The organism is Cedecea davisae DSM 4568, from assembly GCF_000412335.2.
GTDB classification, from domain to species: domain Bacteria; phylum Pseudomonadota; class Gammaproteobacteria; order Enterobacterales; family Enterobacteriaceae; genus Cedecea; species Cedecea davisae.
The window spans coordinates 4,793,894-4,876,800 of sequence record NZ_KE161030.1; the positions used below are offsets into that span (position 1 = coordinate 4,793,894).

Here is an 82,907-nt window from a genome sequence, read left to right on the forward strand (position 1 = left end):
AAATCGATTTTCAGCGAAGTTCAGGATTGAACTGATGGTCACGAAGTGATGGTCAGTAACAGAATTTGCCTGGCGGCCGTAGCGCGGTGGTCCCACCTGACCCCATGCCGAACTCAGAAGTGAAACGCCGTAGCGCCGATGGTAGTGTGGGGTCTCCCCATGCGAGAGTAGGGAACTGCCAGGCATCAAATTAAGCAGTAAACTGATGTAAAAATCAGTGGTTGTAAAGAAATTCGGTGGAGCGGTAGTTCAGTCGGTTAGAATACCTGCCTGTCACGCAGGGGGTCGCGGGTTCGAGTCCCGTCCGTTCCGCCACTTATTAAAATTAAGCCTGCTAACTTAGCAGGCTTAATAGCAAGAAATTTAGGGGCGTAGCTCAGTTGGTAGAGCACCGGTCTCCAAAACCGGGTGTCGCGAGTTCGAGTCTCTCCGCCCCTGCCATATATAATCCTTTGCTTCGGCAAAGGATTTTTTTTGTCCAAAATTTCCCTCACTCTCTTCCTCTGCGATTAAAAGCGCATTACTGCGCCATTAATTGTGTCTTTAATAACTCTTTGATTATGCTTTGTTTATCAGTATTTTGTAGCCAGACGGCATACAAAGGTCTGGATAAAGTCGTACTCTCCGCTACCGGCCAGATCTCTGCTTGCTCTTTTGCCCATTCAACCGGCAGGTAGGTGCAACCGTTGAGTTCCGGCATCAGCTTACAGGCCATTTTTGCCGAACTGGTGGTTAAAACAGGAATATCATCGCTGCCAATCAACTCCCCTTCATACTGATGAAAATCGGCTCCCCACTCAATACGTAGATAGTTGAGAGAAGCTTTATGACTTTCCGCGGAGGAGGAATAAAGCGCCAGGCTGAAATGGCCGAGCAGCTGGCTGGCGAACTCATCCATTTTTGGTGTTTCTGTTGTTAGCAACAGATCCAGCTGGCGCTCATGAAGCTGTTTTACCAGCGACTGTCGTTGTGCAATTCGTGCTTCAAACTGCAGGCCACTATGCTGTTGATAAAGTGAGATTAACCATTCGGAAAGCATACATTCCCAGAGCGAAGCGCTTGCCCCCAGGGTTAACTGATTATGCTGAGAAGTATGTGATACCTCTTTTTTCGCGGCCAACCAGGTATTCATCAGGTTTTCCGCGTAGGGCAGCAGCCGTTCTCCGGCAGTTGTCAGCCGTATGTTATTGCGATGGCGGGTAAAAAGGTTTACACCCAGCTGATTTTCGAGCTGTCGAATACGAAAGCTGACCGCTGACTGCGTCAAATAAAGTGCTTCTGCAGCGCGTCCAAAATGTCGGGTTCTACTCACTTCCAGGAAGGTTTTTAGTAATTCGGTATCCACGCCTTACTCCCAAAAATAATTTGTCGTTATGATTTAAATGTTTTGTTTTACACTCTGTCAAGCGTAACTAATACTCCGCGCCATAAATAGCTCGACCAAGAAAATCAGGAGCGTGTAGGATGGCGGAAAGCTTTACGACGTCTAATCGGTTTTTCGACAATAAACATTATCCGCGTGGGTTTGCTCGCCATGGTGATTTCACCATCAAAGAGGCGCAGCTGTTAGAACGCCATGGTTTTGCGTTTAATGAGCTGGATCTCGGCAAACGTGAACCCGGAACTGAAGAAGAAGTTCAGTTTGTTGCTGTATGCCGCGGTGTACGCGAGCCTTCCACAGAGGCAGAACGTGTCTGGAGCAAGTATATGGCACGTATTAAGCGTCCAAAACGTTTTCATACTCTGTCCGGCGGTAAACCGCAGATGGACACCGTTGAAGACTACACGGACAGCGATGACTAAGAAAAATGGGGCGAAAGCCCCATTTTTTATTCAGCCAGTCTTTGTAGATGCAGCAGCAGGCGATCTATAGCCCGATAGCTGAGTGCTTCCCGAAGATGCTCCCGCTCTATCTCCTCAGCATGCTGCATATCGGCAATCGTACGCGCGACTTTCAGCAGCCGCTGCCAGGCTCTTACCGACAAACCCAACTTCACCAGCGTATCCTCCAGCCAAACGGAATCATCCGGCTGAAGCCTGCAGTATTCGCGTATTTCATGATTGCTTAGCAGCGCATTGAGCTTATTCTGGCGGGCAACCTGGCACTCTCTTACCCCGGCGACTCTCTTCCTTATTACAGCGCTGCCTTCGCCGTTATGCCCAGACTGGCTTAGCATTCCTGCAGGAAGGAGGGGAATATCTACGGATAAATCAAAACGATCCAGGAAAGGGCCCGAGAGACGGTTCATGTAGCGTAATGTCTGCTGTGGGCTAGAGCGATTATGCTTACCTTCAAAATGCCCGGTGGGGCCAGGATTCATGGCGGCAATGAGCTGGAATCTTGCCGGGTAGGTAATTTTTGCCCGGGTGCGTGAAATATGAATTTCACCCGACTCAATAGGTTCCCTGAGCGAGTCCAGCACCCGGCGTTCAAATTCGGGAAGCTCATCCAAAAATAGCACGCCGTTATGCGCAAGGGAGATCTCCCCGGGCTGTGGAAGAGATCCACCTCCGACGACGGAGGTAAGGGAGGCGCTGTGGTGCGGAGCCCTGAACGGACGTTGTCGCCAGTGTCGCTTAAGAAGCGAGGACTGCACCAGGCTGAGAATAGCCGCACTCTGAAGCGCCTCAGCGTCGTTTAACGGGGGAAGAAGGGTGTTTAGCCTGCTTGCCAGCATCGTTTTGCCGGTACCCGGAGGGCCAATAAGCAGGAGGTTGTGCCCGCCGGAGGCTGTAATCTCGAGCGCCCGTTTCCCCAGGCTCTGCCCGATAATTTCATTCATATCCTCGGCGTAGTCTGCCTGCCAGGACGAAGGGCTTGCAGGCTTACGAAGCTCTCCTTTTCCTTCAAGCCAGGCGCAAACCTCGCTCAGATGGCTGGCAACGAAACAGCCGGGCTGGCTTATCAGGCCCACCTCATCCTCATTTTCTGCGGCAACAACAATTCTCCTTCCGGCTTTTAATGCCTCCGTTGCAGAAGATATTGCCCCTGAAACCGCGCGTAATTCACCCGTGAGCGCAAGTTCGCCGATAAACTCAAGCTGTGGCAGTCTTTCGCCGCTGAGCTGCTCAGAAGCGGCCAGCAGCGCTAATGCTATGGGGAGATCGTAGCGCCCACCCTCCTTGGGAAGGTCTGCTGGCGCGAGGTTGATGGTTATCTTACGTGCGGGAAAGGTATAACCGCTGTTAATCAGCGCGCTCCTGACCCGATCCCTTGCCTCTCTGACGGTGGTTTCCGGCAGACCAACAAGCGTTAGCCCGGGAAGCCCGGCACTGATATGCACTTCAACAGTGACCTGTGGCGCATGAATGCCCAGTGCTGCTCTGGTGAAGACAACAGACAGTGACATTATTCCTCCGCGTAAAACTCCATGTTGCGGGAGGATATGGTGATTAAATATTGCCCTTTTCTTTTTCCAGGAAACGCTTCGCGGACTTTTTCATCCGCACTCTTTTTTGCAAACTTCGCTGCGAGGCAGATCCCAGAACGATAACTTTTTTCTGGGTTTCATCGGGGAAATGGCTGAGTGAACCTGTTTTATGAATTATTTTCACTTTGCCCTTATTAACTGAAATTAAATAGTTTTTATGCTAATTATTTTTAGCTTGATTCTTTTCGTCATAAAAAAATATTGTGCTTTGCGTCAACTCTGTGATAACTCTGTAGGCATTACTTCGAACTAGACGTTAGAACATACAGAAAATGACAGCCCTTCTACGAGTGATTAGCCTGGTCGTGATTAGCGTGGTGGTGATTATTATCCCACCGTGCGGGGCTGCACTTGGAGAAAGAAAGGCTTAAAAATCAAGCCTGAATCGAAAAGAACCCCCGCACCGAAAGGTCCGGGGGTTTTTTGTTGACTGAAGAATGTGAAGCGAGGAACAGAGCATGTGTTGCAGAATAAAATGCTGTTTCTCCGGTAATGAGACGGGGAACTAACTATGAATGGTGCGCAGTGGGTAGTACATGCGTTGCGAGCGCAGGGTGTTGAGACAGTTTTCGGTTATCCGGGCGGCGCAATTATGCCGGTGTACGATGCATTGTACGACGGCGGTGTGGAACATCTACTGTGTCGCCATGAGCAAGGTGCTGCGATGGCGGCCATCGGTTATGCGCGTGCAACCGGCAAAACCGGAGTCTGTATTGCGACCTCCGGCCCCGGCGCCACCAACCTGATAACCGGCCTGGCCGATGCTCTGTTAGATTCCGTTCCGGTTGTGGCCATTACCGGGCAGGTAGCCGCTCCGCTGATGGGCACCGATGCTTTTCAGGAAGTTGACGTTCTGGGCCTGTCTCTGGCCTGTACCAAGCACAGCTTCCTGGTTGAATCTCTCGATGAGCTGCCGCGTGTGCTTGCCGAGGCGTTTGAGATAGCAAATTCTGGCCGTCCTGGCCCGGTGCTGGTTGATATCCCTAAGGATATCCAGCTGGCCTCAGGCGAACCTGAACCGTGTTTGTCCACCGTTGATGATGAGCCAGATTTGCCTTTTGCTGCACTGCAACAGGCCCGCGAGATGATTTCGCACGCCAAAAAGCCGATGCTTTACGTCGGTGGTGGCGTTGGAATGGCTCAGGCTGTGCCTGCATTACGTGAGTTTATCGCCGTTACAAATATTCCCTCTACCGCCACTTTAAAAGGGCTGGGCGCGGTGCCTGCAGGGCATCCTTTTTACACCGGCATGCTCGGCATGCACGGGACAAAAGCAGCGAACCTGGCGGTTCAGGAGTGTGATTTACTGATTGCCGTGGGCGCTCGCTTTGATGACCGCGTAACCGGCAAGCTGAATACCTTTGCCCCGCACGCCAAAGTTATTCATATGGATATCGACCCTGCCGAGCTGAGCAAACTGCGCCAGGCACACGTTGCTTTGCAGGGGCCCTTGAACCAGCTGCTTCCCGCTTTACAGCAGCCTGTGCATATTGCTGAATGGCGGCAGCATATCGCCGCGCTGAATGAAGAACATCAGTGGCGCTATGACCATCCGGGTGAAGCAATTTATGCTCCTCTTCTGCTGAAGCAGCTTTCCGAACGCAAGCCGAAAGAATCCATTGTGACCACCGACGTGGGCCAGCATCAGATGTGGACCGCGCAGCATATGACCTTCACTCGTCCGGAAAATTTCATTACCTCAAGCGGTCTGGGCACCATGGGGTTTGGCCTGCCTGCCGCTGTAGGTGCGCAGGTTGCCAGACCGGAAGATACGGTTATCTGCGTCTCTGGCGACGGTTCATTCATGATGAATGTCCAGGAGTTGGGTACGATTAAGCGCAAGCGACTGCCGGTAAAAATCCTGCTGCTGGATAACCAGCGTCTGGGGATGGTAAGACAGTGGCAGCAGCTGTTTTTCGACGAGCGTTACAGCGAAACAACCCTTACCGACAACCCTGATTTCCTCACGCTGGCCAGCGCCTTTGGCATTCCTGGACAGCACATCACCCGTAAAGACCAGGTAGAAGCCGCGTTAGACGCCATGCTGAACAGCGACGGCCCGTACATGCTTCACGTCTCAATTGATGAGTACGAAAATGTCTGGCCGTTGGTGCCGCCCGGTGCCAGTAACTCGCAAATGCTGGAGAAATTATCATGATGCAACATCAGCTCGCAGTACAGGCACGCTTTCGTCCGGAAACCTTAGAGCGCGTTTTGCGCGTAGTGCGCCACCGTGGCTTTCAGATCTGCGCCATGAATATGGCCGCGGCGGGAAATACCGACAATATTAATATTGAATTGACCGTTGCGAGCCTGCGACCTGTCGAATTACTGTTTACTCAATTAAGCAAGCTGGTTGACGTTGCCTGCGTTGAAATCCAGCAACCAACATCACAACAAATTCGCGCCTGAGCGTAAAGGAAGAGAACAATGACGACCAAGAAAGCTGATTACATCTGGTTCAACGGCGAGATGACTCCGTGGGGCGAAGCAAAAGTACACGTCATGTCCCACGCGCTGCACTACGGGACTTCGGTATTTGAAGGCATCCGCTGCTATGACTCGCACAAAGGACCAGTGGTGTTCCGCCATCGTGAACACATGCAGCGCTTGCGTGACTCAGCAAAAATCTATCGCTTCCCGGTATCGCAGAGCATCGATGAACTGATGGAAGCCTGCCGCGCGGTTATCCGTAAAAATAACCTCACCAGCGCTTACATTCGCCCGTTGGTCTTTGTGGGTGACGTGGGCATGGGGGTTAACCCGCCTGACGGCTACACCACCGACGTCATTATCGCGGCCTTCCCGTGGGGCGCTTACCTGGGTGCAGAAGCGCTGGACCAGGGCATTGATGCGATGGTTTCTTCCTGGAACCGTGCGGCGCCTAACACGATTCCAACCGCAGCTAAAGCGGGTGGTAATTATCTGTCTTCCCTGCTGGTTGGGAGTGAAGCTCGCCGCCACGGCTATCAGGAAGGGATCGCGCTCGATGTGAACGGCTTCCTGTCAGAAGGCGCAGGTGAAAACCTGTTTGAAGTGAAAGATGGCGTTATCTATACCCCGCCGTTCACCTCTTCCGCACTGCCGGGCATCACCCGCGATGCCATTATCAAACTGGCAAAAGATTTGGGGATCGAAGTTCGCGAGCAGGTATTGTCCCGTGAATCGTTGTACCTGGCGGATGAAGTATTTATGTCCGGCACCGCGGCGGAAATCACCCCGGTGCGCAGCGTAGACCGTATTCAGGTTGGCGAAGGCCGTTGTGGCCCGGTCACCAAACGTATTCAGCAGGCATTCTTTGGCCTGTTCACCGGCGAAACCGAAGATAAATGGGGCTGGCTGGACCCGGTAAACCAATAAGCTTTACACAAAAAATATAATCAGGCGGGCGGCGAAAGACCGCCTGCGACCCGACAGACTGGAGTAAATAAAGCATGCCTAAGTATCGTTCTGCCACCACAACCCATGGCCGTAATATGGCGGGTGCCCGCGCTCTGTGGCGCGCAACGGGGATGACCGACGCCGATTTCGGCAAACCTATTATCGCGGTAGTGAACTCCTTTACCCAATTCGTTCCGGGCCACGTTCACCTGCGCGACCTGGGTAAGCTGGTTGCTGAACAAATCGAAGCGTCCGGCGGCGTAGCCAAAGAGTTCAACACCATTGCGGTAGATGATGGCATTGCGATGGGACATGGCGGCATGCTTTATTCACTGCCGTCTCGCGAGCTGATTGCCGACTCGGTTGAGTACATGGTCAACGCCCACTGCGCCGATGCCATGGTGTGTATTTCGAACTGCGACAAAATCACCCCGGGGATGTTAATGGCGTCTCTGCGCCTGAATATTCCGGTTATCTTCGTTTCCGGTGGCCCGATGGAAGCCGGGAAAACTAAGCTCTCGGACCAGATAATCAAACTGGATCTGGTTGATGCGATGATTCAGGGCGCGAACCCGAACGTTAGCGACGAGCAAAGTGAGCAAATTGAGCGCTCCGCCTGCCCGACCTGCGGCTCCTGTTCCGGGATGTTCACCGCCAACTCGATGAACTGCCTGACCGAAGCGCTGGGCCTGTCGCAGCCAGGCAACGGCTCGCTGCTGGCGACCCATGCCGACCGCAAAGAACTGTTCCTCAATGCCGGGAAGCGTATTGTCGAACTGACCAAACGCTATTACGAACAGGACGATGCCAGCGCGCTGCCGCGTAACATCGCCAGCAAAGAAGCGTTCGAAAACGCCATGACGCTGGATATCGCAATGGGCGGCTCAACCAATACCGTGCTGCACCTGCTGGCCGCTGCTCAGGAAGCCGAAATTGACTTCACCATGACCGATATTGACCAGCTGTCCCGCAAAGTCCCTCAGCTGTGTAAAGTGGCGCCAAGTACCCAGAAATACCATATGGAAGACGTGCACCGTGCGGGTGGCGTTCTCGGCATCCTCGGCGAGCTGGATCGCGCCGGGTTGCTGAACCGTGAAGTGAAAAACGTGCTGGGTCTTTCCCTGCCGCAGACCCTCGATCAATACGATGTGATGTTGACCAAAGACGAGGTGGTGAAAACCATGTTCCGTGCGGGCCCTGCGGGTATTCGCACCACCCAGGCCTTCTCCCAGAGCTGCCGCTGGGACACGCTGGATGACGATCGCGCCGAAGGCTGTATCCGCTCGCTGGAAAATGCCTACAGCAAAGATGGTGGTCTGGCCGTTCTGTACGGCAACTTCGCTGAAAACGGCTGTATTGTTAAAACGGCCGGCGTTGATGAAGGCAGCCTGGTATTCCGTGGCCCGGCGAAAGTCTACGAGAGCCAGGATGATGCGGTAGAAGCTATCCTAGGCGGAAAAGTGATCGCAGGCGATGTGGTCGTTATTCGCTACGAAGGGCCGAAAGGCGGGCCGGGCATGCAGGAAATGCTCTACCCAACTACCTTCCTGAAATCTATGGGCCTCGGTAAAGCCTGTGCCCTGGTCACCGACGGCCGTTTCTCCGGCGGCACCTCCGGCCTGTCGATTGGTCACGTTTCACCGGAAGCGGCCAGCGGCGGCAACATTGCCCTGATTGAAGACGGCGACATGATTGCCATCGATATTCCAAACCGCGGCATTGACTTGCAGCTTAGCGAGCAGGAGCTGGCGGCTCGCCGTGAAGCACAGGAAGCTCGCGGCAGCGAAGCCTGGACGCCTCGCAACCGTGAACGTCAGGTTTCCTTCGCGCTGCGCGCTTACGCAAGCCTGGCTACCAGCGCGGACAAAGGCGCAGTACGCGATAAAAGCAAGCTTGGAGGCTAACCATGGCTGAGTCACAACCGCTACCCGACGCCCCCTGTGGGGCGGAGTACCTGCGAGCGGTGCTGCGCGCGCCGGTCTATGAAGTCGCACAGGTCACGCCGCTGCAGAAAATGGACAAGCTTTCTTCGCGCCTGGATAACGTTATCCTGGTGAAGCGCGAAGACCGCCAGCCGGTGCACAGCTTCAAGCTGCGCGGGGCATATTCGATGATTGCCGGGCTGAATAGCGAGCAGAAAGCCTGCGGTGTGATCACCGCTTCCGCAGGGAATCACGCTCAGGGCGTGGCGCTTTCTTCCACGCGGCTTGGCATCAAGTCGCTGATCGTTATGCCGGTGGCAACGGCGGATATCAAAGTGGACGCCGTGCGGGCGTTCGGTGGAGAAGTGTTGCTGCACGGCGCGAATTTCGACGAAGCAAAAGCTAAGGCCATCGAGCTTTCGCAATTGCAGGGGCTGACCTATGTTCCTCCGTTTGACCACCCGGCCGTCATTGCCGGGCAGGGGACGCTGGCGCTGGAGCTGTTGCAGCAGGATGCCCACATCGATCGAGTCTTTGTACCGGTTGGCGGCGGCGGGCTGGCGGCGGGCGTGGCGGTTCTGATCAAGCAACTGATGCCGCAGATCAAAGTGATCGCGGTGGAAGCGGAAGACTCAGCCTGCCTGAAGGCGGCGCTCGATGCCGGTAAACCTGTCGATCTGGCTCGGGTTGGGCTGTTTGCGGAAGGCGTCGCGGTTAAACGCATCGGGGATGAAACATTCCGCGTTTGCCAGGAATATCTGGACGACATCATCACCGTGGATAGCGATGCCATCTGTGCGGCGATGAAGGACCTGTTTGAGGATGTGCGTGCCGTTGCTGAGCCTTCCGGGGCGCTGGCGCTGGCCGGAATGAAAAAGTACATCCAGCAGCACAACATCCGCGGTGAACGCCTGGCGCATGTGCTGTCCGGAGCTAACGTTAACTTCCACGGATTGCGTTATGTTTCCGAACGCTGTGAGCTGGGTGAACAACGTGAAGCGCTGCTGGCGGTAACCATTCCCGAGCAGAAGGGCAGCTTCCTGAAGTTCTGCCAGCTGCTGGGCGGACGTTCGGTAACCGAGTTTAACTATCGCTATGCCAGCTCCGACAATGCCTGCATTTTTGTCGGCGTACGTCTGACCCGGGGTGTGGACGAGCGTAAGGAAATTATCGGCCAGCTGAGCGAAGGCGGTTATGGAGTGGTCGATCTCTCTGACGATGAGATGGCGAAGCTTCATGTTCGCTACATGGTCGGCGGGCGGCCTTCCAAGCCGCTGCGCGAAAGGCTCTACAGCTTTGAATTCCCGGAATCTCCGGGCGCGCTGCTGAAGTTCCTCAGTACGTTGGGTACGCACTGGAACATTTCCCTGTTCCATTACCGTAGCCACGGCACCGACTACGGACGGGTACTGGCGGCGTTCGAGCTGGGTGAGAACGAGCTGGATTTCGAAACCCGCCTCAACGAGCTGGGCTACGAATGCCACGACGAAACCAATAACCCGGCGTTCCGTTTTTTCCTGGCCGGTTAATGACTGCCGGGCAGTAGTTTCCAGAACGCACTAACAAGCGGCTCATTGAGCCGCTTTTTTTGTACACAAACGCCAAGCTCGAACGGCGTGTTCTCATCGCTACGCTCCAGGATCAGCACGCGGTTGCGAACCGGCTCGGGGCTGTTTTCCAGCACTATCTCGGGGATTAGCGCTACGCCGCAGCCCAGCGCCACCATCGAAACCATGGCTTCGTGCCCGGCAACCGTGGCGTAAATCAGCGGGTTACTGACTTTCTGGCGGCGGAACCACAGCTCAATACGGCGGCGGACCGGCCCCTGTTCGGGCAGGATAAATGGAATTTTGGCCCAGTCGGGTTCCGGCTGGCTGACCTGAGCGCGAACCGGGCAAGGAAGCGCGGGGGCAATGAGCGCGACGGATAAATTTTCCAGCATCGAAAAAGCGACGCCCGGAGGCAGAGATTCCGGCTTTCCGGCAATGGCGAGATCGGCTTCGTTGGAGTCGACTTTTTCCACCGCATCGGCAGCATCGCCGGTAGTGAGCTTGATTTCAACGGAGGGATGCTCGGCGCGGAAGCGGTCAAGGATCGGCGGTAAGTGACTGTAGGCGGCGGTGACCGAGCAAAACAGATGCAGCTCGCCGCTCAGGGAAGGCCCCTGCTGGCCTAGCGTATGCCGCATCTGCTGATATTGAAGCAGCGTATGCTGGGCAAACTGGCGCAGTTGCTCCCCGGCCTCGGTCAGCGTAACGGTGCGGTTATCACGTAAAAATAGCGGCTGACCAAGGTCGTCTTCCAGGCGCTGGATTTGGCGCGAAAGTGTAGAAGGGCTGACGTGCATCGCTCGGGCGCTACGCCCGAAATGACGGCTTTCGGCCAGATGCAGAAAGGTTTTCAGATCGCGTAAATCCATGGTTGCCTGCCCTCGGTTTGGCATTGCAATAATTGCAACGCGACGTTGTTAATATATCAATTTAAGCAACGCATTTCCTGTCATATAGTGGGTTCATTCTATGCAGCACGACACGGCTGCAGAGCCCTTACAATAAGCACAACACGACACATACGGAGTTCTACGATGGCTAATTATTTCAACACTTTGAACCTGCGTCAGCAGTTAGCGCAGTTGGGTAAATGTCGCTTCATGGGGCGCGATGAATTCGCCGATGAAGCAAGCTACCTCAAAGGTAAAAAAGTGGTCATCGTCGGCTGTGGCGCTCAGGGTCTTAACCAGGGCCTGAACATGCGTGACTCCGGGCTGGATGTTTCCTATGCTCTGCGTGCAGAAGCGATTGCGGAAAAACGTGCTTCATGGCGTAAAGCGACCGAAAACGGCTTTAAAGTAGGAACTTACGAAGAGCTGATCCCGCAGGCCGACCTGGTTGTTAACCTGACGCCTGACAAGCAGCACTCCTCCGTCGTTCAGGCCGTGCAGCCGATGATGAAAGATGGCGCTGCGCTGGGCTATTCCCACGGCTTCAACGTGGTTGAAGTGGGCGAAACCATCCGTAAAGACATCACCGTTGTTATGGTGGCGCCGAAGTGCCCGGGTACTGAAGTTCGTGAAGAATATAAACGTGGTTTCGGCGTGCCGACGCTTATCGCCGTTCACCCGGAAAACGACCCGAAAGGCGAAGGCATGGCTATCGCTAAAGCCTGGGCTGCTGCAACCGGCGGCCACCGTGCTGGCGTGCTGGAGTCTTCCTTCGTGGCTGAAGTTAAATCTGACCTGATGGGCGAGCAGACTATCCTGTGCGGTATGCTGCAGGCCGGTTCTCTGCTGTGCTTCGACAAGCTGGTGGCTGAAGGGACCGATGCCGCATATGCCGAAAAACTGATTCAGTTTGGCTGGGAAACCATTACCGAAGCGCTGAAGCAGGGCGGTATTACGCTGATGATGGACCGTCTGTCCAACCCGGCTAAAATCCGCGCTTACGCGTTGTCTGAGCAACTGAAAACCATCATGGCGCCGCTGTTCCAGAAACATATGGATGACATCATCTCCGGTGAATTCTCCTCCGGCATGATGGCTGACTGGGCAAACGACGATAAAAACCTGCTGACCTGGCGCGAAGAGACCGGCAAAACCGCGTTCGAAACCGCTCCGCAGTTTGAAGGTAAAATCTCCGAGCAGGAATATTTCGATAAAGGCGTTCTGATGATCGCCATGGTGAAAGCGGGCGTTGAGCTGGCCTTCGAAACCATGGTTGATGCCGGCATCATCGAAGAGTCTGCATACTACGAGTCCCTGCACGAGCTGCCGCTGATTGCTAACACCATTGCACGTAAGCGCCTGTACGAAATGAACGTGGTTATCTCTGATACCGCTGAATACGGCAACTACCTGTTCTCCTATGCCGCCGTTCCGCTGCTGAAAGAGTTCATGACGACTCTGCAGGCGGGCGATCTGGGCAAAGAGATCCCGGCTGCAGCGGTAGATAACGCCCAACTGCGCGATGTGAACGAAGCGATTCGTAACCACGAAATCGAAAAAGTGGGCAAGAAACTGCGTGGCTATATGACTGATATGAAACGCATTGCTGTTGCTGGTTAATAAGCCAGTGGGAAGAAAAAGGCGCTCAGGCGCCTTTTTTTGTGCCCGTCATCTTGCCGCACACCTTTTTATGTAATATTGTAAGTTACATGAAAACGAACAACTCCTTCTCAGCAACGCTGCACATCCTGCTCCACCTCGAGCAGATGGAAAAACCGTTAACATCGGAGCAGATGGCCGCTTTTATCGACGGCAACCCGGCATTTATTCGTAAAGTTCTGGCTGGCCTGCGCGAGAGCAAAATCGTCTGCTCGACCAAAGGGCATCACGGCGGCTGGAAGCTCTGTCGCCCGGCAAGCGAAGTCACGCTGCTGGATATTTATCTGGCGCTGGGTTCGCCGGGGCTCTTTGCCCTGGGCAATCGTAATGAAAACCCGGAATGTCTGGTTGAGCAGGGGGTTAATCGGGTGATGTCCGATACCTTCGCCGCGGCCGAAGAGCTGGTGCTGGCGCGCTTTAAAAGCATGACATTACGGGATATAGGCAGCGAATTTATCAGCTATTTCAATGAAAAGGGGCACGATGAATGATTTCTACTTTAACCACTGACCTGCCGGTCTGCCTGATGATAGCGCTGGCCGCCGCCAGTATTTCGATGACGATTACGCAAACAGAGCTGTTTGCCGGTTTACGCGGCTGGACGGCAAGAAAGAATGCCATGCTGGGCCATCTCTTCCAGTGTTTCTACTGCCTTAGCCACTGGGTTGTATTTGCAGGCATGCTTGTTTATCGCCCGTATCTGCTGCACAGCGGAATGCCGGTAATTGACTGGATCATGACGGCATTTATTACCCTCACGCTGACCACTTTTGTGAACGGGATTATCTTTAAAGTATTCCAGATGGCGGTCGGGACCCATTTGCTGAAGCATGAGGCTCAGCAGACGCTACACCCGACAAAATAATGCAAAGGCCGGGAAACCCGGCCTTTAACTTAGTTGCGGTACAGCACCTTGATGATGTGGTAACCGAACTGAGTGTGCAGCGGGCCGTAAGGCTCCAGCAGCGGGCAGGAGAAAACCACTTTATCGAAAGCAGGAACCATCTGGCCCTGGCGGAATTCACCCAGGTGGCCGCCTTTTTTACCCGATGGGCAGGTGGAGTGTTTCTTGGCCAGTTTTTCGAAGTCGCCGCCGTTTTTCAGCTGTTCGAGAAGGTCTAAAGCCAGTTTTTCTTCCTTTACAAGGATATGCAGTGCTGCTGCGGTTTTTGCCATGATAGTGCCTTGAGTCATGTTGATTACGCTCGCTATACTACCACGCTGTTTTTCTCCCCTCCCGACTTTCATTGAGTGACCTTATGCGTTTAAACCCTGGCCAACAACAAGCCGTCGAATTTGTCACCGGACCCTGCCTGGTATTGGCCGGCGCTGGCTCGGGTAAAACTCGCGTTATTACCAATAAAATTGCCCACCTGATCCGCGAAAGCGGCTACCAGGCTCGCCACATTGCGGCGGTGACTTTTACCAATAAAGCCGCGCGCGAAATGAAGGAACGTGTGTCGCAAACGCTGGGGCGTAAAGAAGCCAGAGGGCTGATGATCTCCACCTTCCACACTCTGGGGCTGGAAATTATCAAGCGCGAGTACGCGGCATTGGGAATGAAGTCTAATTTCTCGCTGTTTGACGATACAGACCAGACGGCGCTGCTAAAAGAGTTAACCGAGGGGCTGCTGGAGAATGACAAGGTTCTGCTCCAGCAGTTGATTTCGACCATCTCTAACTGGAAGAACAGCCTGCTGACCCCGGCTCAGGCTGCGGCCCAGGCTAAAGGCGAGCGGGATCGTATTTTTGCCCACTGCTACGGGCTTTATGACACGCACCTGAAGTCCTGCAACGTGCTGGATTTTGATGATTTGATTCTGCTGCCAACCCTGCTTCTGCAACGCAATGAAGAGGTTCGGGAGCGCTGGCAAAACCGTATTCGTTACCTGCTGGTGGATGAATATCAGGATACCAACACCAGCCAGTATGAGCTGGTGAAGCTGCTGGTAGGCGCCCGGGCACGATTTACCGTGGTAGGCGATGACGATCAGTCGATTTACTCGTGGCGTGGTGCGAACCCACAAAACCTGGTTTTACTGAGTAAGGATTTCCCGGCGCTGCAGGTGATTAAGCTTGAGCAAAACTACCGCTCATCTCGCCGCATTTTGAATGCGGCAAATATCCTGATAGCCAATAATCCACACGTTTTCGAAAAGCGGCTTTTCTCCGAGCTTGAACACGGCGCAGAGTTAAAAGTAGTGACGGCGAATCATGAAGAACATGAGGCGGAGCGGGTAACGGGGGAGCTAATTGCTCATCACTTTATCAATAAAACTGACTATAAAGATTACGCCATTTTGTACCGCGGTAACCATCAGTCGCGGGTATTTGAAAAGATGTTGATGCAAAACCGCATTCCGTATCATATTTCCGGCGGCACCTCATTTTTCTCGCGTCCTGAAATTAAAGATCTGCTGGCCTACCTGCGCGTGCTCACCAACCCGGATGACGATAGCGCCTTCTTGCGCATCGTTAACACGCCGAAACGCGAAATTGGCCCGGCAACGCTGCAAAAGCTTGGCGAGTGGGCGACGCAGCGTAATAAGAGCCTGCTGACCGCCAGTTTTGATATGGGGCTGAGCCAAACCCTCAGCGGGCGCGGGCTGGAGTCTTTACAGCGTTTTACCCACTGGCTGCGCGAAGTGGCTACGCTTGCCGAACGGGAGCCGGTTGCCGCGGTACGTGACCTTATCCACGGCATTGATTACGAAAGCTGGCTGTATGAAACATCGCCCAGCCCGAAGGCCGCCGAAATGCGCATGAAAAACGTTAATCAGCTGTTCAGTTGGATGACGGAAATGCTGGAAGCAAGCGATCTGGACGAACCGATGACTCTGGTTCAGGTGGTGACTCGTTTTACCCTGCGCGACATGATGGAGCGCGGCGAAAGCGAAGATGAGGCCGATCAGGTCCAACTGATGACGCTGCACGCCTCCAAGGGGCTGGAATTCCCGTACGTCTATCTGGTTGGCATGGAAGAAGGGATCCTGCCGCATCAGAGCAGCATTGATGAAGATAATGTGGATGAAGAGCGCCGGCTGGCTTACGTGGGCATTACGCGCGCTCAAAAAGAGCTGACTTTCACGCTTTGCAGGGAGCGCCGTCAGTACGGTGAACTTGTGCGCCCCGAGCCGAGCCGCTTCCTGCTGGAGCTGCCGCAGGATGATTTAAGCTGGGAAACCGAGCGTAAAGTCGTTTCTGCTGAAGAGCGGATGCAAAAGGGACAGAGTAATGTCGCCAACATCCGCGAAATGTTGGCAAAAGCGCGTAAAAGCTGAGTTAGTTAACGTTAAGCGGCCAGTGAACGTAGCTTTGCCAGAGTTTTTCCTGCTCGAGCAATTCGGCGCCGAGCGGATGGCAGGCCAGCCAGTGTTCAGGCAGCCCGAGATGCAGCATTTCACCCTCTGCCCGGAGGTCGATAACCGGCAAAATGTCGTCGCGACGGCGGCTGGCGAAGATAATAGCCAGGCGTAGCAGGCGACAAAGGCGCTCGGCCACGCGCGGCGGCACCGCGTTCTGCTGGTGCAAAGATGAAAGATCGACGGGATTGGTCTGGTTAAGCAACAACGTTGCCAGCAGCTTTTTCTGGGCAGGCGTGTAGCCCGGCAGGTCCAGATTTTTCACCAGATAGGCCGCGTGCTGTGGCGCATGTCTGAAATCAATGCTTAGGCCAATTTCATGTAGCAGAGCGCTGCTTGCGAGCATTTGCTGACTGAGGGGATCGAGTTCCCACGGCCCAGCGACCTGGGAAGCAAAGTTTTGCGCCAGCTGTTCCACGCGGGCAGCCTGGCCGGTATCTACCATGAAACGCCGCTGCACATTACGCAGCGTTCTCTGGCGAATCTCCTGGTCGACCGCGAGATGCAGCATGCCGTACACCAAACCCTCACGCAGCGCGCCGCCGGCGAGCGTCATGCATTCGATGCCGAGTTGCTCGAAAATGGCGATGAGTATGGCTAAACCGCTTGGGAAAACTAAAGCGCGTTCCAGGGTTAAGCCTTCGATTTCGAGCTCTTCAAGGCGACCACATTGAATCGCTCGCTGTTTTAGCTGTTGCAGTTTTGCCAGGGTAATGCGTTCATCCATCCCCTGAGCCATCATGATTTCCTGCAAAGCCTGAACGGTGCCTGAGGCACCCACGCAGATTTTCCAGCCATGGCTTTTGAGCTCGTCAATGACCGGCTTGAGCACTTCGCTGGCCGCTGCTTCGGCAGCAGCAAAGTTTTCCTGGGCGAGATTGCGGTCACTAAAGAAGCGTTCCAGCCAGGTCACACAGCCCATAGAAAGGCTGAACAGGGAAGTCGTTTGCGCCCCCGTGCCCGTCACCAGTTCGGTGCTCGCGCCGCCGATATCCACTACCAGGCGCTGGTCAGCGCCGCCGGTCGTATGGGCCACGCCCTGATAAATCAGGCGAGCTTCTTCTTCGCCGCGTATAACCTGCACCGGGCAGCCGAGGATCTGCTGAGCTTTTTGCAAAAAAACGTCGGCGTTGACCGCAAGGCGAAGCGTCGCGGTGGCGACCACGCGGATTTGGCTCTGAGGAATATCCTGAAGACGTTCGGCGAATAAGCGCAGGCATTGCCAGCCACGCTCCATTGCTTCCGGGGAGAGAACGCACTCGCTGTTTAAACCGGCAGCGAGGCGAACTTTTCGTTTGATGCGGGTTAAAGTTTGTATGCTTCCCGCCACCTCACGCACAACCAACATATGAAAACTGTTAGAACCCAGATCAATTGCTGCATACAGTGAGGTGGAGCTAAGCATAGATTTTTTTAACCTGCGCGACGACGATTACCACGGGGAGCACCACCGCGACGTGGGCCGTTGCCCGGGCGGGCGCGGGTCAGACGTTTTGGCGGAGGAAGCTCGTTTAACAGCGCTTCGGCATTGTATTTACTGACCGGAATCGAGTGGCCGATATAGGTTTCGATCGCCGACAGGTTCAGGGCGTAATCTTCACATGCGAGGCTTATCGAGTGACCGCTTGCCCCGGCACGACCGGTACGGCCAATGCGGTGCACGTAATCTTCGCAATCGTCAGGCAAATCGTAGTTGAAGACGTGAGTGACGGCCGGAATGTGTAAGCCACGAGCCGCAACGTCGGTTGCTACCAGAATATCGAGGTCGCCACGGGTAAATTCTTCGAGAATGCGCAGACGCTTCTTCTGTGCAACGTCGCCGGTTAACAGCCCAACGCGGTGGCCGTCTGCGGCCAGATGACCCCAGATATCTTCGCAGCGATGCTTGGTGTTAGCAAAGATGATGGCGCGGTCCGGCCATTCTTCTTCGATGAGCGTTTGCAGCAGGCGCATTTTTTCATCGTTAGAAGGATAGAACAGCTCTTCTTTAATGCGGTGGCCGGTTTTCTGTTCCGGTTCAACTTCTACATATTCCGCATTGTTCATCTGCTCAAAGGCAAGTTCACGTACGCGGTAAGAGAGGGTGGCGGAGAACAGCATGTTCAGGCGCTGGGTAACCGGCGGCATGCGGCGGAACAGCCAGCGAATATCTTTAATAAAGCCGAGGTCGTACATGCGGTCGGCTTCATCCAGCACCACAACCTGAATGGCGCCTAAATTAATGTGGTTCTGTTTGGCATAGTCGATTAAGCGACCGGTAGTGCCAATCAAAATGTCTACGCCGCTTTCCAGCACTTTCAGCTGTTTATCATAGCCGTCGCCGCCGTAGGCAAGGCCAAGCTTCAGGCCGGTGGCCTGCGCGAGAGGCTCGGCATCCGAGTGAATCTGTACCGCTAACTCGCGGGTTGGCGCCATAATCAAGGCGCGCGGCTGATTCACCTGACGGTTCTCAGGAACCGGGTGTGAGAGTAAATAGTGGAACGTTGACGTCAGAAACGCCATCGTTTTGCCTGTACCGGTTTGCGCCTGCCCTGCAACGTCACGATTCGCCAGTGTCAGCGGAAGTGCCAGTGCCTGAATTGGGGTGCAGTTATGAAAGCCTTTACTTTCAAGGGCTTCAATCACCTTAGGGTGCAGGGCGAAGTCGGAAAACTTCTTTTCGGTCAAATGTGTTTTGCTCATAGTGTGGTAGAATATCAGTTTACTATTGCTTTACGAAAGCACATCCGTTGAAATAAACCGGGTGAAATAAAGTCACCCCAAGTTGGTTAATGCTACACCAACAAGGTAGACACAATCCTGTGGAGTAGAACATGAGCGATAAAATTATTCACCTGACTGACGGCAGTTTCGACACGGACGTGCTTAAATCTGACGGGTTGATTCTGGTTGATTTCTGGGCAGAGTGGTGTGGTCCTTGCAAAATGATTGCCCCGATTCTCGACGAGATCGCTGATGAATATCAGGGCAAACTCACCGTGGCTAAGCTGAACATCGACCAGAACCCGGGTACAGCGCCAAAATACGGCATTCGCGGTATCCCAACCCTGCTGCTGTTCAAGAACGGTGAAGTGGCCGCCACCAAAGTGGGTGCGCTGTCTAAAGGCCAGTTAAAAGAGTTCCTCGACGCTAATCTGGCATAATGGAATCTCAGCCGGTGCGTGCCGGGCTTGCATTTTTTTGTGAGCTGCTGGACGCCCGGCGTCAGTCATGCTAAGTTAAGTTTGACTTCGCTTTGAACTTGCCTTTTAGTTTGAATCTTTGTATTACCTAATGCTTCCCGCTCGCTGTCAAATCAACTCTCTTTTACAGCAATCACAGCGGATGCATAACCGATTTCGGGCTTATCACTCATTCCGTTATATCGTTTCAGTTCTGCGTTTTTCCTATGACCAGGCAGCGATTAGCATGTGTGGTAGCCATTAAACAGGCATGGATGACCCTGCCATACCATTCACGAAACTAAGTTCGAGATTTACCCCGAGTTTAAGAACCCACCATTATGAATCTTACCGAATTAAAGAATACGCCGGTTTCTGAGCTGATTACTCTCGGCGAAAATATGGGGCTGGAAAACCAAGCCCGCATGCGCAAGCAGGACATCATTTTCTCCATCCTGAAGCAACACGCTAAGAGTGGCGAAGATATCTTTGGTGATGGCGTGCTGGAGATACTGCAGGATGGATTTGGTTTCCTCCGCTCCGCAGACAGCTCCTACCTTGCCGGTCCCGATGACATCTACGTTTCTCCCAGCCAAATCCGCCGTTTCAACCTCCGCACAGGGGATACCATCTCCGGTAAGATTCGTCCGCCGAAAGAAGGCGAACGTTACTTTGCGCTGTTGAAAGTTAACGAAGTTAACTATGACAAGCCGGAAAACGCCCGTAGCAAGATCCTGTTTGAAAACTTAACACCGCTGCATGCCAACTCTCGTCTGCGCATGGAACGTGGTAACGGTTCAACCGAAGACTTGACTGCTCGCGTACTGGACCTGGCATCGCCTATCGGTCGTGGCCAGCGTGGCCTGATCGTCGCGCCGCCAAAAGCCGGTAAAACTATGCTGCTGCAAAACATTGCTCAGAGCATTGCTTACAACCATCCGGACTGTGTGCTGATGGTTCTGCTGATCGATGAACGTCCGGAAGAAGTGACCGAGATGCAGCGTCTGGTAAAAGGTGAAGTTGTTGCTTCCACCTTTGACGAGCCGGCTTCCCGCCACGTTCAGGTAGCCGAAATGGTTATCGAGAAGGCGAAGCGCCTGGTTGAGCATAAGAAAGACGTTATCATCCTGCTGGACTCCATCACCCGTCTGGCTCGTGCGTACAACACCGTGGTTCCGGCCTCAGGCAAAGTGCTAACCGGTGGTGTGGACGCTAACGCCCTGCACCGTCCAAAACGCTTCTTCGGCGCCGCGCGTAACGTGGAAGAGGGCGGCAGCCTGACCATCATTGCTACCGCGCTTATCGATACCGGCTCTAAAATGGATGAAGTTATCTACGAAGAGTTTAAAGGCACCGGCAACATGGAACTGCATCTCTCCCGTAAGATCGCAGAAAAACGCGTCTTCCCGGCTATCGATTACAACCGTTCCGGTACCCGTAAAGAAGAGCTGCTGACGACCCAGGAAGAGTTGCAGAAAATGTGGATCCTGCGCAAAATCATCCACCCTATGGGTGAGATAGATGCAATGGAGTTCCTCATCAATAAGTTGGCGATGACTAAAACCAACGACGACTTCTTTGATATGATGAAGCGCTCTTAAGTAACAAAAACTCGGGGAACGCCACGCTTAGTCGTGGCGTTTTTCTTTTCTGCTCTATACGATATGCACACGGTTAATGTTGCTGTTAACCAATATCTGGAACAGTTTTATTTACAAAATTCCTTTTGCAACAGGCTTGACTCATAGTCAAACACATTGTTCAGGGAGGAATCATGTTTAATCTCTTCGGGGCTAAGGCATATTTTGACTATGCTGACTTTGCCCACACATCTTGCAGAGAGCTTGCACTGTGAATTTAGTCGCTACCGGAACTGAGCTAATCTTTATTCTAATCTTTACTACCGTATTTCTTTTTTTTGCACGTAAGGTAGCAAAGGTAATTGGTCTTGTTGATAAGCCGAATTTCCGTAAGCGCCATCAGGGGTTGATTCCCCTCGTTGGTGGTATCTCGGTTTATGCAGGTATCTGCTTCTCTTTCCTGATCGCCAAATATTACATTCCCCACGGTTGGTTGTATTTATCCTGTGCCGGGGTGCTGGTGTTGGTGGGCGCGCTTGACGATCGCTTTGACATTAGTGTCAAAATCCGCGCAGCCATTCAGGCGATTGTTGGCATCATTATGATGGCATACGGCAACCTTCATCTTAGCAGTTTGGGCTATATCTTTGGCTCGTGGGAGTTGGTGCTTGGTCCGTTCGGCTACTTCCTGACGCTGTTTGCCGTCTGGGCGGCTATCAACGCCTTTAATATGGTTGACGGCATTGATGGCCTGCTGGGGGGGCTTTCTTCCGTTTCCTTTGCGGCAATGGGCGTCATCCTCCTTCTGGACGGCCAATACAGCCTGGCGATGTGGTGCTTTGCCGTAATCGTAGCCATCCTTCCTTATATCCTTCTGAACCTTGGGGTGCTGGGGCGTCGCTATAAAGTCTTTATGGGCGATGCGGGCAGCACGCTAATCGGCTTTACGGTTATCTGGATACTGCTGGAAACGACTCAGGGCCAAAATCATCCGATAAGCCCGGTGACCGCTCTGTGGATAATTGCTATCCCGCTCATGGACATGATAGCGATTATGTATCGCCGCTTGCGTAAAGGGATGAGTCCGTTCTCTGCCGACCGCCAGCATATACATCATCTGATCATGCGCGCTGGTTTCACTTCAAGGCAGGCTTTTGTCCTGATTACTCTGGCAGCAGCGCTGCTGGCAGCAGTCGGTGTTGCCGCTGAATATGCCCATTTCATCCCTGAGTGGGTAATGTTGGCATTGTTCTTGCTTGCATTTGTACTATACGATTTTTGTATTAAACGAGCCTGGAAAGTGGCCCGCTTTATCAGACGTCATAAGCGTCGCATTCGCAGAAACAACAACGTAAACATTTAGTCTGACTTGAATTGGGGAAGCGATGAAAGAGAACGTGCCGGGCAGCAACCCTGCGGTGGATAATGAGCTGGATATCCGCGGCTTGTTTCGTACGCTGTGGCAGGGCAAATTCTGGATTGTTGGCATTGCGTTTATTTTTGCCATTATCGCACTGACCTACACCTTTTTAGCCAAACAAGAGTGGAGCGCGACGGCGATAACCGATCGTCCAACGGTCAATATGCTGGGGGGGTACTACTCCCAGCAGCAGTTCCTGCGCAACCTGGATATCAAATCTGATATGGCTTCGACGGACAGGCCATCGGCCATGGATGAGGCGTATAAAGAGTTCATCGTTCAGCTCTCCGCCTACGATACCCGAAGAGATTTCTGGCTGCAGACCGATTACTACAAGCAGCGTCAGGTCGGCAACAGCAAAGCGGATGCCGCGCTGTTGGATGAAATTACCGACAATATTCAGTTTACCTCCGGGGATGCCGCCCGCAACATCAGCGATAGCGTGAAGCTGACGGCTGAAACCGCGGCGGATGCCAACAACCTGCTTCGTCAATATGTTGCCTTCGCCAGCCAGCGTGCGGCCAGCCATCTCAACGAAGAGCTGACCGGAGCATGGGCGGCGCGAACCACTCAGATGAAGGCGCAGGTCAAACGTCAGGAAGCAGTGGCGCAGGCTATCTACGACCGTAAAATGAAAAGTATTGAGCAAGCGCTGAAGATTGCTCAACAGCAGAATATCACCCGCAGCGAAACCAACGTACCGGCAGATGAACTTCCTGATTCAGAGATGTTTATGCTCGGTCGTCCGATGCTGCAGGCGAGGCTGGAAAGCCTGCAGGCCGTAGGGCCTGATTTTGATATCGACTACGATCAGAATCGGGCGATGCTAAATACCCTGAACGTCGGCCCTACCGTCGATGCTCGTTTCCAGACCTATCGTTATTTACGCACTCCTGAAGAGCCGGTCAAACGCGACAGCCCACGTCGTGCGTTCCTGCTCATCATGTGGGGCGCGGTCGGGGCGCTTATCGGTGCTGGCGTGGCATTGGCTCGCCGCCCCAAAATCGCTTAAGCCCTTTATTAGTGGAGGAGCGATGGAATGCCTCCACTTTATTCAAAAGAAGAGAATCACCGTGAAAGTGTTAACTGTTTTTGGCACGCGTCCTGAAGCTATAAAAATGGCTCCTCTGGTGGACGCGCTGGCGAAAGACGCGTTTTTTGACGCGAAAGTATGTGTAACGGCGCAGCATCGCGAGATGCTGGATCAGGTATTACATCTGTTCTCAATTAAACCTGATTATGATTTAAATATTATGAAGCCGGGGCAGGGCTTGACGGAAATCACCTGTCGGATCCTGGAAGGCCTGAAGCCTATTCTGGAGTCTTTCAAGCCGGATGTTGTTTTGGTGCATGGCGATACCACCACGACCGTTGCGGCCAGCCTGGCGGCGTTTTACCAGCGTATTCCCGTGGGGCACGTTGAGGCGGGCCTGCGCACCGGTGATATTTATTCTCCGTGGCCGGAAGAGGCGAACCGTACTTTGACGGGGCATCTCGCCACCTGGCATTTTGCGCCAACGGAAACTTCCCGGCAGAACCTGCTGCGGGAAAACATTGCTGAACAGAAAATTTCGGTCACCGGAAATACGGTTATTGATGCGCTTCTTTCCGTACGTGACCGCGTCTTAACGCAGGATGATGTACGCAAGGAAATTGAGGCGAAGCATACTTTCCTCGATGCCAGCAAAAAAATGATCCTGGTCACCGGGCACCGTCGCGAAAGCTTTGGCGATGGCTTTGAGCGTATTTGCCACGCGCTGGCGAAAATAGCCGAACAAAACAGTGATGTGCAGATAGTTTATCCGGTTCACCTGAATCCAAACGTCAGCGAGCCGGTTCGGCGCATTCTGGGCCATGTGGACAACGTCGTCCTGATTGAGCCTCAGGAGTATCTGCCGTTTGTTTACCTGATGAATCACGCCTGGCTTATCCTCACCGACTCCGGCGGTATCCAGGAAGAGGCTCCGTCTCTCGGCAAACCTGTGTTGGTGATGCGCGAAACCACCGAACGCCCTGAAGCAGTGGCCGCAGGTACTGTGCGCCTGGTCGGAACCAATGAAGAGACGATCGTAGCCGAAGTGACCCGGCTGCTTCGTGATGAGCAGGAATATCATGCGATGAGCCGCGCTCATAACCCTTACGGGGATGGCGAAGCCTGCAGCCGAATTCTGAATGCTTTGAAACAAAATCAGGTGACATCATGAGTTTTACCACCATCTCCGTCATTGGCCTGGGTTATATCGGTTTGCCTACCGCAGCGGCGTTTGCTTCCCGTAAGCGTAAAGTTATTGGCGTTGATATTAATCAGCGCGCGGTAGATACCATTAATCGCGGGGCGATTCATATCGTCGAGCCTGATTTAGACAAGGTGGTGAAATCTGCGGTGGAAGAGGGGTTCTTGCGGGCCACCACCCAGCCGGTTGAAGCAGATGCTTATCTGATTGCTGTTCCAACGCCTTTTAAAGGCGAGCACCAGCCGGATATGGTGTATGTCAAATCCGCGGCGGACTCCATTGCACCTGTGCTGAAAAAAGGCGCTCTGGTGGTGCTGGAGTCTACCTCACCGGTCGGCGCTACGGAGCAAATGGCCGAATGGCTGGCTGCTCTGCGCCCCGATTTAAGCTTCCCTCAGCAGGTCGGAGAAGAGGCTGATATCAACATAGCCTATTGCCCGGAGCGTGTCTTGCCGGGGCAGGTAATGGTTGAACTCATTAAAAACGATCGTGTGGTTGGCGGAATGACGCCGGTATGCTCGGCTCGTGCCAGCGAGCTCTACAAAATCTTCCTCGAAGGTGAATGCGTAATCACTAATTCCCGCACCGCCGAGATGTGCAAGTTAACCGAAAACAGCTTCCGTGATGTAAACATTGCCTTTGCTAACGAACTGTCGCTTATCTGTGCCGACCAGGGAATTAACGTCTGGGAGCTGATTCGCCTTGCGAATCGTCACCCTCGGGTCAATATTTTGCAGCCGGGGCCAGGCGTAGGCGGGCACTGCATTGCGGTCGACCCGTGGTTTATCGTGTCGCAAAATCCTGAACAGGCTCGCCTGATTCGTACCGCGCGTGAAGTGAATGACGGCAAGCCATTCTGGGTTATCAATCAGGTAAAAGCAGCGGTTGCCGACTGCCTGAGTGAAACCGGCCGCCGTGCCAGCGAACTGAAAATCGCCTGCTTTGGGCTGGCGTTCAAACCGAATATTGATGACCTGCGCGAAAGCCCGGCGATGGAAATCGCTGAGCTGCTGGCCGAATGGCATAGCGGAACAACGCTAGCGGTCGAACCCAATATTCATGAGCTTCCGGCAAAATTGACGGGCCACTGCGAGCTGGTGTCTACCGACGTGGCTCTGGAACAGGCCGATATCCTGGTGATGCTGGTCGATCACAAAGAATTTAAAGCTATTCCGGCCACAAGCGTACGGCAGCCGTGGATTGTCGATGCTAAAGGCGTGTGGCGATAAGCGCGATGAGCCTGATTCACGCAACCCTGAACGCTCTGGAGTGGGAAAACCATTTCTTCGGGATCAACAGCAGCGCGGTGCGAATTGCTGAGGATGCCCCGGCGCTGACGCCAGAACGGTTAAACGCCTGGGGACGGGTTCAGGCAAAGATCCCAACGCATCGAACCGACTGGCTGGATGGCCTGCAGCAGCTCGGTTTTCAACTGGTTGAAGGCGAAGTGGATTTAGCGCTTTGTATTGGCACGCAAAATGCAGATATTCACGTCGATATTGCTCAGCCAGATGAGATCCCGGCCCTGCGTAACGCGGCGGCTCAGGCTTTTAAGCAAAGCCGCTTTCGCGCCCCCTGGTTTCAGGAGGCGGACAGCGGTCGTTTCTATGCTCAGTGGATTGAAAATGCGGTACTCGGCACCTTTGATAACCAATGCCTGTTGCTGAAAGATACCGGCACTATGCGGGGCTTTGTGACGCTGCGCCAGCTTAACGGCGACGAGGCGAGAATTGGCCTGCTCGCCGGGCAGGGTGCGGGCGGTGAGCTTATGGCCGCGGCAAAATATTGGTGCCAGCAGCGCGGTATCCGGACGCTACGGGTAGCTACCCAGGTGAGCAATATCGCCGCCCTGCGTCGCTATATTAACAGCGGCGCCACGATAGAAAGCACGGCTTTCTGGTTATACAGGTGAAAAAATGATCCCATTTAACGCTCCGCCGGTTGTAGGTACAGAACTCGAATATATGCAGGCTGCAATGGGCAGCGGCAAGCTTTGCGGCGACGGCGGTTTTACCCGTCGCTGCCAGCAGTGGATGGAGCAACGTTTTGGCAGCAAGAAAGTCCTGCTGACTCCGTCCTGCACCGCTTCACTGGAAATGGCCGCCATCCTGCTTGATATCAAGCCAGGCGATGAAGTGATTATGCCGAGCTACACCTTCGTCTCGACGGCAAATGCCTTTGTGCTGCGCGGAGCCGTTATCGTATTCGTGGATGTTCGTCCTGACACCATGAACATTGACGAAACCAAAATTGAAGCGGCGATCACCGAGAAAACCCGCGCCATCGTGCCGGTGCATTACGCGGGAGTTGCCTGTGAAATGGACACCATCATGGCTATCGCCAATAAACACGGCCTGTTTGTGGTGGAAGATGCCGCCCAGGGCGTGATGTCGACCTATAAAGGGCGGGCGCTGGGCTCAATTGGCCATATCGGCTGCTTTAGCTTTCATGAAACTAAAAACTACACCGCGGGCGGCGAAGGCGGAGCGACGCTGATTAATGACCCGTCGCTTATCGAGCGTGCGGAAATTATTCGTGAAAAGGGCACTAACCGCAGCCAGTTCTTCCGCGGGCAGGTGGACAAATACACCTGGCGCGATATCGGTTCAAGCTACCTGATGGCAGACTTGCAGGCCGCTTATCTGTGGGCGCAGCTTGAGGCCGCCGAGAAAATTAATCAGCAGCGCCTGAAGCTATGGCAAACCTACCATGATGCGCTTGCTCCGCTGGCAAAATCCGGGCGTATTGAGCTGCCGTCGATACCGAAAGACTGCGTGCAGAATGCCCATATGTTTTATATCAAGCTGCGTGATATTGAAGACCGCAGCGCGCTGATTGCCTACCTTAAAGAAGCGGAAATCATGGCGGTGTTCCATTACATTCCGCTTCACGCTTGCCCGGCCGGTGAGCGGTTTGGCCGCTTCCACGGCGAAGATAGTTTCACTACCCGTGAAAGCGAGCGCCTGCTGCGCCTGCCTCTGTTCTACAACCTTTCTGCCGTGAACCAGCGTACCGTTATTAATACGTTGCAAAGCTACTTCGCCTGATATGTCTCTTGCCAAAGCTTCGGTGTGGACCGCGGGGTCCACGCTAGTCAAAATCGGCGCGGGCCTGCTGGTGGTCAAAATGCTGGCGGTGGCTTTTGGGCCTTCCGGCGTAGGGCTTGCCGGTAACTTTCGTCAGATGGTTACCGTGCTTGGCGTGCTGGCGGGTGCAGGCATTTTTAATGGCGTAACCAAGTATGTTGCTGAACATCATGACGATCCGGCTCAACTTAAACGAGTCATAGGCACGTCGTCGACAATGGTGCTCGGCTTCTCATCCGTACTGGCGGTTATTTTTGTTCTGGCCGCCCGCCCAATCAGCATTGGATTATTTGGCCACGCTGACTATCAGAACCTGGTACGCCTGGTGGCGCTGGTGCAAATGGGCATAGCCTGGGCGAACCTGTCGCTGGCTATAATCAAAGGTTTTCGGGATGCGGCAGGCAACGCCTTTGCGCTGATCGCCGGCAGTATAATCGGGGTTATCGCTTATTATCTTTGTTACCGCCTGGGCGGCTATCCGGGCGCACTGCTGGGCCTGGCCCTTGTGCCTGCTCTGGTCGTTATCCCGGCGTCGCTTATGTTGCTAAGGCGCGGGCATATTCCTCTGCATTACCTGAAGCCCGGCTGGGATAAGCTGCTGGCAAGCCATCTGGGTAAGTTCACCATTATGGCGCTGATTACTTCCGTCACGCTGCCGGTGGCTTACGTGATGATGCGAAATCTGCTGGCCGCGCACTATAGCTGGGACGAGGTTGGTATCTGGCAAGGGGTGAGCAGTATTTCAGATGCCTACCTGCAATTTATCACCGCGTCCTTTAGCGTTTATTTATTGCCGACGCTGTCGCGGCTGAAGGAAAAAAGCGCCATCACGCGTGAGATTACGCGCTCGCTGAAGTTTGTGCTGCCTGCGGTGGCCGCTGCGAGCCTGACCGTGTGGCTGCTGCGCGACTTTGCCATCTGGCTGCTGTTTTCGCCTAAATTTATTGCGATGCGCGATCTGTTTGCCTGGCAGCTGGTTGGCGATGTATTAAAAGTGGGGGCTTATGTATTTGGCTATCTGGTCATTGCGAAGGCATCGCTGCGTTTTTATATTTTGACTGAAATTAGTCAGTTTGCTTTATTGACCGGCTTCTCACGCTGGTTAATACCGGCTCATGGCGCGCTGGGTGCGGCTCAGGCCTACATGGCAACTTACATTGTCTATTTTGCGCTCTGCTGTGGCGTTTTCTTTATTTATCGTAGACGAGCATGACAACACTGATTCACGTTTTGGGATCTGATATCCCGCATCATAATCAGACGGTACTGCGTTTTTTCAATGACGTTTTAGCCGCCACGACTCCCCATGCTCAGGAATTTATGGTGGTCTCCGGGGATAGCTCTCTGCCGTCCGCTTTTCCGTCTCTTTCCGTCTCGCTTTACGCCTCTAAGCAGGCCGTCGCTGCTGAAGTGCTGGCAAAAGCACGAGCCAACCGCCAGCAGCGTTTTTTCTTCCACGGGCAGTTTAACAGCAGTCTGTGGATTGCTTTATTAACCGGCGGTCTGAAACCGGAACAGGTGAACTGGCATATCTGGGGTGCCGACCTTTACGAGGTTTCCCGTAGCTTTAAATTCCGCCTGTTTTACCAGTTGCGCCGGTTTGCTCAGGGGCGCGTTGGGCAGATCTTTGCGACTCGCGGCGATTTAAACTATTTCCATCAGCGGCATCCGCAGGTGCCGGGTGAACTACTTTATTTCCCTACGCGCATGGACCCGAGCCTTAACGCAATGGCTACGGACAAAGAACCCGATAAGCAGTTGACGCTGCTGGTGGGCAATTCCGGCGACCGCAGTAACCAGCACATTGCCGCGCTTAAGGCCATTCACCAGCAGTTTGGCGACGCGGTTCGCGTGGTGGTGCCGATGGGCTATCCTGATAATAACCAGCCGTATATCTCGGAAGTACAGCAGGCCGGGAAAGCCTTATTCAGCCCGGAAAATCTGCAAGTGCTGACGGAAAAAATCGAATTCAACGCCTACCTGGCTCTGCTCCGGCAGTGCGACCTGGGTTATTTCGTTTTTGAACGCCAGCAGGGCATTGGTACGCTGTGTCTGCTTATTCAGGCCGGGATCCCTTGCGTACTGAATCGCAAAAATCCTTTCTGGCAGGATATGGTTGAGCAGCATGTTCCGGTGCTGTTCACCGAAGATGCGCTGGATGAAGCGACCGTGCGTGAAGCGCAGCGTCAGCTTCGCCTGCTGGATAAGCAGAATATCGCCTTCTTTAACCCGGGCTTTATCGACGGTTGGCACCAGGCCCTTAACGTGGCCGCGGGAGAGAATGAATGAGCCTCACGCAATTTGGCGGTTTATTTGTCGTCTGGTTCCTGTCGGTCATGTTCATCGGGCTGCTGACTTACCAGGAGTTCCGTCGTGTACGATTTAACTTCAACGTATTCTTCTCGCTGCTCTACCTGCTGACCTTTTTCTTTGGTTTTCCGTTCACCTGTACCCTGGTGTTCCGGTTCGGCGTTGCCGTGGTGCCTGCGGACGTCCTGCTTCAGGCGCAGCTTGCGGCAGCATGCTTCTACGGGATTTATTACGTCAGCTATAAAACCCGGCTGCGGGCCAAAAGTGAGGGCAGAGAACGCCGCCCATTATTCCGGATGAACCGCGTCGAGACGCATCTTACCTGGCTCATGCTGGTGCTGGTGGCGCTTATCAGCGTGGGGATTTTCTTCGCCCACAACGGGTTCCTGCTGTTTAAGCTGCACTCTTACAGTCAAATTTTCTCCAGCGAAGTTTCCGGGGTAGCGCTCAAACGTTTCTTCTACTTCTTTATCCCTGCGATGCTTGTGGTGTATTTCCTGCGTCAGGATAGCCGCGCCTGGATTTTCTTCCTGGTGAGCACCGTGGCCTTTGGTCTGCTGACTTACATGATTGTGGGCGGCACGCGCGCCAATATCATCATCGCCTTTGCCATCTTCCTGTTTATCGGCATTATCCGCGGCTGGATCTCGCTGTGGATGCTGGCGGCGGCGGGCGTGCTGGGTATTGTCGGTATGTTCTGGCTGGCGCTAAAGCGCTACGGACTGAACGTCAGCGGAGACGAAGCGTTTTATACCTTCCTCTACCTGACGCGCGATACCTTTTCGCCGTGGGAGAACCTGGGGCTGCTGCTGCAAAACTACGATAAAATCGAGTTTCAGGGGCTGGCTCCAATTATCCGCGACTTCTACGTATTTATTCCCGGTTGGCTGTGGCCGGACCGGCCTGGTACCGTGTTGAATACTGCGAACTACTTTACCTGGCAGGTGCTTAATAATCACTCCGGGCTGGCCATTTCACCGACGCTGATTGGTTCGCTGGTGGTCATGGGCGGCGTGTGGTTTATTCCACTTGGCGCGGTTGTGGTGGGACTCATCATCAAATGGTTTGACTGGCTTTATGAGCTGGCAAATCGGGAAGCGAACCGCTACAAAGCCGCGATAATCTACGCATTCTGCTTCGGGGCCATTTTCAATATGATTGTGCTGGCCCGCGAAGGGCTGGACTCATTCGTTTCGCGAGTGGTGTTTTTCCTGGTAATTTTTGGCGCATGCCTGGTAGCGGCCAAACTTCTTTATTGGCTATTTGAAAGCGCGGGACTTATTCATCAGCGCCTGCGCCGCGTGTCTCGTCCCGTGACGAATACGCAAAATGCATGACAAGGATATTCATGAATAACCCTATTGATGCCCCTTTTTACTCGATTCGAGGCCTCAATCTGCTGGGGTGGCGAGATATGCAGCACGCGCTGGACTATCTCTATGCCGACGGCCACCTGCGGCAGGGAACGCTGGTGGCGATTAATGCTGAAAAAGTGCTTACCGCAGAAGATGATGAGCAAGTTCGCGGCCTTATTGCCGTAGCGGAATATAAATATGCCGATGGTATCAGCGTCGTACGTTCAATCCGCAAAAAATACCCTGAAGCGCGGGTAAACCGTGTCGCAGGGGCCGACCTGTGGGAAGCGCTGATGCAGCGTGCCGGGCGGGAAGGTACGCCGGTCTTTTTGATAGGCGGCAAGCCCGAGGTGCTGGCACAAACCGAGGCAAAATTGCGCCAGCTTTGGCAGGTTAACATCGTTGGCAGCCAGGACGGTTATTTCACGGCATTGCAGCGGCAGGCGCTGTTTGAGCGAGTGCGCGACAGCGGAGCCGCCATTGTGACGGTAGCCATGGGCTCTCCACGCCAGGAGCTCCTGATGCAGGAATGCCGCAAGGTTCATCCTCATGCGCTGTATATGGGCGTGGGCGGGACTTATGATGTCTTTACCGGGCGCGTAAAGCGTGCGCCAAAGATCTGGCAAAATCTCGGTCTTGAATGGTTGTACCGCCTGCTTTCACAGCCGAGCCGGATTAAACGCCAACTGAGACTGCTGCGTTACCAGGGCTGGCACTTTAGCGGCAAGCTCTGACTCATAACGCGCCCATCCGGGCGCGTTTTTACTTCCGCGATTTTCCACCACTCTCCTTGCGATTTGTTACGCGTTTATTTGTAATTTTTTAAAAAATGCGAAACCATTGCGCCCACTCAATGCAGTGCCGTAGTGATGTTGCGCCAGCAAATCTATTGCCGGTGCTGCATGGCCTGTTATTGAGCTATGGCTTTGACCATCACAATAACCGGTAAAAACCGGAGTAAAAGCAAACACAAAACAGAGGATTTATGGCAGAGAAACAAGCAGAGCTGCAGCGCGGGCTGGAAGCTCGACATATTGAACTTATTGCCCTTGGGGGGACAATTGGCGTTGGCCTGTTTATGGGCGCCGCCAGTACCCTGAAGTGGGCGGGCCCCTCGGTATTGCTGGCGTACATTGTTGCGGGCCTGTTCGTCTTCTTCATTATGCGTTCGATGGGGGAGATGCTGTTCCTTGAACCGGTAGCCGGTTCCTTCGCGGTTTATGCCCACCGTTATATGAGCCCTTTCTTTGGCTATCTTACCGCCTGGTCCTACTGGTTTATGTGGATGGCGGTGGGGATCTCCGAGATAACGGCGATAGGCGTTTATGTCCAGTACTGGTTCCCTGATTTACCCCAGTGGCTCCCGGCTATCTTTGCCGTTGGCCTTGTCGCGCTGGCAAACCTTGCCGCAGTGCGCCTGTACGGTGAAATAGAGTTCTGGTTCGCAATGATTAAGGTCACGACCATTATTGTGATGATTGTCGTGGGTCTTGGGGTTATCTTTTTCGGATTTGGGAATCACGGCCAGGCCATCGGCTTTAGCAACCTGACCGAGCACGGCGGCTTCTTTGCCGGAGGCTGGAAGGGCTTCCTGACGGCATTATGTATTGTTGTGGCTTCCTATCAGGGTGTTGAGCTTATCGGCATTACCGCCGGTGAAGCGAAGAACCCGCAGGTCACTTTGCGCAGCGCCGTGGGTAAAGTTTTATGGCGTATTCTGATTTTCTATGTGGGCGCCATTTTCGTTATCGTGACTATCTTCCCGTGGAACCAGATTGGCACCACCGGCAGCCCGTTTGTGCTGACCTTCGCCAAAATCGGCATTACCGCGGCGGCAGGTATTATCAACTTTGTGGTGCTGACCGCCGCGCTCTCCGGCTGTAATAGCGGGATGTATAGCTGCGGGCGTATGCTGTATGCGTTGGCTAAAAATCGCCAGCTACCGGCTAAAATGGCTAAAGTCTCGCGCAGCGGCGTGCCGGTGGCAGGCGTTGCCGTTTCCATTGTGATTTTGCTGCTTGGTTCATGCCTGAATTACGTTATCCCTAACCCACAGCGCGTATTCGTTTATGTCTACAGCGCCAGCGTATTGCCGGGAATGGTGCCATGGTTTGTTATCCTGATAAGCCAGATTCGCTTCCGTAAAGCGCATCGCCAGGCGATTGCCAGCCATCCTTTCCGTTCCATTATGTTCCCGTGGGCAAATTACCTGACGATGGCATTCCTGGTATGCGTGCTGGTCGGCATGGGGCTGAATGAAGACACGAGAATGTCGCTGACGGTAGGGGTTCTCTTTTTGGCCGCCGTAACGCTGATATACAAGGTCTTTGGCCTGAATAAGCATGTCGTTAGCGAAAAACTGGATGGATAAGCATCAGGATGCGCAAAGCATAACCAAACGCGCAGTTTTGCGAGTATTTTATTGAAATAACCACTAGACAGCTGAGCACGAAGCCCGTATTATCCGACCCCGCAACGGCGCTACGCGCCCGTAGCTCAGCTGGATAGAGCGCTGCCCTCCGGAGGCAGAGGTCTCAGGTTCGAATCCTGTCGGGCGCACCATTTTATATGGCGCTAGAGCTGCGGTGGTATTTATACCGCGTGAAAGATTGACAGTGGTGGCTATAGCTCAGTTGGTAGAGCCCTGGATTGTGATTCCAGTTGTCGTGGGTTCGAGTCCCATTAGCCACCCCATTAATTTAGATGTATGCGAAGGTGGCGGAATTGGTAGACGCGCTAGCTTCAGGTGTTAGTGTTCTTACGGACGTGAGGGTTCAAGTCCCTCTCTTCGCACCACACCTAAATTAATAAAGCATTAAGGGCAGTATTTCGGCGAGTAGCGCAGCTTGGTAGCGCAACTGGTTTGGGACCAGTGGGTCGGAGGTTCGAATCCTCTCTCGCCGACCACATTTTGAAAGCCCTGCTAAAGCAGGGTTTTTGCTTTCGACACCGAATGTTTAAGCTCACAGAGTTTAGCCGAGTGTAGAAAGCGGCAGTAAAAGCAGTATTTCGGCGAGTAGCGCAGCTTGGTAGCGCAACTGGTTTGGGACCAGTGGGTCGGAGGTTCGAATCCTCTCTCGCCGACCACCTTAAAAAAGGCCAGCTTTCGAGCTGGCCTTTTTGCATCCGTAATTAAAGAGGATGAGAACCTCCGAAGGAGGTTTGAGCCGAGCGCAGCGAGACAACGTTGCTTTAGCAACGGCCCGTAGGGGAATAATCCTCTCTCGCCGACCACCTTAAAAAAGGCCAGCTTTCGAGCTGGCCTTTTTGCATCTGAAGTTAAAGAGGATGAGAACCTCCGAAGGAGGTTTGAGCCGAGCGTAGCGAGACAACGTTGCTTCAGCAACGGCCCGCAGGGGAATAATCCTCTCTCGCCGACCACCTTAAAAAAGGCCAGCTTTTTAGCTGGCCTTTTTGCTTTTCTGAATCCACCATTTGCTCTCCGGCATTGTCGTTGAACCGCGACAAATCGCCCATTTCTCGTCTCTAAATGGAGACATATAATTCATTGATTATTAGGTGATTTTAAATTGAATCGGTTAACCGTCTCTTATGGGAGACACTCTGGTTAAGCGGGGCTGGCGCACTTTATCTCTCAGGCAGCAAAATTCCCTCCGAACTAATACTATGAAACTACTAATATTAGCGGTTGGTTTACTTTTCAAATGCAAACATGGCATGCATTGTGCAATAATAACCGGGTAGATGCTCATTCCACTTCTTATGTTCGCTTAGGCTTCATAAACCAAGGAATGACGCAGAGCCAATTACGGTGCTTATCGTCCACCCACAGATGTCGCCCCAAAGGGGTCTCATCCAACACCATGGACATAACGTTGAGTGAAGCACCACTTAGTTGTCAAACAGACCTGTTTTAACACCAGCCAATTGGCTGGTGTTTTTTTTTGTATGCGGGAAAGAAAAGGGCGACTGAACGCCGCCCCTGAATGCTATGAATTGGGATTGTTTTGCAGCGTCAACAACAGGCCATCGCGGCGCATCATTGCGGCTTCTTCCGGTTTGTGAAGCTTGTCGAGAGAGTCCGCAAGCCAGGCATAATCGAAGGCATCCGGGCGCTGTTTAATCGCTTCGCGGAACGCATCCGCCGCCTGCTGCCATTCACCATGCTTCATCAGCAACTGGCCCAGCGTACTTTGCAGTAGAGGAAGCGCACCCTGGGTTTTGATCTGCAGGCGCAGCGCTTTCTCGAGCTGTTCCGGGTTGCCTGACTTCAGGCGCGGCATCAGCAGCACCAGACGATCGTCGTACTGGCGTTTCAATCCGTCGAGAACTATCTCCTGGGCGGCATCGCTATCGTCACATTCGATCAAATGCTCGGCCATTGCCACCTGCAACGTGGTTTGATGACGCGTTTTGCGGCTCTGGTTGCGCCACCAGCTTTTCAGCCCGTCGTTACCTTGATCGGCCATAGCCTGATCCATCAGCCCGATCCACGCTTGCTGTTGCAGAGCCGTGCGCTGTGCCTCGTCGCCTATTTGAACCTTTTCCATTGCGGGCAGAATATCCAGCAGCGAGCCCCAGGCTCCGGTTCGTAAATAGGCCTGCTCTGCCAGACGCAGCACCTCAGGGTGGCGAGGGGCAACTTCCAGAAGCTTATCAACGCCGTGTCTTGCCGCGTGGTTTTCATTACGGGCCAGCTGCAGGCGAACGCGAGTTATCTCAACAGGCAGCTGATCGTTATCCGCCAGTTCGGCAGCGCGTTCTAGATGCTGATTGGCACGGATCTCATCGCCACGCTGCTGGGCAGCTTCGGCGGCGAGAAGGTAATTCACCACCGGCTGCTCCGCATGGTCGGCATTTTTACTCATCAGCTTTTCAACTTGCTGATAATCGCCCTCGGCCAGTTTTAGCAGCGCGGCTTTGGTTTGCTTACGAGCGCGGCTGCGTTTACGGCCAAGGAACCAGCCGCGAGTGCGCGCTCCGGTGCGGAAAATACGGCGCAGCACCCACTCGATAGCAAACAGCACGAGCATGGTCAGAACCAGAATAATGACTAAGCCGGTCACGCTGGTTTCGATGTTGTAGTTATCGGTTTGGATCAGCACATATCCCTGATGTCCCGCCAGCATGGGGCCGAGCACGATACCCGCAATCAGCAGCAGGAAGAGCAATAAGACTTTAATCATGCTTATTCCCCCTGGCTTACGGCAGGAGCAGGTTGCTCAGGCGCGGAGTTAAGCGGCGCTGCGTTTGCTGTCGGCTGGGACAGCAAATTACGCACTCTGGTCTGCATCAGCTTTTCCAGCAGGGCCTGGCTTTGCAGGGTCTGCGGAATATCCATATGTATGCTCTGCTGGCTCAGGCCATCAAGCTCATCCAGAAACGCTTTAGTGGCCGAGTCGTTGGTATCGTAATAAGCGCGAACCCAGGTAGAGACGTTATCCAGCGCCTGTTTATAGGTTTCTTCCTGATGGCGAGGCACCGCCTGGGCGGCAACCAGCAGGCGAGAGCGGATGTTCTCGCGCAGGTAGATATCCTGATTTGGCGCCAGCAGCGGTACGGCGGTTTCATCGCGGCGGCGAATGGTAATAAAGCTGTCCATAAAGTTGTGCCAGCTCTTCACCAGATTTTGACGCCACTCGGTGATGCTGCCCGAAAGCTCGCTGCTGTCCGAGTCCATCGGTGAATCATCGCTGTCGTTATCGGCGAGGCGCAGGTTGTCCAGGCCGTTAGACAGCTGGTTTAGCTTGAGAATAATGCCGTCGTAATCAACCTGAGTAACCGTGGAAAGCGTCGAGATATCGTCCGTCAACGCGCGACGGGCGGTTATCAGACTTGGATCATTCATGTCCGCCAGGCTGGCATCGGCGCTTTTCAGCAGCGCGGCGGCGGTGGTCACGTCCTGGTCGCTCCACAGCTTGCGGCCGGCCAGCTTAACGAGGAAGTCGGCCTGAGCCAGCAGCCATGTTTTGGAATCACTGTCGGAAATGGTGGCTACTTTTTGCTGCACTTCGTCCAGCTGGCGCGTTAATGCAGCCTGCTGTTTCCCGGCTTCACCCAGGGCATCGGCCTGCTTCTTCAGCGTGGTTTCAAATTCGCTTTTTTGCGCATCCTGCTGTTTTTGCAGGGCGATCAGCTGGTTTGCCAGCGCATCGCTGGTTGCGGTTTGCGTGGAGACCTGATGCTTGCCATAGCTATAAAGCCCGCCGCCTAACGCCAGAGCGATGGCTATTGCTATCGCCCCCAGCGCGATGCCCGCCACGCCGGAACGACTCTTCTTCGGCGTTGATTCGGGCTGCGATGGCGTTTCCACCGTCGATGTGGTTTCCTCAACCATGGCGGAGGAATTATTTTGTTCCGTCATTGTGGCGTCCTGTTATTGTTAGGTTTGTTGTAACGCGCGCAACAGCGCGTCATTGTCCGCATTCGCGGCGACCTGAATATTCTGCCAGCCCATCTCCCGGGCAAGGCTCGCCAGGCGCTCGCTGACAACCAGCAGCCGGCAGCGAAGCAGCCAGTTTTCGCGGTACCAGGCTGGCGTTAGCGTGTAGAGCTGTTGCAGCATTTCACCGCTGGTCACAACCAGCGTCGAGACACCTCGTTCCCGCCAGCGGTGCGCCTCTTCTGTTCCATCATAAATGATAGCGCTTCGCTGATAACACTCACAGAAGCTTACCTGCGCGCCGCGCGCTTCAAGCGTTTCGCCCAACAGTTCACGGCCGCCGTTACCCCGCAGAATCAGCGCACGTTTTCCGGCAACATTCTGTAATTCAGGTAATTGTAGCAAGACTTCGCTGGTTTCCCGATCTTGCGGGTAGCGAATCGGCAGATGGCTGACGGTATGCAGAGCCAGCGCCGTGGTACGGCCAATGGCAAACCAGGAGAGATGCTCAGGCCAGGTTATGCCCTGGCGGCGTAAAAGAGGGCTGGCATATTCGATAACATGCTGCGAAAGCACAAACACCAGATCGCCAGGCGCAAGCGCCGCCAGCAGGGCCGGTAGCTGAGCGAGCTGTCGGCCTGGAGAGAATTCAATAAGCGGGAAGCTATACGCCACCTGCCCGAGTGCGCGCAAACGGCTCACTAACTCTTCCCCGGCTGGGGAGGGGCGGGTGACAAGAATAGTCATGCGGGAGCGTCTCCGTTATAGACTTCGGCCAGAATCTCGCGTGCGCCTTTATTTAGCAACTCTTCTGCCAGCGAAACGCCCATGGCAACGGCATCTTCCGGTTTGCCCCGGCGTTCGCCGCGAACCATCACCGAACCGTCCGGCGCGCCCACCAGCGCACGCAGCCAAAGCTCATTATCTTTCAATTCTGCATAGCTGCCGATGGGCACCTGGCAGCCGCCTTCAAGGCGCATGTTCATCGCCCGTTCGGCGCTCACACGAACCGCGGTTTCATGATGATTGAGGGGGGCAAGCAACGCTCGCGTGCGCTCATCATCCAGGCGGCACTCAATGCCCACGGCACCCTGGCCGACGGCAGGTAAGGAGACTTCAGGCGGTAACGCGTAGCGGATACGGTCCTGCATCTCAAGGCGTTTCAGCCCGGCCACGGCAAGAATAATGGCATCATATTCGCCTTTATCCAGCTTGCCCAGACGGGTGCCCAGGTTGCCGCGCAGGGAGCGAATGACTAAATCTGGGCGCTGCTCGGCAATTTGGCACTGGCGGCGCAGGCTCGAGGTGCCGACGATGCTGCCCGGTGGGAGGCTGTCCAGCGTTGGATAGTGATTCGAGACAAAGGCATCACGCGGATCGTCGCGCTCGCAGATGGTGACCAGCCCAAGACCCTCGGGGAACTCCACCGGCACATCTTTCAGCGAGTGAACGGCGATATCCGCCCGCCCGTCCAGCATTGCCAGCTCCAGCTCTTTAACGAACAATCCTTTCCCGCCTACTTTGGCTAATGGCGTGTCCAGCAGGACATCACCGCGCGTCACCATAGGCACCAGCTCAACGGTCAGCTGCGGGTGGAAAGCTTCAAGATGTTGCTTAACATAATGTGCTTGCCAGAGTGCAAGAGGACTTTGGCGAGTGGCAATTCTGAGTATATTGTCTAACATGCTTGTTACCGTAATTATCGTCCACCGACCATCCTACCACTGTTAGCGGAAGGCTGTCAGGTACGGCGGCTTTTGCGGCAACAGAGGGACGAGATTCGTATTATGGAAGAAATCGCCTTTGGCCGGGCGTTTACCCTTTTTGGTAGCGCATCTTTCTTTACGGTCAACAGGCAAGGTGTTAAATTGATCACGTTTCCAGCAATTGCTGTCCCGATCGTTTATAATCACGGGGACAACAAACCACGAAACGGGTTTTTTCGTAATACTGAAACCATCAGGCGATATGTCTTGTACCTCTATATTGAGACACTTAAACAGAGACTGGATGCCATCAACCAACTGCGCGTAGATCGCGCGCTTGCTGCCATGGGGCCTGCTTTCCAACAGGTCTACAGTCTACTGCCAACGTTATTACATTATCATCACCCGCTGATGCCGGGTTACCTTGACGGTAACGTTCCCCGGGGCATCTGCATTTACACGCCTGATGAAACCCAGCGCCACTACCTGGACGAACTCGAACTGCAGCGCGGAATGCCGCGGCAGGAGTCGGCCACGGGCGAACTGCCGATTACCGGCCTCTATTCTATGGGCAGCACCTCCTCCGTGGGGCAGAGCTGTTCATCCGACCTCGATATCTGGGTATGCCACCAGTCCTGGCTCGATAACGACGAGCGCCAGCTGTTGCAGCGCAAATGCAGCCTGCTTGAAAGCTGGGCCGCATCGCTTGGCGTCGAGGTTAGCTTCTTCCTGATTGACGAAAACCGCTTCCGCCACAATGAAAGCGGCAGCCTGGGCGGCGAAGACTGCGGCTCCACTCAGCACATCCTGCTGCTGGATGAGTTTTACCGCACCGCGGTTCGCCTCGCCGGGAAACGTATTCTCTGGAACATGGTCCCGGGCGATGAAGAAGAGCATTACGACGATTACGTCATGACGCTTTATGCCCGGGGCGTACTGACGCCGAACGAATGGCTGGATCTCGGAGGGTTGAGCTCGCTCTCCGCCGAGGAATACTTTGGTGCCAGCCTGTGGCAGCTCTATAAAAGTATCGACTCGCCTTACAAAGCGGTGCTTAAAACGCTGCTGCTGGAAGCCTACTCCTGGGAATATCCGAATACGCGCCTGCTGGCAAAAGATATCAAGCAGCGCCTGCACGATGGCGAAATTGTCTCGTTTGGCCTCGATCCATACTGCATGATGCTGGAACGCGTGACCGACTACCTCACGCAAATTGAGGACAACGCGCGCCTTGACCTCGTACGCCGCTGCTTCTATCTGAAAGTCTGCGAAAAACTGTCGCGGGAACGCGCCTGCGTCGGCTGGCGCAGAGAAGTGCTGACCCAACTGGTGAAAGGCTGGGGCTGGGACGAGGCTCGCCTCGCCATGCTGGATAACCGCGCCAACTGGAAAATCGACCAGGTGCGCGAAGCGCATAACGAGCTGCTCGACGCGATGATGCAAAGCTATCGCAACCTGATTCGCTTTGCGCGCCGTAATAATCTGAGCGTTTCCGCCAGCCCGCAGGATATTGGCGTGCTTACGCGTAAGCTGTATGCGGCTTTTGAAGCGCTTCCGGGGAAAGTCACGCTGGTTAACCCGCAGATCTCGCCCGATCTCTCCGAGCCAAATCTGACCTTTATCCATGTGCCGCTGGGCCGCGCAAACCGCTCCGGCTGGTATCTGTACAACCGCGCGCCGAACATGGATTCCATCGTCAGCCATCAACCGCTGGAATATAACCGTTATCTTAATAAGCTGGTGGCATGGGCCTACTTTAACGGCCTGCTGACCTCACGCACTCGCCTGTTTATTAAGGGCAACGGCATTTGTGATTTACCGAAGCTGCAGGAGATGGTGGCGGATGTTTCACATCACTTCCCGCTGCGTCTTCCGGCCCCAACGCCAAAAGCGCTCTACAGCCCGTGCGAAATTCGCCATCTGGCGATAATCGTCAACCTCGAATATGACCCGACGGCTGCCTTCCGCAATCAGGTGGTTCATTTTGATTTCCGCAAGCTGGATGTGTTCAGCTTCGGTGAGCAGCAGCAATGCCTGATAGGCAGCGTGGACCTGCTGTACCGCAACTCCTGGAATGAAGTGCGTACCCTGCACTTTAACGGCGAGCAGGCGATGATCGAGGCGCTGAAGACTATTCTGGGCAAAATGCACCAGGACGCCGCGCCGCCGGATAGCGTTGAAGTGTTCTGCTATAGCCAGCATCTGCGTGGCCTTATCCGCACTCGCGTTCAGCAACTGGTCTCCGAGTGTATTGAATTCCGCCTTTCCAGCACCCGCCAGGAACCCGGCCGCTTTAAGGCGCTGCGCGTTTCCGGCCAGACATGGGGCCTGTTCTTCGAACGCCTGAATGTTTCGGTTCAGAAACTGGAAAACGCCGTCGAATTTTATGGCGCTATCTCGCACAACAAGTTGCACGGCCTGTCCGTTCAGGTTGGCACTAATCAGGTTCAGCTACCCGCCGTGGTGGACGGTTTTGCCAGCGAAGGGATTATTCAGTTCTTCTTCGAAGAGGCTGGTGAAGATCAGGGCTTCAATATCTATATTCTGGACGAAAGCAACCGGGCGGAGGTTTACCACCACTGCGAGGGGAGCAAAGAGGAGCTGGTGCGCGACGTTAGCCGCTTCTATTCGTCATCCCACGACCGCTTTACCTACGGCTCAAGCTTTATCAACTTCAACCTGCCGCAGTTCTATCAAATCGTGAAGGTCGATGGCCGGATGCAGGTCATTCCGTTCCGCACCCAGTCGATAGCAACAGCCGCGCCGGTTAATCAGGACGACAACTCAGCGCCGCTGCTGCAGCAGTATCAGCAGTAATTAGCGGAAGCTAACGGCTTCACCCGCCTGCTGGGAACTTGCTTCTTCCATTAACTGCCAGAATTCAGCGCCGCTGCGGTCGCAAATCCACTCATCACCTTTGAGGTTGAAATGGTAGCCGCCGCTTTTGGTTGCCAGCCACACCTGATGAAGCGGCTCCTGGCGATTGATAATAATTTTGCTGCCGTTTTCGAAGCTGATGGTCAGCACCCCGCCGTTGATTTCGCAATCAATGTCGCTGTCGCCGTCCCAGTCATCGAGACGTTCTTCAATGGTGCGCCACAGGTCATCGGCTAATAGATGAAATTCGCTGTCGTTCATGTCTGCTTCCTGTTGGTATTTCAGGGCAGTATAAAAGCATCGGGGATATTAAGAAACTCTGCTTCAGGCATCATCGAGATAGTGAACCAGCAGGGGGATGGCGCGGGAAGCATTCTCGATGGAAATGCCAAATGCGACCTTTCCATCCCGCACCCAGCGCGCAATTTGCTGCTCTCTGGCCGGTGAGTCCGGGCTGGAGATTGTGCAGCATTTCTCTGAACCCAAAACGGCGACTGCAACGGCCAGAGCCGGGCCAATCCCGGAGTGAAAAGCGCCGATGGTATAATGGAGATCGCCACGCTTGACCGAATTTGCCGCTTCCATATCGCTGACCAGCTGTGTGGTAAACCTGCCGGGGGCCGCCTGTTCAATTAAAATCTGCACTGCTTCACGTTCCAAACCCGTTATGCCGATCCGTTTCATCTATGTCACCTCATTAAAAGACAACAAGCGTTCGTTCCGAGCAGCTGCGGGGCGGCAATCGAAGATGCCCCTTAATCAGGGTAAACCAGAGATTATTTTCTTGCCTGGTTTGGCAGGTGACGATTTTCAGCGGTAATGGGCAACGAGAGTATTGCTTTTCAGGGTTCACCTGCGATGATAGACGGCAGAATAGTGAATCACAGGCAACCCCATAATGAAGAAGATTTTCTGCCCTCTTGCTCTGGCGCTGATGCTTGCAAGCCTTACCGGCTGCGGCCTGAAGGGGCCTCTTTACTTCCCGCCGGCGGATACCAAAGCCAAGCCGACGACCCATAGCGCAACCCCTGAACAGACAATCCAGACGACGCCATCCCGTAACAGCCGTGGTACGGATAATGGGCCGACTCAGGTTATTTACTAGCTAAACCGTGCTTTGTCACCGCGCTAATGGAGCAGAAGATGCAGTTCTCTAAAATGCATGGCCTTGGTAATGACTTTATGGTCGTGGACGCGGTAACGCAGAATATCTATTTCTCTCCGGAACTGATCCGGCGTCTGGCGGATCGTCACCTCGGCGTAGGCTTCGATCAGCTATTGATCGTCGAACCGCCGTATGATCCCGATCTCGACTTTCATTACCGGATCTTCAACGCAGACGGCAGCGAAGTCTCCCAGTGCGGCAACGGCGCGCGCTGCTTTGCCCGTTTTGTGCGTCTCAAGGGGCTGACCAATAAGCGAGAAATTCGCGTCAGCACCGCGAATGGCCGCATGGTGCTCACCGTGACGGAAGATGAGATGGTGCGCGTCAATATGGGCGAACCAAACTTCGAGCCTTCTCAGGTTCCGTTCCGGGCAAACAAAGCGGAAAAGACCTATATTATGCGTGCCGCCGAGCAAACCATTATGTGCGGCGTGGTCTCGATGGGTAATCCCCACTGTGTGATTCAGGTCGACGATATAGAAACCGCAGCGGTGGAAACTCTGGGGCCTGTGATGGAAAGCCATGAGCGTTTTCCTGAACGAGCCAACATCGGTTTTATGCAGGTTGTTAGCCGCGAGCACGTAAAGCTGCGCGTTTATGAGCGCGGAGCCGGTGAGACTCAGGCCTGCGGCAGCGGAGCCTGCGGTGCGGTAGCGGTTGGCATTCAGCAAGGTTTACTGGCGGAGCAGGTGCGCGTTGAGCTGCCCGGCGGCCGCCTTGATATCGCCTGGAAAGGGCCGGGTTCACCGCTGTATATGACCGGCCCGGCGGCCCATGTCTACGATGGATTTATACATCTATGAAGAACGCCGAGGAACAGCAAGAAGCCCTTCTGGAACTTAACGATCTCGCGGTCGCCGAGTACCTTCAGCGCAACCCCGATTTCTTTATTCGTAACGCCCACCAGGTGGAGAGCATGCAGGTGCCGCACCCGGTGCGCGGCACCGTTTCGCTGGTGGAGTGGCATATGGCCCGGAGCCGTAACCACATTAACCACCTTGAAGAGAACATGACGCTGCTCATGGAGCAGGCAAGCGCTAACGAAGGCTTGTTTTACCGTCTGTTGAAGCTTCAGGGGCGTCTGGCTTCGGCCTCCAGCCTGCAGGAGATGCTTAATCGCCTGCACCGCTGGGCGCGGGAAATGGGGCTGGCGGGTGCGAATATCCGGCTTTTTGCTGACCGCTGGCGTATCGGCGCGCCGTCCGACTTTACTCATCTGGCGCTAAACCGGCAGGCCTTTGAGCCGCTGCGTATTCAGCGCCTCGGTGAAAGCCAGCACTATCTTGGCCCGCTGAACGGCCCGGAGCTGCTGCTGGTGCTGCCGCAGGCGAAAGCGATTGGCTCGGTAGCGCTGTCGCTGATGGGCAACGAAGGTGACCTTGGCGTACTGCTGTTCAGCAGTCGTGATCCCCAGCATTATCAGCAGGGTCAGGGTACACAGCTGTTGCACGAACTGGCGCTGATGCTGCCCGACCTGTTGGAGCGCTGGATTGAACGCGCATGACGGACTCCTCGCTACAGCTCCATGTTGATGGTTTCCTGCGTTATTTGAAGGTTGAGCGCCAGCTCAGCCCGCTCACCCTGCTTAACTACCGGCGCCAGCTGGGGGCGATTGTCCACCTTGGCGAAGAGATGAAGCTGAAAAGCTGGCAGCAGTGCGATGCCGCCACGGTTCGCTCGCTGGCGGTACGCAGCCGCAGAGCCGGTCTTCAGGCTTCCAGCCTGGCGCTCAGGCTCTCTGCATTACGCAGCTTTTTCGACTGGATGGTCAGCCAGGGCGAGCTAAAAGCCAACCCGGCGAAAGGCATTACCACCCCGAAGGCCGGGCGACACCTGCCAAAAAACATTGAAGTGGATGACGTTAATCATCTGCTGGATATCGATCTCAACGATCCCCTGGCGGTACGCGACCGGGCGATGCTGGAAGTGATGTACGGTGCGGGTCTGCGTCTTTCCGAGCTGGTGAACATGGACTGCGGCCATATTGACTTGTCTACCGGTGAAGTGTGGGTCATGGGCAAGGGCAGCAAAGAACGCCGCGTACCCGTTGGCCGCAGCGCCGTAACCTGGGTTGAGCACTGGCTCGATCTGCGTGAGCTGTTTGGCCCGGACGATGACGCTTTGTTCCTCGCCAAAACTGGGAAAAGGATCTCGGCCCGTAATGTGCAAAAGCGTTTTGCCGAATGGGGCATCAAGCAGGGGCTAAGCAGCCATATACACCCTCATAAGCTGCGCCATTCGTTCGCCACGCACATGTTGGAGTCCAGCGGCGACTTGCGAGCGGTTCAGGAGCTGCTGGGCCACGCTAACCTCTCTACCACGCAAATCTATACCCATCTCGACTTTCAACATTTAGCCTCGGTGTATGATGCAGCGCATCCACGCGCCAAACGGGGGAAATCGTAATGCATTTTTACCGCCAGCTCGGGCAAATTGCCGCTCTGACCTTCGATCTTGACGACACGCTGTACGATAACCGCCCGGTTATCCTGCGTACCGTGCAGGAATCGCTGACTTTCGTGCAGAATTACCATCCAAACCTTAGCGCTTTGACCACGTCGGACTTCTACCGCAGGCGTGAAGCATTGCTAAAGAAAGAGCCTGAAATTTATCATGACGTTACGGAATGGCGTCGCCGTTCCGTTGAACAACTCATGCTGGATGCCGGGCTAAGTGCGGAAGACGCTTTTGCCGGTGCCGCCGCCGCGATGGAAAACTTTGCCAAATGGCGCAGCCGGATTGATATCCCACAGGAAACCCACGACACGCTGGCCGCGCTCGCCGCGAAATGGCCGCTGGTGGCTATCACCAACGGCAATGCTGAGCCTCACCTGTTTGGGCTGGATAAATACTTCAAATTCATTCTGCGTGCCGGGCCGGATGGCCGTGCCAAGCCGTTCAGCGATATGTATCACCTGGCCGCGAGCAGGCTGGGCGTGCCGCTGGAGCAAATTCTGCACGTTGGCGATGACCTGACGACCGACGTGGCGGGCGCGGTTCGCTGCGGCATGCAGGCATGCTGGATAAATCTGCGCGAAGGCGACCTGATGCGGATAGATGACAGCCGTTTGTTGCCCCATCTGGAGATTTCGCGGTTGGCATCCCTGAGCGCGCTGATATAATCGTCAATAATTCTGTATAAATCACCAGTGGTTAATACTCGTCATCATTCGAGTTTTAACCACTTTACACGGCGGTGCCAATGGACGTTTCTTACCTGCTTGATAGCCTCAATGATAAACAGCGTGAAGCGGTTGCCGCCAAGCGCAGCAATATGCTGGTGCTGGCCGGGGCGGGCAGTGGTAAGACTCGCGTGTTGGTTCACCGCATCGCGTGGTTGATGACGGTCGAAAACTGTTCACCGTATTCCATTATGGCGGTGACCTTTACCAACAAAGCGGCGGCGGAAATGCGCCATCGTATTAGCCAATTGATGGGCACCAGCCAGGGCGGCATGTGGGTTGGCACCTTCCACGGGCTGGCTCACCGCCTGCTGCGCGCCCACCATATGGATGCCAACCTGCCGCAGGATTTCCAGATTCTCGATAGCGAAGACCAGCTGCGCCTGCTCAAACGCCTGATTAAGGCGATGAACCTTGACGAGAAGCAGTGGCCACCGCGTCAGGCTATGTGGTACATCAACGGCAAAAAAGACGAAGGCCTGCGCCCGCACCACGTCGAAAGCTACGGCAATCCGGTGGAGCAAACCTGGCAGAAGGTTTACCAGGCTTATCAGGAAGCGTGCGATCGCGCCGGGCTGGTGGATTTTGCCGAGCTGCTGCTGCGTGCCCACGAGCTTTGGCTGAACAAACCGCATATCTTGAACCACTACCGCGAACGCTTCACCAATATCCTGGTGGACGAATTCCAGGATACTAACAACATTCAGTACGCGTGGATCCGCCTGCTGGCCGGGGATTCCGGCAAGGTAATGATCGTCGGCGATGATGACCAGTCTATCTACGGCTGGCGCGGCGCTCAGGTTGAAAATATTCAGCGCTTCCTTAACGACTTCCCCGGCGCACAAACTATTCGTCTGGAGCAAAACTACCGCTCGACGAACAACATTCTGAACGCCGCCAACGCCCTGATTGCCAACAACTCGGGTCGCCTTGGGAAAGAGTTGTGGACCGACGGTAGCGACGGCGAACCTATCTCTATCTATTGCGCCTTCAACGAGCTGGATGAAGCGCGCTTTGTGGTAAACCGCATCAAGACCTGGCAGGAAAACGGCGGCGTGCTGGAAAAATGCGCCATTCTTTACCGCAGCAACGCCCAGTCGCGTGTGCTGGAAGAGGCGCTGCTTCAGGCCAGCATGCCTTACCGTATCTATGGCGGCATGCGATTCTTCGAACGCCAGGAAATCAAAGACGCGCTTTCTTATCTGCGCCTGATGGCAAACCGCAATGACGATGCCGCCTTCGAGCGTGTGGTCAATACGCCAACCCGCGGCATTGGCGACCGCACCCTGGACGTCGTGCGCCAGGCGTCCCGCGACCAGCAGCTAACGCTGTGGCAGGCCTGTCGCCTGCTGTTGCAGGAAAAAGCGCTGGCCGGGCGCGCGGCCTCGGCGCTCCAGCGCTTTATGGAGCTTATCGACGCTCTGGCGCATGAAACTGCCGACATGCCGCTGCACGTTCAGACCGATCGCGTGATTAAGGATTCCGGCCTGTTCATGATGTACGAGCAGGAGAAAGGCGAGAAAGGCCAGACCCGTATTGAGAACTTAGAGGAGCTGGTCACCGCTACGCGCCAGTTTAGCTATCAGGATGAAGACGAAGATCTGATGCCGCTGCAGGCGTTTCTCTCCCACGCCGCGCTTGAGGCGGGTGAAGGTCAGGCGGACACCTGGCAGGATGCGGTGCAGCTGATGACGCTTCACTCGGCAAAAGGCCTCGAATTCCCGCAGGTGTTTATCGTCGGGATGGAAGAAGGAATGTTCCCGAGCCAGATGTCGCTCGACGAAGGCGGGCGCCTGGAAGAAGAGCGTCGCCTGGCCTACGTGGGCGTCACCCGCGCGATGCAGAAACTGACCCTGACCTACGCCGAAACCCGCCGTCTGTATGGTAAAGAGGTCTATCATCGGCCTTCACGTTTTATCGGGGAACTGCCGGAAAACTGTATTGAAGAAGTTCGCCTGCGCGCCAGCATCAGCCGACCGGTAAGCCATCAGCGTATGGGCACGCCGGTTGCGCAGAATGATTCAGGCTTTAGTCTTGGGCAGCGCGTGCGCCATCCTAAATTCGGCGAAGGTACCGTGGTTAACCTTGAAGGTAGCGGCGAGCACAGCCGCCTTCAGGTGGCGTTTCAGGGGCAGGGAATTAAGTGGCTGGTTGCCGCCTATGCCCGGTTGGAAACCGTGTAAGTTACAGAAAATAATCGCAATTATCTGAGTTTGCGCTACCCTTTATGTGTCACTGGTATGAACTTATTCAGCCGTGTCCCGTTGCGTGTTGACGCCATATTAGCGGTGGCGTAACATGCGCGCACGATTACGCTAAGAGGACACTCGCCTTGGACACACCCAGTAGATGCTGGCTCAATAACCTGTCATCCAGGTACAACTTCTAAGGCTATCCTCCGGTGCTGATAGCCTTCGTGGTTGTCAGCGACCTCATATATTTTATATCCCGTCGCCCCTTGAGTCAGACTGTTTAATGGTCTGAAACCTCTATCGTTTCTGTCTGTGTGCCAACCGAATTGTCCCTGATATTTTTTTGCATTGGGAGTCCCGGTCATGCTGAGCGCATTTCAACTGGAAAATAATCGCCTTGCCCGCCTCGAGCTGGACGAGACCGATAACCTGACCAATTCGGTCTGGGTTGACTTGGTCGAGCCGGAAGAGAGCGAGCGAGAGCGTGTGCAAACGGAACTTGGCCAAAGCCTGGCAACCCGACCAGAGCTGGAAGACATCGAAGCATCCGCGCGTTTCTTTGAAGACGAAGACGGGCTTCACATCCACTCCTTTTTCTTCTTTGAAGATGCGGACGACCACGCGGGCAACAGCACGGTAGCCTTTACTATTCGTGAAGGCCGCCTGTATACGCTGCGCGAGCGCGAACTGCCGGCGTTTCGTCTTTACCGCATGCGCGCCCGCAACCAGTCGATGGTAGACGGCAACGCCTGGGAGCTGCTGCTTGACCTGTTTGAAACCAAAATCGAACAGCTGGCGGATGAAATAGAAAACATCTATAGCGACCTCGAACAGCTGAGCCGCGTGATCATGGAAGGGCATCAGGGCGATGAATACGACGCCGCGCTTTCCACCCTGGCCGAGCTGGAAGATATCGGCTGGAAGGTGCGCCTGTGCCTGATGGATACCCAGCGTGCGCTGAACTTCCTGGTGCGTAAAGCCCGCCTGCCGGGTGGGCAGCTGGAACAGGCTCGCGAGATCCTGCGGGATATCGAATCCCTGCTGCCGCACAACGAATCGCTGTTCCAGAAGGTTAACTTCCTGATGCAGGCGGCGATGGGCTTTATCAACATCGAGCAGAACCGCATTATCAAAATCTTCTCGGTGGTTTCCGTAGTCTTCCTGCCGCCAACGCTTGTGGCCTCCAGCTACGGGATGAACTTCGAGTTTATGCCCGAGCTGAAATGGAGCTTTGGTTACCCCGGGGCGATTATCTTTATGATGCTCGCGGGCTTAGCGCCGTATCTCTACTTTAAGCGTAAGAACTGGTTGTAAGAAAAAAGGAGCCGCAGGGCTCCTTTTTCGTATCTGGCTTAACGGCCGGATTTCGTTCGCCGTTGGGTATAAATAGCATCGGCAATAAATAGCGCCAGCGCCGCCCAGATAAAGCCGAAGGTTATCATTTTGTCCTGGGTGATAACTTCATCGTAGAAGCTCACGGCCAGCAGGAACATCAGCGTTGGCCCCAGGTACTGGAAGAAACCGAGCGTTGAGAGGCGCAGGCGGGTTGCGGCGGCGGTGAAGCACAGCAGCGGCACGGTTGTGATAACGCCTGCGGCGATGAGCATCATGTTCAGAGACCACGGGTTCAGCCCCATATGGCTGGTGGCGCTATCGGCAATGCCAAACAGATAAATCGCCGCAATCGGCAGCAGCCAGAGCGTTTCGAACAACATCCCGGTCTGCGCGTCGACGGCAATTTTTTTACGGATAAGGCCGTAAAAAGCAAAGCTGAAAGCCAGGCCAAGGCCGATGACCGGCAGCGAGCCGAAGGTCCACAGCTGTACCAGCACGCCGCAGACCGCCAGCAGTACGGCGACCCACTGCATGCGGCGAAAACGCTCTGCTAAAAACAGCATCCCCAGCACAACGTTAACCAGCGGGTTAATAAAATACCCGAGGCTCGCTTCCAGCATATGGTGGTTATTAACCGCCCAGATATACAACAGCCAGTTGCCGCCGATAAGCACGGCGGTCAGCGCCAGCGCTAAGATTTTTTTGCGGTTCTGGCAGGATCTTTTCACCTGCGGCCACTGGCGGCAGACGCTTATCAGGGCAAGCATAAAGAAGAATGACCAGATAACGCGGTGGGTAAGAATTTCGGTGGCCGGTACGTAGTGTATAAATTTGAAGTAAACCGGCGCGATGCCCCAGATAAAATAGGCAGTCAGAGCAAGCATCACTCCCTGACGAGTCTGTTTCGGATCCATGAAAAACGCTCAGCAAAAAAATAGTGCGCAAATAGTAACAGGATTTATCTTCTCACCCTACCATGTAGGTTGCGGTTGCGCTGGCAATGTAGACCTGGTCCTGGTTATGCAGCTCGACCCTGGCGACCGCGACCTTATTACCGGCGCGAAGCAAGCTGCTGCTGGCGGTAAAACGCTCTCCGCGGCCGGGGCGCAGATAATCGACGCGTAAATCGATGGTGCCCATTTTGGACAGGCGCTGGCGCAGTTCGTCTTCGGTTATCGTATCGTGGCGGGTGAGCGTGCTGCCGACGCAGACCAGCCCGGCCGCCACGTCCAGCACGGAAGCAATAACGCCTCCGTGTAAAATGCTTTGCGCCCAGTTCCCGACCATCATCGGCTGGTTATTAAAGCTAAGCTGGGCGAATGCCTTTTCGTAGCGCTCCAGTTCAAGACCGAGGGCGCGGTTAAAAGGCATGTGGTAAACGAAAATTTCGCCCACCAGCTTTAGCGCTTCTTCGGTGGTCAGCAGAGGGGAAGACATGGTTCATTCCTCGAACAAATAATGAATAAGTTAACAAGGTGTTTATTTTATGCTTCTCATTTGTTGCTTTCCACTTTAAGAGTGATAGCTATCGGGCGGAAACCCTGAGTCTGTAGAATGAATGCCGCTTAATATTTTGAAACCTTGTGTTATGGAGAACGAGACTAATGCTGAAATCTCTGGGATGGGGAATGGCCGCGCTGCTGCCGCTCTCCGCCTTTGCTCAAGAAGCCACTATTGATAAAGTTCACGACAAGCCAGCGGTACGCGGCAGCGTTATTGCCAACCTGCTGCAAGAGCATGACAACCCCTTTACGCTTTACCCGTACGACACGAACTACCTGCTCTACACCTGGACCAGCGACCTGAATAAAGAAGCCATTAGCTCCTATGACTGGGCCAGCAACGCCCGTAAGGATGAGGTGAAATTTCAGCTCAGCCTGGCATTCCCGCTGTGGCGCGGCATTCTTGGGGATAACTCGGTGCTGGGGGCCTCTTATACCCAGAAGTCCTGGTGGCAGCTTTCCAACCGCAATGAGTCCTCGCCGTTTCGAGAAACCAACTATGAGCCGCAGCTGTTCCTGGGCTTTGCTACCGATGCGAGCTTCGCCGGCTGGACGCTGCGCGACGTTGAATTTGGCTATAACCACGATTCAAATGGCCGCTCTGACCCGACTTCACGCGGCTGGAACCGCCTGTATACGCGCCTGATGGCGCAAAACGGCGACTGGCAGGTAGAAGTTAAGCCCTGGTACGTTGTGGGCAGCGTTGACGACAACCCGGATATCACCAAATACATGGGTTATTACCAGCTCAAAGTTGGCTATGCGCTCGGCGATGCGGTATTCAGCGTGAAAGGGCAGTACAACTGGAATAGCGGCTACGGCGGCGCGGAACTCGGCGTTAGCTACCCGATAACGAAGCACGTTCGCTTCTACACTCAGGTGTACAGCGGCTATGGTGAATCGCTCATCGACTACAACTTTAACCAGACACGGGTTGGCGTAGGCGTTATGCTTAACGATCTTTTCTAAAGCATTGCAGTTTCTTTTCCGGGCGCTGAAAATGGCGCCTGAATTTTAGGTAGTGGGGATAGCGTGACACAGGCGGAAGTAATCAATCAGGCGTCGCTGGCAAGGCAGGTTTTGCAGGAAACCTTCGGGTATCAGCAATTCCGTCCGGGCCAGGAAACCATCATCGATACGGTGCTGGAGGGGCGTGACTGCCTGGTGGTGATGCCGACCGGTGGCGGTAAATCGCTGTGCTATCAAATACCTGCTCTGGTATTTGGCGGCCTTACCGTAGTGGTCTCTCCGCTTATTTCCCTGATGAAAGACCAGGTCGATCAGCTGCTGGCTAACGGCGTAGCGGCGGCCTGCCTCAACTCGACCCAAAGCCGGGAGCAGCAGCAGGAAGTGATGGCTGGCTGCCGTACCGGGCAAATTCGCCTGCTGTATATCGCGCCCGAACGCCTGATGATGGACAACTTTATTGACCATCTCAGCAACTGGCAGCTTTCGATGGTGGCGGTGGACGAAGCGCACTGTATTTCCCAGTGGGGGCACGACTTCCGCCCTGAGTATGCCGCGCTTGGTCAGCTTCGCGAGCGCCTCCCGGCCGTGCCCTTTGTCGCACTAACCGCGACGGCGGACGATACTACCCGGCTGGATATTGTGCGCCTGCTCGGCCTTAACGATCCGCTCATCCAAATCAGCAGCTTTGACCGGCCCAATATCCGCTACATGCTGATGGAGAAATTCAAACCTCTCGATCAGCTGACTCGATATATTCAGGAGCAGCGCGGCAAATCCGGCATTATTTACTGCAACAGCCGCGCCAAAGTGGAAGACATTGCCGCCCGTCTGCAAAGCAAGGGCGTGAGCGCCGGAGCCTACCATGCCGGGCTGGAGCACCAGGTCCGCGGCGAAGTGCAGGAAAAATTTCAGCGTGACGATCTGCAAATCGTGGTGGCTACCGTCGCGTTTGGTATGGGCATCAACAAGCCGAACGTGCGCTTTGTTGCCCACTTTGATATTCCGCGCAACATCGAATCCTATTACCAGGAAACAGGCCGCGCCGGGCGAGATGGTCTTCCTGCGGAAGCGATGCTGTTTTACGATCCTGCCGATATGGCCTGGCTGCGTAAGTGCCTGGAGGAGAAAGCCCCCGGGGCGCTCCAGGACATTGAGCGCCACAAGCTCAACGCGATGGGCGCTTTTGCCGAAGCGCAAACCTGCCGCCGTCTGGTGCTGCTCAACTATTTCGGCGAAGGCCGCCAGCAGGCCTGCGGCAACTGCGATATCTGCCTTGACCCGCCGCGTCGCTACGACGGGCTGATGGATGCCCAGAAAGCGCTGTCCTGCATTTACCGGGTCGGCCAGCGGTTCGGTATGGGCTATGTGGTTGAAGTGCTTCGCGGCTCCAATAACCAGCGTATTCGCGACCTCGGCCACGACAAGCTGAAAGTTTACGGCGAAGGCCGCGACCACACGACGGAGCACTGGGTGAGCGTTATTCGCCAGCTGATCCACCTTGGCGTTGTCACGCAGAACATCGCCGCGCACTCGGCATTACAGCTGACGGAGGCCGCCCGCCCTTATCTGCGTGGCGAAGAGCCGCTGATGCTGGCGGTGCCGCGCGTTGTGGTGCTCAAGCCGCGCGCCAGCCAGAAAGTGTTTGGCGGCAACTACGACCGCAAACTGTTTGCCAAGCTGCGCAAACTGCGAAAATCTATTGCCGACGAAGAAAATATCCCGCCATACGTGGTGTTCAACGATGCAACGCTTATCGAAATGGCGGAGCAAATGCCGCTCTCTCCGGGTGAAATGCTGGGGATTAACGGCGTAGGCACCCGCAAACTTGAGCGCTTTGGTCGCCCGTTTATGACGATGATCCGCGACCATGTTGACGGGGTTGATGAAGAGTAGCCTGCCCGCAGGAAAAGTGGCAGGATACTGACTCTATGAATTATCTGCACGCGAGCTATCTCCTATGTTAATGCTATTCCTGACCGTGGCGCTGGTGCACATTGTTGCCCTGATGAGCCCGGGCCCTGACTTTTTCTTTGTTTCCCAGACCGCCGTAAGCCGCTCCCGCAAAGAAGCGATGATGGGCGTAATGGGCATTACCGCTGGCGTGATGGTTTGGGCGGGTGTTGCGCTGCTTGGCCTGCACCTGATCCTCGAAAAAATGGCGTGGCTCCATAACGTCATTATGGTCGGCGGCGGCCTGTATCTGTGCTGGATGGGCTACCAGATGCTGCGCGGTGCGCTGAAGAAAGAAGTCAAAAGTGAGGAAGCGCCGACGGTTGAGCTGGCGAGCGGCGGGAAGAGCTTCGTTAAAGGGCTGCTGACCAACCTGGCTAACCCGAAAGCGATTATCTACTTCGGCAGCGTGTTCTCGCTGTTCGTGGGCGACAATGTGGGCAGCGCGGAACGCTGGGGCCTGTTTGTGCTGATCGCGATTGAAACCTTTGCCTGGTTCAGCCTGGTGGCGAGCCTGTTCGCTTTACCGAAAATGCGTCGCGGCTATCAGCGCCTCGCCAAATGGATCGACGGTATGGCGGGCGCGTTGTTCACCGGGTTTGGTATCCACCTGATCATTTCCCGATAATCAGGCCTGGCGCGCTCCGGCAAGCAGCGCGCCAATCAACATAAACAACGAACCAAATACCCGGTTCAGGGCTTTCATCTGGCGCGGCCCTTTTATCCAGCCGGCAATGCGTTTTGCCAGGGTCGCATAGCCAATCATCACGAACACATCCACAACCACCGTTGTTACCCCCAGCACCACGTACTGCATCATCTGTGGCTGGTGCGGCACGATAAACTGCGGGAATAATGCGGCAAGAAACACGATGCTTTTGGGGTTGGTCAGGTTGACGAACACCGCTCGTTTGAACAGCCTGCTGCGCGGCTGGCTGGTGGCCAGCGTGTTCAGGTCTAGCGCCCCGGCGGCACGCCATTGCTGAATGCCCAGCCAGATAAGATAGGCGGCACCGGCCCATTTCAGGACTTCGAAAGCCAGTAAAGAGCGCGAGAAGAGCGCACCAAGGCCGATGCCAACCAGCACAATATGGGTCGCCAGCCCGGTTTGCAGCCCGGCAATAGACGCCACCGTGCCGCGGTAGCCGTGGCTGATGGCGGTCGTCATGGTGTTAATGGCCCCGGAACCGGGTGAAAGGCTAAGAATTAATGTGGTTAGCAGGTAGGTAAACCACCACTCGAAGGTCATGCTAAGCTCCCTGGATGCGCACTTTTATGCCACAATACGCTATTGTTGATAAGCGTGCCACGAGCCACAAAAAAACCACAGATACCTGATGCCGACCCCTATGTCTCAGCATAAAAATGGATGGTTAGAACGCGAAGACGCATTTGCTGCTTTCGCGACAGGCCCGCTTACGGAATTCTGGCGCAGGCGTGAAGAGCGTGAATTCACCGGCGTTGATGACATTCCTGTGCGCTACGTCCGTTTCACTTCGCCACAGCACGATCGCGTTATCGTGGTCTGCCCTGGCAGAATCGAAAGCTATGTGAAATACGCCGAGCTTGCCTGGGACTTATTCCACAGCGGTTTCGATGTTCTCATTATCGACCACCGCGGGCAGGGGCGATCCGGACGACTGCTTTCGGACAGCCACCGCGGGCATGTTGTGAACTTCAGCGACTACGTTGAGGATTTTGACCGTTTTTACCAGCAGGAAGTTGCGCCGGGCAGCTGGCGTAAACGCTATATGCTGGCCCACTCAATGGGCGGCGCGATTGCCGCACTCTGGCTACAGCAGAACCCCGATGCCTTCAGCGCGGTTGCGCTTTGTGCGCCGATGTTTGGTATTACGCTGCGTTGGCCAGAGTGGATGGTTCGCCATATTCTTGACTGGGCTGAAGGGCACCCGCGTATTCGGGAAGGCTACGCAATAGGAACAGGTCGCTGGCGTGCGCTGCCGTTTAGCGTTAACGTCCTGACCCACAGTGAGGAGCGCTACCGCCGTAGCCTGCGTTTTTATGCTGATGAGCCAGCATTGCGGGTGGGGGGGCCAACGTTCCACTGGGTACGAGAAGGAATACTCGCCGGAGAAAAGGTGTTAGCAGGAGCCGCTGCCATCACCACGCCGATTTTTTTACTCCAGGCAGAAGAGGAGCGCGTGGTGGACAACCGTGCGCACCAGCGTTTCTGCGAAATTAAGGCCGCGGCGGGTCATCCCTGTGAGGGGGAATCACCTTACGTTATTGAAGGTGCGTATCACGAGATCCTGTTTGAAAAGGACGCTATGCGCGCCAGAGCGCTGTCTGCCGTACTCGAGTTTTTCGACCGGCATAACTAATTGAAAATATCTCACCAGAGGCTGAATAATCCTATGTACCACGTCGTTGCATCCGATTTAGATGGCACGTTGCTGTCTCCCGACCATTTCCTCTCCGCTTATGCGAAAGAAACATTAAAACTGCTCACAGCCGAAGGCGTTAACTTTGTTTTTGCCACCGGCCGCCACCACATTGATGTGGCACAAATCCGCGATAATCTTGAGATCTCGGCCTACATGATCACCTCCAACGGTGCTCGCGTGCACGACACCGACGGCAATCTGGTGTTCTCTCACGACCTTGACCACGATATCGCTCAGGACTTGTTTGGCGTGATGCACAACAGCCCTGACATCGTGACCAACGTCTACCGCGGCGACGAGTGGTTTATGAACCGCCATCGTCCGGAAGAGATGAAATATTTCCAGGAAGCTAAATTTAGCTACACGCTGTTTGAACCTGGCCTGCTGGAAGCCGACGGGGTCAGCAAAGTGTTCTTCACCTGTGACGACCACGACGCGCTGCTGCCGCTTGAGCAGGCCATTAACGCCCGCTGGGGTGACCGTGTAAACGTGAGCTTCTCTACGCTCACCTGCCTCGAAGTCATGGCGGGCGGCGTTTCCAAAGGCCATGCGCTGGAAGCGGTGTCTAAAGCGATGGGCTTTGGGCTGAAAGACTGTATTGCCTTCGGCGACGGGATGAACGATGCCGAGATGTTGAGCATGGCCGGAAAGGGCTGCATCATGGGCAACGCCCACCAGCGCCTTAAAGACCTGCTGCCGGAGCTTGAGGTTATCGGCACCAACGGGGATAACGCGGTGCCGCACTATCTGCGTAAACTGTTCCTGAAAGCCGAGTAATGGGCAAAATGACGGGTGGTTTAATAATGACCACTCGTCAACTAAATAGTTAAGCCAGCCTGCTGTCCACTGGTTACAATGGCGCAATATCGTTCGCTTCGGATTGCTCATCGTGCCATTACTTATCATCACCACAATTCTGTGGGCCTTCTCTTTTAGCCTAATCGGCGAATACCTTGCCGGGCATGTAGATAGCTACTTTTCCGTGCTGATGCGCGTTGGGCTGGCGGCACTGGTGTTCCTGCCGTTCCTGCGCTTTAAGGGCTATCAGCCAAAAACGCTGCTGCTTTATATGCTGGTGGGTGCGCTTCAACTGGGCGTAATGTACCTCTTCAGCTTCCGCGCCTACATGTATCTGACGGTTTCCGAATTCCTGCTGTTTACGGTGATGACGCCGCTTTACGTGACGCTTATCTACGATCTGTTGAGCGGCAATAAGCTGCGCTGGGGCTACGCTCTGAGCGCGGGGCTGGCGGTGATTGGTGCGGCGATTATTCGCTATGATAAGGTGAGTGAGCACTTCTGGATTGGCCTGCTGCTGGTGCAGGGGGCTAATATCTGCTTCGCTATCGGGATGGTGGGCTATAAGCGTCTGATGGAAACCCACCCGATGCCGCAGCATTGCGCGTTTTCCTGGTTTTATCTCGGAGCATTTATTGTCGCCGTCGTGGCCTGGTTCACCCTCGGTAATCCGCAGAAGCTTCCTGTCACCTCGCTACAGTGGGGGATTCTGGTTTGGCTGGGTGTGGTGGCTTCCGGGCTGGGCTACTTTATGTGGAACTACGGCGCGACTCAGGTTGATGCCGGTACGCTCGGCATCATGAATAACGTGCACGTTCCGGCCGGGCTGCTGGTCAACCTTGCTATCTGGCAGGAGCAGCCGCACTGGCCGAGCTTTATCATTGGGGGAACGGTGATAATGGCCTCGCTGTGGGTACATCGCCGGTGGGTCGCTCCGCGTTCTTCACAAACGGAAGGTGGTCGCAGGCATGCTGGCGCGTCGAGCGAATAAATGCCTCGGTTACCGGCTGGCGCTGCTCTCCGTCGCGCACTGCCGCATACAGGCGGCTCCATAATCCCTCGCCCAGGGTTTTGGTGACTATCAAACCCTGGTGCTCAAAACTCTCCACCACCCAGTGCGGTAGGGCGGCAATGCCCATCCGCGCCGACACCATCTGGATCAGCAGCAGCGTGTTATCTACGCTTTTCAGCGAAGGGCTAACGCCCGCCGGCTGCAGGAAGTTACGCCAGATGTCCATGCGGCTACGCTGTACCGGGTAAATCAACAGAGTTTCGCTGGCTAAATCTTCAGGTTCAATACTCGCTTTGTGCGCCAGCGGATGGTCAGTGGCGACAACCAGGCGCACTTCAAAATCAAACATCGGCGAATAATGCAGCCCGCTGCGCGGCAGGATATCGGAGGTTAATACGATATCCAGCTCGCCTTGCTGCAGGGCTGGCTGCGGGTCAAAAGTGACGCCTGATTTAAAGTCCATTTCCACCTGCGGCCAGTGCAGACGGAAATTCTCCAGCGCCGGGGTCAGCCATTGAATACAGCTGTGGCACTCAATCGCAATGCGCAGCCGCGTTTGATGAGGTTCGTTACATGCCTGCAGCGCGCGTCCAATTTGCGGAAGCACCTGCTCCGCAAGCTGTAACAGAATTTCGCCCTGAGGCGTAAAACGAAGTGGCTGACTTTTACGAACGAACAGGCGGAAGCCGAGACGCTGCTCCAGATCGCTGAACTGGTGAGAGAGAGCAGACTGAGTCTGATGCAGGGCCGCAGCCGCGGCGGCGAGGGAGCCGCAGTTTTGCAACGCTTGCAGCGTCCGCAGGTGTTTAATCTCGATCATGAAAGTCCTTCACTTCGTCATGAACAAATTGCGCTTGAGGAATATACAGTACCTGCTGATTATAGCGGTGTAAACATCTGGATGGCTAAATACATCGAACCGAATAGAGGAAACACCATGACAATCCATAACCACACCCTCGGGTTCCCTCGCGTCGGCCTCAAGCGCGAGCTGAAAAAAGCACAAGAAAGCTACTGGGCAGGCAATACCTCCCGCGAAGAATTACTGGCGGTTGGCCGCGAACTGCGTGCCCGCCACTGGGACCAACAAAAACAGGCTGGCGTTGAGCTGCTGCCGGTGGGCGATTTCGCCTGGTACGACCATGTTCTGACCACCAGCCTGCTGCTCGGTAACGTGCCGGCTCGTCATCAGAGCAAAGATGGCAGCGTAGATATCGACACCCTGTTCCGTATTGGCCGCGGCCGCGCACCGACCGGTGAACCGGCTGCCGCCGCTGAAATGACCAAGTGGTTCAACACTAACTACCATTACATGGTGCCGGAATTCACCAAAGGCCAGCAGTTCAGACTCACCTGGACTCAACTGCTGGAAGAAGTGGATGAAGCGCTGGCGCTGGGCCATAAAGTGAAGCCTGTACTGCTGGGGCCGGTAACTTACCTCTGGCTTGGCAAAGTGAAAGGCGAGCAGTTTGACCGCCTCAGCCTGCTGAAAGATATCCTGCCGGTGTACCAGCAGGTGCTGGTCGAGCTGGCAAAACGCGGCGTTGAATGGGTACAAATTGACGAACCTGCGCTGGTTCTTGAACTGCCGCAGGCATGGTTGGATGCCTTTAAACCGGCCTATGACGCGCTGACCGGCCAAGTTAAGCTGCTGCTGACTACTTACTTCGAAGGCGTTGGCCCTAACCTGAACACCATCACCGCGCTGCCGGTGCAGGGCCTGCACGTAGACTTCGTGCACGGTAAAGACGACGTGAACGAAATCCACAAGAAGCTGCCTGCTGACTGGCTGCTGTCCGCCGGAGTAATCAACGGTCGTAACGTATGGCGCGCTGACCTGACCGAGAAATACGCGCAGCTTAAAGCGCTGGTGGGCAAGCGTGACCTGTGGGTGGGCTCTTCTTGCTCCCTGCTGCACAGCCCACTCGACCTGAGCGTGGAGACTCGTCTGGATGTGGAAGTGAAGAGCTGGTTTGCCTTTGCTCTGCAAAAGTGTGCCGAACTGTCTCTCCTGACCGAAGCTCTGAACAGCGGCGACACCGCTAAAATTGCCGAGTGGAGCGCGCCGATTCAGGCTCGCCGTAATTCTAAACGCGTACATAATGCCGCCGTTGGCGAGCGTCTGGCGCAGGTAACGGCTCAGGATAGCCAGCGTCAGAGCAGCTATAACGCCCGTGCCGCTGCCCAGCGCGCGCGCTTTAACCTGCCGGCATGGCCAACGACGACCATCGGTTCCTTCCCGCAAACCACTGAGATTCGCGGCCTGCGCCTGGACTTCAAGAAGGGGAATCTGGACGCTAACAACTATCGCACCGGCATTGCCGAACACATTAAGCAGGCGATTATCGAGCAGGAACGCCTGGGGCTGGACGTGCTGGTACACGGCGAAGCCGAGCGTAACGACATGGTTGAATACTTTGGTGAGCACCTGGATGGCTTCGTATTCACCCAAAACGGCTGGGTACAGAGCTACGGTTCCCGCTGCGTTAAGCCGCCGGTTGTTATCGGCGATATCAGCCGCCCTGAGCCAATTACCGTTGAGTGGGCTAAGTATGCGCAGTCCCTGACCGACAAACCGGTTAAAGGCATGCTGACCGGGCCTGTAACCATCCTCTGCTGGTCTTTCCCGCGTGAAGATGTGTCTCGCGAGACTATCGCTAAGCAGATTGCGCTGGCGCTGCGCGATGAAGTGGCGGACCTCGAAGAAGCGGGTATCGGCATCATTCAGATTGATGAACCGGCCCTGCGTGAAGGCTTACCGCTGCGACAGTCCGACTGGCAGGCTTATCTGGAGTGGGGCGTTGAGGCCTTCCGCCTGAACGCCGCCGTGGTGCGCGATGACACCCAGATCCACACCCACATGTGCTACTGCGAGTTCAACGACATCATGGACTCCATTGCGGCGCTGGATGCGGACGTTATCACCATCGAAACCTCGCGCTCAGATATGGATCTGCTGGAGTCGTTCAAAGAGTTCGAATACCCGAACGAAATTGGGCCGGGCGTTTACGACATCCACTCCCCGAACGTGCCTGATGTGGAATGGATCGAGGCCCTGCTAAAGAAAGCGGCTGAGTCTGTCCCTTCCGAACGCCTGTGGGTTAACCCGGACTGCGGCCTGAAAACACGCGGCTGGCCGGAAACCCGCGCGGCGCTGGCTAATATGGTGAAAGCGGCGCAGAACCTGCGTAACGAATAATCCAAAAAAACAAAGTGGGGGCATTTAGCCCCCGTTTCTTACTTCCTTACCCCATAGCGCTTAAACCACGCCAGCATTCGCTCCCAGCCATCCTTCGCCGACTCCTCATGATAGCTCGGGCGATAGTCCGCATTAAAAGCATGACCCGCTTCCGGGTAAACTATGATTTCAGCATTGGCATTGGCCGCGCGTAAAGCCTGGCGCATGGTTTCAACGCTCTCCTGTGAAATGCCGGTATCCTGGCCGCCATAAAGTCCGAGCACTGGCGCATTAAGGTTGATGGCGATATCGACCGGGTGATGCGGAGAGTTCAGCGTTTTCTCGCCAGTCAGCTTGCCGTACCAGGCCACTGCGGCTTTAAGCTGCGGGTTATGCGCCGCGTACAGCCATGCTATGCGCCCGCCCCAGCAAAAGCCGGTGACCATCAGGCGGTGGGCGTCGCCGCCGTTGCGTGAAGCCCAGCTGGCTACGTGGTCGAGATCGCCCAACACCTGGCTGTCCGGTACTTTAAAGACCAGGCCGCTTAGCAACGTGGGGATATCGGCGAAATCTCCCGGCTCGCCCTGGCGAAAATAAAGTTCGGGGGCGATGGCCAGATAGCCTTCGAGGGCCAGACGGCGGCAGACATCACGGATATGTTCATGTACGCCAAAGATTTCCTGAATAACGATAACTACCGGCAGCGGGCCGTCGGCGTTTTTAGGCCTGGCATGGTAAGCAGGCATGTTGTCGCCCTGGCTTGGAATAGATGTTTCCCCGCACTGGATTGCTTCCTCCGGAGTGGAAACGACGGTAGAGGCAACGGGGGAGACCGCCGGTGCGAAGCCTTCACCCGGTGTGTTATGTGTTGTTTGCTTTTGTTTCATGGTTTTCTCCGAACCAGCATTAGCGCAGTGTGATAACTATAGCCAGGATTAGTAACAAATCTGGTCGGCAAAAAACGCGAGCAATGGACAAAAACCAGGCCGATCGTCCTTTATGTGTGATGTGAATCACTAATGTGAATACAAATAATGTAATTTGTTTCATTCAAAGTGAGCGTCATCACGAAATTATGCTCAGGGGTTCTGTAAAGTATCGCTTTGCTTCTCCTGAAACCTACTCTACAGAGGAGTCTGTTATGTCCAAGTCTGATGTTTTCCATCTCGGCCTCACCAAAAATGACCTCGAAGGGGCTACGCTTGCGATTGTCCCGGGCGATCCTGAGCGTGTGGAAAAAATCGCCGCGCTGATGGACAAGCCGGTTAAGCTGGCTTCCCACCGTGAATTCACTTCCTGGCGTGCTGAACTGGACGGCAAGCCGGTTATCATCTGTTCTACCGGTATCGGCGGCCCTTCTACCTCTATCGCGGTTGAAGAACTGGCGCAGCTGGGTATTCGTACCTTCCTACGCGTGGGCACGACCGGCGCCATTCAGCCAAATATCAACGTGGGTGACGTGCTGGTGACAACCGCCTCCGTTCGCCTCGACGGTGCCAGCCTGCACTTTGCGCCGATGGAATACCCGGCAGTGGCAGACTTCGCTTGTACTACCGCGCTGGTGGAGGCCGCTAAGGCCGTGGGCGCAACCACCCACATCGGCGTGACCGCTTCTTCAGACACCTTCTATCCGGGCCAGGAGCGCTATGACACGCTTTCCGGCCGCGTAGTGAGCCGCTTTAAAGGCTCCATGAAGGAGTGGCAGGAGATGGGCGTGATGAACTACGAAATGGAATCCGCAACTCTGCTGACCATGTGTTCCAGCCAGGGCCTGCGTGCGGGGATGGTTGCCGGGGTAATCGTGAACCGTACCCAGCAAGAGATCCCGAACGCTGAAACCATGAAGAAAACCGAAAGCCACGCGGTAAAAATCGTGGTGGAAGCGGCACGTCGCCTGCTGTAGTTTTCCCCTCATGATGTCAAAGAGCCGGCGCTTGCCGGCTTTTTTTATGCTTTGCGCACCGCCTTCCGGAAAATACCTTTTCATCTGGACATTTATACAGCAGAATTTTACCGTGCAGCTGTTAGCGATGGTTTCAGGGGGGAAGCATGGATATTTCACTGTTGTTTGGGCTGGGTATTGGGCTGGTCGGGTTATTAACCGGCTGGCTGCTCGCGAGCTTGCGTGCGGCTCAGCGCCAGGCGCTATTGCATGAAGAACAGCGTGAAATCTATGGCGAGCTGGCTGCGGCACGGCAAGAGCTACAACAGAGCCAGCACTGGCGGGAAGAGTGCGAGCAACTCAACAGTGAAGTCCGTGCCCAAATGGAGATCAACAGCGGGCAGGAGGCGGATATCCGCGAGCTGACCACGCTGCTGGAGCAAACCCGGCTGAATGCCGAAGACAAACATCGCCAGATGCTCAATAGCGAGCAGCGCCTGAATGAACAGTTCGAAAATCTGGCTAACCGCATCTTCGAGCAGAGCGGGCGCAAGGTGGAAGAGCAAAATCGCCAGAGCCTGAACGTACTGCTGTCGCCGCTGCGTGAACAGCTGGACGGTTTCCGCCGCCAGGTGCAGGAAAGCTTTGGCCAGGAAGCGCGTGAGCGCCATACGCTAACTCACGAAATCAGGAACCTACAGCAGCTTAATGCACAAATGGCGCAGGAAGCCCTGAACCTGACAAAAGCGCTGAAGGGCGATAATAAAACCCAGGGCAACTGGGGCGAAGTGGTGCTAACTCGCGTGCTTGAAGCTTCCGGCCTGCGGGAAGGGCATGAATACCAGACCCAGGTAAACATCCAGCTGGAAAACAACAGCCGTATGCAGCCGGACGTGATAGTTCGCCTGCCGCAGGGCAAAGACGTAGTTATCGATGCCAAAATGACGCTGGTCGCCTACGAGCGCTATTTTAACGGTGAAGATGAGTTAACGCGTGAAAGCGCGCTGAGCGAGCACATCGCCGCCGTTCGCAACCATATCCGCCTGCTGGGCCGCAAAGATTACCAGCAGCTTCCGGGGCTGCGCTCCCTCGACTACGTGTTGATGTTTATTCCCGTCGAGCCCGCTTTCCTGCTGGCTATCGACCGTCAGCCCGAATTGATTAGCGAAGCGTTGAAAAACAATATTATGCTGGTCAGCCCAACGACGCTGCTGGTGGCGCTGCGCACTATCGCCAATTTATGGCGCTATGAGCATCAGAGCCGTAATGCCCAGCAGATTGCCGAGCGGGCTGGAAGGCTGTACGACAAGATGCGCCTGTTTGTTGACGATATGTCCGCCATCGGCCAGAGCCTCGATAAAGCGCAGGACAATTATCGCCAGGCGATGAAAAAACTTTCCTCCGGGCGTGGCAACATTCTGGTGCAGGCGGATGCCTTCCGCGGGCTTGGCGTTGAGGTTAAACGTGAGATTAATCCCGAATGGGTAGATAAGGCCCGTCAGGATGACGAAGATAACGCGGCTCGTCTGGGCCACGAAGACGAAGAGTCGGCAAGCGAGGTCAATGATTTAACGCCGCGACGGTCGGTTGGAGAGCGTTGAGCTAAGGTTTAGTCGCGCGGTTGAATCATAGGGCTTTAGCGCCCATTCTGTTACACTTCACGAACATTTTCTTGATTAAGCAGGCATTGAGATGGTTGACGAATCCCAGGAATCTAAGTCCCAGGAAACAACGCACTTTGGCTTCCGTACCGTAGCTAAAGAGCAAAAGGTCGATATGGTGGCGAATGTGTTCCACTCTGTTGCGGCAAAATACGATGTGATGAACGATTTAATGTCGTTCGGTATTCATCGCCTGTGGAAGCGCTACACGATTGACTGCAGCGGCGTACGCCGCGGCCAGCGCGTGCTCGACCTGGCGGGTGGCACCGGTGACCTGACGGCGAAGTTCTCGCGTCTGGTGGGTGAAACCGGCGAAGTCGTACTGGCGGATATCAACGACTCAATGCTGAAAATGGGGCGCGAAAAGCTGCGCAACATCGGTATTGTCGGCAATGTAAGCTACGTTCAGGCCAACGCCGAAGCGCTGCCGTTCCCGGACAATACTTTTGACTGCATCACCATCTCCTTCGGTTTGCGTAACGTTACGGATAAAGACGCCGCGCTGCGCTCGATGTTCCGCGTGCTGAAGCCGGGCGGCCGCCTGCTGGTGCTGGAGTTCTCCAAACCTGCCTTTGAGCCGCTGAATAAAGCTTATGATGCTTATTCGTTCCACATTCTGCCGCGTATCGGCGAAATGGTGGCTCAGGACGGCGAAAGCTACCGTTATCTTGCGGAGTCCATCCGCATGCACCCTGACCAGGAAACGCTGAAGGCGATGATGGAAGAAGCCGGGTTTGAAAACACCACCTATTTCAATTTGACCGGCGGGATTGTTGCCCTGCACCGCGGTTATAAATTTTAACCAGGGGAGCATCGATGCCATTCACTCCGCTTATCACCGCCGGAATTGAGGGTGTGCTTAACACCTTCCTCTGGCGCGATCGCAGCCTCAAATCAGCGCGCCAGCGTCTTCAGGGCAAGACGCTTCGCGTAACGTTGAAAGAGATTTCTTCGCCGCTGGTGCTGGTGTTCAGTGAACAGCAGCTGGACGTCTTAAGCCAGTGGGAAGGTGAGGCGGACTGTAGCGTCACGACCCGCATCGGCGTGCTGCCTAAGCTGCGCGACCGCCAACAGCTCACCGCGCTAATCCGCAGCGGCGAGCTGGAAGTGGAGGGCGATATTCAGGTGGTACAAAACCTGGCTTCGTTGATGGATCTCGCGGAATTCGATCCTGCGGAGCTGCTGGCGCCGTATATCGGTGACATCGCGGCTGAAGGTATCAGCAAAGTGGCCCGTAACGGCGGTAAGCTGCTCAAAAAGGGTTTTAGCCGTAATCGGCAATACCTGGCTGAAACGCTTACCGAAGAGTGGCGCGTGGCGCCGGGGCAGCTGGAAGTGGCATGGTTCGCAGAGGAAACCGCAGCGCTGGCACGCTCGGTCGAAGCCTTTAGCGAGCGTCTGGACAAGCTGGAGGGCAAATGACGCCAGGAGAACTTCGTCGTCTTTACTTCATTGTCCGTATCTTCCTGAGCTATGGTCTCGATGAGCTAATCCCCAAAATTCGCCTTACGCTGCCGCTTCGAATCTGGCGGCGCTGCCTGTTCTGGATGCCAAATCGCCACCGCGACAAGCCGCTTGGCGAGCGCCTGCGCCTTGCGCTGCAGGAGCTTGGGCCGGTGTGGATAAAGTTTGGTCAAATGCTCTCTACGCGCCGCGATCTCTTCCCGCCGGTGATTGCCGACCAGCTTGCGATGTTGCAGGACAGGGTTGCCCCGTTTGACGGCAAGCTCGCGCAGCAGCAGATAGAGCTGGCGATGGGCGGGATCCCGGTGGAAAGCTGGTTCGACGATTTTGACATTAAGCCGCTGGCTTCCGCCTCTATTGCTCAGGTGCATACCGCGCGCCTTAAAGAAAGCGGCAAAGAAGTGGTTATTAAGGTTATCCGCCCCGATATCCTGCCGGTGATTAAGGCGGATATGAAGCTTATCTACCGCCTCGCCCGCTGGGTTCCGCGCCTGCTGCCTGATGGCCGCCGTTTGCGCCCGCTCGAAGTGGTTCGCGAGTATGAAAAGACGCTGATCGACGAGCTAAACCTGCTGCGTGAAGCCGCGAACGCCATTCAGCTGCGGCGGAACTTCGAAAATAGCCCGATGTTGTATGTGCCTGAGGTTTACTCGGACTACTGTAGCGAAAACATGATGGTAATGGAGCGGATTTACGGTATTCCGGTTTCCGATACCGTCGCGCTTGAAGCCCAGGGCACCAACATGAAACTGCTCGCCGAGCGAGGCGTGCAGGTGTTCTTTACCCAGGTATTCCGCGACAGCTTTTTCCATGCGGATATGCATCCGGGGAATATCTTTGTCAGCTATGAGCACCCGCAAGATCCGAAGTATATCGGCATCGACTGCGGCATTGTCGGCTCACTCAACAAGGAAGATAAGCGCTATCTGGCGGAAAACTTTATCGCCTTCTTTAACCGCGATTATCGTAAAGTGGCCGAGCTGCATGTGGACTCAGGCTGGGTTCCGCCGGACACCAATGTTGAAGAGTTCGAGTTTGCCATTCGCACAGTTTGCGAGCCGATTTTTGAGAAACCGCTGGCGGAGATTTCGTTTGGTCACGTGCTGCTGAACCTGTTCAACACCGCGCGTCGCTTCAATATGGAAGTTCAGCCACAGCTGGTTTTACTGCAAAAGACGCTTTTATACGTTGAAGGGGTCGGTCGGCAGCTCTATCCACAGCTTGATTTGTGGAAAACGGCGAAACCTTTCCTGGAAAGTTGGATCAAAGATCAGGTGGGTATTCCTGCCCTGGTGAGAGCTTTTAAAGAAAAAGCGCCCTTCTGGGTGGAAAAAATGCCGGAGTTGCCGGAACTGGTGTACAACAGTTTGCGCCAGGGCAAGCAATTACAGCATAGCGTTGATAAAATTCAGCGCGACCTGCAACTTCATCACGTGCGGCAGGGACAGTCGCGTTATCTGTTCGGCATAGGCGCCACGCTGATTTTGAGCGGCACGCTGCTGCTCATCAATAAGCCGGAGTGGGCGTTGATGCCCGCCTGGTTGATGGCGGGCGGTATCGTCGTCTGGCTGATTGGCTGGCGGCGCTCTGCCTGAACTTTAATCGGAATTAACGGATGATTGCCGTATAATAGCGGCTCTCATTGCCTGAATATCTTTATACGGGAGTCGGTATGGGCATCAGTTGGCCACAATTGTTAATCATTGTTGTTATCGTTGTTTTATTGTTTGGCACCAAGAAACTGGGCTCTTTAGGCTCGGATCTCGGCGCATCAATCAAAGGCTTTAAAAAAGCCATGGGCGATGATGACAGCAAAGAGAAAGAAAATGGCGAGAAGGATGCTGATTTTGCAGCGAAATCCCTCTCTGAGAAACCGAGCGACGTGAAAAAAGACGAAGCGAAGAGCAACGATAAAGAGCAGGTATAAATCGTGTTCGACATTGGTTTTGGCGAACTGCTGCTGGTATTCGTGATTGGCCTCATTGTGCTGGGGCCCCAGCGGCTGCCGGTGGCGGTAAAAACGGTGGTGGGTTGGGTGCGCGCGCTGCGTTCACTCGCCACTACGGTGCAGAACGAACTCGCTCAGGAACTGAAGCTGCAGGAACTGCAGGACAGCCTGAAAAAGGTCGAGAAAGCCAGCATGGACAATCTGACGCCCGAGCTGAAGGCGTCGATGGACGAGCTGCGCCAGGCCGCCGAGTCGATGAAACGTTCCTATACCCAACACGATCCTGAAAAGAAAAGTGACGAAGCCCATACTATCCATAACCCGCTGGTGAAGGATGAGGAGCTAAGTCACGAAGGCGTTACGCCAGCCGCAGCGGCGCACCAGGCCAGCGCGCCTGACGTTGTTCCGCAGGAGCCTGCTCCTGAGCCTGCGGCGGCAGTAGAGCCGGCTGTGGTTGAACACCCGGTTAAACCTGCCCCGGAAGCCGCGTCCGTCGCGCCCTCAATGCAACCCCCGAGTGAAAAATCGTAATCATGGCTGTTGAAGATACCCAACCGCTCATCAGTCATCTGATAGAGCTGCGCAAGCGCCTGCTGAACAGCATGATTGCCGTGCTGGTGATTTTCCTGGCGCTGGTTTATTTTGCCAACGATATCTACCAGCTGGTTTCAGCTCCGCTGATCAAGCATATGCCGCTGGGGTCAACGATGATCGCGACGGACGTAGCGTCGCCGTTCTTTACCCCAATTAAGCTGACTATCTACGTCTCGGTGTGTTTGGCCGCGCCGGTCATCCTGTATCAGATCTGGGCCTTTATTGCTCCTGCGCTGTATAAACACGAACGTAAGATGGTGATGCCGCTGCTGTTCTCCAGCACGCTGCTGTTTTATATCGGCATCGCTTTTGCCTATTTCGTGGTCTTCCCGCTGGCCTTCGGCTTCCTGACCAAAACCGCGCCGATAGGGGTGGTGGTGTCAACGGACATCACTAAATACCTCGATTTTGTCATGGCGCTGTTTATGGCGTTTGGCGTCGCGTTTGAAGTCCCGGTAGCAATAATCCTGCTGTGCTGGATGGGCATTACTACGCCGGAATCTCTCAAGCAGAAGCGTCCTTATATTCTGGTTGGCGCTTTTGTTGTCGGGATGCTGTTAACGCCTCCGGACGTGTTCTCGCAAACGCTGCTGGCTATCCCGATGTACTGCCTGTTTGAAGTAGGCGTGTTCTTCTCTCGTTTCTACGTCGGCAAAGGCCGGGGGCAAGGCGAAGAAGACGAGCCTGAAGTTGAAGACGAGCGCTCTGAAAAAGAGTAATGATTAAAAGCCGCCCTCAGGGGCGGTTGTCGTTTGGAGGGACAAATGTTTGATATCGGCGTAAACCTTACCAGCTCGCAGTTTGCAAAAGACCATGCTGAAGTGGTTGCCCGCGCGAAGCAGGCTGGCCTGAGCGGCATGATGCTGACCGGAACGAACCTCCACGAAAGCGAACAGGCGCTGCTTATGGCGCAGCAGTATGACAACTGCTGGTCCACGGCGGGCGTGCATCCGCATGATGCCAGCCAGTGGCAGGACAGCACCGCAGAGTCTCTTCGCAGGCTGGCCGCGGCGCCTCAGGTAGTCGCGATAGGTGAATGCGGCCTGGACTTTAACCGCAACTTTTCTACGCCTGCCGAGCAAGAGCGTGCTTTTACCGCTCAGCTTGCGCTGGCCGCAGAATTGATGATGCCGGTATTTTTGCACTGTCGCGATGCCCACGAGCGCTTTCTTGCCCTGCTTGACCCGTGGCTCGAACAGCTGCCCGGCGTCGTGCTGCACTGTTTTACAGGCACCGAAGCAGAGGCGCGTGATTGCCTGCTGCGCGGGCTATTTATCGGTATCACCGGCTGGGTCTGTGATGAACGGCGTGGCCTGGCGCTGCGCGAACTGCTGCCGATTATTCCGGCCCAGCAACTGCTGCTGGAGACCGATGCTCCCTATTTGTTGCCCCGGGATCTACAACCAAAACCTGCGTCCCGCCGCAACGAACCCTGTTATCTGCCCCATATCCTGAATAAGGTAGCCGAGTGGCGCGGTGAAGATCCGGCCTGGCTCGCGCAGGTAACAGATGACAATGCTCGTCGGTTATTCCGACTGGGTTTTAACCAGGAGAAAGTTAAATGAGCTATGCATTTCCAGGTACGTTTCCCGGCCGCCGTATGCGCCGCGTACGCCGCCATGACTTCAGCCGCCGCCTGGTGGCCGAAAATCAGCTAACGGTAAACGACCTGATCTACCCTGTGTTTGTCATGGAAGGCCACAATCAGCAGCAGGAAGTGCCGTCGATGCCGGGCGTGTATCGCATGACCATCGACCAGCTGTTGAAAGAAGCTGAAGCGGTAGCGAAGCTGGGGGTGCCTGTGCTCTCCCTGTTCCCGGTTATTGAAAGCGACGGTAAATCACTGCATGCCGAGGAAGCGTACAACCCGAACGGGCTGGTACAGCGTGCCGTTCGTGCGCTGAAAGATGCGGTGCCGGAACTGGGACTGCTGACCGACGTAGCGCTCGACCCGTACACCACTCATGGCCAGGACGGCGTAATTGATGCCGACGGTTATGTCATTAACGACGTGACCCGTGAAATTCTGGTGCGCCAGGCGCTTTCCCACGCGGAAGCCGGTGCGGAGATTGTTGCGCCAAGCGACATGATGGACGGGCGTATCGGCGCCATTCGCGATCGGTTGGAAGCCGACGGCTTCGTTAACACCCAGATTATGTCTTATGCCGCGAAATACGCCTCCTGCTATTACGGTCCGTTCCGCGATGCTATTGGTTCTTCGGGTAACCTGAAGGGGGGCAATAAAAAGACTTACCAGATGGATCCGGCCAACGGAGATGAAGCGCTGCAGGAAGTGGCGCAGGATCTGCAGGAAGGGGCCGATATGGTGATGGTTAAGCCGGGGATGCCGTATCTGGACGTGGTGCGCCGCGTAAAAGATACCTTCGGCGTACCGACTTTTGCCTACCAGGTTTCCGGTGAATACGCGATGCATATGGCGGCAATTCAGAACGGCTGGCTGGCAGAGAAGCCCGCTATTCTGGAATCCCTGATGTGCTTTAAGCGTGCCGGAGCCGATGGTGTGCTGACCTACTTCTCAAAGCGTGTCGCCCAGTGGCTGCACGACGAGCAGATGCAGCGCTAGAAACAACAAGGCCAGCATATGCTGGCCTTTTTACTGTTAAACCTTGCGGAAGTCGGTATTACGTACGCTTTGCCGTACCTGTTTATTCAGCAGGTTAAGCAGCAGCATGGAGCGAGCTTCCCCGTCCGGCTCGGCAAAAATCGCCTGCAACCCTTCGAAAGCCCCCTCGGTAATCACCACGCTGTCGCCGGGATACGGCGTTTCCGGGTCGGTGATATTGTCCGCCTGGTAATGCATCAGCTCACAGATAACCTTTTCAGGCACCGTTGCCGGCTGTGCGCCAAAGCGAACAAAATGGCTGACGCCACGGGTCGAATGGACCGTGGTGGTATGAATAGATTCGGGGTCGAATTCGACAAAAAGATAGTTGGGGAACAAAGGCTCACTGACCGCAGTTCTTTTGCCACGCACCATTTTTTCCAGCGTGATCATTGGAGTAAGGCAATTCACCTCCTGGCGCTCAAGATGTTCTTTCGCACGCAGCAATTGGCCTCGTTTACAGTACAGAAGATACCAGGATTCCATAATTTCTCTTTCCACCCGCTCAAGCGCGCCAGAATAACAAAACGTCCCGCGCAGAGATAGACGACATTAGTATAACCTGGCTGTCGGTGGCGACCTGCGGCGGTTTCACGCTAATTTAACAAAAATACAGCATGGCGGCAGTGAAGTCCGTATAATGGCGGCAAAATCCGACGTCATGATAAATTGCATGAAATACCACGACCTACGCGAATTTCTTGCGCTGCTCGAGCAGCAGGGCGAACTCAAACGTATCGCATTGCCTGTCGATCCGAACCTGGAAATGACCGAGATTGCCGATCGCACTTTGCGGGCGGGCGGCCCGGCGCTGCTGTTTGAAAACCCGAAGGGCTACGACATGCCGGTGCTCTGCAACCTGTTTGGCACGCCAAAACGGGTGGCGATGGGCATGGGGCAGGATGATGTTTCTGCGTTACGTGAAGTGGGAAAACTTCTGGCGTTTCTCAAAGAGCCGGAGCCGCCGAAAGGCTTCCGCGATCTGTTCGATAAACTCCCTCAGTTTAAGCAAGTTTTAAATATGCCGACCAAACGGCTGCGCAACGCGCCTTGCCAGGAGCAGGTTTGGGAAGGCGATGAAGTTGACCTGAACCGCATTCCTATTATGCGCTGCTGGCCGGAGGATGTTGCCCCGCTGATTACCTGGGGCCTGACGGTTACCCGCGGCCCGCATAAAGAGCGGCAAAATCTGGGCATTTATCGCCAGCAGCTGATTGGTAAAAATAAGCTGATCATGCGCTGGTTATCTCATCGCGGCGGCGCGCTGGACTTCCAGGAGTGGTGCGAAGCACACCCAGGCGAGCGTTTCCCGGTATCTGTCGCTCTCGGGGCAGACCCCGCAACGATTCTTGGTGCGGTTACGCCGGTGCCTGATACGCTTTCTGAATATGCCTTTGCCGGTTTGCTGCGTGGGACTAAAACCGAGGTCGTTAAATGTATTTCTAACGATCTTGAGGTGCCTGCAGGTGCGGAAATCGTGCTCGAGGGCTATATTGAGCCGGGTGAAATGGCGCCTGAAGGGCCTTACGGGGACCACACGGGCTACTACAATGAAGTGGATAGCTTCCCGGTGTTTACCGTGACGCATATTACCCAGCGTCAGGATGCGATTTATCATTCGACCTATACCGGGCGTCCGCCGGATGAACCTGCGGTCTTAGGCGTGGCGCTGAATGAAGTACTGGTTCCTATTTTGCAAAAGCAGTTCCCGGAAATTATCGACTTCTATCTGCCCCCTGAAGGCTGCTCTTATCGCCTGGCGGTGGTGACGATTAAGAAACAGTATGCCGGGCATGCCAAGCGAGTCATGATGGGCGTCTGGTCATTCCTGCGCCAGTTTATGTACACCAAATTCGTTATCGTCTGCGATGACGATGTTAACGCCCGCGACTGGAATGATGTTATCTGGGCTATCACTACGCGTATGGACCCCTCCCGTGATACGGTACTGATTGATAACACACCAATAGATTATCTGGATTTTGCCTCGCCGGTTTCCGGGCTTGGCTCAAAAATGGGACTGGATGCCACCAATAAATGGCCAGGGGAAACCCAGCGTGAATGGGGACGTCCAATTAAAAAAGATGCCGAAGTTTGCGCTCGCATCGACGCCATCTGGGATGAACTGGCTATTTTTGATAAACACAAAGACGCCTGAGCGGCAGTCTATACGGTATAGCTTTATTGACCCGACAGAGGGGACGCATGACAACCTTAAGCTGTAAAGTGACCTCGGTAGAAGCGATAACCGATACGGTATATCGCGTTCGATTGCTGCCGGAAGCAGAATTCTCATTCCAGGCCGGGCAGTATTTGATGGTGGTGATGGACGAGCGGGACAAGCGCCCGTTCTCTATGGCATCCACGCCGAGCGAACATGAGTTTATCGAGCTGCATATCGGTGCATCTGAACTCAACCTCTACGCCATGGCGGTGATGGAACGTATTCTGAAGCAGCAGGAAATCCTGGTAGATATGCCCCACGGTGATGCCTGGCTGCGGGAAGATGAAAGCCGGCCGCTGATCCTGATTGCCGGTGGCACCGGTTTCTCCTACGTTCGCTCTATTCTGCTGACGGCGCTGGCCCGTAATCCGCAGCGTGAAATTGCTATCTACTGGGGCGGGCGTGAAGAGAAGCATCTTTATGACTTGTCCGAGCTTGAGGGGCTGACGCTCAAGCATGAGAACCTGCGCGTTGAGGCGGTGGTTGAGCAGCCTGAAGAAGGCTGGCGTGGCCGCAGCGGCACGGTTCTGACCGCGGTGATGCAGGACTACGATTCACTAAGCGGGCACGATATTTATATTGCTGGCCGTTTTGAGATGGCAAAAATCGCCCGTGAACTGTTCTGCAATGAGCGCTGTGCGCTGGCTGAACACATGTTTGGTGATGCTTTCTCGTTTATCTGAGATAGGCCGCAGGTAAGCTAAGCCACCGCTTCGTCGGTGGTTTTTTTATTTCTGCACCATAAAAAAACCCGCCCCTGACAGGCGGGAAACACGGCAACTAAACTCGGCTAAGTTTTTTATTAAACGCGTTCAAACACGGTTGCGATGCCCTGACCCAGACCAATACACATGGTCGCAAGGCCAAACTGCGCATCGCGGCGCTCCATCAGGTTTATCAGCGTCGTGCTGATACGTGAACCGGAGCAGCCCAGCGGGTGACCCAGAGCAATAGCCCCGCCGTTCAGGTTAATCTTCTCGTCGATCTTATCCATCAGCCCCAGATCTTTAATGCACGGAAGGATCTGCGCGGCAAAGGCTTCGTTCATCTCAAACAGGTCGATGTCCTGGGCGGTTAGCCCAGCTTTTTTCAGCGCCAGTCTTGATGCCGGGACCGGACCATAGCCCATAATGGATGGGTCACAGCCGACCACCGCCATGGAACGGACGCGAGCGCGGATTTTCAGCCCCAGTTCTTTAGCGCGCGATTCGCTCATCAGCAGCATGGCCGAGGCCCCGTCGGATAATGCTGACGAAGTCCCTGCGGTGACGGTGCCGTTGACCGGATCAAACGCTGGCTTCAGCGCGGCAAGACCTTCGACGGTGGTTTCCGGGCGGATAACCTCGTCGAAGTCATAGCGTTTCAGCACGCCGTCGGCATCGTGGCCAGTGGTAGGCATGATTTCGTTTTTGAAATGGCCTGCTTCGGTGGCGGCCCAGGCGCGCTGGTGAGAGCGAGCGGCAAACTGATCCTGCATTTCACGGCTGATACCGTGCAGGCGGGAGAGCATTTCAGCCGTCAGGCCCATCATTCCGGCGGCCTTAGCAACGTTGCGGCTCATGCCCGGGTGGAAGTCAACGCCGTGGCTCATCGGCACATGGCCCATATGCTCTACGCCGCCAATCAGACAGGCATGCGCGTCGCCGGTTTGGATCATGCGTGCCGCGTCGTGCAGCGCCTGCATTGAGGAGCCGCAAAGGCGGTTTACCGTCACAGCGGGAACCGAATGCGGGATTTCAGCCAGCAGTGAAGCATTACGGGCAATATTGAAGCCCTGCTCCAGGGTTTGCTGCACGCAGCCCCAATAGATGTCATCCAGCGCCGCAGCTTCCAGAGCTGGGTTGCGGGAAAGAATACTGCGCATCAGATGCGCCGACAGATCCTCGGCACGCACGTTGCGGAACGCGCCTCCTTTGGAGCGGCCCATCGGCGTACGGATGGCATCAACAATAACAACCTTTTCCATAATCACTCCTCAGGCGCTTTTCAGGTCACTGGCCGGGCGGGCTGGCTCGACCGGGGGATAGTACGGCTCATTGCGTGAAGCTTTCGCTTTCAGGCCCTCAGGCACGGCATACAGCGGGCCGAGGTTTTCATATTGCTGCGCCATATCGAAATATTTCGCACTGCCCAGGGTATCCAGCCAGCGGAATGCGCCGCCGTGGAACGGAGGGAAGCCAAGGCCGTAAACCAGAGCCATATCGGCTTCTGCCGGGCTGGCGATAACGCCTTCCTCAAGGCAGCGCACAACTTCGTTAACCATTGGGATCATCATGCGGGCGACAATCTCTTCATCGGTAAAGCTGCGCTTCGGCTGGCTGACTTCCGCCAGCAGGCTATCAACGGTTTCGTCCTGCTCTTTACGCGGTTTACCTTTGCTGTCTTCTTTAAAGCGGTAGAAGCCATGCTGGGTTTTCTGCCCGTAGCGCCCGGCGTCGAACAGTACGTCAATGGCGTCACGGTAATCTTTGCTCATGCGCTGCGGGAAACCGGCTGCCATGACTGCCTGTGCGTGGTGTGCGGTATCAATCCCGACAACGTCCAGCAGATAAGCCGGGCCCATTGGCCAGCCAAACTGTTTCTCCATGACCTTGTCGATTTGGCGGAAGTCAGCGCCGTCGCGCAGCAGCTGGCTAAAGCCTGCAAAGTATGGGAACAGAACGCGGTTAACAAAGAAGCCCGGGCAGTCGTTAACCACAATCGGGGTTTTGCCCATTTTACTTGCCCATGCCACGACTTTAGCGACGGTCGCTTCTGAGGTCTTCTCTCCGCGAATGACTTCAACCAGCGGCATACGGTGAACCGGGTTAAAGAAATGCATACCGCAGAAGTTTTCCGGGCGTTTCAGGGCGCTTGCCAGTTCGCTGATTGGAATGGTCGAGGTGTTTGAAGCCAGGACGGTATCGGCACGAACTTTATCTTCGGTCTCGGCCAGCACCGCTTTTTTCACTTTCGGGTTTTCTACAACCGCTTCTACCACAACATCCACGCGGTCGAACCCTGCGTACTCCAGCGTTGGCTGAATAGTCGCGATGATTTGAGCCAGCTTCAGGCCGTCAATTTTGCCGCGTTCCAGCTGTTTGTTCAGCAGCTTGCCCGCTTCGTTGATGCCCAGAGCCAGAGACTTCTCATTAATATCCTTCATTAACACCGGCACGCCTTTCCAGGCCGACTGATAAGCAATGCCGCCGCCCATAATTCCGGCACCCAGCACCGCGGCGTGCATAGGTGTTTCGATATCTTTGGTCAGCTTTTTCGCCTGGCTTTTAACGAACTGGTCATTAAGGAAAATGCCGACCAGCGCGCGGGCTTCGTTAGAACGAGCCAGCGGGACGAAGCTTTGGGTTTCAAGTTTTAGCGCTTCGTCGCGGCCCAAACCAGCGGCTGCTTCGATAGTTTTTACCGCGGTCATCGGGGCCGGATAATGCTTCCCGGCAATCCGTGCAACCATGCCTTTGGCGATGGTGAAGCTCATACCGGCTTCGATTTTGCTTAAGTGCAGCGGCTCAAGTTTTGGCGCACGGCGAGCCTTCCAGTCCAGCTCGCCTTTAATAGCCTGGCGCAGAATGGTGAGGGCGCCATCACGCAGTTTTTCGTTTTTAACGATACCGTCGACCAAGCCGATTTTTTGCGCTTCTACTGCACCGACATCTTTACCGGCGGTGATTATCTCGAGCGCGCTGTCTGCACCCAGAAGGCGCGGCAGGCGAACGGAACCGCCAAAGCCCGGCATGATCCCGAGTTTAGTTTCCGGCAGGCCGATGCGGGTATCCGGCGTCGCCAGGCGGAAGTCGGTCGCCAGCACACATTCGCATCCGCCGCCCAGCGCGTAGCCGTTCACGGCGGCGATGGTCGGAACCGGCAAATCTTCCAGTCGGTTAAACACGCTATTAGCGAATTGCAGCCAGTGGGTCAGCTGTTCGGCAGGGACCAGGAACAGCGATAAAAATTCGGTAATATCAGCGCCGACGATAAAGGCGGATTTGCTTGAGCTTAGCAGCAGACCTTTGAGGTTTGGCTGCTTTTCAAGCACGGCCAGCGCTTCGCCGAGGCTGGCGACGGTTGCCGTGTCCAGCTTGTTGACGGAGCCGGGAGCATCGAACACCAGTTCGGCGATGCCGTCTTCCAGCCAGTCGAGATGTAGGGTTTCACCTTGGTAGAGCATGTCAGTCTCCTGAATCCAACAATGGGATCTGGTCGTACCAGATGAAGCGGAGTGTGGAATTGATGTTAATGAAATGCAAATTTCTGTTTAAATATTTGCAAACAGGATCACAGGTGGCGGAAATAACTCGGCTGTTTTACCGGTGTGCTAAGATGCGTGGCGAACAGGTAAAAAAAAACAGAAGGGTAAATTATGGAATCACTGGCCGCGCTGTATAAAGATCATGTGGCAACTCTGCAGGAGCGTACCCGTAACGTTCTGGCGCGTTTTAACCTTGATGCATTACTTATTCATTCCGGGGAGCTGTTCAACGTCTTCCTCGATGACCATGCCTATCCGTTTAAAGTTAACCCGCAGTTTAAAGCCTGGGTTCCGGTAACGCAGGTTCCTAACTGCTGGCTGCTGGTGGATGGCGTGAATAAGCCGAAGCTGTGGTTCTATCTGCCGGTGGACTACTGGCATAACGTAGAGCCGCTGCCGGAATCCTTCTGGACCGACGATATCGACGTCATTGCGTTGCCTAAAGCCGACGGTATTGGCAGCCAGCTGCCGGCCGCTCGTGGCAACATCGGTTATATTGGCCCGGTGCCTGAGCGCGCTTTGCAGCTTGATATTGCCGCTGCCAACATCAACCCGAAAGGGGCGATCGACTACCTGCATTATTACCGCGCCTATAAAACTGACTACGAACTGGCGTGTATGCGGGAAGCTCAGAAAACGGCGGTTGTCGGCCACCGGGCAGCCCATGAGGCATTCCTGTCCGGGATGAGCGAGTTTGATATCAATAGTGCTTACCTGACGGCGACCGGCCACCGCGATATCGATGTGCCTTACGGCAACATCGTTGCGCTAAATGAGCACGCGGCGGTACTGCACTACACAAAACTGGATCACCGTGCTCCCGCTGAGTCACGCAGCTTCCTGCTGGATGCTGGAGCAGAGTACAACGGGTATGCTGCCGATCTGACGCGCACCTGGACCACTCACGCCGACAGCGACTTTGCACAGCTGATCAAAGACGTTAATACCGAGCAACTGGCGCTTATCGACACCATGAAGTCCGGCGTGCGCTATACCGACTACCACATCCAGTTCCATCAACGCCTTGCTAAGATCCTGCGTCGCCATAAACTGGTGAACGATATTAGCGAAGAAGCCATGCTGGAAGCCGGTATTACCAGTCCGTTTATGCCGCACGGTATTGGCCATCCGCTGGGTCTGCAGGTGCATGATGTCGCCGGGTTTATGCAGGACGACACCGGGACACATCTTGCTGCGCCAACCCAACACCCTTACCTGCGTTGTACCCGCGTGCTGGAACCGCGCATGGTGTTGACCATTGAGCCTGGTCTCTATTTCATCGAGTCCCTGCTGGCTCCATGGCGCGAAGGGAAGTACAGCAAGCACTTCGACTGGAAGCGCATCGAAGCGCTGAAGCCGTTTGGCGGCATCCGCATCGAAGATAACGTTGTTATCTATGAAAACAGCACCGAAAACATGACGCGTAATCTGAAGCTCGCGTAATGGAAAGCTGGCCAATCCCCGCTGAGCCAGTAACGGTCAGCGAGGAAATCAAAAAAAGCCGTTTTATTACCCTTGTCGCGCATACCGACGGGGTTATAGCGGCTAAAGCATTCGTAGAGAAAGTACGCGCCGAACACCCGGATGCCCGGCATCACTGTTGGGCCTGGGTGGCGGGGGCGCCGGATGATTCGCAACAGCTGGGGTTTTCCGATGACGGCGAGCCTGCCGGAACGGCGGGGAAACCTATCCTGGCGCAGCTGATGGGCAAAGGCATTGGTGAAATAACAGCGGTAGTCGTGCGCTATTATGGCGGGGTCAAGCTAGGCACTGGCGGCCTGGTCAGGGCCTATGGAGGCGGCGTGCAGTTGGCGCTAAATCAGCTGCCGGTGGTGCTCAAAGTACCGCTGACCGAATATACTTTGCAGTGCGACTATTCGCATCTGGCGGGCGTTGAAGCTTTGCTCAAGCAGTTCGAAGGAGTCATTGTCGAAAGTGACTTCCAGGCTTCCATTGCGTTGCGCGTTGCTCTGCCGCAAAACCAGGTGGCGACCTTCGGCGCACGGCTGACTGATTTTAGCCGTGGCGCATTGCATTTATTGCCGTTTGAACAATAATCCCCCCTCGTTATTTATAGATATTTAAGGAAACGGCTGAAATGCATTTTCGCGCCATAACCCGAATCGTTGGCCTGTTGGTTATCCTCTTTTCCGGAACCATGATACTTCCCGGCTTAGTGGCTCTGATCTATCGCGATGGTGCCGGCCGCGCCTTTACTCAGACGTTTTTTGTCGCCCTCGTTATCGGCTCCCTGCTGTGGTGGCCTAACCGGCGGGAGAAGGGGGAGCTCAAACCGCGGGAGGGCTTCCTTATAGTCGTCCTATTCTGGACCGTGCTGGGAAGCGTGGGGTCGCTGCCGTTTATCTTTTCCGAGCGGCCAAACCTGACGGTGACCGATGCATTCTTCGAGTCCTTTTCCGGGTTGACGACGACCGGTGCGACGACGCTGGTGGGCCTGGACTCCTTACCTCACGCGATTCTTTTTTACCGTCAGATGTTGCAGTGGTTCGGTGGGATGGGGATCATCGTCCTGGCTGTGGCAATCCTGCCTATCCTCGGCGTCGGGGGGATGCAGCTTTACCGGGCGGAAATGCCGGGGCCGCTGAAAGATAATAAGATGCGCCCGCGTATTGCCGAGACGGCGAAAACGCTGTGGCTGATTTATGTCTTGCTGACGGTTGCCTGCGCGCTGGCGCTTTGGTTCGCGGGAATGCCCGCATTTGATGCCATCGGCCACAGCTTCTCCACTATCGCTATCGGCGGCTTCTCTACTCATGATGCCAGCGTCGGCTACTTTAATAGCCCGACGATTAATACCATCATCGCTATCTTCCTGCTGATATCCGGCTGTAACTACGGCCTGCACTTCTCTTTACTCAGCGGACGCAGCCTGAAAGTGTACTGGCGTGATCCCGAATTCCGCATGTTCATCGGCGTGCAGTTAACGCTGGTATTGGTTTGTACTCTGGTGCTGTGGTTCCACAATACTTACCAGTCAGCGCTGCAAACGCTAAATCAGGCCTTCTTCCAGGTTGTTTCAATGGCGACAACGGCGGGCTTTACCACAGACAGTATTGCCCGCTGGCCTCTATTCTTGCCGGTGTTGCTGCTTTGTTCCGCGTTTATCGGCGGCTGCGCAGGCTCTACCGGCGGCGGCCTGAAAGTTATCCGTATTCTTCTACTGTTCAAACAGGGTAACCGCGAGTTGAAAAGGCTGGTGCACCCGAATGCGGTTTACAGTATTAAGCTGGGTAACCGTGCGTTGCCGGAGCGTATTCTTGAAGCGGTGTGGGGCTTCTTCTCCGCTTATGCGCTGGTCTTCATCGTCAGCATGCTGGCGATTATTGCCACCGGGGTCGATGACTTCTCCGCGTTTGCTTCTGTTGCGGCAACCCTCAACAACCTGGGGCCTGGCCTTGGGGTGGTGGCCGATAACTTCGCCAGCATGAATCCCGTTGCCAAATGGATACTGATCGTGAATATGCTGTTTGGTCGTCTTGAAGTCTTTACCTTGTTAGTTCTGTTCACGCCTACATTCTGGCGAGAGTAACCGGAGCCTGTGTGAAAACCTTAATTCTGTTTTCGACCCGAGATGGTCAAACTCGTGAGATTGCTTCTTATATAGCATCCGAGCTGAAAGAGCTGGGTGTAGACAGTGATGTGGTGAATCTACATCGCTGCGACGATATCGCCTGGGCTAATTATGATCGAGTGGTGATTGGGGCTTCCATTCGCTATGGGCATTTCCACTCCTCGGTTGATTCCTTCGTTAAGAAATACCAGCAGCAGCTTAATCAACGTGCCAGCGCATTCTTCTCTGTAAACCTGGTTGCGCGTAAGCCGGAGAAGCGTTCCCCGCAAACCAACTCTTATACGCGTAAGTTCTTGCTCAACTCGGTCTGGCGTCCCGATCATTGTGCTGTGTTTGCCGGTGCGCTGCGTTATCCACGTTACGGCTGGCTGGACCGCTTCATGATTCGCTTAATTATGAAAATGACCGACGGTGAAACGGATACCAGTAAAGAAGTGGTTTATACGGATTGGCAGCAAGTCGCCCGTTTTGCCCATGAAATTGAACAGTTAAACACCAAATAGCGTTGTAAATAAGCGAGTTGGCGAAAAAGAATGCGGTCAGAAAGTTTTTTTAAATAAACCCTTGTCACCGCCGAAGAACTCCCTATAATGCGCCTCCACTGACACGGAACAACGGCTTGCAAAGCGGCGTGTCAGGCGGAGTGAAGCGAGAAATAAATGCTTGACTACGCAGCGGGAAAGCGTAATATGCACACCCCGCGCTACTGAGAAAGTAG

The 82,907-nt window shown here is 54.9% G+C and carries 76 protein-coding genes, 7 tRNA genes, 1 rRNA gene and 2 other RNA genes; 66 read left to right on the forward strand and 20 right to left on the reverse strand.

The window, feature by feature from the left end; all coding sequences use genetic code 11:
- Nucleotides 1–68: 68 nt before the first annotated feature.
- The 3 genes from rrf (at nt 69) to HMPREF0201_RS21840 (ending at nt 441) form a co-directional block, all read left to right on the forward strand.
- A 5S ribosomal RNA gene (gene rrf, locus HMPREF0201_RS21830) occupies nt 69–184 on the forward strand.
- Nucleotides 185–238: 54 nt separating this feature from the next.
- Nucleotides 239–315 (forward strand) — tRNA-Asp (locus tag HMPREF0201_RS21835).
- Nucleotides 316–365: 50 nt separating this feature from the next.
- Nucleotides 366–441 (forward strand) — tRNA-Trp (locus HMPREF0201_RS21840).
- A gap of 79 nt (nt 442–520) precedes the next feature.
- Here the strand turns inward: HMPREF0201_RS21840 and hdfR are convergent.
- Entirely contained in the window at nt 521–1,345 is an 825-nt protein-coding gene (gene hdfR / locus HMPREF0201_RS21845) for an HTH-type transcriptional regulator HdfR (RefSeq protein ID WP_016538952.1), read from the reverse strand.
- 119 nt (nt 1,346–1,464) lie between these two features.
- Here hdfR and HMPREF0201_RS21850 point away from each other — a divergent pair, with 119 nt between their 5' ends.
- The gene (locus HMPREF0201_RS21850) at nt 1,465–1,803 is read left to right on the forward strand and encodes a MaoP family protein (RefSeq protein ID WP_016538953.1); all 339 of its coding nucleotides are present in this window, start codon (nt 1,465–1,467) and stop codon (nt 1,801–1,803) included.
- A gap of 26 nt (nt 1,804–1,829) precedes the next feature.
- On the opposite strand, the gene HMPREF0201_RS21855 is transcribed toward HMPREF0201_RS21850, so the two are convergent.
- On the reverse strand, nt 1,830–3,350 hold the full coding sequence (locus HMPREF0201_RS21855; RefSeq protein ID WP_016538954.1) for a YifB family Mg chelatase-like AAA ATPase: 1,521 nt from the start codon (nt 3,348–3,350) through the stop codon (nt 1,830–1,832).
- Between the two features lie 353 nt (nt 3,351–3,703).
- Here HMPREF0201_RS21855 and ilvL point away from each other — a divergent pair, with 353 nt between their 5' ends.
- The 6 genes from ilvL (at nt 3,704) to ilvA (ending at nt 10,263) form a co-directional block, all read left to right on the forward strand.
- A complete protein-coding gene (ilvL, locus tag HMPREF0201_RS22800) occupies nt 3,704–3,802 on the forward strand; it encodes an ilv operon leader peptide (protein ID WP_071530467.1) in 99 nt (32 codons plus the stop codon).
- 140 nt (nt 3,803–3,942) lie between these two features.
- A complete protein-coding gene (ilvG, locus tag HMPREF0201_RS21860) occupies nt 3,943–5,589 on the forward strand; it encodes an acetolactate synthase 2 catalytic subunit (protein ID WP_016538956.1) in 1,647 nt (548 codons plus the stop codon).
- Complete coding sequence (gene ilvM, locus HMPREF0201_RS21865; protein ID WP_016538957.1) at nt 5,586–5,843, forward strand: acetolactate synthase 2 small subunit; 258 nt, start codon at nt 5,586–5,588, stop codon at nt 5,841–5,843. The genes ilvG and ilvM overlap by 4 nt, the downstream gene beginning before the upstream one ends.
- A gap of 18 nt (nt 5,844–5,861) precedes the next feature.
- A complete protein-coding gene (locus tag HMPREF0201_RS21870) occupies nt 5,862–6,791 on the forward strand; it encodes a branched-chain amino acid transaminase (RefSeq protein ID WP_016538958.1) in 930 nt (309 codons plus the stop codon).
- A gap of 74 nt (nt 6,792–6,865) precedes the next feature.
- A complete protein-coding gene (ilvD, locus tag HMPREF0201_RS21875) occupies nt 6,866–8,716 on the forward strand; it encodes a dihydroxy-acid dehydratase (RefSeq protein ID WP_039899033.1) in 1,851 nt (616 codons plus the stop codon).
- A gap of 2 nt (nt 8,717–8,718) precedes the next feature.
- Nucleotides 8,719–10,263, forward strand: coding sequence for a threonine ammonia-lyase, biosynthetic (gene ilvA, locus HMPREF0201_RS21880; RefSeq protein WP_016538960.1), 1,545 nt, complete (start codon nt 8,719–8,721; stop codon nt 10,261–10,263).
- Here the strand turns inward: ilvA and ilvY are convergent.
- Nucleotides 10,260–11,153: an HTH-type transcriptional activator IlvY gene (gene ilvY / locus HMPREF0201_RS21885; protein WP_039899035.1), complete on the reverse strand. Its 894-nt coding sequence runs from the start codon at nt 11,151–11,153 to the stop codon at nt 10,260–10,262. The genes ilvA and ilvY overlap by 4 nt on opposite strands.
- A 165-nt stretch (nt 11,154–11,318) precedes the next feature.
- On the opposite strand from ilvY, the gene ilvC reads away from it, so the two are divergent.
- From ilvC to HMPREF0201_RS21900, 3 genes are all read left to right on the forward strand, one after another.
- The gene (ilvC, locus tag HMPREF0201_RS21890; protein ID WP_016538962.1) at nt 11,319–12,794 is read left to right on the forward strand and encodes a ketol-acid reductoisomerase; all 1,476 of its coding nucleotides are present in this window, start codon (nt 11,319–11,321) and stop codon (nt 12,792–12,794) included.
- A gap of 89 nt (nt 12,795–12,883) precedes the next feature.
- Nucleotides 12,884–13,324 (forward strand): Rrf2 family transcriptional regulator, encoded by a 441-nt coding sequence (locus HMPREF0201_RS21895; protein WP_016538963.1) that lies wholly within the window; start codon nt 12,884–12,886, stop codon nt 13,322–13,324.
- Nucleotides 13,321–13,698, forward strand: coding sequence for a hypothetical protein (locus tag HMPREF0201_RS21900; RefSeq protein WP_016538964.1), 378 nt, complete (start codon nt 13,321–13,323; stop codon nt 13,696–13,698). The genes HMPREF0201_RS21895 and HMPREF0201_RS21900 overlap by 4 nt, the downstream gene beginning before the upstream one ends.
- Before the next feature lie 29 nt (nt 13,699–13,727).
- Here HMPREF0201_RS21900 and ppiC read toward each other — a convergent pair whose 3' ends face one another.
- The gene (ppiC, locus tag HMPREF0201_RS21905; RefSeq protein WP_008455569.1) at nt 13,728–14,009 is read right to left on the reverse strand and encodes a peptidylprolyl isomerase PpiC; all 282 of its coding nucleotides are present in this window, start codon (nt 14,007–14,009) and stop codon (nt 13,728–13,730) included.
- A gap of 83 nt (nt 14,010–14,092) precedes the next feature.
- On the opposite strand from ppiC, the gene rep reads away from it, so the two are divergent.
- Nucleotides 14,093–16,114, forward strand: a complete 2,022-nt coding sequence (rep, locus tag HMPREF0201_RS21910; protein ID WP_016538966.1) for a DNA helicase Rep — start codon at nt 14,093–14,095, stop codon at nt 16,112–16,114.
- Between the two features lies 1 nt (nt 16,115).
- Here the strand turns inward: rep and gppA are convergent, their stop codons facing one another.
- Together gppA and rhlB are read right to left on the reverse strand one after the other, a co-directional pair.
- Nucleotides 16,116–17,600 carry a guanosine-5'-triphosphate,3'-diphosphate diphosphatase gene (gppA, locus tag HMPREF0201_RS21915; RefSeq protein WP_039899040.1) on the reverse strand — a complete coding sequence of 495 codons (1,485 nt, stop codon included), beginning with the start codon at nt 17,598–17,600 and terminating at the stop codon, nt 16,116–16,118.
- 8 nt (nt 17,601–17,608) lie between these two features.
- The gene (rhlB, locus tag HMPREF0201_RS21920; RefSeq protein ID WP_016538968.1) at nt 17,609–18,877 is read right to left on the reverse strand and encodes an ATP-dependent RNA helicase RhlB; all 1,269 of its coding nucleotides are present in this window, start codon (nt 18,875–18,877) and stop codon (nt 17,609–17,611) included.
- A 131-nt stretch (nt 18,878–19,008) separates the two neighbouring features.
- On the opposite strand from rhlB, the gene trxA reads away from it, so the two are divergent.
- The 20 genes from trxA to HMPREF0201_RS22810 all read left to right on the forward strand — a co-directional run bounded on the left by trxA (nt 19,009) and on the right by HMPREF0201_RS22810 (nt 34,722).
- A complete protein-coding gene (gene trxA, locus HMPREF0201_RS21925) occupies nt 19,009–19,338 on the forward strand; it encodes a thioredoxin TrxA (RefSeq protein ID WP_016538969.1) in 330 nt (109 codons plus the stop codon).
- 359 nt (nt 19,339–19,697) lie between these two features.
- Nucleotides 19,698–20,957, forward strand: coding sequence for a transcription termination factor Rho (rho, locus tag HMPREF0201_RS21930; RefSeq protein WP_008455558.1), 1,260 nt, complete (start codon nt 19,698–19,700; stop codon nt 20,955–20,957).
- Nucleotides 20,958–21,207: 250 nt separating this feature from the next.
- The gene (wecA, locus tag HMPREF0201_RS21935; RefSeq protein ID WP_016538971.1) at nt 21,208–22,299 is read left to right on the forward strand and encodes a UDP-N-acetylglucosamine--undecaprenyl-phosphate N-acetylglucosaminephosphotransferase; all 1,092 of its coding nucleotides are present in this window, start codon (nt 21,208–21,210) and stop codon (nt 22,297–22,299) included.
- A gap of 22 nt (nt 22,300–22,321) precedes the next feature.
- On the forward strand, nt 22,322–23,368 hold the full coding sequence (gene wzzE, locus HMPREF0201_RS21940) for an ECA polysaccharide chain length modulation protein (RefSeq protein ID WP_016538972.1): 1,047 nt from the start codon (nt 22,322–22,324) through the stop codon (nt 23,366–23,368).
- A gap of 61 nt (nt 23,369–23,429) precedes the next feature.
- Nucleotides 23,430–24,560, forward strand: a complete 1,131-nt coding sequence (gene wecB, locus HMPREF0201_RS21945) for a non-hydrolyzing UDP-N-acetylglucosamine 2-epimerase (protein ID WP_039899483.1) — start codon at nt 23,430–23,432, stop codon at nt 24,558–24,560.
- Nucleotides 24,557–25,819, forward strand: a complete 1,263-nt coding sequence (wecC, locus tag HMPREF0201_RS21950; protein ID WP_016538974.1) for a UDP-N-acetyl-D-mannosamine dehydrogenase — start codon at nt 24,557–24,559, stop codon at nt 25,817–25,819. The genes wecB and wecC overlap by 4 nt, the downstream gene beginning before the upstream one ends.
- Nucleotides 25,820–25,824: 5 nt before the next feature.
- Nucleotides 25,825–26,502 carry a dTDP-4-amino-4,6-dideoxy-D-galactose acyltransferase gene (gene rffC, locus HMPREF0201_RS21955; RefSeq protein ID WP_016538975.1) on the forward strand — a complete coding sequence of 226 codons (678 nt, stop codon included), beginning with the start codon at nt 25,825–25,827 and terminating at the stop codon, nt 26,500–26,502.
- Between the two features lie 4 nt (nt 26,503–26,506).
- Nucleotides 26,507–27,637 (forward strand): dTDP-4-amino-4,6-dideoxygalactose transaminase, encoded by a 1,131-nt coding sequence (gene rffA, locus HMPREF0201_RS21960; RefSeq protein WP_016538976.1) that lies wholly within the window; start codon nt 26,507–26,509, stop codon nt 27,635–27,637.
- Nucleotide 27,638: 1 nt separating this feature from the next.
- Nucleotides 27,639–28,889 carry a lipid III flippase WzxE gene (gene wzxE, locus HMPREF0201_RS21965; RefSeq protein WP_016538977.1) on the forward strand — a complete coding sequence of 417 codons (1,251 nt, stop codon included), beginning with the start codon at nt 27,639–27,641 and terminating at the stop codon, nt 28,887–28,889.
- Nucleotides 28,886–29,965 carry a TDP-N-acetylfucosamine:lipid II N-acetylfucosaminyltransferase gene (locus HMPREF0201_RS21970; RefSeq protein ID WP_016538978.1) on the forward strand — a complete coding sequence of 360 codons (1,080 nt, stop codon included), beginning with the start codon at nt 28,886–28,888 and terminating at the stop codon, nt 29,963–29,965. Before wzxE ends, HMPREF0201_RS21970 begins: the two co-directional genes overlap by 4 nt.
- Complete coding sequence (gene wzyE, locus HMPREF0201_RS21975) at nt 29,962–31,323, forward strand: ECA oligosaccharide polymerase (RefSeq protein ID WP_016538979.1); 1,362 nt, start codon at nt 29,962–29,964, stop codon at nt 31,321–31,323. Before HMPREF0201_RS21970 ends, wzyE begins: the two co-directional genes overlap by 4 nt.
- An 11-nt stretch (nt 31,324–31,334) precedes the next feature.
- Entirely contained in the window at nt 31,335–32,075 is a 741-nt protein-coding gene (wecG, locus tag HMPREF0201_RS21980) for a lipopolysaccharide N-acetylmannosaminouronosyltransferase (RefSeq protein ID WP_039899045.1), read from the forward strand.
- Nucleotides 32,076–32,326: 251 nt separating this feature from the next.
- Entirely contained in the window at nt 32,327–33,712 is a 1,386-nt protein-coding gene (thrP, locus tag HMPREF0201_RS21985; protein ID WP_016538982.1) for a bifunctional threonine/serine APC transporter ThrP, read from the forward strand.
- Between the two features lie 114 nt (nt 33,713–33,826).
- Nucleotides 33,827–33,903, forward strand: a tRNA-Arg gene (locus HMPREF0201_RS21990).
- Between the two features lie 56 nt (nt 33,904–33,959).
- Nucleotides 33,960–34,035: transfer RNA gene (locus HMPREF0201_RS21995), tRNA-His, on the forward strand.
- Between the two features lie 15 nt (nt 34,036–34,050).
- Nucleotides 34,051–34,137: transfer RNA gene (locus HMPREF0201_RS22000), tRNA-Leu, on the forward strand.
- A gap of 34 nt (nt 34,138–34,171) precedes the next feature.
- A tRNA-Pro gene (locus tag HMPREF0201_RS22005) sits at nt 34,172–34,248 on the forward strand.
- Nucleotides 34,249–34,351: 103 nt separating this feature from the next.
- A tRNA-Pro gene (locus HMPREF0201_RS22010) sits at nt 34,352–34,428 on the forward strand.
- A 33-nt stretch (nt 34,429–34,461) separates the two neighbouring features.
- Nucleotides 34,462–34,575, forward strand: a non-coding RNA gene (locus tag HMPREF0201_RS22805) — RtT sRNA.
- Nucleotides 34,576–34,608: 33 nt separating this feature from the next.
- Nucleotides 34,609–34,722, forward strand: a non-coding RNA gene (locus tag HMPREF0201_RS22810) — RtT sRNA.
- Between the two features lie 569 nt (nt 34,723–35,291).
- Here the strand turns inward: HMPREF0201_RS22810 and hemY are convergent.
- The 4 genes from hemY to hemC are packed head-to-tail and all read right to left on the reverse strand — an operon-like array spanning nt 35,292 to nt 39,369.
- Entirely contained in the window at nt 35,292–36,488 is a 1,197-nt protein-coding gene (gene hemY, locus HMPREF0201_RS22015) for a protoheme IX biogenesis protein HemY (protein ID WP_016538984.1), read from the reverse strand.
- 2 nt (nt 36,489–36,490) lie between these two features.
- Nucleotides 36,491–37,666, reverse strand: a complete 1,176-nt coding sequence (hemX, locus tag HMPREF0201_RS22020) for a uroporphyrinogen-III C-methyltransferase (RefSeq protein WP_016538985.1) — start codon at nt 37,664–37,666, stop codon at nt 36,491–36,493.
- Nucleotides 37,667–37,684: 18 nt separating this feature from the next.
- The gene (gene hemD, locus HMPREF0201_RS22025; protein WP_016538986.1) at nt 37,685–38,431 is read right to left on the reverse strand and encodes a uroporphyrinogen-III synthase; all 747 of its coding nucleotides are present in this window, start codon (nt 38,429–38,431) and stop codon (nt 37,685–37,687) included.
- A complete protein-coding gene (gene hemC, locus HMPREF0201_RS22030) occupies nt 38,428–39,369 on the reverse strand; it encodes a hydroxymethylbilane synthase (RefSeq protein WP_016538987.1) in 942 nt (313 codons plus the stop codon). Before hemC ends, hemD begins: the two co-directional genes overlap by 4 nt.
- A gap of 288 nt (nt 39,370–39,657) precedes the next feature.
- On the opposite strand from hemC, the gene cyaA reads away from it, so the two are divergent.
- Entirely contained in the window at nt 39,658–42,207 is a 2,550-nt protein-coding gene (gene cyaA / locus HMPREF0201_RS22035; protein ID WP_039899048.1) for a class I adenylate cyclase, read from the forward strand.
- Here cyaA and cyaY read toward each other — a convergent pair whose 3' ends face one another.
- Nucleotides 42,208–42,528 carry an iron donor protein CyaY gene (gene cyaY / locus HMPREF0201_RS22040; RefSeq protein WP_016538989.1) on the reverse strand — a complete coding sequence of 107 codons (321 nt, stop codon included), beginning with the start codon at nt 42,526–42,528 and terminating at the stop codon, nt 42,208–42,210.
- A 63-nt stretch (nt 42,529–42,591) separates the two neighbouring features.
- Nucleotides 42,592–42,951 carry a DUF2620 family protein gene (locus tag HMPREF0201_RS22045; RefSeq protein ID WP_016538990.1) on the reverse strand — a complete coding sequence of 120 codons (360 nt, stop codon included), beginning with the start codon at nt 42,949–42,951 and terminating at the stop codon, nt 42,592–42,594.
- A gap of 214 nt (nt 42,952–43,165) precedes the next feature.
- Between HMPREF0201_RS22045 and lptM the strand changes: the two genes are divergently transcribed.
- The 8 genes from lptM (at nt 43,166) to corA (ending at nt 50,120) form a co-directional block, all read left to right on the forward strand.
- The gene (lptM, locus tag HMPREF0201_RS22050; RefSeq protein ID WP_016538992.1) at nt 43,166–43,372 is read left to right on the forward strand and encodes an LPS translocon maturation chaperone LptM; all 207 of its coding nucleotides are present in this window, start codon (nt 43,166–43,168) and stop codon (nt 43,370–43,372) included.
- Nucleotides 43,373–43,410: 38 nt separating this feature from the next.
- Nucleotides 43,411–44,235 carry a diaminopimelate epimerase gene (dapF, locus tag HMPREF0201_RS22055; RefSeq protein WP_039899050.1) on the forward strand — a complete coding sequence of 275 codons (825 nt, stop codon included), beginning with the start codon at nt 43,411–43,413 and terminating at the stop codon, nt 44,233–44,235.
- Complete coding sequence (locus HMPREF0201_RS22060) at nt 44,232–44,936, forward strand: DUF484 domain-containing protein (protein WP_016538994.1); 705 nt, start codon at nt 44,232–44,234, stop codon at nt 44,934–44,936. The genes dapF and HMPREF0201_RS22060 overlap by 4 nt, the downstream gene beginning before the upstream one ends.
- On the forward strand, nt 44,933–45,838 hold the full coding sequence (gene xerC, locus HMPREF0201_RS22065) for a tyrosine recombinase XerC (protein ID WP_016538995.1): 906 nt from the start codon (nt 44,933–44,935) through the stop codon (nt 45,836–45,838). The genes HMPREF0201_RS22060 and xerC overlap by 4 nt, the downstream gene beginning before the upstream one ends.
- Nucleotides 45,838–46,554: a 5-amino-6-(5-phospho-D-ribitylamino)uracil phosphatase YigB gene (gene yigB, locus HMPREF0201_RS22070; protein WP_016538996.1), complete on the forward strand. Its 717-nt coding sequence runs from the start codon at nt 45,838–45,840 to the stop codon at nt 46,552–46,554. Before xerC ends, yigB begins: the two co-directional genes overlap by 1 nt.
- Before the next feature lie 80 nt (nt 46,555–46,634).
- Nucleotides 46,635–48,797 carry a DNA helicase II gene (gene uvrD / locus HMPREF0201_RS22075; RefSeq protein ID WP_016538997.1) on the forward strand — a complete coding sequence of 721 codons (2,163 nt, stop codon included), beginning with the start codon at nt 46,635–46,637 and terminating at the stop codon, nt 48,795–48,797.
- A gap of 149 nt (nt 48,798–48,946) precedes the next feature.
- Entirely contained in the window at nt 48,947–49,003 is a 57-nt protein-coding gene (gene ysgD, locus HMPREF0201_RS23560) for a YsgD/CorL family protein (RefSeq protein ID WP_353591484.1), read from the forward strand.
- Between the two features lie 166 nt (nt 49,004–49,169).
- Complete coding sequence (gene corA / locus HMPREF0201_RS22080; RefSeq protein ID WP_016538998.1) at nt 49,170–50,120, forward strand: magnesium/cobalt transporter CorA; 951 nt, start codon at nt 49,170–49,172, stop codon at nt 50,118–50,120.
- Nucleotides 50,121–50,158: 38 nt separating this feature from the next.
- On the opposite strand, the gene rarD is transcribed toward corA, so the two are convergent.
- On the reverse strand, nt 50,159–51,055 hold the full coding sequence (gene rarD, locus HMPREF0201_RS22085) for an EamA family transporter RarD (RefSeq protein WP_016538999.1): 897 nt from the start codon (nt 51,053–51,055) through the stop codon (nt 50,159–50,161).
- 52 nt (nt 51,056–51,107) lie between these two features.
- The gene (gene yigI, locus HMPREF0201_RS22090; RefSeq protein ID WP_016539000.1) at nt 51,108–51,578 is read right to left on the reverse strand and encodes an acyl-CoA thioesterase YigI; all 471 of its coding nucleotides are present in this window, start codon (nt 51,576–51,578) and stop codon (nt 51,108–51,110) included.
- Nucleotides 51,579–51,745: 167 nt separating this feature from the next.
- Here yigI and pldA point away from each other — a divergent pair, with 167 nt between their 5' ends.
- The 3 genes from pldA (at nt 51,746) to rhtC (ending at nt 55,190) form a co-directional block, all read left to right on the forward strand.
- Nucleotides 51,746–52,612, forward strand: a complete 867-nt coding sequence (gene pldA / locus HMPREF0201_RS22095; RefSeq protein WP_016539001.1) for a phospholipase A — start codon at nt 51,746–51,748, stop codon at nt 52,610–52,612.
- Nucleotides 52,613–52,675: 63 nt separating this feature from the next.
- Nucleotides 52,676–54,505, forward strand: coding sequence for an ATP-dependent DNA helicase RecQ (recQ, locus tag HMPREF0201_RS22100; RefSeq protein ID WP_016539002.1), 1,830 nt, complete (start codon nt 52,676–52,678; stop codon nt 54,503–54,505).
- Between the two features lie 64 nt (nt 54,506–54,569).
- Entirely contained in the window at nt 54,570–55,190 is a 621-nt protein-coding gene (gene rhtC, locus HMPREF0201_RS22105; protein ID WP_016539003.1) for a threonine export protein RhtC, read from the forward strand.
- On the opposite strand, the gene rhtB is transcribed toward rhtC, so the two are convergent.
- Nucleotides 55,191–55,811, reverse strand: coding sequence for a homoserine/homoserine lactone efflux protein (gene rhtB / locus HMPREF0201_RS22110; RefSeq protein ID WP_016539004.1), 621 nt, complete (start codon nt 55,809–55,811; stop codon nt 55,191–55,193).
- Between the two features lie 100 nt (nt 55,812–55,911).
- Here rhtB and pldB point away from each other — a divergent pair, with 100 nt between their 5' ends.
- The 3 genes from pldB (at nt 55,912) to HMPREF0201_RS22125 (ending at nt 58,756) form a co-directional block, all read left to right on the forward strand.
- Nucleotides 55,912–56,904, forward strand: a complete 993-nt coding sequence (pldB, locus tag HMPREF0201_RS22115) for a lysophospholipase L2 (protein ID WP_016539005.1) — start codon at nt 55,912–55,914, stop codon at nt 56,902–56,904.
- Between the two features lie 33 nt (nt 56,905–56,937).
- Nucleotides 56,938–57,744, forward strand: coding sequence for a sugar/pyridoxal phosphate phosphatase YigL (gene yigL / locus HMPREF0201_RS22120; protein ID WP_016539006.1), 807 nt, complete (start codon nt 56,938–56,940; stop codon nt 57,742–57,744).
- Nucleotides 57,745–57,856: 112 nt separating this feature from the next.
- On the forward strand, nt 57,857–58,756 hold the full coding sequence (locus HMPREF0201_RS22125; protein ID WP_039899485.1) for a carboxylate/amino acid/amine transporter: 900 nt from the start codon (nt 57,857–57,859) through the stop codon (nt 58,754–58,756).
- Here the strand turns inward: HMPREF0201_RS22125 and metR are convergent.
- Complete coding sequence (gene metR / locus HMPREF0201_RS22130) at nt 58,644–59,597, reverse strand: HTH-type transcriptional regulator MetR (protein ID WP_016539008.1); 954 nt, start codon at nt 59,595–59,597, stop codon at nt 58,644–58,646. The two genes, HMPREF0201_RS22125 and metR, sit on opposite strands and share 113 nt — an antisense overlap.
- A 117-nt stretch (nt 59,598–59,714) precedes the next feature.
- On the opposite strand from metR, the gene metE reads away from it, so the two are divergent.
- A complete protein-coding gene (gene metE, locus HMPREF0201_RS22135) occupies nt 59,715–61,976 on the forward strand; it encodes a 5-methyltetrahydropteroyltriglutamate--homocysteine S-methyltransferase (RefSeq protein WP_039899054.1) in 2,262 nt (753 codons plus the stop codon).
- Nucleotides 61,977–62,014: 38 nt separating this feature from the next.
- Here metE and HMPREF0201_RS22140 read toward each other — a convergent pair whose 3' ends face one another.
- The gene (locus tag HMPREF0201_RS22140; RefSeq protein ID WP_016539010.1) at nt 62,015–62,842 is read right to left on the reverse strand and encodes a dienelactone hydrolase family protein; all 828 of its coding nucleotides are present in this window, start codon (nt 62,840–62,842) and stop codon (nt 62,015–62,017) included.
- A 254-nt stretch (nt 62,843–63,096) separates the two neighbouring features.
- On the opposite strand from HMPREF0201_RS22140, the gene udp reads away from it, so the two are divergent.
- The 10 genes from udp (at nt 63,097) to hemB (ending at nt 72,088) form a co-directional block, all read left to right on the forward strand.
- Entirely contained in the window at nt 63,097–63,858 is a 762-nt protein-coding gene (gene udp / locus HMPREF0201_RS22145; protein WP_016539012.1) for a uridine phosphorylase, read from the forward strand.
- Between the two features lie 146 nt (nt 63,859–64,004).
- Entirely contained in the window at nt 64,005–65,438 is a 1,434-nt protein-coding gene (gene rmuC / locus HMPREF0201_RS22150) for a DNA recombination protein RmuC (protein ID WP_016539013.1), read from the forward strand.
- Between the two features lie 91 nt (nt 65,439–65,529).
- Nucleotides 65,530–66,300, forward strand: a complete 771-nt coding sequence (gene ubiE / locus HMPREF0201_RS22155; RefSeq protein ID WP_016539014.1) for a bifunctional demethylmenaquinone methyltransferase/2-methoxy-6-polyprenyl-1,4-benzoquinol methylase UbiE — start codon at nt 65,530–65,532, stop codon at nt 66,298–66,300.
- A 14-nt stretch (nt 66,301–66,314) separates the two neighbouring features.
- Nucleotides 66,315–66,920 (forward strand): ubiquinone biosynthesis protein UbiJ, encoded by a 606-nt coding sequence (ubiJ, locus tag HMPREF0201_RS22160; RefSeq protein ID WP_016539015.1) that lies wholly within the window; start codon nt 66,315–66,317, stop codon nt 66,918–66,920.
- Nucleotides 66,917–68,557 carry a ubiquinone biosynthesis regulatory protein kinase UbiB gene (gene ubiB, locus HMPREF0201_RS22165; RefSeq protein ID WP_016539016.1) on the forward strand — a complete coding sequence of 547 codons (1,641 nt, stop codon included), beginning with the start codon at nt 66,917–66,919 and terminating at the stop codon, nt 68,555–68,557. Before ubiJ ends, ubiB begins: the two co-directional genes overlap by 4 nt.
- Before the next feature lie 77 nt (nt 68,558–68,634).
- Nucleotides 68,635–68,889: a twin-arginine translocase TatA/TatE family subunit gene (gene tatA / locus HMPREF0201_RS22170; protein ID WP_016539017.1), complete on the forward strand. Its 255-nt coding sequence runs from the start codon at nt 68,635–68,637 to the stop codon at nt 68,887–68,889.
- 3 nt (nt 68,890–68,892) lie between these two features.
- A complete protein-coding gene (tatB, locus tag HMPREF0201_RS22175; RefSeq protein WP_016539018.1) occupies nt 68,893–69,441 on the forward strand; it encodes a Sec-independent protein translocase protein TatB in 549 nt (182 codons plus the stop codon).
- A 2-nt stretch (nt 69,442–69,443) separates the two neighbouring features.
- On the forward strand, nt 69,444–70,223 hold the full coding sequence (gene tatC, locus HMPREF0201_RS22180; protein ID WP_016539019.1) for a Sec-independent protein translocase subunit TatC: 780 nt from the start codon (nt 69,444–69,446) through the stop codon (nt 70,221–70,223).
- Between the two features lie 45 nt (nt 70,224–70,268).
- The gene (tatD, locus tag HMPREF0201_RS22185; RefSeq protein ID WP_016539020.1) at nt 70,269–71,069 is read left to right on the forward strand and encodes a 3'-5' ssDNA/RNA exonuclease TatD; all 801 of its coding nucleotides are present in this window, start codon (nt 70,269–70,271) and stop codon (nt 71,067–71,069) included.
- Nucleotides 71,066–72,088, forward strand: coding sequence for a porphobilinogen synthase (gene hemB / locus HMPREF0201_RS22190; RefSeq protein ID WP_039899057.1), 1,023 nt, complete (start codon nt 71,066–71,068; stop codon nt 72,086–72,088). The genes tatD and hemB overlap by 4 nt, the downstream gene beginning before the upstream one ends.
- 36 nt (nt 72,089–72,124) lie before the next feature.
- Here hemB and rfaH read toward each other — a convergent pair whose 3' ends face one another.
- Nucleotides 72,125–72,613 (reverse strand): transcription/translation regulatory transformer protein RfaH, encoded by a 489-nt coding sequence (gene rfaH / locus HMPREF0201_RS22195; RefSeq protein ID WP_039899059.1) that lies wholly within the window; start codon nt 72,611–72,613, stop codon nt 72,125–72,127.
- 178 nt (nt 72,614–72,791) lie between these two features.
- Between rfaH and ubiD the strand changes: the two genes are divergently transcribed.
- On the forward strand, nt 72,792–74,285 hold the full coding sequence (gene ubiD / locus HMPREF0201_RS22200) for a 4-hydroxy-3-polyprenylbenzoate decarboxylase (RefSeq protein WP_115586370.1): 1,494 nt from the start codon (nt 72,792–72,794) through the stop codon (nt 74,283–74,285).
- 47 nt (nt 74,286–74,332) lie between these two features.
- Nucleotides 74,333–75,034, forward strand: coding sequence for an NAD(P)H-flavin reductase (gene fre / locus HMPREF0201_RS22205; RefSeq protein ID WP_016539024.1), 702 nt, complete (start codon nt 74,333–74,335; stop codon nt 75,032–75,034).
- A gap of 119 nt (nt 75,035–75,153) precedes the next feature.
- On the opposite strand, the gene fadA is transcribed toward fre, so the two are convergent.
- Both fadA and fadB read right to left on the reverse strand, forming a co-directional pair.
- Nucleotides 75,154–76,317 (reverse strand): acetyl-CoA C-acyltransferase FadA, encoded by a 1,164-nt coding sequence (fadA, locus tag HMPREF0201_RS22210; RefSeq protein ID WP_016539025.1) that lies wholly within the window; start codon nt 76,315–76,317, stop codon nt 75,154–75,156.
- Between the two features lie 9 nt (nt 76,318–76,326).
- Nucleotides 76,327–78,516 carry a fatty acid oxidation complex subunit alpha FadB gene (gene fadB, locus HMPREF0201_RS22215; RefSeq protein WP_016539026.1) on the reverse strand — a complete coding sequence of 730 codons (2,190 nt, stop codon included), beginning with the start codon at nt 78,514–78,516 and terminating at the stop codon, nt 76,327–76,329.
- 192 nt (nt 78,517–78,708) lie between these two features.
- Between fadB and pepQ the strand changes: the two genes are divergently transcribed.
- From pepQ to hemG, 4 genes are read left to right on the forward strand one after another with little or no spacing between them, the layout of a single operon-like run.
- Complete coding sequence (pepQ, locus tag HMPREF0201_RS22220; RefSeq protein ID WP_016539028.1) at nt 78,709–80,040, forward strand: Xaa-Pro dipeptidase; 1,332 nt, start codon at nt 78,709–78,711, stop codon at nt 80,038–80,040.
- Nucleotides 80,040–80,654, forward strand: a complete 615-nt coding sequence (locus HMPREF0201_RS22225; RefSeq protein ID WP_016539029.1) for an IMPACT family protein — start codon at nt 80,040–80,042, stop codon at nt 80,652–80,654. The genes pepQ and HMPREF0201_RS22225 overlap by 1 nt, the downstream gene beginning before the upstream one ends.
- Before the next feature lie 41 nt (nt 80,655–80,695).
- Nucleotides 80,696–82,147, forward strand: coding sequence for a Trk system potassium transporter TrkH (gene trkH / locus HMPREF0201_RS22230; protein ID WP_016539030.1), 1,452 nt, complete (start codon nt 80,696–80,698; stop codon nt 82,145–82,147).
- An 11-nt stretch (nt 82,148–82,158) separates the two neighbouring features.
- Nucleotides 82,159–82,692: a menaquinone-dependent protoporphyrinogen IX dehydrogenase gene (gene hemG / locus HMPREF0201_RS22235; RefSeq protein ID WP_016539031.1), complete on the forward strand. Its 534-nt coding sequence runs from the start codon at nt 82,159–82,161 to the stop codon at nt 82,690–82,692.
- Nucleotides 82,693–82,907: the final 215 nt, after the last annotated feature.

Bases quoted from the DNA above. Each gene is read 5' to 3' on its own strand.
- HMPREF0201_RS21850 (WP_016538953.1), top strand. From the start codon at position 1,465: ATGGCGGAAAGCTTTACGACGTCTAATCGGTTTTTCGACAATAAACAT.
- HMPREF0201_RS21855 (WP_016538954.1), bottom strand. From the start codon at position 3,350: ATGTCACTGTCTGTTGTCTTCACCAGAGCAGCACTGGGCATTCATGCG.
- ilvL (WP_071530467.1), top strand. From the start codon at position 3,704: ATGACAGCCCTTCTACGAGTGATTAGCCTGGTCGTGATTAGCGTGGTG.
- ilvG (WP_016538956.1), top strand. From the start codon at position 3,943: ATGAATGGTGCGCAGTGGGTAGTACATGCGTTGCGAGCGCAGGGTGTT.
- ilvM (WP_016538957.1), top strand. From the start codon at position 5,586: ATGATGCAACATCAGCTCGCAGTACAGGCACGCTTTCGTCCGGAAACC.
- HMPREF0201_RS21870 (WP_016538958.1), top strand. From the start codon at position 5,862: ATGACGACCAAGAAAGCTGATTACATCTGGTTCAACGGCGAGATGACT.
- ilvD (WP_039899033.1), top strand. From the start codon at position 6,866: ATGCCTAAGTATCGTTCTGCCACCACAACCCATGGCCGTAATATGGCG.
- ilvA (WP_016538960.1), top strand. From the start codon at position 8,719: ATGGCTGAGTCACAACCGCTACCCGACGCCCCCTGTGGGGCGGAGTAC.
- ilvY (WP_039899035.1), bottom strand. From the start codon at position 11,153: ATGGATTTACGCGATCTGAAAACCTTTCTGCATCTGGCCGAAAGCCGT.
- ilvC (WP_016538962.1), top strand. From the start codon at position 11,319: ATGGCTAATTATTTCAACACTTTGAACCTGCGTCAGCAGTTAGCGCAG.
- HMPREF0201_RS21895 (WP_016538963.1), top strand. From the start codon at position 12,884: ATGAAAACGAACAACTCCTTCTCAGCAACGCTGCACATCCTGCTCCAC.
- HMPREF0201_RS21900 (WP_016538964.1), top strand. From the start codon at position 13,321: ATGATTTCTACTTTAACCACTGACCTGCCGGTCTGCCTGATGATAGCG.
- ppiC (WP_008455569.1), bottom strand. From the start codon at position 14,009: ATGGCAAAAACCGCAGCAGCACTGCATATCCTTGTAAAGGAAGAAAAA.
- rep (WP_016538966.1), top strand. From the start codon at position 14,093: ATGCGTTTAAACCCTGGCCAACAACAAGCCGTCGAATTTGTCACCGGA.
- gppA (WP_039899040.1), bottom strand. From the start codon at position 17,600: ATGCTTAGCTCCACCTCACTGTATGCAGCAATTGATCTGGGTTCTAAC.
- rhlB (WP_016538968.1), bottom strand. From the start codon at position 18,877: ATGAGCAAAACACATTTGACCGAAAAGAAGTTTTCCGACTTCGCCCTG.
- trxA (WP_016538969.1), top strand. From the start codon at position 19,009: ATGAGCGATAAAATTATTCACCTGACTGACGGCAGTTTCGACACGGAC.
- rho (WP_008455558.1), top strand. From the start codon at position 19,698: ATGAATCTTACCGAATTAAAGAATACGCCGGTTTCTGAGCTGATTACT.
- wzzE (WP_016538972.1), top strand. From the start codon at position 22,322: ATGAAAGAGAACGTGCCGGGCAGCAACCCTGCGGTGGATAATGAGCTG.
- wecC (WP_016538974.1), top strand. From the start codon at position 24,557: ATGAGTTTTACCACCATCTCCGTCATTGGCCTGGGTTATATCGGTTTG.
- rffC (WP_016538975.1), top strand. From the start codon at position 25,825: ATGAGCCTGATTCACGCAACCCTGAACGCTCTGGAGTGGGAAAACCAT.
- rffA (WP_016538976.1), top strand. From the start codon at position 26,507: ATGATCCCATTTAACGCTCCGCCGGTTGTAGGTACAGAACTCGAATAT.
- wzxE (WP_016538977.1), top strand. From the start codon at position 27,639: ATGTCTCTTGCCAAAGCTTCGGTGTGGACCGCGGGGTCCACGCTAGTC.
- HMPREF0201_RS21970 (WP_016538978.1), top strand. From the start codon at position 28,886: ATGACAACACTGATTCACGTTTTGGGATCTGATATCCCGCATCATAAT.
- wzyE (WP_016538979.1), top strand. From the start codon at position 29,962: ATGAGCCTCACGCAATTTGGCGGTTTATTTGTCGTCTGGTTCCTGTCG.
- wecG (WP_039899045.1), top strand. From the start codon at position 31,335: ATGAATAACCCTATTGATGCCCCTTTTTACTCGATTCGAGGCCTCAAT.
- thrP (WP_016538982.1), top strand. From the start codon at position 32,327: ATGGCAGAGAAACAAGCAGAGCTGCAGCGCGGGCTGGAAGCTCGACAT.
- hemY (WP_016538984.1), bottom strand. From the start codon at position 36,488: ATGATTAAAGTCTTATTGCTCTTCCTGCTGCTGATTGCGGGTATCGTG.
- hemX (WP_016538985.1), bottom strand. From the start codon at position 37,666: ATGACGGAACAAAATAATTCCTCCGCCATGGTTGAGGAAACCACATCG.
- hemD (WP_016538986.1), bottom strand. From the start codon at position 38,431: ATGACTATTCTTGTCACCCGCCCCTCCCCAGCCGGGGAAGAGTTAGTG.
- hemC (WP_016538987.1), bottom strand. From the start codon at position 39,369: ATGTTAGACAATATACTCAGAATTGCCACTCGCCAAAGTCCTCTTGCA.
- cyaY (WP_016538989.1), bottom strand. From the start codon at position 42,528: ATGAACGACAGCGAATTTCATCTATTAGCCGATGACCTGTGGCGCACC.
- HMPREF0201_RS22045 (WP_016538990.1), bottom strand. From the start codon at position 42,951: ATGAAACGGATCGGCATAACGGGTTTGGAACGTGAAGCAGTGCAGATT.
- lptM (WP_016538992.1), top strand. From the start codon at position 43,166: ATGAAGAAGATTTTCTGCCCTCTTGCTCTGGCGCTGATGCTTGCAAGC.
- dapF (WP_039899050.1), top strand. From the start codon at position 43,411: ATGCAGTTCTCTAAAATGCATGGCCTTGGTAATGACTTTATGGTCGTG.
- HMPREF0201_RS22060 (WP_016538994.1), top strand. From the start codon at position 44,232: ATGAAGAACGCCGAGGAACAGCAAGAAGCCCTTCTGGAACTTAACGAT.
- xerC (WP_016538995.1), top strand. From the start codon at position 44,933: ATGACGGACTCCTCGCTACAGCTCCATGTTGATGGTTTCCTGCGTTAT.
- yigB (WP_016538996.1), top strand. From the start codon at position 45,838: ATGCATTTTTACCGCCAGCTCGGGCAAATTGCCGCTCTGACCTTCGAT.
- uvrD (WP_016538997.1), top strand. From the start codon at position 46,635: ATGGACGTTTCTTACCTGCTTGATAGCCTCAATGATAAACAGCGTGAA.
- corA (WP_016538998.1), top strand. From the start codon at position 49,170: ATGCTGAGCGCATTTCAACTGGAAAATAATCGCCTTGCCCGCCTCGAG.
- rarD (WP_016538999.1), bottom strand. From the start codon at position 51,055: ATGGATCCGAAACAGACTCGTCAGGGAGTGATGCTTGCTCTGACTGCC.
- yigI (WP_016539000.1), bottom strand. From the start codon at position 51,578: ATGTCTTCCCCTCTGCTGACCACCGAAGAAGCGCTAAAGCTGGTGGGC.
- pldA (WP_016539001.1), top strand. From the start codon at position 51,746: ATGCTGAAATCTCTGGGATGGGGAATGGCCGCGCTGCTGCCGCTCTCC.
- rhtC (WP_016539003.1), top strand. From the start codon at position 54,570: ATGTTAATGCTATTCCTGACCGTGGCGCTGGTGCACATTGTTGCCCTG.
- rhtB (WP_016539004.1), bottom strand. From the start codon at position 55,811: ATGACCTTCGAGTGGTGGTTTACCTACCTGCTAACCACATTAATTCTT.
- pldB (WP_016539005.1), top strand. From the start codon at position 55,912: ATGTCTCAGCATAAAAATGGATGGTTAGAACGCGAAGACGCATTTGCT.
- yigL (WP_016539006.1), top strand. From the start codon at position 56,938: ATGTACCACGTCGTTGCATCCGATTTAGATGGCACGTTGCTGTCTCCC.
- metR (WP_016539008.1), bottom strand. From the start codon at position 59,597: ATGATCGAGATTAAACACCTGCGGACGCTGCAAGCGTTGCAAAACTGC.
- metE (WP_039899054.1), top strand. From the start codon at position 59,715: ATGACAATCCATAACCACACCCTCGGGTTCCCTCGCGTCGGCCTCAAG.
- HMPREF0201_RS22140 (WP_016539010.1), bottom strand. From the start codon at position 62,842: ATGAAACAAAAGCAAACAACACATAACACACCGGGTGAAGGCTTCGCA.
- udp (WP_016539012.1), top strand. From the start codon at position 63,097: ATGTCCAAGTCTGATGTTTTCCATCTCGGCCTCACCAAAAATGACCTC.
- rmuC (WP_016539013.1), top strand. From the start codon at position 64,005: ATGGATATTTCACTGTTGTTTGGGCTGGGTATTGGGCTGGTCGGGTTA.
- ubiE (WP_016539014.1), top strand. From the start codon at position 65,530: ATGGTTGACGAATCCCAGGAATCTAAGTCCCAGGAAACAACGCACTTT.
- ubiJ (WP_016539015.1), top strand. From the start codon at position 66,315: ATGCCATTCACTCCGCTTATCACCGCCGGAATTGAGGGTGTGCTTAAC.
- ubiB (WP_016539016.1), top strand. From the start codon at position 66,917: ATGACGCCAGGAGAACTTCGTCGTCTTTACTTCATTGTCCGTATCTTC.
- tatA (WP_016539017.1), top strand. From the start codon at position 68,635: ATGGGCATCAGTTGGCCACAATTGTTAATCATTGTTGTTATCGTTGTT.
- tatC (WP_016539019.1), top strand. From the start codon at position 69,444: ATGGCTGTTGAAGATACCCAACCGCTCATCAGTCATCTGATAGAGCTG.
- tatD (WP_016539020.1), top strand. From the start codon at position 70,269: ATGTTTGATATCGGCGTAAACCTTACCAGCTCGCAGTTTGCAAAAGAC.
- hemB (WP_039899057.1), top strand. From the start codon at position 71,066: ATGAGCTATGCATTTCCAGGTACGTTTCCCGGCCGCCGTATGCGCCGC.
- rfaH (WP_039899059.1), bottom strand. From the start codon at position 72,613: ATGGAATCCTGGTATCTTCTGTACTGTAAACGAGGCCAATTGCTGCGT.
- fre (WP_016539024.1), top strand. From the start codon at position 74,333: ATGACAACCTTAAGCTGTAAAGTGACCTCGGTAGAAGCGATAACCGAT.
- fadA (WP_016539025.1), bottom strand. From the start codon at position 76,317: ATGGAAAAGGTTGTTATTGTTGATGCCATCCGTACGCCGATGGGCCGC.
- fadB (WP_016539026.1), bottom strand. From the start codon at position 78,516: ATGCTCTACCAAGGTGAAACCCTACATCTCGACTGGCTGGAAGACGGC.
- pepQ (WP_016539028.1), top strand. From the start codon at position 78,709: ATGGAATCACTGGCCGCGCTGTATAAAGATCATGTGGCAACTCTGCAG.
- HMPREF0201_RS22225 (WP_016539029.1), top strand. From the start codon at position 80,040: ATGGAAAGCTGGCCAATCCCCGCTGAGCCAGTAACGGTCAGCGAGGAA.
- trkH (WP_016539030.1), top strand. From the start codon at position 80,696: ATGCATTTTCGCGCCATAACCCGAATCGTTGGCCTGTTGGTTATCCTC.